Origin of the sequence: Microbacterium sp. UFMG61 (genome assembly GCF_015354505.1) — a bacterium.
Lineage (GTDB): Bacteria > Actinomycetota > Actinomycetes > Actinomycetales > Microbacteriaceae > Microbacterium.
In genome coordinates this window covers 230,687-341,598 of record NZ_JACAFP010000002.1, presented here as the reverse complement: position 1 = coordinate 341,598, position 110,912 = coordinate 230,687, and the positions used below count along the sequence as shown (strand labels likewise).

Sequence of the window (110,912 nt, the reverse complement as noted above, 5' to 3'; positions counted from 1 at the left end):
TGTCAAGGTCTCCCTGCTCTACGTCGCTCGCCGATTACTTCGCGGTGAAGTAGGTGTCGTAGATGGTCTGGTAGTCGCCGCTGTCGCGCAGCTCCTGCAGCGCACCGTCGATCGCCTCGCGCAGCGCATCCTTCTCGCCCTTCGCATATGCGAAGCCGTAGGACTCGCCCGTCTCGTACTCCTCTACGATCTTGTAGGCGCTGTCGGCCTTCTCGTGCTCGAGGTTCACCGGCTGGTCCTGCAGGATCGCGTCGATCTGACCGGCCTGCATCGCGGGCCACAGCTCACCGTCGGAGGGGTACTGCACGAGCTGCGCGCCCTCGGCGTTCTCAGTCGCGTAGGCCTCGCCCGTGGTGCCCTGCTGCACACCCACGTTCTTGCCCGAGAGGTCGTCGATGGACTCGATGCCCGAATCGGTGCGCACGAGCAGCGACTGCAGCGAGTCGTAGTACGGTTCGCTGAAATCGATGTTCGCCTTGCGCTCGTCGGTGATGGTCATCGCAGAGGCGCCGATGTCGCACGTGCCGGCGGCGAGCGTGGTGCCCGACTGCAGGGCGTCGAAGCCCACATCCTGCACCGCGAGCGTGAGGTCGAGCTTCTTCGCGATCGCGTCGAGCAGGTCGATGTCGAAGCCGGTGTATCCGGTGCCGTTGTCGCCGCCCTCGAACTCGAACGGAGCGTAGGGGATGTCGGAGCAGACCGTGAGCGTTCCCGCCGCGATGAGGCCGTACTCGTCGCCCGCGGCCGGCTCACCCGATCCGGCATCTCCGCCGCCGGTCGCACAGCCTGCGAGGGCGAGGGTGGCGGTCGCGGCGAGCGCGATCCCGGCGATGATGTTGCGACGGCGCATGTCAGCTCCTGAACGACGAGGGTATGAGTGCCCACGGACGGGTAGGAGAACATCTAAACATGCACCACCACGGCTGACATGCCGCTGACGCCCTTCTGCGGATTACGTTTGTGTTTCAAGTGTGACGGCGTATGACAGCGCCTGTGGACGGAACGGCACCGATTGTTCACCTTGCGTGAGTATCCTCTGTGCCGACTGCCCGACCGGATGCTCCGGCGGCAGAGGGAGACCGATCATGGCGAAGAAGACCCCCGCACACCGCAACGCGGAAGCAGCCATCGAGGCTGCCAAAGATGCGGCGAAGGACGCGAAGAAGCTGCTGAAGTCGCTTCCGAAGAAGTCCGCCAAGAAGCTCGCACCACTTGTCGACGACGCCAAGGATGCGGCGAAGGTCTCGAAGAAGAGGCTCGCCGACAAGCCGAAGAAGGTCGCGAAGTCGGCCACCGTCGCCACCGAGCGGCTCCAGGACGCCGCGGCGAAGCTGCAGGCGCCCGCGAAGTCCTCCGCGAAGTCCTCCACGAAGACGTCCTCGACGACGGCGAAGAAGCCACCGAAGAAGACTGACGCGAAGAAGACGCCGAAGAAGACTGACGCGAAGAAGACGCCGAAGAAGACTGACGCGAAGAAGACCGCCAAGAAGGTCTCTCCGAAGCAGGACACTCCGAAGAAGTCCGCGGCGACCGACGCCGACACGACGAAGGCGATCGCACCGAAGACTGTCGCGAAGGCCACCGCTCCCCAGCCGACAGCCGGCCCTGTCCCACCGACACAGGCCCGAGAGGCGGCGGCGCCCACCGCTCCGGCGGCCACTCCCGCGGCCCCCTCTGAGCTGAGCGCACTGACGGTCGTCGAGCTGCGGGCCCGTGCCCGCACCGAAGGCCGCACCGGTTACTCACGCCTGAGCAAGGCCGCCCTGCTCGACCTCCTTGCGAACTGACGTGCAGGAGGCGCTGGATCGCGGCGCCGCTGCGCCGCTCCCCCGCACTCTGATCGACATCCTCCGGGAGACGACCCGGCAGTACCCCGACGCATCGGCCGTCGAGGACGCGGACGGCGCCCTCAGCTACGCGGAGCTGCTCGCCCGCGTGTGGCGCACGGCCGCCGTGCTGCGGGAGAACGGCGTGCGTCAGGGTGATCGCGTCGGCATCCGCATGACCTCGGGCCGACGCGAGCTGTACGTCGCGATCCTCGGAACCATGGCCGCGGGCGCCGCCTACGTCCCTGTGGACGCCGATGACCCGCGGGAGCGCGCTGATCTCGTGTTCCGCGAGGCGTGCATCGCGGGCACGATCACCGACGCGGGCTATCGCCCGGCGGATGCCGCAACGGCGATCGATCTCGTGGGAGTCGACTCACCGCATCCCAGCACCTCTGCGATTCCGGTCGTGGCGCCGCCGAGCATCGAGGACGACGCCTGGATCATCTTCACCTCGGGCTCGACCGGCGTGCCCAAGGGCGTCGCCGTCTCGCACCGTTCCGCCGCGGCCTTCGTCGACGCCGAGGCTCGCCTCTTCCTCCAGGATTCGCCGCTCGGTCCCGGCGATCGCGTGCTCGCCGGGCTCTCGGTCGCCTTCGACGCATCGTGCGAGGAGATGTGGCTCGCCTGGGGACACGGCGCATGCCTCGTGCCAGCGCCGAGAGCTCTGGTGCGCTCCGGTGAGGACCTCGGCCCGTGGCTGCTCGGCCACGGCATCACGGTCGTGTCGACGGTTCCCACCCTCGCCGCGCTCTGGCCGCAGGACGCGATCGAGAACGTCCGACTGCTGATCTTCGGTGGCGAGGCCTGCCCGCCCGAGCTGGTCGCTCGCCTCGCATCAGACGGACGCGAGGTCTGGAACACGTACGGGCCCACCGAGGCCACAGTCGTCGCCTGTGCGTCGCTCATGGACGGCACGGGTCCGGTGCGCATCGGCCTGCCGCTCGACGGATGGTCGCTCGCCGTGGTGGACGCTGACGGCCACCGCGTCGCCGACGGCGAGGCCGGCGAACTCATCATCGGCGGCGTCGGCCTCGCCCGCTACCTGGATCCCTCCAAGGATGCCGAGAAGTACGCGCCGATGCCCACGCTCGGGTGGGAGCGCGCCTACCGGTCCGGAGATGTCGTGCGTGTCGAGCCGGAAGGCCTCATCTTCCAGGGACGCGCTGACGATCAGGTCAAGATCGGCGGACGCCGCATCGAACTCGGCGAGGTCGAGTCCGCGCTGCAGGCGCTGACCTCGGTATCCGCCGCGACCGTGGTCGTGCAGAAGACCGAAGCGGGTCTTCCTCTGCTCGTGGGCTACGTGGTGCCCGACGAGGGGTTCGACCGGCAGGTGGCCCGCGGCGAGCTCGCGGACAGACTTCCCGCTCCGCTCATCCCGCTTCTGGCGGTCGTCGACGACCTGCCCGTGCGCACGTCGGGCAAGGTCGACAAGGCGGCGCTCCCCTGGCCGCTCGACTCCGGCGACACGGGCGACTCCTCGCTGTCCGGCACGTCGGCCTGGCTCGCGGAGCAGTGGTTCGCCGTGCTCGGCATCCGCCCGAGCGACGAGGACGCCGACTTCTTCCAGCTCGGCGGTGGCTCCCTCGCCGCCGCTCAGCTCGTCTCCCGCCTGCGCACGCGGGCGCCCGAGTTCACGATGACCGATGTCTACGATCTGCCGCGCCTGCGGCAGATGGCAGAGGCCGTCGACGATGACGCCGATGATGACGACGCCGAGGAACGCGTCTTCAGCCAGCCGGTCCCGACACCCCGGCGGATGCAGTGGGTGCAGACGATCGCGGGCCTGCCGTTGTTCGTGTTCAGCGGCATCCGGTGGTTGCTCTTCCTGCTCGCAGCGAGCTGGCTGCTTCGGCTCTCACCCGGCTTCGAGTTCCTGCCCGATGTCCCTGCGTGGGCGATCATCGTCGGGCTGCTGATCTTCGTGACGCCGGTCGGCAAGATGACGATCGCCGCGATCGCGGCCCGTCTGCTGTTGGCAGGGCTCCGCCCCGGTGATCACCCGCGCGGCGGCGGAGTGCACCTGCGCCTCTGGCTCGCCGAGCAGATCGCCCAGCAGGTCGATCCGGTGGGTCTCGCGGGCGCGCCCTGGGTCGTCTACTACGCACGCGCGCTCGGAGCCCGCATCCACAGGGATGTCGACCTGCACACGATCCCCCCGATCACCGGCATGCTCGACATCGGCTCCGGAGCCTCCATCGAGCCCGAGGTCGACCTCTCCGGATACTGGATCGACGGCGACACCGTGCGCATCGGCGGCATCCGCATCGGCGCGGATGCCACGATCGGCGCGCGCAGCACGCTCGCCCCCGGCACGAAGATCGGCCGCGGTGCTGAGATCGCCCCCGGTTCCGCGGTGTTCGGTCGTGTGCGGGCAGGGCAGCGCTGGGCCGGCTCCCCCGCAGCGCGGGTCGGCGGGGTGTCCACGCCGTTCGCCGAGGGGCGTCCGCCGAGCCGCACGCGATGGCTGTGGGCCTATGCCGCGTCATCGGCGTTCCTCGGCATCCTCCCCGTCATCGCTCTGGCGGCCGGGGGCTGGCTGCTGGCACAGGGGATGCGCGGCGCGGACTCTCTGCTCGGAGCGATTCCCGCGATCCTCGCCATGATCGTGCCCGCCGTCCTCGTCGCGGGTCTCGTGTTCGCCCTGCTCGTCCTGCTCATCGTGCGCGTGCTGGGTGTCGGGATCGCCGAGGGCGTCTATCCGGTCCGCTCGCGGATCGCGTGGCAGGCGTGGACGACCGAGCGCCTCCTCGACTCCGCGCGGACGTTCCTCTTCCCGCTGTACTCCAGCAGCTTCACCCCCGTATGGCTGCGCGCGCTCGGGGCCGACGTCGGCCGCGACGTCGAGGCGTCGACGGTGCTTCTCATTCCGAAGCTCACGACCATCGCCGACGGCGCCTTCCTGGCGGACGACACGATGGTCGCGACCTACGAGCTGCAGGGAGGATGGATGCGTCTGGGCACCGCACGCATCGGCAAGCGCGCCTTCCTCGGCAACTCCGGCATGGCCGCAGGCGGGCACAACGTGCCGCGAGACGGTCTGGTCGCCGTGCTGTCGGTCGCGCCGCCCAAGGCGAAGGCCGGCTCATCGTGGTTGGGCTCGCCCGCCGCGCGGCTGCGGCGCGTGGTCAACGACTCCGATCTCGAGCGCACCTATCGTCCCCGTGCCGGCCTGCGCATCGCTCGCGCCCTGTGGGAGCTGTGCCGCATCGTCCCGGTACTCGTCACGTGCGCGCTCGGGCTGACGGTCATGCTCGCACTGGCCGCAGCGGTCGACGCCTGGGGTCTCGGCTGGGCCGTCGCGCTCTCGAGCGCCGTGATGCTCGCCGCGGGTGCCGTCGCCGCCCTGATCACCACCGCCGCCAAGTGGCTCATCGTCGGCCCCATCAGAGCGGGCGAGCATCCGCTGTGGTCGAGCTTCGTCTGGCGCACCGAGGTGGCCGACACGTTCACGGAGATGGTCGCGGCGCCCTGGTTCGCCAACTCCGCCTCCGGCACACCCGCGCTCGCGATCTGGCTGCGCACCCTCGGAGCGAAGATCGGTCGAGGTGTCTGGACCGACAGCTACTGGCTGCCCGAACCCGACCTCGTCACGCTCGGCGACGGCGCCACGGTGAACCGCGGATGTGTGGTTCAGACGCATCTGTTCCATGATCGAGTGATGAGCATCGACGCAGTGACCCTCGAGAACGGTGCGACCCTCGGGCCGCACAGCGTGATCCTGCCTGCAGCCACGATCGGCTCGGATGCAACGGTGGGGCCCGCCTCGCTCGTGATGCGCGGGGAATTCGTGCCGGTCGGCAGCCGGTGGAGCGGGAATCCCATCGGCCCGTGGCGCGCCGTCAAGGTGCGGTCCTACCAGGCCACCGGCGCATGACCGTCGATCCCTACACCCCGCACAGCGGCGACCGACGCTACGGGGTGCTGCACTACGACCTCGCGATCGACTACCGCGTGACGACGAATCGGCTCTCCGGCACGGCGACGATCCGACTGCAGATGCAGGAGGACGCCAGGCACATCTCCTTCGACCTCGTCGGGCTCAAGGCGACGAAGGTGCGGGTGAGCGGCGACCGATCCGCGTCGTTCCGTCAGGACGATCGCCGCCTCAAGGTCGTCTTCGGCAGCGAGCAGCAGAGCGGTCGCGAGATCACCGTCAGCATCGACTACTCGGGCGCGCCCTCGCCGCGTCGCACGCGCTGGGGTCTGCTGGGGTGGGAGGAGCTCGAAGACGGCGTGCTCGTCGCGTCGCAGCCCACCGGCGCTCCGACGTGGTTCCCCTGCAACGACGTACCCTCGGACAAGGCCACCTATCGCCTGGAGATCACCGCCGACCCCGAATACACCGTCGTGAGCGGCGGGACGGCGACACGGTCGACGCAGCGCGGCCGCACGCGCTGGACCTTCCAGCAGCCGGTGCCGACCGCCACCTACCTGATGACGGTGCAGATCGGTCAGTACGACGACGACAGGGTCGACCTCGGCATCACTCCGGGGCGCCTGTACCATCCCCGGCAGCTCGCCGCCCGGGTACGTTCGGACTTCGCCGCTCTTCCCGACATGATGCACACGTTCGTGCAGGCGTTCGGCCCGTACCCCTACGAGTCGTACAAGGTCGTGGTCACCCCCGACGACCTCGAGATACCGCTCGAGGCCCAGGGCATGGCCATCTTCGGCGCGAATCACGTCGACGGCGTCGGCGGCAGCGACCGCCTGATCGCGCACGAGCTCGCGCATCAGTGGTTCGGCAACAGCGTCGGGGTCGCACGCTGGCAGGACATCTGGTTGAACGAGGGCTTCGCCTGCTACGCCGAATGGCTGTGGGCCGAGGCATCCGGCGGGCCGTCAGCCCACTCCCTAGCAGTGGCGCATCACCACCACCTGCGATCCCTTCCCGACGATCTCGTGCTCGCCGATCCGGGTGCGAACGACATGTTCGACGATCGGGTCTACAAGCGCGGGGCGCTCACCCTGCACGCGCTGCGCCTCACGATCGGCGACGACGACTTCTTCGCGTTCGTCCGCGCGTGGACGGATCGGTTCGCGCGGCTCGCCGTCACGAGCGACGACTTCCTCGGTCTGGTCGATGAGCTCGCCGGTTCGACGGCTCGCACGCTGGTGCGCACCTGGATCGATGAGCGTGCGCTCCCGCCCCTTCCGCCGTCCGGCGAGCGGCCCGTCAGCGCGGTGACGATCGCTCCCGCGATCTGACCTTTCTCCGCATCAGCCGAGCGCGACGCTCAGGACGTGCTCGGGCGGACCGGCGAGAGTCACGACCTCGAGCGGGAGTCTGCGCCCCGGCACGAGGGCTTCCCAGGCGAGAGGGACCGCGGATCGGGGCCGTCGCCGCAGTGTCACCGTTCCCGGATCGATCAGCAGCCCTCGGCCGTCCGCCTTGACGGCCGCTTCGATGCGCGTCCATCCCGCGAGATCCGGCTCCGGGGAATCCGGGAACAGCGCCTGCAGATCTCCCCTGCGGAAGGACGCGCCCATCGCTTCGACATCGACGCCGAGCAGAGCCGGACGCGTGATGACGGCGACCACGACGAGATCGTCGGCGTGACTCACGCTCAGAGAGACGCCGTCGGTCCGCGGTGGTCCGTGGTGCGCCCCGCATCGCTCGCAGCGGCTGTCGAGGACGACCTCGCCTCGACCGCGGACGCGGTGCACGAGATCGCGGATCAGCGAACGCCCGGCGAGGAAGGCTCGTGCGCGGTCACCCGTGAGCTGATGGAACCGATCGACCTGCTCCGACCCCATCAGGGCGAGGTCGGCGTCGGTGAAATCATCGAGCCGAGACGGACGAGACCAGGCCACGGTGACATCGCGCCAGGCGATCTCGCCCACACGGCCGCCGTTCCGCGATCTCGCCGGGTCCGCCGACATGGCCGACGGCTCAGACCTCGAAGTCGACGGCCACTCGCGAAGCGACCACCGAGCGCACGTAGGCCACGACGTCTTCGTGCGCCGGGTGCACCTGGTACTCCTCGAGCGCGGCGATCGAATCGAAGTCCGCGACGAGCGTGACGTCCCAGTTCGCATCGGGGTACGCCATGTTCGCTCCTGCCGAGATCGAGCGCAGCTGCGGTACGACACCGTCGAGAGCATGGAGTCGGCGTGCGACCTCAGCGGCCTGCGCGGCACGCTCTCCGGCGTCTTCGGCGGCGAGCTTCCAGGTGACGACGTGACGGATCATCACGATTCCTTTCCGAGCGCGTCCTCCTGGACGGCCTCTTCGAGAGCCTCACGCAGTCGATCGGCCGACAACCGCCAATGCGCGTGCAGCTCTCCATCGATCAGGACGACGGGGATCTTCTCCCACCACAGCTCGTAGAGTGCGGGGTCTTCCTGGATGGACGCCTCGACGATCTCGATGCGCTCAGCGGCGGCATCGGGCAGCTCGGCGACCACCGCGTCGATGATGTCGGATGCGACATCGCACAGATGACAGTCGGGCTTGCCGATGAGGGTCAGCGTGGTCACGCCGACGGCACCTCGACAGCGCGCCCCTGTGCGATCCACTCGCCGGTACCGCCCTCGACGTTCGTGGCGTCGTAGCCGCGGGACTCGAGGGCCTCGACGACGCGGGCGGAACGGCCGCCCGCCTGGCAGATGACGTCGAACGACTCGGCCGGGAGCTCTTCCAGTCGGTTGCCGATCTCCGACATCGGGATGTTGATCGCACCGGGAACATGCCCCGCCGCGAACTCACCCACCTCGCGCACATCGATGAGCGGAGTGTTCGAGCGCTCGGCGAGCTCGGTGACGGTGATCGACTTCATGGCGTGCTCCTGCGACGAGTGGGAAACCGGGGGTAGAGACACAAAGCGCCCGTCCGGAGACAGGCGCTCGTGTCTGGTCGCTTACTTCTTGTTGCGACGCTGGTGGCGAGTCTTACGAAGCAGCTTGCGGTGCTTCTTCTTCGCCATGCGCTTGCGGCGCTTCTTGATGACAGAACCCACGGAAACCTCACTAAGTCAGTGGCTGGGCGTCGCACGGTGACGGACACCCGGGTACGGGCACGGAAAAATGCCTCGGATCAGTCTAGCAAACTGAACGGGGCCTCACCGTCACACTATCGGTGACGGACGAGACACGCGGTCGAGAAGGCTAGCCGACGTCGGCGATGGGTCGCTGCAGCGCTTCCGCCACAGCGGACTCCGGCACGCGGAAACTGCGGCCGAAGCGGATGGCCGGCAGCTCCCCAGCGTGCACCATCCGATATACGGTCATCTTCGACACGCGCATGAGTTCGGCGACCTCAGCCACCGTAAGGAACCGGACATCAGGAACCTCGGGCATCCCACGTACCCCTTTCTGGATTTGTGCACACTCTATGGGGAATCTGGGACGCGTGTAAACCCACGTGACTCGTGTGATCAGTGAGGTTGCCTGGCGACTGGGGTCCTCAGCCCGACGTCTTCGAGCGCGCACGTCGCTCGCGCGCCTCGCGCAGGGCCTGCCGTTCGAGTCGATGCGCGGCGCGCAGACTCTTCTCGGCATCGCGCACCGCCTTCTGCGCCTCACGGACGCGTTTGTCGCCGGCGACCTCTGCAGGGTCGAGCGCGATCCACTCCGGGGACACCTCGTGCGCTCCGCCCCGGTCCAGCGCGTCGATGTACGAGGCGACCCCATCGAGGACGCGTTCGATCCCGAAATGGAACGGATCCGCAGGCGACAGGAAGATGCCGTCATCGATCGCTCGACGCAGCGCCGGGAACTCATCCGCCGTGATCACGCGGTCATAGAGCGCGGATTCGCGCACCGCGACCTCCCGGGGACTCAGGCCGCTGCCACGCGACTGCTCGGTGTAGCCGGCGTGGACGATGCCGCACCAGCGCGCGTCACCGGTCACGGCCAGGGCCACCGCCATCCGCTCCTCCGTCGAGAGCGGCGTCGCCTCCAGAGCATCGAGGCTGGCGTCCAACCACGCCGAGCTGTTCGGCGTGACCGGCGAACCGTTGATCGGCAACGAGAGCACCCAGGGATGGCGCTGATAGAGCAGCACCTGCTCCTCGTAGAGGGCGAGCAACCTCTCACGCCAACTCGCGAGTTCTCGGATCGAGTCCGGGGGCAGCCCGGTGGCCTGCTCCTGCATGAGCAGAAGGAGGTCGTCCTTCGCGCTGACATAGCGATAGAGCGACATCGGCGTGAACCCCAGGGCCGCGGCCACGGCAGCCATCGACACTGCGCCGATCCCGTCGGAGTCAGCCAGTTCGACGGCGGCGTCGACGATGCGCTCCACGCTCATCTCGCGCTTCGGCCCACGCTGAGGATTCGCCGCGACGCCCCATGCCAGGGCGATGCCTCTGGGCAGTTCCATCGGCTCACTCTCGGTCATGCCGCCAGTCTACTTCTGTATATTTTGTAAACAGTGTGTTACGGTCATACACAGTTGTGTACGACGCACACAGTCAGCGGTGACGCATGAGGAGAGGAAGTCACGGAGATGGACCACGCGATCGAGGTGCACGGCCTGCGAAAGCAGTTCGGGAGGAGACCCGTGGTCGACGGCCTCGACTTCTCCGTGTCGCGCGGCGAGGTGTTCGCACTCCTGGGCCCGAACGGGGCAGGCAAGACGACGACGATCAACATCCTCACCACTCTGACCGCCGCCGACGCCGGCAGCGTTCGTATCGCAGGCTTCGACACCCGCACGGATCCTGCGGAGGTCCGGCGCCGCATCAGCCTCACCGGCCAGGCGGCTGCGGTCGACGATGCTCTCACCGGCCTCGAGAACGTGACGATGTTCGCCCGGCTGGCCGGTCTCAGCCGAGGCGCGTCCCGGCGCCGGGCGGCTGAGCTCATGGCGCAGTTCGATCTGACGGACGCCGCTGCGCGGGCGGTGCGCACGTTCTCGGGCGGGATGCGCCGCCGGCTCGACCTCGCCCTGAGCTTCGTCGTGACACCGGAGGTGCTCTTCCTCGATGAACCGACCACGGGCCTCGACACACGCAGCCGGCGCGACCTCTGGGACCTCATCCGCACTCTCGCCGCCGCGGGCACGACCGTCTTCCTCACCACGCAGTACCTGGAGGAGGCAGATCAGCTCGCCGATCGGATCGCCGTGCTCCACGACGGGCGGATCGCCGCACTCGGCACCCCTGCCGAACTGAAGGCGCGAGTGGGAGGAGAGACGGTGGAGCTGCGCGACGATCAGGGCGACCTGGTGCGCGCCGTTCCCACTGACGGCAGCGTGGCGAGTCTCCGGCGAGCGCTCGACATGCCCGACAGGGACGGCGAGATCGGAACCGTGACGCTTCGCCGCCCGAGCCTCGACGATGTCTTCCTCGCCGTCACCACCATGCGCCCCACGGAGGAGCCCTCATGAACGCGACGTCCGCCACCCTGACGGCCGTGTCCCCGCCGGCATCGCCTCGACCGCGCCTTCGCGGGCTGACCGCCGAGAGCATCTTCGTCGGTCGCAGCCTCCGCCATTCGATGCGCGACGGGGAATCGCTGCTGATGGCGATCCTCCTCCCCGTGCTCCTCATGCTCATGTTCACGTGGGTCTTCGGAGGCGCGATCGATCCGTCCGGCGCATATGTCGACTACGTGGTGCCCGGGATCATCCTGACGTGCGCAGGATTCGGCGCCTCATCGACGGCCGTCTACGTCGCGAACGACATGCGTACGGGGATCATCGATCGCTTCCGAACGATGCCGTTGCGGGCGAACGCCGTGCTCACGGGCCATGTCGTGGCGAGTCTGCTGCGAAATCTCGTGGCGACGTCGATCGTCATCGTCGTCGGCGTGCTCGTCGGCTTCCGTCCTGACGCCTCGCTCGCGGACTGGATCGCACTGGCGGGGCTGATCGCCCTCTACATCCTGGCCATCACCTATCTCTTCGCCGCGATCGGGCTCGCCGCGGGAAGCCCCGAGGGCGCCAACGGCTACGGCTTCATCCTGCTGTTCCTCCCCTACCTCTCGAGCGCCTTCGTGCCGGTGGCGAGCATGCCCCCGTGGTTGCAGCCGGTCGCGGCCGCTCAGCCGATCACTCCGATCGTCGAGACGATCAGGGGGCTGCTCACCGATGCGACTGTCGGTGCATCCGCTCTGTGGGCCGGGGGCTGGTGCGTTGCGATCCTGGCGGTCTCGATGTGCTGGGGTGCATGGCTCTTCGGCCGGCGGGCGGCTCGGAGATGAGGCCGATCACCGCTGCGGACGGGATCCCAGCGGAGTCATAGGAGGTGTCCCGGGTCCGCTCAGAATCATCTGGGACGCTGAGCGCAGGACTCATGATGGCACCATCCGAGTCCCGGCGGGCTGGGGCCCGCAGCCTCGCCCCCGACGACAAGCCCCCCTGTCGCCGGGGGCGATGTGCGTGCGGCGGTCAGCCGCCGAGTCGCTTGAGTGCGGTCGCCACGACGTGCTTCGCGGATGCCGCAGCGCGGCCGACGACCTCTGCGGCATGTGCCGCGCCGTCGGGGAGCGGCAATCCGGGGTAGTCGACGTCCGGCGCATCGTCGCCATACGCGTCCATCAGGAACGGCACGAGCCAGTCGTCGATGGCCTCGAGCGGCTCGACGGCGAGGCTGTAGAACCGACGTTGCCCGTCTTCTCGCACGCTGACGAGATCGGCCTCGCGGAGGACCTTGAGGTGCTTCGAGACGGTGGGCTGGCTGATGCCCAGGTCGGCGACGATGTGGCTCACGCTGGTGCCGGCATCGCCTTCTGACGTGCGGCGCAGGAGGAGCTGGAGGATGTCGCGCCTCGTGCCGTCTGCGATCACGTCGAAGATGTCGGTCATGTGATCAGGGTAGTCGTCCCCGGCACGGAGTACCATGACGAAGGCTCGGTGACCATGTCGAGCGACCGCTCATGCGGAGGCCAAGCGAAGGGGGACGCGATGTCGGGCCTCGTTTCGGCGTCGTCGCCCCGACAGCGGCTCGAGAGCGCCGCGTCGTGGGGCAAGCACCTCATCACGTCGTCGCCGTCACGGTTCGCGATCGTGATCTTCGCATTGCTGATCCTCGTGTTCACCGTGCTGCTGTCCCTGCCGATCGCCTCGGCGACCGGCACGGTGACTCCCCTGGCCGATGCTCTGTTCACCGCGGTCTCGACCATCTGCGTCACGGGCCTCTCGACCGTCGACATGGCGACCCACTGGTCTCCGTTCGGTCACGTGCTCGTGTTCGTCGGTGTGAACATCGGCGCCCTGGGTGTGCTGACCCTCGCGTCGCTCATGGGGATGCTGATCTCGAAGCGCCTCGGCCTGCGGGCCAAGCTGATGGCGGCGGGAGACACGAACCCGCTACGGGCCCACGGCGGTGTCGTGAACGAGAGCCAGACCGTGCGTCTCGGCGAGGTCGGTCAGCTGCTCACCACCGTCGCGCTCTCGGCGCTGATCATCGAGGGCGCGCTCGCGATCCTTCTGTATCCGGCCCTCGTGATGGCCGGGGTCGAGCCCATCGCCGCACTGTGGGAGGCGCCGTACTTCGCCGCGATGGCATTCACCAACACCGGGTTCGCGCCGAACGCGGGTGGAGTCGCGGTGTTCGCCGACGACTATCTGGTGCTGTCTCTGCTCATGGTCGGCGTCTTCCTCGGCAGCATCGGCTTCCCGGTGATCTACACGCTCGCCAAGCACGTGTGGCACGTCAAGAAGTGGTCGCTGCACACCAAGCTCACGCTCGTCACGACCGTGCTGCTCTTCGTGCTGGGTGCCGCGGTGTTCCTGATCCTCGAGTACGCGAATCCGAAGACCTTCGGCTCGATGGATGCCGCGGATACGACGTTCCAGGCCTTCTTCCTGTCGGCGATGACCCGTTCCGGCGGCTTCAACGTGATCGAGATGGACGACCTCAACGGCTCGTCGCTCCTCGCCGCCAGCATGCTGATGTTCGTCGGTGGAGGCTCGGCCTCCACGGCCGGCGGCATCAAGGTCACCACTCTCGCCGTGCTCGCGATCGCCGTGTGGTCCGAGGCGAAAGGCCGCCAGTCGGTCGAGGCGTTCGGCCGCCGCATCCCGAGCGATGTGCAGCGCGTCGCCCTCAGCGTCGTCGCCTGGGGCGCCACGATCGTCGCCCTGTCGACGATCATCATCGCCCAGATCACCAAGGCCGACATCAGCCACGTGCTCTTCGACGTGATCTCGGCCTTCGCCACCGTCGGACTCTCGACCGGGCTCACCGCCGAGCTGCCCGATGCCGGCGCCTACGTGCTCGCCGCCACCATCTTCATGGGGCGCGTTGGTACAGTGACTCTCGCCGCGGCAGTCGCCGCGACATCGCGATCGCAGTACTACTCACTGCCCGTGGAAAGGCCGATCGTTGGTTGAAGTGCTCCGGGGCGACGCTCCCGTCCTCGTCATCGGGCTGGGCCGCTTCGGCGCCGCGTGCGCCGGCGAGCTCGACCGACTCGACCGCGAGGTGCTCGCGATCGACGACAACCTCGAGCTCGTGCAGAAGTGGTCGGACCGCGTCACGCACACAGTGCAGGCCGACGCCAAGAACATCGACGCGCTGCGCCAGATCGGCGCCCAGGACTTCCAGGTCGCCGTCGTCGCCGTCGGCTCGTCGATCGAGGCCTCGGTGCTGATCACCGCGAACCTCGTCGACCTGAAGGTGCCGCAGATCTGGGCCAAGGCCGTCTCGCAATCCCACGGCAAGATCCTCGCGCGGGTGGGCGCGAACCACGTGATCTACCCCGAGCGCGAGGCCGGCGAGCGCGTCGCGCACCTCGTCTCGGGCCGGATGCTCGACTTCATCCGCTTCGACGACGACTTCGTGCTCGCGAAGATGTATCCGCCCAAGTTCATCCGCGGCGTGGGTCTCAATGAGTCCGGGGTGCGCAGCAAGTACAAGGTCACCGTCGTCGGCGTGAAGAGCCCCGGCAAGCCGTTCCGCTACGCCGAGGCGAACACCATCGTCACGAACCACGACCTGATCATCGTCTCGGGCACCAACAGCGACATCGAGCGGTTCGCCTCCCTCGACCGCTGAGCGTCAGGCGTCGATGTCGAGGACGATCTCGACGACATCATCCACGCCGATCCCCTCGCGATCCTGCAGCAGCTTCTTGACGGGGACGATGTAGCCGCCGTCCTTCGGCCAGAGCGCGGTGGTGACTGTCGTGCTCCCGATCGTCACGGAAGCCGGGATCATGCCCCATCCGTACGTGACGACGCTCGCGACCTCGCCGATCATCTCGCTCTCGACCGGCGGCACGGTGACGAAGTGGAACGGGGCGGGCCCGCACCAGAACCAGATCTCTCCCGTGAACCGCAGCCGCATGTCAGGCGCCTGCGGCGAGTTCCTTCGCCCGTGCGAGCGCTGCGGCTGCGGCCTCCGAGAACGTGCGATCGAGCCGCGCGTCCTGCAGCACCGCGACGGCCCGCTCCGTGGTGCCCTTCGGGCTCGTGACGCGTCGGCGGAGCTCGGAGGGCTCCTCCCCCGAGGCGTCGAGAAGCGCGGCGGCGCCGATGAAGGTCTGCTCGACCATCGTCCGCGCATCGGCCTCGGTGAAGCCCATGCCGATGGCGGCCTTCGTGAGCTCCTCGATCAGCAGGTAGACGTAGGCGGGGCCCGAGCCCGAGATGGTCGAGAGGGCGTCGATCTGCGATTCCGGGACCTCGACCACGGCGCCGACCGTCTCGAACAGGCGGTGCACGAGAGCGAGGTCGTCAGCGGATGCCGCCGCACCCGCCGCGAGACCGGTGACCCCCTTGCCGACCGTCGAGGGCGTGTTCGGCATCGACCGGATCACGCGGACGTCGGCACCGAGGTTGTCGGCGAAGGTCTGCAGGGTGACGCCGGCGGCGAGACTCACGACGATCGCGTCGTCGCCCAGATGCGGTGCGATCTCGCGCAGCAGGTCGGGGACCATCGCGGGCTTCACTCCGACGAGGACGATCCGCGCCGTCGAGACCGCCGTCGCATTGCCGTCAGACGTCTCGGAGAGGGCGATGCTGGTGACGCCGTCGATGTCGGCGAAGGTCGCGGCCTTCTCGGGCGTGCGGTTCGTGGCCGTGATGCCGCCGTCGACCCGGATGCCGGATGCGACCACCCCTCGGAGGATCGCACCGCCCATCGAACCGGCACCGAGGAACGCGAGAGCGGGAAGAGAGTCAGCCATGTCGTCATCCTACGGCGGGCGTACCCGGCGTCTGCCGGGTAGCCGATCTAGACTCATCGCATGAGTGCATCGGGCGGCAGCAAGGCGATCATCGCGGCATTCCTGGCGAATCTGGGCATCGCCCTGGCGAAGTTCCTCGCGTGGGCGCTCTCGGGATCGGCGTCGATGCTCGCCGAGGCCATCCACTCGGTCGCCGATTCCGGCAACCAGCTGCTGCTCATGCTGGGCGGGCGCAAGGCGAAGCGCGAGGCCGACCGGGCGCATCCGTTCGGCTATGGGCGCGAGCGCTACGTCTACGCGTTCGTGGTCTCGATCATCCTGTTCTCGGTCGGTGGACTGTTCGCGATCTACGAGGCGATCGACAAGCTCACCCACCCGCACGAGCTCGACGAGACCTGGTGGTGGTTGCCTCTCGTCGTGCTGGTGGTCGCCATCGGACTCGAGTCGTTTTCGCTGCGCACCGCGGTGAAGGAGAGCAACCTCGTGCGCGACAAGAACCAGTCCTGGGTGTCGTTCGTGCGCCGCGCGAAGGCGCCGGAGCTGCCCGTCGTGCTGCTCGAGGATGTCGGGGCGCTCACCGGCCTCACCTTCGCCCTGCTCGGCGTCGGACTCACGGTCATCACCGGCAATCCCGTCTTCGACGCGCTCGGCACGCTGATGATCGGCATCCTGCTGGTGCTGATCGCGATCGTGCTCGGAGTCGAGACGAAGAGCCTTCTCGTCGGCGAGGGCGCGACCACGGCGGATCACGACCGCATCGTCGACGCGATCAATGCCGGCGACGAGATCGAGAAGATCATCCACATGAAGACCCTGTACCTCGGGCCCGATGAGCTCATGGTGGCCGCGAAGATCGCGCTCAACGCCGACAAGCCGCTGCGGGAAGCCGCGGTGGACATCGACGCGATCGAAGCGCGCATCCGCGAGGCCGTTCCGACTGCCCGGGTCATCTATATCGAGCCCGACGTCTACCGACCGTCACTCGACCCCGAGCCCTCGACCGACGTGTTCGTGCTCAAGTCCTCGGACTGATCGAGTCCTCCGGTCAGCGGCGCTGTTCGAAGAAGTCCCGCAGCAGCCGTGTCGAGGCGTCCGCCTCGACACCTCCGATGACCTCGGCTCGATAAGGCAGACGGCGATCCCGGAGCACGTCGTACATCGACCCCGCTGCGCCCGCCTTCTCGTCCCAGGCGCCGAACACCACGCGGCCGATGCGCGCCTGCAGGATGGCGCCCGCGCACATCAGGCAGGGCTCCAGGGTCACCACGAGGGTGTGGCCGTCGAGGTTCCATGAACCCGCGGATGCCGCGGCCATGCGCAGCGCCTCGACCTCGGCGTGCCCGGTCGGGTCGTGCGTCGCCTCGCGGTCGTTGCGCCCCTCGGCGACGATGACCCCCGCCGCGTCGAGCACGACTGCCCCGACCGGGATCTCGGATGCCGCCGCGGCCTCGGCTGCGAGCTCGAGCGCACGGGCCATCGCGAGGCGGTCGGCAGCAGTCATGTGTCGAGCCTACGACAGGCGTCTGCGGGCGGTTCAGCACTCCCGGGGCCCGATGATCGGCCGCGCGCTCGCGCGAATCGCGGGGTGGCGGGCGCCACCGCGCACGCATCCGATGTCGTGCGAGGGCGTCCGGCGCATTAGCCTGTATCCATGCGTGTCCACGTCGCCGACCACCCTCTCGTCACCCACAAGCTCTCGGTCCTGCGCGACCACCGCACACCCTCGCCCGTCTTCCGTCAGCTGACCGAGGAGCTCGTGACGCTCCTCGCGTACGAGGCGACCCGCAACGTCAAGGTCAGCCCCATCGAGATCACCACGCCGGTGACGACGACGATGGGCGTGAAGATCTCCGAACCGCGCCCGATCGTCGTTCCGATCCTGCGCGCGGGCCTCGGCATGCTCGAAGGCCTCGTGAAGCTTCTGCCGACCGCAGAGGTCGGCTTCCTCGGCATGGTCCGCGACGAGGAGACCTTCGAGCCGACGACCTACGCCGAGCGTCTTCCCGACGACCTGAGCGACCGCCAGTGCTTCGCGATCGACCCGATGCTCGCGACCGGCGGTTCGCTCGCCGCCGCGATCCAGTTCCTCTTCGACCGTGGGGCGAAGGACGTCACAGCGATCTGCCTGCTGGGCACGCCGGAGGGTGTCGCCGCGATCGAGGCGCTGGTCGGCGACCGCGACGTGACGCTCGTGCTCGGCGCTCTCGACGAGCGCCTGAACGATAAGGGCTACATCGTCCCGGGCCTCGGCGACGCCGGAGACCGCCTGTACGGCACGGTCTGAGTTCCGCGGCGCCGGGGATTTCGGAGGCGTCTCTGCTCTCGGAGGCTACTCTGCTCTCGGAGGCGACTGAGCGCGGTGCACTCTGAACTCTGCGGCGCCACTCGCCATGCTCGCGGGCCTGCGGCCCGCTCTCGGTGCTCACGCGATCAGACGCGAAGCAGATATCCCCGCTCATCGCCGTGATGGATGAACCCCGACCGAGCGAGGATGGGCGCCGACGTCGAGACGCGCCCCTTCACCAGTGCGGTGGTCGCCCCCATCTCGGCGCTCACGCGCAGTCGCTCTGCGAGAACCGCGCGATAGGCTCCGCGCCCCCGAGACCGCTCGAGAGTCGCCGCTCCCCAGAGCCGGGTGAATCCGTCGACGATCGTACAGCCGCCGGTGCTGACCGCGTCGCCGTCCAGGCGGCCGAGCACACGGAAGCCGGTGCGCGCGTCCAGTGCCTCGGTGGCCTCGGCGAGCTCCGTCACGAGACCGGCCTCGTCGAGGGGCGTCTGCTCCCAGACCGGGACGTTGATGGAATCGACCTCGCGCACCTGATCGATCGAGCGAACGACCTCCGCTGTCGCCCCGGGGGGAACGTCTACCGAGAGTCCGTCGACCTTCCGTGCGAAGACCGCCACGGTGTCGAAGTGCTCGGCGCCGCGGCGACGCAGCTCGTGCTCGATGTCGGGGGTATCCGACGCGTTCGTCCAGAACCGCAACTCGGATTCGCCCCAGCGACGAGTGCGCTCGAGGGCATGATCCACGACAGTGGCGGCGTCGGCCGCCGAGTCGACCTGAGAGCCCCTGACCCCGCCTCCGAACCGCGCCGGATACCGGACGAGCTGCAGGTGCTCCTTCTGCTCCTCGCTGTCGCGAGGGAACCAGACCCAGGCAGCGGATGCCCGGAGGATCTCATCGATCGTGTGCATGGAAGTCCTCTCAGCCGGCCGCGCCGACGAGTCGGGCGAAGGCGCTGAGACGCGCGACGCCTTCCGGCGTTCTCGGAAGATCGTCGAGGAGCGCCGGTGAATGGATCAGATACGCCGCGACCTGGGCGCGCGAGATCGCCACATTCAGCCGATTCTGCAACAGCAGGAACTCGGGGCCGCGCGGGGCATCGCGTCCGCTGGACGCGGCGAGTGACGTGATCGAGACCACCGCCTCCTTGCCCTGGAAGTTGTCGACGGTGCCGACCGGCACATCGGCGTATCCCGCCACGGCAAGCGCGTCGAGGACCATCTGACGCTGCGCGTTGTACGGTGCGACGACGATGATGTCGCTCTGCGCCAGGGGCCTCGCCGTGGCATCCGGGTCATTGTCCGTGAAGGTGCGTCCGACGAGGTCCCGCACGAGCGCGACGACCTGCGCCGCTTCTTCCGGCGACTGCGTGGCATTGCCACGGTGGCGCAGAGCGACGACGTGCAGCCCCGGGTCGACGCCGTCGAGCGATCTCAGCTCGGTACCCGGCGCCGAGGCGAGCTGGCCTGCGTAGGCGAGCGTCGAGACCGGCGCCGCGACAGACGGATGCATGCGCCACGACCTCGCCAGGAAGTAGCCGTATTCGGGCCGGACGACCGCGTCGCCGTCCATGACCCACCCCAATGCCGACGTGTCGACGGGTTCGGGGTGCGCACCCTGACTGACCTGCGGAAGCTGCTGCGGATCGCCGAGCAGCAGCAGTCGCTGGGCGCCGGCGGCGACGGCGATCGTCGACGCGAGCGAGAACTGCCCCGCCTCATCGACCACGAGCAGATCGAGGCCGCCTCGGTCGACGCGCGCGGTGTTGCTGAAGTCCCACGCGGTTCCTCCGACGACCGCGCCGTGCTGGGCGTGCTCGCCCAGGAACGACGCCATGCCGTTCTTCGGGATGACGGTGTACGTCGCGTCTGCGGAGGGGTCTTTCGGAGCCTTGCCCACCTGCGCCGCGGGCACTCCGTCGGCCACCACTCGCTCGAGCAGATTCTCGATGATCGCGTGCGACTGCGCCACGACGCCGATGCGGTAGCCGTGTTCGTTGACGAGGCGCGCGATCACCTGTGAGCCGGTGTAGGTCTTGCCCGTTCCCGGAGGTCCCTGTACGGCGAGGTAGCTGCGGTCGAGGTCGAGGATGCCGCGCACGATGGCATCGATCGTGTCATCGCCCGCGACCGGCAGAGGGTCTCCGGAGATCGTTCGCGGGGGGATGCGACGCAGGATGTCGGTCGCGGCATCACGGGGGAAGCGCGGGGCCGCATCGTGCACCGTGTCGGCCCATTCGTCGATCGCTCCCTGCAGGGAGACGACGCGCGGGGGTGCCGCCGGGGTCAGTGCGAGCGGCAGCTCGTCCCAGGTCTGCCCCTGGATCGCCGTCTCGGTGATCAGGTAGCCGTCGTCGAGCACCTCGGCGACCGTGACCGTGTGCGGAACGTGCACGGCACGCGACGGCACCTCGGTGTCGAACGGCGCCGGGACCGGGTACAGCGCGAAGGGTTGCGACCCGACACCGAGCGTGGTTCCGGGCGACACCTCGCCGCGGACCTCGAGGTCGCGAGACATCACGCGACGCCCCTCCGCGACGCTCCAGTCTCGCTGCACGATAGACGACGCACCGTCGATCCGCACCACGTCACGCGTGCTGTCCCACATGGTCACGGGCTCACGGAGGCGCTGGAAATGCGACACCCAGAAGCTCTTCGCCTCGCGCGGGAAGTAGTCGATGGCGGCGGCCGCGATGCGATGCACCTGACCGTCTTCGCCGGCGTCGACCGCCCGTTCGGCATCGGCGAGCAGGGCGACCGACCGCGGCGACGGCTGGTAGATCACCTCGTCGGCCTCGTCGGGCGGCGCGGGGTTGACACCCTCTTTCTTCGCGATCTCGATCAGCCAGTTGCGCAGCCGCCTGGTCGACACGCAGTCGTAGCGGTTGTAGTCAGCCAGGTCCGCGAACACCGCATCAGCCTCTGCCTGCTCCCCCGCGGCAGCCAGCTCCTTCGCGGCGACGTACTGCACGATCGAGTCGTCGCCCTTCTGCACGTCGCTCGTGCGCACATCCTCGCCCATGTACAGCGGCTCGAGCTTCTTGATCGAGTACGACCTCGACCCCACCCGCACCGTTCGCAGCACCAGCGGGTAGAGGTCGACGAAGACGCCCTCGCGCAGCAGCCGATCGATCTCTCCCTCGCGCACGCCATGGCGCGCCGCCATGGCCACCAGGTGAGATGTCTCGTAGGGCGCGTAGTGATAGATGTGCATGCCCGGATGTGCTGCTCGACGCAGCTTCACGACGTCGAGGAACCGCTCGAAGGCCTCGCGCTCCGCAGCGAAGTCGTGAGCCCACAGGGCGGTGTACTGATCGGCGTTGTCGACCCAGCCGAAGAGGTAGTCGATCCCCCAGTGCGCCTCACCGTCCGGCGCGGGCTCGGTGTAGAGGGGGTCGCCCTCGAAGTCGAAGAAGATGTCACCGTGGCTCGGCACCGGCAGCGTATGGATCGCCGCGGCATAGTGCACGTCGTAGGTCGGCGCCCCCTCGGCATCCGCCCTGAGCTGCAGCTGCGCCTGCGCGCGCAGCGTCTCGAAGGTGTCGACGTTCATCCCCTCCGGTGACGCGGTCGCGGACGCCAGAGCGTCGATCGTCTCGATGCCCGCCGCCCGCAGCCGCGCACGCTGCACGGGGCGCATCCGGGCCACCATGAGCAGATCGCGATGAGCGATCACCTGCTCTTCACACGTCGCGCAGCGACCGCACGCCACGATCTCGAGGTCACCTCGGTCGTCGCCCCAGTCGAGGGCCGCGTCGGACGACGGGTCATCGATCCTGCGGTCGGTGATGAGCGCACGCAGCCGCGCCCGCCTCACCTGGAAGAGCGGAAGCAGGTCGTCGACGGCGTGGGTGCTGATCGAGCCGTCGCCGAGGATGAGGTCGACCTCGTCGGAACGCGGGATTCCCAGTCGGTCGAGCTGGTCGACGTATGCCGCGAGCTGCATGAGAGCGGTCACCCGCGCCTTGCGCGCGAGCTTCGAGTCCTGCACTCGCCAGCGGCCGTCGTCGTCTCGCTTCAGGAAGTCGGCGAACCCGACGAACTCGGGCGTCGCGAACGCGGCCTGGAATACGACCACCGCGTCGGACTGCAACGCTCGCACGGTCTCGTCGACGGCGGCCGCGAGTGCCTCGGAGTCGACTGACGACACCTTCTCGATGCGGTGGACGCGCGCAGACCCGAGCTCGTCGATATACCGAGCGAGGACGTTCCGCTCGTGGACATCACCGAGGCGCGCCGCGCGGGCGAGCGTCGCGTCTTCCGGCTCCTCGACCGCAGGGACACGGCCCAGCTTCGCGTCGATCGCACGGCACCAGGCGAACTCGCATTCGGCGGCCGCCTTGAGGTCGCTGGCGCTCCAGATGACGCGCTGCGCCTGAGTGTCGATCCGCACGATGCTCCCGTTCTGTCGGATGCTTCGACACTAGCCGCGGCATCCGACACGGGCATTCAGCCGTGTGTCAGCGCCACCAGGTGTCGTCAGGCGTGACCGGGAGATTGCGCTTGTGCTGGGTCGCCAGATACCGCGACTCGATCCTGCCCGCGACCTCGGGATCGACCTCACGGCCCTCGAGGAAATCGTCGATCTGCTCGTACGTGAGCCCCAGTTCGTCCTCGTCGGCCCGTCCGGGCTGACCGTCGAGCAGATCTGCGGTCGGAGTCTTGAAGGCGAGTCGGTCCGGAGCGCCGAGCAGCAGAAGCAGCGAGCGGCCCTGGCGCTTGCTGAGTCCCGACAACGGCAGGATGTCGGCCGCTCCGTCACCGAACTTCGTATAGAAGCCTGTCACGGCCTCAGCCGCGTGGTCGGTGCCGATGACGATGAGACCGTCGTGCCCGGCGAGCGCATACTGGGTCACCATGCGCACGCGCGCCTTGATGTTCCCGCGGTTGAAGTCGCTGATGTCGCTCGTGACGGCGAACTCGATGTCCTCTTCGACGCCGTCGACGCCGTTCTGGATGTTCACCTCGACCGAGGAGTCCGGGGCGATGAACTCGAGCGCAGCCTCGGCGTCGGCCGCATCCTTCTGCACCCGATACGGCAGGCGCACGGCGAGGAACTTCGCCTCTCCGCCTTCCGCGCGCACGCGCTCGACGGCGAGTTGCGCCAGACGCCCGGCGAGCGTCGAGTCCTGACCTCCCGAGATGCCGAGCACGAAGCCCTTCGCGCCGGTCGCACGCAGGTAGTCGACGAGGAAGGCCACGCGGCGCTCCACTTCGACCTCGGGGTCGATCTCGGACTTCACACCGAGTGCTTCAGAGATCTGCTGCTGCAGGGACATGTCTTCCTCCGGTCTACCCGACATCAGTATCCTCCCCCAGTGTTACACCGAGATGACGCCGGTGGCGCGCGGGCGACTTCGCGGCGCCCGATCGAACTGGCAGGATGGCGGGGTGAAACTTCTCGTCGCAGCCATGGCCTCCGAACTCGCAGCCTTCCCTGAGGAGCTCGAGGGGTTCGACCAGCTCGTGACCGGCGAGGGCAAGATGCAGGCCGTCTTCGCGCTCACCCGCGCGCTCGACGCCAAGGAGTACTCCGAGGTGGTGGTCGTCGGGACCGCAGGCGGCATCGATCCTGATCTCGAGGCGACCGCGCACGAGATCAGCAGCGCCCTGCAGCACGACGTGTTCGACCTCGACGGCGTCGCCGGGCAGCACGTGTCTCTGCCTGCGCGCGTGTCGACGGGCCGCGAGGGGGTGCTGATCGCGACCGGCGACAGCTTCGTCGGAGATGCCGGGATCACGGCTGTCATCCGACCGTCCGGTGCAGGACTCGTCGACATGGAGACCTACGCGTACATCTGGGTCGCACAGCAGTTCGGGGTGCCGATCCGCGCGTTCCGTGCCATCTCCGACCGTGCCGAGGACGGCGCGCTCGTCGACTTCCGCGAGGCGATCGCGCGGTGCAGCGTGCAGCTACGCGAGGTGATCCGTCGCGAGTACGGCGTCTGAGGTCGGGCGACGTCCGATCGCTTCGCGGTGGCATGGTCGCCGTTCTGCCGCATGAATCAGCGCGACTCGATGACGCTTGGTCCCTCCGACGTCGCACGCACGCGTAGCTGAGCCGGGATCTGCTCCTGCATCGCCTCGACGTGGCTGATCACGCCGACGGTGCGTCCGCCCTGTCGCAGCTCGTCGAGTGTGCGCATCGCGACGTCGAGCGTGTCGCCGTCGAGAGACCCGAACCCCTCGTCGATGAAGAGCGTGTCGAGACGGATTCCGCCCGCCCTCGCCGTGACGACCTCGGCCAGGCCGAGCGCCAGGGCGAGAGAGCTGAGGAAGGTCTCTCCTCCGGAGAGCGACTGCGCGGGCCGGGTCTGTCCGGTGAACGCATCGAATACGACGATGCCGAGCCCGGACGCCGCGCCACGGGCCGCGAGCGCATCCGAGTGCCGGAGCTGGTATCGCCCGGTCGACATGTCACCGAGTCGGCGATTGGCCGCATCGACGATCTCCTCGAGTTCGGCGGCGAGCACGAAAGTCTCGAGCGTCATCTTTCGGGTGTTCGCCCCGCGCCCTGCGACGGTGTCGGCGAGGCCGCGGAGGATCTCGTAGTCGGCGGCCTCATCGGCCGTCTTCGCGTGCTCGGACGCCGCGGCGTCGATGGTGGCCGTGAGCTGCTCGGCCACGCCCGCGGCCTTTCCGGCGTCATCCACCGCCGTCGTCCACCTCAGTCGGGCGGATCGGGACTCCTGCTCAGCGGGTTCGAGGTCGATCGGATCCTCAGGGAGCGTGCGCAGCTCGAGGTCGAGCAGGATCGCCCGCTCCTTCTCGCGCTGCACCGCGTGCTGAGTGACACGACTCTCGAGGGCGATCATCGCGGACGACGACCGGAGCGCCAGCTCTGCGGCGGCCACATCGTCGAACGCCGAGGCCTCGAGCGCAGCGTCCCGCTCGGCCGTCGCCGCAGCGGCGACCTCCGCCCGGCGGCTCAGTTCCGACGTCGCATCGATCAGCGCGAGCGCCGAGTCGATCTGCGCGGTCGTCGCAGCCAGTCGGTCGGCCACCGTGGCGAACTCACCCCGAGCCTCGGTGACCGTTGCCTCGGTCTCAGCCACCCGCTGCGCGAGCAGGGCGTGCGCTTCGCGCGCCGAGGCGAGAGCATCGGCGTCGGCTGCACGGGCGGCATCGAGATGGCGCATGCGCTCGGCCAGCGCCTCGCGCCGGTCGTCCAGCGCCCGGGTCTGCTCGAGAGCGGCGACGCTCTTCGCATGCTCTTCCGTCGCTCGCATGAGTTCAGCGGCAGCGGCCTCGGGAGCGCGTCCGTCGGCTCGGGTGACGGCGGCGGCGAGCGCGGCTCGGAGGGTCGACGATATCTCCGCCGCCTCGCGCTCGTGCGCTGCCAGCCGGTCGCGCTCGGCTTCGGCCCTGTCGATGTCGTCGGCGGAGACGGGATCGGCGTGCACTGCCGGGGCCGGGTGCTCGCGCGAACCGCACACCGGGCAGTGATCGCCGTCTCGCAGTGAGCTGGCCAGCTCGCCCGCGAACCCGTCGAGCCGACGCTGTCGGAGCTGCGCGAGCAGGGCCTGCGCGGTCGCGAGCGCCCCACTCGCGTCAGCGAGGGCCCGGTCGGCCGCGGCTCGATCGGCCTCGAGTCGGACGACGTCGAGCGCCGCTTCGTGCCGCACGGCGGCGAGGTCCTTCGCGGTGGCCAGATCACCAGCGCGATCGGCCACTCGCCTCGTCTCGTCGCGAGCGCTCGTGAGCTCGTCGAGCAGCGCGGGCAGCGTCGCGCGTTCGACCTCGACGGCCTCCGCGCGCGCCGTCGCCGCCGTCACGGCTTCTACCGCCGCAGCGAGCTCGGCGTCGAGTCCGGGTGCCGCCTTCTCGAGCTCCACCGCGCGCTCCCATGCCCCGGTCTGCCTCGTGCGTTCGGCGGCCCATGCCGGCAGGTCATCGACGACGATGCCGTGCGCGGCCCACGTCGCCCGGGCCCGCGTGTGCTCCTCGCGCGCTGCGTCGAGGAGCGCTGCCGCCTTGACCGCGGCGCCGATCGGTGCGCGAAGCACCTCGGCGGCTCTGGCGCTCTCCCATTCGGCGCGCGCTCGGCGGATCGAGGGCTCCTCGGCATCCAGACGCTCGAGTGCGGCCCTGGCCCGATCTCTCTCGACCTGGGCCCGCTGCTCCTCTCGCGCTGTGGCGAGGGCGGCGTCGGCCGCGGCTGACGCTCTCTCGGCATCATCACGCTCCGCCGCGCGCCGCTCCGCCCGATAGTCGGCGCGTGCTCTCGCCTGCCGCAGGTGATCGAGACGCTCTTCGGCGGTCTCCGCGGCCGGATGCGTCTCTGAGGCCATCGGCTGCTCGTCGAAGTCATCTGCGGCGCTGCGGCCGAGATCGGCGCTCGCGACGAGTCGCTCACCCTCGTCGAGTCTGGCCGCGACCGTCGCGACTCGTGTCCCCAGCGCGTGCTCTGCGGCCCTGCGTCGTTCATCGAAGCGCGCCTGCACGTCTTCGAAGCGCTCGGTGCCGAACAGGCGTCGCAGCAGAGCCTGGCGGTCTCTGCTGCCAGCCAGCAGGAATTCCGAGAACCGATTCTGCGCGAGCAGGATCACCTGGAGGAACTGCTCGCGACTCAGCTGCAGGATCTCGTCGAGCTCGTGAGCGGCCTCGCGCTCTCGCGCGGCCACTCCCACCCACTCGCCGCCGACGAGCATGTCGAGCTGCACTGCGGCGGACTGCACGGTCGTGCCTCCCCCGCGCTTCTTGGGGCGCTCGTAGTCGGGCGAGCGTGTGACGCGGTACCGCCCGGCCGACGTGCTGAATTCGACGACGACCTCTGTCACGTCGTCGGGTTCGCAGTGATCGCTCCGGAGTCGCTTCTCGCCGCCCTCGTAGCGGGGTACACCACCGTAGAGAGCGAAGCAGACGGCGTCGAGGATGCTCGACTTTCCGGCGCCGGTTCGACCGGCGATCAGGAAGATGCCGTCATCGGCGAACTCGTCGAAGTCCACGACCTGCCGTTCGCGGAACGGGCCGAATCCTTCGACCTGCAGTCGATGCAGTTGCATCAGAGCATCCTCTTCGCTGTCGGAGCGTCACCGGGCACGACCGTCACGGACTAGATCAGAGCCTCGGCACGCACGCGGTCGTCGAGCACCTCGCGGATGAGCTCGCCCTCGCGCTCTGTGGCACCGTGTCCCGAGCGGACGTGCTCGAGGAAGGCCTCGATGCGTTCCGGATCGGTCACCGCGCCGCGGAGCCGATCGGCATACGAGCGTTCGACGATCTCGGCCGTCTCGGACGGCAGATGCTGCACCATGGCGCAATGCGGATAGCGCTCGCGCAGCCGTCGCATCGGCTCGGTCTGAGCGACTGCGTCGGTGTACACCGCGCACACCCAGTCGTCGGCGTGCGCGGCGACGTTCGCGTCCGACAGGATCTCGTCGAGCGGGCCCGTCAGCGTGACCAGCTGGCGAGGGATCGGCAGATCGAGCCACTCGACCGACGACAATCCCGTTGCGTCGAGATCGACCAGCCAGGACCCGCGCGGCTTGTTCTGCTCGCCGAAGCTGTAGTGCAGCGGCGCACCCGAGTACCGCACCCGCTCGCTGATCTGCTGACGTCCGTGGATGTGACCGAGCGCGACGTAGTCGGGACCGTCGAACACGGCGAGCGGCACGACGTCGAGTCCGCCCTGGCGGACCTCACGCTCGAGCCCGACGGTCGCGTCGACACCCGCGGCGAAGCAGTGGGCGACGGCGACCGAGCGACCCGGATTCGCCTGCATGCCCTCACGCACGATCTCCATGGCGTGGGCCAGCGTCTGCGCCTGGGTGCGCAGCTCGGCGTCAGCCCAATGCTGCCTGACGATGGCCGGCTCGAGATACGGGACGCCGAAGAAATGCACCGGTCCGTCGTCGTCGGTCACGGTGACAGGCTCACCGATCGCGAGCGGATCCGTGAGCACGTGGATGCCGTCGCGCAGCAGGCGGGCCTGGAAGCCCAGCCGGGCCGCCGAGTCGTGGTTGCCGCTGGTCACGACCACGGTCGCCCCGGTCTGGTGCAGGGCCAGGAGGGCGTCACCGAGGAGCGTGTAGGCGGCACCGGCGGGCGTCGCGGAGTCGAACACGTCACCGGCGACCACCACGACGTCGACCTCGTGCCGCTGCACCTGCACGGTGAGCGCCGCGAGGACCTCGGCCAGCGCATCCATGGTCGAGTTGCCATGGAAGGTGCGGCCGATGTGCCAGTCGGAGGTGTGCAGGATTCGCATGTTCACACGCTACGAACCACCACCGACATTCGGTCCGAGGCGTGCCGCTGAACGGCGAGGAGAAGAGCGGAAGGTCCCCTGACCCACCCTCGTCACGTCGATCGACACGTGGTGATGCACCGTGCTCATGCGCGGTCACCTGTGTGGGATGCGGGGCTGCGCGATGCGAATCTGGGCTGCCCTCCGCCCGACAGGGCCGGAATTGCCCCTCCGGCTGGGGGTGTGTCCGCCTCGGCGTGGCTACCGACTTCCGCTCTATTCCTCCAGTTCGTGGGTCCAGTTCGCCTGCTGGATCCGGTTGTCGAGCTCACGCAGCTCCTTCGCCGCGGCATCCGCCTGCTCCCGCAGATCGGCGACGGGCAGCGCGGCCAGCTGCCGGAGCTCCGACCGCATCTGCCGGAACACGGTCGACGCACCGGATGCCGCCGCCGCGGCATCCACCAGCAGCGAGTGCCGGAGCCTCAGCACATCGCGGGCGGCGAGAGCGTCGGTCATGGTGCCGTCGGCGCCCAGATCGAGGCGGGAGTTGGTCGCGTTGATCCGACGGATCAGGTCCCGCAGTCGCGCGAGATCGGCGTCGGCCTCGACGAGCAGGGCCGCGGCATCCTCCGCCGGCTCCTCGCCCTCCTGGTACCGCGCGTTGGCGGTGATGCGAACACGGAGCTGCTCGATCCGACGCTGCAGATCAGCGCGGGCGGTGAGGGCCTCGGCGAGTTTCATGCTGCCATCCTCGCAGAGGGCCCCCGCGTAACACAGCGTCACACGGCCGCAGCGTCAGCGGGTGCGCAGCAGCGAGGCGTGATCGGGGTGGGCGGCGAACCAGTCAGCGACATACCAGCACACCGCGTCGACCTTGCGGTCTCCTCGGGCCTCGATGTCGGCGACAGCGCCCTCCACCACCGCTCCGGCATAGCCGTGGCCGCGGAAAGTCGGCACCGTGAAGGCGCGAGTGAGGGCGATGGTGCTCCCGTCGTCGCGGTAGTCGAGCACGCTGACGAGCTGCCCATCGCGCATCAACGTGTAGCGAGATGCGTCCTTCTCGTCGGTGAGGATGAACCCGGATGCCAATGACGAAGTGCTCACCCGCCCCACGTTACGCCCAGATCCTTTACGAATGACCGTTTTGACACGCCCGGACTTCTTGGGACATAATCCCCCCATGACTACCAACGCAAGCCCTTCGTCCGCCCAGGAGGCGAACAGGACTGCCGGGATGATGATGCCCGGTCGCGTTGGCATGTGTTGCCGAATGTGTCGCTGAACGAACAGCCACTCCGTCTGACCTGACTCTCGCGATCTGCGAGAACCGGTCACCGAGCACCCACCCCTGCTCGCTCTCCCGGCTCGCCCGGTCATTCATGCAACGCATCCGAGCCTCTCTCCGGCTCACGTCCTGAGGACTTCATCATCATGTCGAACACCACTCTTCTCGAGCGTCCCTCCGTCTCCGCCGCCGTCCGCACCGCTCCCGCACGGTCCGACGAGGCACCGCTCGCCGCCGATCTTCCCGCCGTCCGCTCGCCGCGCGGCTTCGCGCTCTACGTCGGCCTCGACGAGATCAAGGCCGCCGAGGCCGGCGTGAGCCTTCCCCTGCTGGTCGACGCCCTCCGCCGCACTCTCGCCGAGCTCGCACCCGGGGCCGAGACGCACGCGACCGTCGCCCTCGCGCCGCACGGCTCGGGCGGTCGTGACCTCGACGTCGTGCGCCTCGCTCTGCAGGAGCCCGGCGCGATCGCCCGCACCAAGGCCGCGGCCGAGGAGGAGACGGTCGATGAAGAAGGCGGCGTCGTCGTCGACATCTCCCGCAAGCGCGTGGTCATCGACGGTGAGTCGGCAGCCTTCACCTACAAGGAGTTCGAGCTGCTGCAGTACCTCGTGCTCCGCGAGGGGCGCACGATCGAGCGCAGCGAACTGGTGTCCGCCCTGTGGCAGGCCCAGGACGACGAGACGCCCGGCGAGCGCACGATCGACGTCCACGTGCGTCGCCTCCGCGCCAAGCTCGGCCGCTACGAGGACATCGTGCGCACCGTGCGTGGCATCGGCTACCGGTTCGACCGTCATGCCGACGTCGTGATCCGCTACGGTCACGGCACGCCGTCGCCCGACCGCTTCTGAGGTCGGTGTCAGACCTGCGGCGTACCGTGGGGGCATGCCCCTGACCGCTGACGCCGCTGCAGACGGAGCACCCGCATCCGTCCGCACGCGCGACGCCGTCTATCGGCCCTCACACCCGCTCGACCTTCGACGCACGGTCGGCATGCTCCGCAGAGGACCCGGCGACCCGACGATGCTGTTCGACGGTCCGGTGATCTGGCGCGCTCTGCGCACGCGCGAGGGCTCGGCGACGCTCGCCCTCCGCCAGACCGAGGGCGAGGTCCACGCGACCGCGTGGGGCCCCGGCGCCGACGAGGCACTCGACCGACTGCCCGCCCTGTGTGGCGCCGACGACGACCCACAAGGCTTCGATCCGTCACACCACCCGCTCATCGCCGAGGTCGCACGACGCTCTCCGGGCATCCGTCTGGCCCGGACCGGCGAGGTCTTCGATGCGCTCGCGTGCGCGATCCTCGAGCAGAAGGTCACCGGTCTCGAGGCGTTCCGCGCGTGGCGCCTGCTCGTCACGAAGTACGGTCAGCGCGCACCCGGCCCGACACCGCGCCCGATGTACACCGCGCCGACACACACCGAATGGCGCGCCATCCCCTCGTGGGACTGGCATCGCGCCGGAGTGCAGCCGCCGCAGTCGAGGACGATCGTGCGCACAGCATCGCGGGGCGACAGCGTCTCGCGCGCTCTCCTCGCGGCCGAGAGCGGCGAAGACCGGGATCGCGTGCTCACGAGCCTTCCCGGCATCGGTCTCTGGACCTCGGCGGAGACGCGCATCCGCGCGCTCGGCGACCCTGATGCGGTCAGCGTCGGCGATTACCACCTCGCGCACGAGGTCGGCCACGTGCTCACGGGCCATCGCACCGACGACGACGGGATGCTCGAACTCCTCGCGCCCTGGGCGGGCCATCGCCAACGGGTGATCCGGCTCATCTTCGCGAGCGGCATCAGCGAGGCACGACGCGGCCCACGCCTCTCCCCCGAGGACAACAGGAATCGCTGACCCTTCGCCGCCTCCGGCGCTCTAGGCTGAACGCATGTCCCGCAACCTGCTCCGTTTCTCCGTCACCGCAGGGCTTCTGATCCTCGGAGTCGTGATCGGGCTGATCTTCCAGAACGTCTGGCTCGGCATCCTGCTGGCCGCCATCGTGTGGCTCGGCTGGTTCATCGGGTATGAATCCCGCCGCGGGCGCAATGCGGGCGTGAACGATGAGGACCACGGGATCGAGCTCTGACGCGAGCTCGAACACGGCCCGACCGACGCACGCCTTCGACCCGACCCGCGAACCGCCGTCAGTAATACACGGCGAGCGGTCCTGACGGTCCGTCGATGACCTGCACCGGCGTGTCGAACACGCGGGTCAGGACCTCGTCGGTCAGGATCTCGCGGGGTGAACCGAACTCCACCACCTCGCCGTCCTTCATCGCGCAGATGTGATCGGCGTAATGACCGGCGAAGTTGATGTCGTGCAGCACGATGACGATCGTGCGGCCGAGTTCGTCCGAGGCGCGGCGAAGGTGCTGCATCATCTGCACCGCGTGCTTCATGTCGAGGTTGTTGAGCGGCTCATCGAGCAGTACGAACTCGGTGTCCTGCGCCAGCACCATGGCGACGTAGGCGCGTTGGCGCTGGCCGCCCGACAGCTCGTCGAGGTATCGCCCTTCGAGATCCCCGAGATCGAGGAAGTCGATGGCCCGGCTCACGAGCTCCTCGTCCGCGCGCGTGAGCCTTCCCTTCGAGTGCGGGAAACGCCCGAAGCCGACGAGCTGGCGCACGGTGAGTCGGGTGACGAAGTGGTTCTCCTGCCGCAGCACCGAGACGATCTTCGCCAGGTCCTTCGATCGGGTCGTGGCGACGTCGTACCCCGCGATCTCGATCGTGCCGGCATCCATGCCGCCGAGCCGGCCGATCATGGTCAGGAGGGTCGACTTGCCCGCTCCGTTCGGACCGATCAGCGCGGTGATCCCGCCCGCGGGGATCTCGAGATCGACGGGGCCGATCGCGACCTCGCTGCTGTAGTCACGGCGGACGCCGTCGAGTGCGATCACAGCCTGCCCTTTCTGAGGATGACGATGAGGAACACGATTCCGCCCACGAGCTCGATGAGGATCGACACCATGCCCTGCGCATAGAACACGTTCTTCATCACGAAGTACGCCCCCGCGAGGATCGTGAAGGCCGTGAGCACGGCCACGGAGAAGATGAGCCGATGGTCGTGCGTGTCGGCGAACTGATACGCCAGTGTCGCGACGAGGAATCCGAGGAAGGTCATCGGCCCGACCAGCGCGGTCGAGGTCGCCATCAGCACCGCGACCAGGAACAGGACCATGTACATCTCGCGCCTGTGGTCGAGCCCGAGCGAGCGCGCCGCATCCGACCCCAGAGCCATGACGTTCAATCGCCGCGACCGCATCACGAGCAGCGCCGAGGCCGCGAGGCAGAGCGGGATCGCCAGCGGCAGGTAGGAAGCATCGGCGTTCGACACGTTGCCGAACAGGCGAGCGGCGAGCACGTCGAACTCGCTGGGTGTGAGCAGCCGCTGCATGAACGTCGAGATCGCGCCGAGGCCGCCGCCGATGATGATGCCGACGAGCAGCATGATGTGCAGGTTGCCGTAACGCCCTGACAGCAGCCACCCGTACAGCGCCATCGCGAGCGCCACCATGATCACGACCTGCAGCCCGAACTGCCAGACGCCCTGGATGGCGACGAGGCCCGCGACTCCGAAGAGGTACACCGTGGTCGTCTGCACGACGCGGTAGAGCGACTCGAACCCCATGATCGACGGCGTGATGATGCGGTTGTTCGTGACGGTCTGGAAGCTCACGGTGGCGATCGCCTGTGCGATCGCCACCACCACCATGACCGTCACGTTCGTCGCTCGATGCTGGGCGATGCGCCAGAAGCCTGCGGACCCGACCGGCATCGGGTTGTCCCAGGCCAGCAGGCCGAAGGCGAACAGCGCCGACACCGCGATGAGGATGCCGAGCACGACGACGTAGCGACGTCGTGCTCTCGACGTCGTGAACGATCCGGAGGTGCGGGCACCAGTCGCGACCGCACTAGCCACGGCGGCGCTGCCTCAGGAGCAGGAGGATGAAGACGACCGCGCCGACGACGCCCAGGATCAGCGACACCGGAACCTCGAAGGGCATGATGATCGTCCGCCCGATGATGTCGCAGACCGTGACGATGGCGATCCCGAGCAGGCAGACCCACGGCAGGTTGCTGCGCAGATCGTCGCCGCGGACCATCGAGACGATGTTCGGCACGATCAGCCCGAGGAACGGCAGATTGCCGACGACGACCGTCACCACGCCGGTGGTGACGGCGATGAGAGCCGTGCCGAGCAGGATGACCCGGTCATAGTTCAGACCCACGTTTGTCGCCACCTCTTTGCCGAGTCCGGCGATCGTCAGGCGATCGGCGACGAGGAAGACGATCACGCCGACCACCGCGACGATCCAGAGCATCTCGTACTGACCCCGCAGCACGGACGTGAAACTGCCGGCGAACCAGACCCCGATGGCCTGGAGCGAGTCGGTGGCCAGCGCGAAGTAGGTGGACACCGCGCCCACCACCGCGCCGAGCATGATGCCGACGATCGGCACGATGAGCGACGACGTGAGCGAGACACGACGCAGAAACGCGAAGAACACCATGGTGCCGATGAACGCGGCGACGATCGCGCCGAGCATGCGCAGCGGGATCGACGGCTGAGGCACCCACACCATCACGGCCAGCAGGCCCAGACCCGCCCATTCGGTCGTTCCGGTGGTCGTCGGTTCGACGAATCTGTTCTGGGTGAGCAGCTGCATCACGAGGCCGGCCATGGCCATGGCCGCGCCGGCGAGCACGAGGGCGATGGTGCGCGGGATGCGCGTGATCTGGAACATCTCCGCGCCGTCTGCCGCGCCGGCGATGTCGTACACCCCGGTGAAGAGCGAGAGCACGAGGAGCGCGATGACGACGACGACGCCGACCAGCAGCTTCACGTCGAAGAGCCGTCCGGCGGAGCGCGGCGGCTCGAGCGCGCGGACGGACGCAGTGGGGACGGGGCGATTCATGACGGAATGCCGGATGGCGGCATCCGACGAGGAATCGGATGCCGCCATGCCGTGGTCACTTCTGCGCGGCCTCGAGGGCGTCGGCGAAGTCGTTGAGGAACGTCGTGTACGTCTGGATGCCCTCGTTGAGGTACGTGTCGGTGGGCATGTAGACGATCTGCTCGTCGGCGACCGCGGTGACTCCGGCGAGCGCCTCTGAGTTGACGAGGATCTCTGACGCCTGCACGTAGTCGGGCGTCTCGGCGGCGAAGACGGCATCGCGATCGAGCACGAGCAGCCAGTCGGGGTTCGAGGCGGCGATCGCCTCGACCGAGATGTCGTCGCCCTGGTGATCGTCGCTGGCGTCGTCGACCTCGAGCGCCGGCGTGAGGCCGAGGATGTCGTAGATCGGGCCGAGCGAGCGTCCGACGGTCGGAGCGAGGTAGCCGATCTCGCCACCCGAGGTGTTGACGGCCATCACCGTGGCCGAATCGTCATACGCGGCCTTGGCACGCTCGACCGCGGCGTCGAAGTCGTCGACGAGTGTCTGCGCCTCGTCCTGCTTGCCGAAGATCTCGCCGAGCACCGTGGTCTGCCGCTTCAGCTCCGTGTCGAAGGGCTCGCCGTCGCGCGGCTCGAGGTCGATGATCGTGGCGTCGGGCACCAGGTCTGCGATGGCCTCGTTGTGCTGCGTGAAGCGCTGGCCGCTGATGATCAGGTCGGGCTCGACCGCGACGATTGCCTCGAGGTTCGGCTCGCTGTGGAGTCCGATGTCGACGATCGAGTCGTCGTCGAGGTACGAGACGGAGTCGGGCATGAGGGCGACCGCGCCGGCGGAGAGCTCGACGCCCCAGTCGGACAGCGTCTGGAAGGTGCGGTTGTCGAGGGCCACGACCGATGCCGGAGGCGTCGCGATCTCGTGTTCGCCCGTGTTGTCCTCGATCGTGACGGAAGCTGCGGCGGCCTCCGTCTCTTCCGGTTCGGCCTCAGCGGCGGTGGAGCACCCTGCGAGGGCGAGAAGACCGACGACGCCGACGCTCGTGGCGGTGAGGATTCTGGGCACGGACATGGAGAGACTCCTGTTCTGCTGTGTGGAAACGCGCACGACTGGCGCAGGACGAGCCACTTAGGCATACCTAAGTGGTTCTGGAAAGATAGGTTAGCCTTACTTTATGAGCGATACGAAATCCGGCTTCACGATCGAGCGACGCGGCCTCGATCTGCGCTTCCGCACGGTGACGCTGAGCGCCAGGGAATGGCTAGCCCCCGACTTCGTCCGTGTGCGCCTCACCGGCAACGATCTGGAGGGTTTCGAGTCCCCCGGATCCGATGACCACATGCGCCTGTTCTTCCCCACCGGCCCCGCGAGCACGGTCGAGGAGATGCGGGCGGCACCGAGTCGCGAGTACACACCGCTCGCCTGGGGATCGGACTGGCTCGACGTCGAGTTCGCGGTGCACGGCGACGCGGGCATCGCCGCCCCCTGGGCCGCCACCGCTCCCCTCGGCTCATCGATCGGCGTCGGCGGACCCCGTGGATCGATGGTGCTGACGGGCGCGCCTGGTTCCTGGCTTCTGATCGGCGACGAGACCGCGATCCCCGCGATACGTCGCTTCGCGACGCTCATCCCCATCGATGTCGCCGCGCGAATCGTCATCGAGACGGTCTCGGCCGGTTGTGAGGTCGACATCGAAGCCCCTGTCGACATCGAGTGGTTCCATCGGGGTGATGCTCCGTCGGGCTCCGCTCTCACCGCGTTCCTCGACGGACTGACGTCAGCGGATTCGATCGGCGACGACCCGTTCGTGTTCATCGCGGCCGAGCAGTCGATCGTGAAGCCAGGGCGCGCATTGCTGGAACGGTGGGGCATCGACGCGGCGCGTGCCGTGGTGAAGGGCTACTGGAAGCGCGGCGAAGCCGAGTACCACGCGCCGCACTGAGTCCTCCGGGGTGCCGGACCCCGGCCTGCGAGACTGGGAGCATGGCACTTGTCGATCACCTGGGCATCACCGTCGGTGACCTAAAGCAGGGATGCCTCGTTCGTCGAGGACGCGAGCGGCATCCGCGTCGAGTTCATGCACAACCCACCGCGCTCGTCCTGACCGTCCGTCTGCCGGGTGCCTTCTGCACATCGCGCGCATACCGCGACTCCTCCCCATGCCACGGGATGACGGTATACAGCGAGGTCGATTCCGATACGGCGTCTGGAACGATGCGAGGATGACACGGTGCACCTCATGAACGACGCTCAGATCTGGACGATGATCGGCTCGTTCACTGCGCTCATGCTCGGAATGCTGACGGTCGTGTCGACTCTGTTCATCCGCGTCGTCCGCGCCGAGATCGGCGGGCTCCGCGGGGAGATCGGCGGCCTCCGCGGCGAGATGAATGCGCGCTTCGACACCGTGAACGCCCGCTTCGACACCGTGAACACCCGCATCGACGGGCTTGACCGCGACATGCAGGCCGTGGTCAAGCGCTCGTTCGGCCTCGACCGAGACTGACGTCAGGCCATCGGCGCGGCGACCGCGTCGGCATCCGCCCGGTCGGTGAACGCCTCCTTCGGCACGAACACGAGGATCGCGGCGGCGACGAGAGCCGTGACACCGCAGACCACCCAGACGGTGATGTACCCGGCGAACGATCCGGCGGTGCCCTCGACCGCACCGCTCACACCGTTCAGGAGCGCGATGCCGAAGACGCACGAGGCGATCGCGCCGCCGACCGTCTTGACCGAGTTCGTGAGCCCTGTCGCGACACCCGTCTGCGTGGCGGGAGCAGCGGACGCCGCGGCGGCAGGAAGGGCCGCGACGAGCGCCCCGGATCCGAGGCCGACGACCACCATGTTGGTCACGACCTGCAGATAGGAGTCGTGGAACGGCAGGAACAGCAGGAATCCGACACCCACGAGCAGGGATGCGCCCATCAGGGTGATCCGTGGGGTGAGCAGACGGGCGATCACGGGGAGCAGAAGGGCACCGGCGATCATCGCGATCAGATATAGGCCGATGATCAACGACGTCGCGAAGCCTGTCGTTCCGAGCCCGTAGCCGTACACGCCAGGGTCGGTGCGAGCGAAGGTCGACAGCGGCGCCTGCGCGCCCAGGACGCTCACCCCGAAGAGTCCTGCGGTGAGGAACACCGGGCCGAGCGCCGGGGAGCGGAACATGCGCACGTCGATGAGCGGGTCGGCGCAGCGGAGCTCCCACAGGACGAATGGGATCACGAGCAGGAGGCCGAGCACGACGACAGCCCACGACCACGGGTTCACCAGCCCGCCCTCGAGACGCAGCAGGCTGAGTCCGCCGGTGAAGCAGATGAGCGCCATCGAGATGAGCACGACGCCGACGGTGTCGAAGACTCCGCCGGTCGGGTCCGGCGATTCCTTGACCCCGAACAGGATCACGAAGAAGCACACGACGATGAGCACGCCCGGAATGAGGAGCACGACCGTGAGCGGAAGCACGTCGATGAGCGCACCACCGGCGAGTGCGCCGATGATCGCACCGCCCTCGAGCGCCGCCACCAGCAGACCGGCGGCCTTCGCTGTGATCGAGGAACGCCCTTCCATGCGCCGCGAGCGCGACCAGATCAGGGCGATCTCAAGCGGCAGCCACACGACGTAGAACCCCATCAGCGTCCAGCCGATGAGGAAGACCGTGAACGAGTCCGTGAACGGCAGCACGAGTGCGGCCGCGGCGGTCAGCGCGGTCGAGATCAGCAGCATCCGCTTGTGGCCGACCATGTCGCCGAGCTTCGCGAACGCCGGCACGACGAGAGCCGAGAGCATGAGCTGCGTACCCTCGAGCCAGTTGACGTCGGCGTCGTGGATGCCGAGGTGCCGCGCGATGTCGGTGAGCATGGGCGTGTAATAGCCCTGCAGGACACCGCTCGTGAACTCGACGAAGGCCAGGAAGCCGACGACCGTCGCCAGGGTGCCCAGAGTCCGACTGCGGGTCATCGCGTCTCCTCGACGACAAGGGAGAACCGAACGCGCGGACGTCCGGGAGTAGGTGAGATCACCCTAGACCCTTGAGGAGAGCGCGATGGAACCGCTCGCCTCGCTCGAGGGCCTCGATCTCGACGTTCTCATCCACGCCGTGGATCGACGCCCGTTGCGCGTTGGTCATGTCGAGCGGCGCGAAACGGTAGACCGCGGGTGCGAAGCGATGGAAGTGCCGCGAGTCCGTCGCGGCCATCATCACGTACGGCACCGCCGGAACGCCGGGGTGCGACACGGCGAGCGCGTCCCCGAGCAGAGCGAACTGGGCGTTGTCGGTCGGGGACTCGGGAGACGGCTCGCTCGCCTCCTCGACGCTCACCGTCACGAGCGGATCGCGGATGCGGCGGCGCACCCGCAGCACGGTCTGCTGCGTGGTCTCGCCCAGGGCGATCCTCAGGTTCACGGTCGCCGATGCCTGTGAGGGCAGCACGTTGGCCGCCGTTCCGCCCGACTGCATCGTCGGCGCCACCGTCGTCCGCACCAGCGCGGCCGGCTCGCCGCCGAGCGCCGCGAAGACCCGACCCGTGAGGAACGGCGCGGACCCGAGCAGCCGGAGCAGATGTCGAGCGGGTCCCGGGGTCTGAGCCCCGAGCTGCGTCAGCATCCGCCCGACGGCCTTCGAGGGCCGGGGGCGGAACGTGGTGGGGCCGAGTCGGTCGACGGCGCGCGCCACTCGACGCACGGCCGTGAGAGTCGGGGGCGCGGAGGCGTGACCTCCCTCGCCGCGCGCCGACAGAGTGAGCGTCAGGACGCCCTTCTCACCCACGCCGATCATGGCCGCGCGTCCGGGAACGAACGACAATGGAGCATCGACGACCGCGCCTCCCTCATCGACGACCAGCCACGGGACGATGCCGCGCTCTCGAAGCACGCGTGCGATCTCCTCCGCAGCGCGGCCGTAGGTCTCCTCGTTTCCGCCGAACGAGAGGTAGACGTCGCGGGCGGGGACGAAGCCGTCGGCGAGCAGGTGCTCGACCGCTTCGAGGACGACGATCAGTGGGCCCTTGTCGTCGAGGGCTCCACGTCCGTAGACGATGCCGTCGGCGATGACTCCGGCGAACGGCGGGTGCGTCCACGCGTCGCTCTCGTCGACCGGCACCACGTCATAGTGCGCCATCAGCACGACGGGGCCATCGGAGGCGGCGCCTCTCCCGCGCCAGTGGAAGAGCAGCCCGAATTCCGTGTGCCGCTCGAGCGTCAGCTTCTCGTGCACGAGCGGGTAGAGGTCGGCGATCAGCGCGACGAAGTCCTCGAACGGCTCGGGTCCACGCTGCTCGAGCTCGGCCGACACCGTCGGCAGCTGGATCATCTGCGAGAGGCGTTCAGCGATTCCGGAGCGCGGTTCGGTCACGTCGGCCATCGTAGCGTCGGCCCTTCGACGCATCCGTGGGGCACTCCGGTCGCAGTTCGTGCCGTGCGCCGCCGGGTCGCGCGGCACGAACTGCGACCCGAACGACACGGCCGAGTCATGAGGGGTGTGTGAGCCGCGAGACAATGGAGGGATGAGTCTGTTCGCCCTGGCGCCCAAGCGCGGTCCGCGTTGGCACCTGGCGACGCAGGCCGCGCTCGGAATCGCCGTCCCGATCGCGGTCATGACGCTGCTGGGCGAACCGTCGCTCGGCTACATCGCGGCATCCGGCGCCTTCACCGTCCTGTTCGCCGGCACAGCCCCCGTCATCGACCGGGCGAGGATCCTGCCGTTCGTCGCGGCGGGACTGATCGTCAGCGCCACCCTCGGCGTCGCAGCCTCTGCGAACGCCTGGCTCGTGAGCATCGGGGTCGTGGTGGTCGCGATCGCCAGCGCGGCGCTCGCATTCGGGTTCCGCCTCGGCCCACCCGGTCCTCTGTTCTTCGTGCTGGTCTTCGGCCTCTCCGCCCACGTCATCGCCAGTTCGCCGATCGCACCGCTCGTCTACATCGCCGCGCTCGCGGCAGGCTGTCTGTTCTCGTATCTGGTCGCGATGGCGCCGCTGCTGCGTCCTCGTACACGCACGATCACCGCCCGACCGCTCCGGGAGCTGCTGCCGGGGCCCGCCTACACCGCGGACTCACGCGTTCTCGTCCTCCGCGTCGCCATCGTCGCGGTGATCGGAGTGCTGCTGGGTCTGGTGATCGACCCGACACGGACGTACTGGATCGTCGGATCGGCGGTCGCCGTGATCGGCGGCGCGGCCGCGCGGCGAGCCGCCGTGCAGCGCGGACTGCACCGGATGCTCGGCACCGTCGTCGGCGCCGGCGTGTACGCGTTGCTCGCACTTCTGCATCCGTCGGGCCTGTGGCTGGCTCTGCTGCTGGGCGCCCTGCAGTTCACCATCGAGCTCGTCGTCGTGCGCCACTACGCCCTGGCGCTCGTCTTCATCACTCCCCTGGTGCTGCTGCTCACCGGCGCCGCGACCGGAGAGATCGGCTCGATGGACGTCGCGGTCGAGCGCATCATCGACACCGTCGTCGGGGCCGCACTCGGCGCCGCATCGGGGCTGCTGCATCCCCGCGCCGACACGACGACCACCTAACCCTCGACCTTCGCGCGAGCGCAGGCCATACTCGCACCATGACGCGCGCACCCGACATCGACGAGTACCACCGCAGGCTGACGCCGGAAGATCGGGAGATCTGCGACGTCCTCGCAGCCGAGATCGAGCGCGGACTCCCCGAGGCGACGTCGAAGGTCTGGCACGCGCATCCGGTGTGGTTCCTCGACGGCAATCCGATCGTCGGATACCACCGGCTGAAGGATGCCGTCCGCCTGATGTTCTGGAGCGGACAGTCGTTCAGCGGCGACGGCCTGACGGCATCGGGGACGTTCCAGGCGGCGGAGGCGAGGTATCTCGACGTCCGCGAGATCGACACCACCGCACTCAGCGGCTGGCTCGCCGAGTCACGCACGATCCAGTGGGACTACGAGCACATCCGGACGAACCGGGAACTCCTCAAGCGCACCGAGTTCTGATCGGGGCGGGAACAGCGCAGAGGCGTTGTCGGTTGCAATCGGAGGATCGAGAGGACACCGATGGAACTGACGCTCGTCACCTCCGCGTTCTGCGGAGCCTGCTCGCGCACCCGAGCGGTTCTCGCGGACGCCGCCCGCTTCCTCCCCGACGCGACGATCACCGAGATCGACGTCGCCCGCGATCCTGATGCCGCCGAGGCACTCGACATCCGCTTCACCCCCACCGTCATCATCCGCGACGCGGAAGGCACTCAGGTGTTCCGCGCCGAGGGCGTTCCGACCGTGCCCCAGGTGCTCACGGCCGCGGTGAGAGCGCTGCCGTCTGAGCGCCGCGCACGCTCGTGCGGATGTCCGACCCCCGGCGAAGAATGAGCGTGCAGCGGGGTCGACGGCGACACCGCATCACACCACTGGGGGCAACAGCATGGCGATTCTCAACCCGTATCTCTCGTTCCGCACCGAGGCGCGGCAGGCGATGGAGTTCTATCGGAGCGTGCTCGGCGGTGATCTGGTCATCACCGTGTTCGGCGAGTTCCCCGACATGGTCCAGAATCCCGATCAGAAAGACCTCGTGATGCATGCGCAGCTCACGACGCCCGACGGGCTCGTGCTCATGGCCTCGGACACACCCGACGGCATGCCGTTCGAACCGCCGCAGGGCTTCTCCGTGTCGCTCAGCGGCAATACGCAGGAGCGCACTCAGGAGGTCTGGGACGCGCTGGCCGCCGGCGCGGCGATCACGATGCCGCTCGACACTCCGCCATGGGGCGGCACGTTCGGGATGCTCGTCGACCGGTTCGGCGTGCCGTGGACGCTGCACGGCGACCCGGAGTGACGCCCCGCCCGCGGCGGCGCGTCAAGCCCGAGGTCAGCGCAGCGCGTTCGCCTCGATGAAGGCGCGGAGTTCGTGCTCGTCGTCGGCCATCTCGGTCGTGCGCTGCGGGGCGTCGAGCATCGCGCGCAACTCGGAGGAGTAGTCGAGTTCGACACCGATCGCCTCACGGATCGTCTCGGCGAACTTCTGGGGCTTCGCGGTCTCGAGCACGAGCATCGGCACACCCGGCTCGACGTAGTCCCGCGCGACCTTGACGCCGTCAGCGGTGTGCGGGTCGATGATGTCGCCCGACGCGTCATAGACCGCCTTGATGGTCGCGAGCCGGTCGTCGTGCGTCGAGGTGCCACTGACGATGCCGAATTCCTCGACGAAGCGCCCGAGGTCCGCGGTGAAGTCGAAGTGGCCCTGAGTATCGAGGTCCTGCCAGGCGCTCACGACGCGGGCGGCGTCACGGCCGACGAGCTCGAAGATGAACCGCTCGAGGTTCGACGCCTTCGAGATGTCCATCGACGGGCTCGACGTCGCGAGGGTCTGGGCCGCGCTGCGCGGGCGGTAGACGCCGGTGCGGAAGAACTCGTCAAGAACGTTGTTCTCGTTGGTGGCGAGCACGAGGCGACGGATCGGAAGACCCATCTGCTTGGCGAAGAAGCCCGAGAGGATGTTGCCGAAGTTGCCCGACGGCACCGTGAAAGACACCTCGGTCCAGCCGCCGGCGTCCGTCGCGCGCAGCCACGCCCAGAAGTAGTAGACGACCTGGGCGGTGATGCGGGCGAGGTTGATCGAGTTCACCGCACCGAGGTGCTGAGCGCGCTTGAAGTCGAGGTCACCCGCGAGCTGCTTGACGAGGTTCTGGCAGTCGTCGAAGACGCCGTCGACGACGATGTTGTGGATGTTCTCGTCATCGAGCGAGAACATCTGCGCTCGCTGGAACGCGCTCATGCGCCCCTTCGGAGAGAGCATGAACACCGAGATGCGGTCCTTGCCGCGCAGCGCGTGCTCGGCAGCGGACCCGGTGTCACCGGACGTCGCACCGAGGATGTTGAGCACCGAGCCCTTGCGCTCGAGCGCGTACTCGACGACCTGGCCGAGGAACTGCATCGCCATGTCCTTGAACGCCAGCGTGGGCCCCTCCGACAGCCCCACGAGCGTGAGGTCGTCGCCGATCGACCGCAGCGGCACGACCTCTTCGGGGAACGGCTCGTAGGCTGCGGCCGTCATGCGAGCGAGGTCCGCCCTCGGGATGTCGGTGGCGAACAGGCCCAGCACTTCGGTCGCGAGCTGCGGGTAGGTCAGCGCACGCCAGCGCTCGAGCGTCTCGCCGTCGACGGTCGGCATGGTCTCGGGAACGGCCAGTCCACCGTCGGGCGCGAGCCCCTCGAGCAGGGTCTCGCAGTACGGCAGCGGCTGCATGCCGCCTCGGGTGGAGATGTACTGCACGGGTGCTCCTCGGTTCGGAATCGGCACGGGACTTCCATTGTCGCAGGTGGCCGCGCGGTGATGACACGCAGCTCCCGGAATCGCTCGCCTGAGAACGGCTCGCCCGCCTCCCACTCTCGCGACATAGCGCGTGATCGTCGACCTGGCAATGGGATATCGCGGAATTCTGCTCGGCCGTAGCGTGAGCACCATCAACAGAATCAGGAGCCATCATGAGTGCGAAGACCCATGCCGCGCATGACCGACTGCCCGCAGACAGCCAGGCTCCCCAGACAGAGCGCACGCCCGACGAGCCTCTCTACGAGAGAGTCGACCTCGAACGCTACGTCGTGCTTCACGACGGACCCGTAGGCTACGTCGAACACGTGCATCCGGTGTTCGTCTGCTACGTCGGACACCCGTACCCCCACTCCGAGGAGATCGCTCAAGTGCATGACTTCCATAACGCCGTGAAGACCGTTCTGCACCGCGCCGTCGCGACTCGGCGCGCTCAGTGAGCCACGACGTCTGGCCCGGTTCCCCCTATCCGCTCGGCGCGACCTTCGACGGTCAAGGCACGAACTTCGCCCTGTTCAGTGAGGCCGCCGAGAAGGTCGAGCTGTGCCTGTTCGACGACGACGGCAACGAGGAGCGCGTCCCCCTCGAAGAGGTCGACGCCTTCGTGTGGCACGGCTACCTGCCGTCGGTGCAGCCCGGTCAGCTCTACGGATACCGCGTGCACGGCTCGTACGACCCTGCTCAGGGCCAGCGCTTCAATCCGAACAAGCTTCTGCTCGACCCCTACGCCAAGTCGGTGGCCGGACGCATCGACTGGGGTCAGCCGCTCTTCGGCTACGACTTCGGCGACCCCGATTCGCGCAACGACGAGGACTCCGCCGCCACGATGGTCAAGGGCGTCGTCATCAATCCCTTCTTCGAGTGGGCCGGCGACCGTCTGCCCAAGACGCCCTATGCGCAGACCGTGATCTATGAGGCGCACGTCAAGGGCCTCACCGAGCGGCATCCCGACGTGCCGGAGGAACTCCGCGGCACGTACGCCGGCATCGCGCATCCCTCGGTCATCGAGCACCTCGTGCATCTCGGGATCACCGCGATCGAGCTGATGCCGGTGCACCAGTTCGTCTACGACTCGACGCTTCTCGACAAGGGACTGACGAACTACTGGGGCTACAACACCCTCGCGTTCTTCGCACCGCACAACGACTACGCCTCGAGCGGCCAGCACGGCCAGCAGGTGCAGGAGTTCAAGGCGATGGTGCGCGCTCTGCACGCCGCCGGCATCGAGGTGATCCTCGACGTGGTCTACAACCACACCGCCGAGGGCAACCACATGGGCCCGATGCTCTCGATGAGGGGCATCGACAACGAGGCGTACTACCGGCTCGAAGAGGACCGTCGCTACTACACCGACTACACCGGGACGGGAAACAGCCTCAACGCGGGCAACCCGCATGCGCTGCAGCTGATCATGGACTCGCTGCGCTACTGGGTCACCGAGATGCACGTCGACGGATTCCGCTTCGACCTGGCGTCGACCCTCGCTCGCGAGTTCTACGACGTCGACCGACTCGCGGCCTTCTTCGAGCTCGTGCAGCAGGACCCGATCGTCTCGCAGGTGAAGCTGATCGCCGAGCCGTGGGACGTCGGACCCGGTGGCTACCAGGTCGGCAACTTCCCCCCGCAGTGGACCGAGTGGAACGGCAAGTACCGCGACACCGTGCGCGACTTCTGGCGCGGCGAGCCTCAGGCCCTCGGGGAGTTCGCTTCGCGGCTGACGGGGTCCGCCGACCTCTACGAGCACTCCGGTCGGCGCCCCGTGGCATCGATCAACTTCGTCACCGCGCATGACGGCTTCACGCTGCGCGACCTCGTGTCGTACAACGAGAAGCACAACGACGCCAACGGCGAGGACAACAACGACGGGGAATCGCACAACCGCTCCGAGAACAACGGAGTGGAGGGTCCGACCGACGACGAGGCCGTCAACCGCATCCGCGCCCGGCAGCAGCGCAACTTCCTGGCGACGCTGCTGCTGTCGCAGGGAGTGCCGATGATCGCTCACGGCGACGAGCTCGGACGCACGCAGGACGGCAACAACAACGGCTACGCGCAGGACAACGAGATCACCTGGGTCGACTGGGAGGCTGCGGATCGACCCCTGGTCGAGTTCACGGCCGCTGTGGCCCGGCTACGACGCTCGCATCCGACCTTCCGGCGCAGCCGCTTCTTCGACGGGCGACCCGTGCGCTCCGAAGACGGCGAGCGCGTGCCCGATGTGGTCTGGCTCCGCCCCGACGGACGTCGGATGGAGCCGGAGGACTGGGACTCGGGGTTCGGGCAGGCGATCGGCATGTTCCTCAACGGCCAGGGAATCCGCGAGAAGGATCGCCGCGGCCGACCGGTCGCTGATCAGAACTTCCTCGTGTACTTCCACAGCGGAGCGGATGCGATCGATGCCGTACTGCCGGACGAGCGGCACGGACTCGCCTGGGAGGTGGCCATCGACACCGCCTCCGATCGGGCAGGGGGAACGCCGCTCGACGCCGGAGCACCCGTGACTCTGGAAGCCCACTCACTGCTCGTGCTGCGCGAGCTCGACCAGACCGAGGTGCCGACGGACGATTCCGTCGAGGCCTCCCTGCGCATCCAGACCGAGCGCGCCGAGACCCCGTCGCCCGCACCGACCCCGGAGCTGCCTCGATGACCCAGCGCCCCCTGTCGACGTATCGCCTGCAGATCCGCGCCGGATTCACGCTCGACGACGCCGCGGCGGTCACGGAGTACCTGTCCGACCTCGGCTCGTCCTGGGCATATCTGTCGCCGTTGCTCGCAGCGGTACCGGGCTCCGACCACGGATACGACGTCGTCGACCACTCGCGGGTCGACGACGCCCGCGGCGGCCCGGAGGGCCTGGAGCGCTTCGCCGCCGCCGCTCGCGGAGCCGGGCTCGGCATCCTCGTCGACATCGTGCCGAACCACGTGGGGGTGGCGATCCCTCGCGCGAACCTGTGGTGGTGGGACATGCTGCGGCTCGGTGGTGCCTCGCGGCACGCGGTGGCCTTCGACATCGACACGCGTGTCGCCGAGGGACGGGTGCGACTGCCGATCCTCGGGTCCTCGCTCGAAGAGGTGCTCGCCGCCGGCGAGATCGTGATCGACACGACGCCCGCGGACGATGCTCCGGACGGCGTCCTGACCTACTTCGACCACGTGCTGCCGCTGGCACCCGACACGGGAGAACTCGCGGCCGACCTGCCCGCACTGCTCGACGCCCAGCACTACGAGCTGCGGTTCTGGGAAGACCAGAACACCGATCTCGACTACCGCCGCTTCTTCGCGGTCTCCGAGCTCGCCGGCATCCGTGTCGAACTCCCCGACGTGTTCGACGAGTCGCACCGCGAGATCGCCCGGTGGATCGTCGAGGGCCTCGCGGACGGGCTGCGCGTCGACCACCCCGACGGCCTTTCGGACCCCGGCGCCTACCTGGAGCATCTCGCCGATGCGACAGGCGCCGCCTACACCCTGGTCGAGAAGATCCTGGAGCCCGGCGAGCAGCTGCCCTCCTGGTGGCGCACCGACGGCACCACCGGCTACGACGCCCTCGGCGAGATCGACCGCGTGCTGGTCGACGGAGCCGGCGTCGACGCTCTCGACGAACTCGACGCCCGGCTGCGCGCCGAGACCACGCTGCCCGCCGCCGAGGCCTGGCAAGACCTGATACTCACGACCAAGCGGATGGTCGCCGACGACCTGCTGCAGTCCGAGGTGCGCAGACTCGTGCGAGCGCTTCCCTTCGGCGTGGTCGATGCCGAGGACGCCCTGACCGAGATCATCGCGAGCTTCCCCGTGTATCGGGCGTACCTTCCGGCCGGTCGAGAGCACCTGGAGCACGCGATCGACGATGCGGCGACACGGCGTCCCGACCTCGCCGAAGCGATCGGCGAGCTCGCGCCTCTGCTCAGGGACACGAGCCTCGAGGTTGCCGAGCGGTTCCCCCAGGTGACCGGTGCGGTGATGGCGAAGGGCGTGGAGGACACCGCGTTCTATCGCTTCACACGTCTGGGCACCCTGACCGAGGTCGGTGGCGATCCCTCGATCACGTCTCTCTCGGTCGACGACTTCCACGCGGCGCAGCAGGCACGACTCGCCTCGTGGCCGCACTCGATGACGGCTCTGTCCACGCATGACACGAAACGCTCGGAAGACGTCCGCGCGCGCCTGTCGGTGCTCGCGGAGGTGCCCGAGCGCTGGGCCGAGGCGCTCACCGAGCTCCGGGGCATCGCCTCGACAGGTCACGGCCCGCTCGACGCACTGCTGTGGCAGGCGGCGGTCGGTGCCTGGCCGATCTCGTCTCAGCGCCTGCGCGACTACGGTCTGAAAGCGGCACGCGAGGCCGCCGAGACGACCGGATGGCAGCATCCCGACGAGGAGTTCGAGGAGGGTGTGCTCGCGATCGCGGATGCCGCGAACGGATCCGCCCGAGACGTGCTCGAGCGTTTCGTGCAGGAGATCATCGCTCCGGGTCGGGTCAACTCGCTGTCGGCCAAGCTGCTCCAGCTCGCCGCACCGGGCGTTCCCGACGTCTACCAGGGCACCGAGCTCTGGGACCACTCCCTGGTCGACCCCGACAACCGCCGGCCCGTCGACTTCGCCGCACGGTCGGAGATGCTGCGTCAGCTCGACGACGACGTCGCGCGCGGCGTCCTTCCCGCGATCGACGACTCCGGCCTCGCGAAGCTGCTCGTGACCTCGCGCGCACTGCGCCTGCGGCGTGACCACGCCGATCTCTTCACCGGCTACCGGCCCGCCGGCATCGCCGGCGAGGCGTCGGCGCACGCCGTCGCGATGGACCGGGGCGGCGTGATCGCGGTGGCCACGCGTCTGCCGGTCGCGCTGGCACGCCGCGGCGGCTGGGGAGACACCGTGCTGTTGCATCGTGACCTTCCGGTGCAGGATGCGCTCACCGGCCGGCGGTTCGACGAAGGACCGATTCTGATGGCCGATCTGCTCGACACCTACCCCGTCGCGCTGCTGGTGGAGGATCGATGATCTCGGTGTGGGCCCCGCACGCGACGAGCGTGCGCCTGCGACGGTTGACACCCGCCCGCGTGCCGATCTCGGAGCACGACCTCACGCCGGCACCTGACGAGGAGGGCTGGTGGAGTGCGGATGTCGCGATGGCGGAGGGTGAGCGCTACGGGTTCCTCCTCGACGGCCGAGACGACCTGCGCCCCGATCCTCGGTCCCGACGACAGCCCCACGGAGTACACGGTTCGTCCGCGCTGTTCGACGCCTCTCGCTTCGAGTGGACCGACGCGGACTGGACAGGGCGGCAGCTCGCCGGAGCGGTGATCTACGAACTGCACGTCGGCACCTTCACGCCCGAAGGGACTCTGGATGCCCTGATCGGGCGACTCGATCACCTCGTCGACCTCGGCATCACCCACATCGAGCTTCTTCCGGTCAACGCCTTCAGCGGCACCTGGAACTGGGGATACGACGGTGTGCTCTGGTACACGGTGCACGAGGCCTACGGAGGCCCCGCCGGATACCAGCGCTTCGTCGACGCCGCCCATCGGCGCGGTCTCGCGGTGATCCAGGACGTGGTCTACAACCACCTGGGTCCGAGCGGCAACTACCTGCCCGAGTTCGGGCCGTACCTGCGCACCGGCGAGCAGACCTCCTGGGGCGACTCGGTGAATCTCGACGAGCGCGCCGTGCGCGAGTACATCATCGAGAACGCCCTGATGTGGTTGCGTGACTTCCATGTCGACGGCCTGCGCCTGGATGCCGTGCACGCCCTGCACGACGAGCAAACGCCTCACATCCTTCGCGAGCTGTCCGAGCGGGTCGATGCGCTGTCGGCCCAGCTCGATCGGCCGCTGAGCCTGATCGCCGAGTCGGACCTCAACGACCCCATCATGATCCTGCCTCGCGAGGCCGGCGGACACGGCCTCACCGCACAGTGGTCCGACGACTGGCACCACGCCGCGCACGTCGCTCTCACCGGCGAGACCGCGGGGTACTACGCCGACTTCGCTGCCCCCGGCGCACTCGTCAAGGTCACCGAGCACGGCTTCTTCCACGACGGCACCTTCTCGTCGTTCCGGGGACGCACGCACGGTTATCCGCTGCCCGCCGAGGTGCCCGCCTGGCGACTGGTCACGTTCGCGCAGGATCACGACCAGATCGGCAATCGTGCCGCGGGCGATCGTCTCACGGCCACGCTGTCGCGCGCGCGACTCGACGTCGCCGCCGTGCTCACCCTCACCGCCCCGGGCACACCCATGCTGTTCATGGGCGAGGAATGGGGCGCGACCACGCCGTGGCAGTTCTTCACCTCACACCCCGAGCCGGAGCTGGCACGGGCCACCGCAGAAGGGCGCATCGGCGAGTTCGCGAAGATGGGCTGGGACCCCGCACTGGTGCCCGACCCGCAGGACCCCGCGACCTTCGATCGCTCACACCTCGACTGGCGCGAGCCCTCGGCACCGGAGCACGCCGGCCTGCTCGACCTCTATCGCCGACTCATCGCGCTCCGCAGTCAGAATCCCGATCTCACGGACCCCGATCAGACGCGCACGCGCGCCACGCTCGCGACGCCCGACGCGGCGCCCGGGGCCCGCGCGTTCCGGATCGACCGGGGGCAGACGTCGGTGCTCGTGAATCTGACGGCAGGCGACATCGCCTTCGACACTGCGGAGACGGATGTCGTGCTGCTCGAGACCATGCCGTCACGAAGGCGTGCGGGGCAGCTCGTCGTCGCGTCGGAGTCGGCGGTCATCGTCGAGCGGATGCGCTGAGGTCCGTCAGCTGTCGAAGAGCTCCCGCGCGAAGCAGAGCGAGAGGTCGCTGCCGACATAATGGCCGTACAGCGGGATCGGCTCATACCCCTCGCGCTCGTAGAAGCGCACCGCATCGGGCTGCGCGGTGCCGGTCTCCAGTACCAGACGTCGGATGCCGAGGCGTCGCGCCTCGTCTTCGAGGGCGTGCAGCACCGCGACGGCGGCACCCGTGCCGCGACTCGCCGGGGCGGCGTACATGCGCTTGATCTCGGCGACGTCGGGGCCGAGCACCCCGGCATCGAGCGGACGCAATCCACCGCAGACGACAGCCTCGCCGTCGTCGTCGCGCGCGATCAGGAAGACCGCGACGTCGTCGGCCGTCGGGATGATCCCCGGCTCGTGATCGTCGCTGCCGTACCGAGCATCGAGCTCCGCCCGCTGCGCCCTGCGCAGGCGCTCGGCATCGTCGTGCATCCACTCGACCCGTTCGATCGTGACACCCATGGTCCACACGCTCCTTCGTCTTCCCTCGGCGGCGATGACCACGCTACCGAGGCGACGTTTCCGGACTGTTGCGCGCTGACATGACCACTCTCGTCGATTCACTATCTTCTGAATTCAGGAATTTCTGTATTCTGATACGGTGACCCTCACCGCATCCCTCCCCCACACGGCAGCCGTGGCGCGCCTCGGCCACGCGCTCTCCGACACGTCGCGCGCCGCGATCCTGCTCGCCCTGCGCGAGGCGCCCGCGTATCCGTCGGACCTGGCCGATGATCTCGGTGTGAGCCGGCAACTCCTCTCGAACCATCTGGCCTGTCTCCGTGGATGCGGACTGGTCGTGGGTGTCGCAGAGGGTCGGCGCACACGATACGAGCTCGCGGATCCGCATCTCGCTCCGGCACTCGAAGAACTGATGCGTGTCGCCCTCATCGTCGATCCGACGTGCTGCGACGACGATGGGTGCACCTGCTGATGTCGCTCCCGATCGTGTCCTCCGCGCGAAAGAACACCCTGCATCGCCGCATCCGCCTGATCGTCGGAATCACCATCGCCTACAACGTCGTCGAGGCGGTGGTCGCTCTCACTGCCGGCTCGATCGCGTCGTCGGCGGCGCTGATCGGCTTCGGACTCGACTCGACGATCGAGGTCCTGTCAGCGGCGGCCGTCGCCTGGCAGTTCTCGCGGAAAGACCCCGAACGCTGGGAGAAGCCGACGCTGCGCGTGATCGCCGTGGCGTTCTTCGCCCTGGCCGCCTACGTCACCGCCTCGTCGGGATTCGCGCTCTTCTCCGGCGAGCGTCCCGAGCACAGCACAGTCGGGCTCGTCCTGACCGCGGTGAGCGTGCTCGTGATGCCCTTCCTCTCACTCGCCGAGCGCCGCGCGGGGCAGGAGCTCGGATCCGCGACCGCGGTGGCGGACGCGAAGCAGACTCTGATCTGCACGTATCTCTCGGCCGCGGTGCTCGTGGGCCTCGCGCTCAACTCGCTGCTCGGCTGGTGGTGGGCGGATGCGGTCGCCGGTCTCGTGATCGCAGCGTTCGCCGTCCGTGAAGGCGCCGAGGCATGGAAGGGCGACGCCTGTGCGACGTCGATCGGGATGCTTCTCGACGACGACCATGATGACGGCGACGATGACGACCACCGCCACCGTACCCACTGAGCGATATTCCCTGCATGTTTTTCGTGAGGGTGCGTCATCATTCCGCCCCGTCGTGGTCTTGAAGGTGAGACGAATGGCGAGCACGGGGGAACAGCTCGATCCACGTCTGGGCCGCGCCACTCCCCATCCAGCGCGGTTCGCGGGTGGAGCCCTCTCCCACGGCTCCACCCGCACTTCCCCTCCCACGGCGCGGAACCGAGGGCACGTCGGCGCGGATCAGATCCAGCCGCGCTCCTCCGCCAGCAGCACCGCCTGCTGACGCGTACCCACCGCCAGCTTCGCGAGCACAGCCGAGATGTGGTTTCGCACGGTCCCCGGCGCGAGCGACAGGGACCGTGCGATCTGCCCTGTCGTCTCCCCTCGTCGACCAGCACGCAGCACGTCGAGTTCGCGGTCGGTGAGCGGCGCCCGTTCGTCGCTCAGAGCATCCGCCGCGATCTCGGGATCCACGTACCGCGCACCCGCCGCGACGCGACGGATGACGTCGGCAACCTGGTCGGCGCCCCGAGATTTCGGGAGGAATCCGGAGACTCCGGATGCCAGAGCACGCCGCAGCACGCCTGGTCGAGCATGACGTGTGACCACGACGCATCGGGTGGCGATGGCGCGATTCAGTCGCTCCGCGACCTCGACTCCGTCGAGCCCCGGCATCTCGAGGTCGAGCAGGCAGACGTCCGGCTCCAGCCGGAGGGCTTCGGCCACCGCCTGCTCGCCGTCGGCGCACTCGGACACCACTTCGATGTCGCCCTCCAACCGCAACAGTGCGGCGAGGGCGGAGCGGATCATCGCCTCGTCGTCGGCCAGCAGCACCCGGATCATCGCCGCAGACCCTCGCTCGTCGGTGCGGACCCCCGTGCCGGTACCGTCACGATCACACCGAATTCTCCCTCTGCCTCTCGGATCTCGAGCGTCCCCCCTGCCTCGGTGATGCGGCGTCGCACGCCGTCGATCCCGGAGCCGATCCGATCCCCGGGTGCCGCCGGGTCGGCGTCGTTGACGATCTCGAAACGCCACCCCTCCGCGACTCGAGACAGGGAGAGGCGAGCGCGGCGACCCGCGCCGTGGCGGAGCACGTTGGTGGTCGTCTCTCGGATCACCGGTCCGAGAGCGTCCGCGGGTGCCTGATCCGTGTCCGCAGCGATCGCGGTGTCGACCTCGAGACCGGCCGCCGACAGCAGGTCTCGCGCGTTCGCGACCTCGTCTGCAAGCGGCACCGTGCGGAACTGCGTCGCCAGATCGCGGGTCCCCTGCCTCGCGTCATCGACACTGCCCCGCGCCAGCCGCAGCTGCTCGAGCGCTGCTGCCGGGTCGCGCTCCATCAGCCGCTCCGCCAGCTCCAGCTGCAGCGCGATGACCTGCAGGTGATGGCCCTGCAGGTCGTGCACATCGGTCGCGACGCGCAGTCGCTCCTGGGTCGCGGCGAGCCGGGACTCGGAGGCACGAGCGCGGTCGAGCGCGACGAGGACATCCCACCACCACAGGGAGCTCACCGTCATCGACAGGATCAGCACCGCATAGAGCGAGGGGCCCCAGACTTCCGGGCCGCCGACGGTCGCGCCTCGCGCTCCGTCGACGAATGCCAGCACGATCAGGAGCGCCGTCAAGAAGAGGACCACGCGATAGCGCACCCCGCGGGGCCAGTTCAGCAGCACGATCGACTGCGCGATCGGCATCGCACCGAGCAGCAGGCTGTCTGCGAGGATCCCCGCCGCGACCCCGTAGCCGATGGCGATCAGCAGCGGGGCGGCGATGCGGGCCCACGGAATTCCCGCCTCGGCGTCGAGGCGACGACGGTAATCGGCCAGCAGCGGCATGGTCGACAGCCACCAGACGAGGCCGCCGATGCCGACGACGAGCGGCACGACAGCACCGCCCGGTTCGACGAACACGCGGAGAGTCCAGACGAACACCAGGAAGAGCTCGACGAAGACCACAGCCGAGAACGTGTACCACCACGTCGCGGTGATCCCCCGGGCGAGCTGTCGTGCACCGGGCGGCGGATCACCCGCCGGTGCGGAGAGGCGAGAGGGACTGCTCATGCCCCCACGATACGGGCGTGACAGATGTCACGGATGCGGCGTGCGAACCGCCCGAGAATGAGTGACGGCTCGACACTGCCGCTCGCCGGAGGAGTCGGATGGACTGGATCCATCGCGTCGGACACTCCGCCGCAGTGAGCCGCAGGGAGAACACCATGAATCTCGTCGAGAGCTTCCAGGACATCGTCGCGCAGGTCCCCGACCTCGTGCAGCCGCTCATCGTCGCCCTGGCGGGCGCGATCCCGTTCATCGAGGGCGAGGGTGCCGTCGCCATCGGCATCATCGGCGGCATCAATCCCGTCATCGCCGCGATCGCGGCCATGGTCGGCAACTTCCTGTGCGTCGCGGTGCTCGTCATCGCCAGTTCCGGTGCGCGGTCAGCGATCGTGAATCGCTCACGGACCCGCCAGGCGGCCCTCGCGGGCGGTGGCACGGTGAGTGAGGAACAGCAGGAGACGACGCCACGGAGCACAGCCCGGCGCGAGAAGTTCCAGCGTGCGTTCGAGCGCTACGGGGTGCCGGGGGTGAGCCTGCTCGGGCCGCTCCTGCTGCCCACGCACTTCACTGCCACGATGCTCGCGGCGTCGGGCGTCGGCAAGGTGCGCATCCTGATCTGGCAGGCAGTCGCGATCATCGGCTGGACGACCATCGTCGCAGTCATCGTCGGCGGCGCCGTCTACGCCATCCGCTGAGGCGATGGCCCGCGCCCGCGCCCGCGGTCGCTGCACGGCCGATCCGCGCCCGCGCCCGCGCCCGCTGCGCGGCCGGTCCGCGCCCGCGCACGAAGGAGCGGCATCCGTCGACCCATGGCGTCGACGGATGCCGCTCCCGGCTCGTGCGTGATCAGCGTCGTGAAGCACCCGCTCGACGCTTCGCAGCGACTCCGGCTGCGATGGCCCCTCCGATGAGCAGCACCCCGGCGATCGGCAACAGCGACAACCCGTTGTCACCGCCGGTGATCGCGAGTTCTCCACCGGTCGGAGCCGCCGGACTCACGGACGGCTTCGGCACGGGGGTCGCCGTCGGCGTCGGCGTCGCGAACGGCGTGCGCGTCGCGGTAGGCGTCGGCGTCGCGGTAGGCGTCGGCGTCGCGGTGGGCGACGGAGACGGCACCGGTGTAGGTGTCGGCGTCGGCGTCGGGGTCGGCGTCGGGACGGCGTTGGCGATGTTCGTGAGCGTCAGCACCACGCCCGCGGAGGTGCCCGGTGTGACTTCGTATGTTCCGTCGCCCGCATCGACCACACCGTCACCGGTGATGCTCCAGTCCCCCCACTCGACCCCGTCGATCACGGGCAGATCGATCTCCTCGATCACGAACGTGGATCCGAGCGGTGCGCGAGCGCTGCGGACCGCCTGCCCGACGGGAACCGCGACCGTCGTCGCCGGAGCATCCGCCCCTTCGACCGAGTATCTGATCGTGTACTCCGCACCGCTCGCCGCGGCCGCCTGAGCGCCGGTCAGCACCTTCGTGATCGAGAAGTCGGTGTACATGACGCCGCTCCCGTCGCCGCCGCCCGTCTCGCGCACGGTGTAGGTCGCCTTCGTCTCGGTCGTGTTGACGATCGCGTGATTGCCGAACACGTCGCCCTCGTCGACCGCGCCGTCGGCCTGCGTGTAGTAGATCAGCTCATAGGCATAGCCGCTGGTCGGCAGTCCGCGTGCCGTCAGCTGGAAGGAGAGTCCGTCGTCAGCGAAATCCATCTCGTATCGTGCGGGATCGACAGAGGTCCAGCCACCCGTCAGGACTCCGTCCTGCGCCCTGCTCTGACGCAGGAGCATCTCGCCCGTGTAGTGGTGGTCGTCGAGACCGCCGTCGAGGGTGTCCGCGATCGTGAAGGCACCGCCGTCGACATGACCGCTGGGCACTCCGACCGTCCACTTGAGCAGACCGTCGGTCGCCGTTGCACCGCCGTATTTGTACGGCTCCTCCTGCTCGGCCGGGCTCTCGGGGACGATCCCTCCGGAGCCGGGCAGATCCACGATCTCGATCGTGTCGCCCAGGTCGAAGCTGACGGTCTCGCTGCTCGTCGACTGCGAGGCGCGCGCCTGCATCCAGAAGGTGCCGCCGACCTCCTCCAGCCCCTCGACCTCGGACGTGAGGGTGCAGACGATGTCGGGGCCCTGCCCTGCGGACACGTGGCAGTTCGCGAGCACCGCGCCGGTCTCCGGATCGACGATCTCGAAATCTCCCGCGGCCTGACGGCTGAACTCGGCGGGCAGCGTCATGCCGAACGTCTCCCCCGCCTGCGCCCCGTCGGGAACCGCCCACTCCCCGGAGATGTGGACGGTGTTCCACTGCCCGAGTTCACCGCTGCCGCTGTCGGTGCTGAGCACGAGGCCGCTGATCGCGTCGGAATACGTCACCGTCGGAGCCGCCGCCGCGGGGAGCATAGCCCCGAGCGCACCGGCGAGTGCGAGCACCCCACCCGCGAGAGCGGCGGCGATGCGATACGCCCGCGAACGCCGCCGATCGACGCGCGACTTTCCGTCGAGCACGCGCTCAAGAGCGCGCAGAACACCGTTTTCTCCGGTCATCGTCTTCCCCAGTCCGATTGGGGCCGCGCCCAGTCGCGACCCCTTCTAAGAGAACAGAGAATCGGTCGAGGATGACGCGATCACCGGTATACAGCACCGATATTCCGAAACTGCGGCTTACGAGAAGGGCGTGATTCAGCGCACCGCGCCAGCGGTCAGCCCCCCGACGAGCCAGCGCTGGAAGAACACGGCGGCCGCGAACACCGGAATGACCCCGATGAACGATGCCGCGGCGATCTTGCCGAAGTGCGGCGTGCGATCACCATAGAAGAGCGAGAGCGCGACCGGGAAGGTCTGCGAGTCGACGCTCTGCGTGAGGAAGGTCGCGAGGAGGAACTCGTTGTAGTTCAGGATCGCGACGATGATGCCGATCGCGACCAGACTCGGCAGCAGCAGCGGAACCACCACCGACCACAGCATCCGCGCCGTCCCCGCGCCGTCGATGAGCGCCGCCTCCTCGATCTCGATCGGCAGACGTCGGATGAACCCCTCGAGCAGCCAGACCGCGACCGGTACGTTGACGAGCGCATAGACGAGGGTGAGGCCGACGAGCGTGTTGTTGAGTCCGACCACGCGCAGGAGCGAGAGCAGCGGAACCACCGCGACGATCGGCGGGAGCAGCCACGGACTCATCAGGGTCGCCGCCAGAGTGCGGCCGCCCGCGTCGTGACGAACGATCGCCCAGGCACCCGGCACCGCGAACGCGAGCGAGATCAGCGCGCCGCCGATCGCGGCAGCGAGAGAGTTGAGGATCGAACGAGGGATGTCGGTCGCGAGCACGTCGCCCCAGTTCGACCAGTGCGGATCGGCGCTCCACAGCACACCGGACACCGTCTCGTCGCGGCCCATGAGCGACACCGAGAACAGGTACGCGAGCGGCACCAGCGTCACGGCGAGGGCGATGAACAGCACTGTGCTCGCCACCGGCCTCCGGCGGATCGTGCGCTCACTCATTCCGGGCCTTTCGTGCGAGTGCCGCAACGCCGAGGGTCACGGCGGTGACGATGACGGCGAAGACGAGGGTGATGGCCGAGGCCCGCCCGATGTCGAACTCCTTCAGCGCCACCTGCTGGATGAGGTACGTCGTGGTCGTGGATGCCTGGCCGGGGCCGCCCGAGGTCATCACGAACACCAGATCGAACACCTTGAGCGCGATCACGATCCTGATGAAGAAGGCCGCAGCCACCGTGCCGGCGATCGCAGGCCAGGTGATGTGCCGGAACAGGCCGATGCCGTGCGCTCCATCGAGCGATGCCGCCTCGCGCACGGCCGGATCCTGTGTCAGCAGCGCGGCGTACACGAGGATCACGATGAGCGGCGTCCACTGCCACACGTCGGCGAGACCGATCGCGGGCAGCGCCCACGCGGTCGACGACAGGGGAGCCAGGGAGACGCCGGGCAGCAGTGTCGCGAGCAGCCCGCCTCCGGGATTGAAGACGAGCTTCCACAGCGTGCCCACCACGACCGGAGGCGTGATGAGGGGCAGAAGCAGCAGCGTCCGCACGACCGCTCCCGCACGGGTCGCCCTCTCCAGTGCCACCGCGACGGCGACTCCGAGCGCCACGCTGACGACGGCCACGACGATCGCGTAGGCGACCGTGCGCACGAAGGATGCGACGACGTCGCCATCGGTCAGGATGCTTTCGAGATTCTCGGTGCCGACCCACTCCTGGAAGGGCCGGCCGAGCGTCGAGTCCGTGAAGGCCGCCGCGAGGATGAACGCCAGCGGGTACGCCCCCAGGACGACGATCGCCAGGACGGTCGGGGCGGTGAGCACCGCCGCACGGCGACCCGCCCGCCCCGACACGAGGCGGGACGGGCGGGTCGGACGGACTCTCGTCGAGAGGTCAGCCAAGGATCTCTTCCCACTCGGCCTGAACGCGGTCGAGCGTCTGCTGCGCGGTGCCGCCGTCGCCGGCGATCAGCTTCGCGAGCTCGTCGGTGAGGATCTGCGCCGCCTGCGAGGCGTTCTCGCCGGTAGGCCAGGCGAGCGAGCCGCTCAGCGTCGTGCGGTTCACCCGCTGCAGGTCGGGGTAGGTCTCGCCGTAGGCCGCGCTCTCGAGTGACGACTCGCGGTTCGGATCGATGCCCGTCTGCGGGTCGGCGACGATGAGCTCGGAGTTGACCTCGCTCGACGCGGCGTACTCGATGAACGCCTTGGCCAGGTCGGTCTTCTGCGTGTTGGCGGCGATGACCCACGTGAATCCGGCGACCAGCGACGCGCGCGCCTCGGTGTTCTCCCCGCCGACGGGCAGCGTCGTCACGCCCCACTTGCCCGCGACCTTCGAGTCGGGGTTCGTCTCCGACCCCACGCCCAGGTCGGTCCAGTTCTCGATGAACCCGACCTTGCCGTCGTACCAGGCGCCGTTGCCGACGCCGAAGTCGGTCTCGGCAGCCGTCGGGAACGCGTAGGGCACGGCATCCACCAGCGCCTGCGCGGCGGCCACGGCTTCGGGCGAGTTGATGGTCGGCGTGCCGTCTTCATCGACGAATTCTCCGCCGAAGCCGGCGAGGCGGTTCGCGTACGCGGCGCCGAGGATGAGCGGTGACTTCTGCCCGAAGATCGCCGACCCGTAGACGCCGTCATCGCCCTCGTTCTCGGTGATGGTCTGCACGTCGGCGAGGTACTCGTCCCACGTCGCCGGCGGCTCGGTGATGCCGTTCCGCTCGAGGATCTCCTTGTTGTAGAAGAGCACGTGGGTGTCGCCGTCGAAGGGCAGTCCGTACCGGCGGTCGCCGACCAGCGTGTACGGGTCGTTGATCGACGGGATGAAGTCGTCCTCCTCGAGCGAGGGGGTGTCGGCGATCCAGTCGGTGAGGTCCTGGATCGATCCGCCCTCGGCGAGGTCGCCGATCGAGACGTACCAGGGGGCCGCGACGTCGAAGGTGTTGGCGCCCGACTGCTGGTCGAGGGCGAGGGTCGAGCCGATCTCGTCGTAGGGCACGATCGTGAGGTTCACCTCGGCGCCGGTCTCCTCTTCGAAGTGCTCCTTGAGCCAGTTGCCGGCGCCCTCGTGCGAGGTGATGAGCAGGGCGTTGAGGGTCTGACCGGAGAAGTCGCCGTCGGCACCGGACGATCCGGACTCGGGCGCCTGGGCCGCGCAGCCCGCGATGACGATCGTCGCGGCGGTGAGGCCGGCGGCACCGAGAAGGATGCGGCGACGGCCGCGGCTCGGAAGAAGGGACATGGGGGCTCCTCAGGCTTCGGGTCGGGGAAGCAGATCGGCGCTCACGCTAGGGCGTGGCAGCCGCATCGCGCACAACGCGCGTAACAGTGGGTCGCACCGTGACCGAATGTGTCGCCGCGCTCAGCGGCGGCCGAGAAGACCGGACTATGGTCGCGTCGTCCCCGACCTTCTGAGGAGCACCGTGTCACGTCGCATCATCCTGAACGCCTTCGACATGACGTGCGTGACCCACCAGGCTCCGGGGCTCTGGCGGCACCCCGACAACCAGGCCGATCGCTACCACGATCTCGACTACTGGGTCGATCTGGCGAAGACCCTCGAGCGGGGGAAGTTCGACGCGATCTTCATCGCCGACGTGCTGGGCACCTACGACGTCTACCGCGACTCGGCGGCCACGGCGCTGGGCGACGCGACGCAGGTTCCGCTGGGCGACCCGGTCGTGCAGATCTCCGCGATGGCGCACGCGACCGAGCACCTCGGATTCGGGGTCACGGTCGCCACCACCTACGAGCAGCCGTACGCACTCGCCCGGCGCTTCTCGACCCTCGATCACTTCACCCGCGGACGCGTGGGGTGGAACGTCGTCACGAGCTACCTCGACTCCGCCGCCCGCAACCTCGGGCTCGACACCCTCATCGCTCACGACGACCGGTACGAGATCGCCGAGGAGTTCCTCGACGTCACGTACAAGCTGTGGGAAGGCTCCTGGGAGGACGACGCGGTGCTGCGCGATCGGGAGTCCGGGGTGTTCGCGGATGCCGCGCGCGTGCATCCGATCGGCCACGACGGCCGGCACTACCGGGTCCCCGGCATCCACCTCGCCGAGCCCAGCCCGCAGCGCACCCCCGTGATGTTCCAGGCGGGCGCGTCGCCTCGTGGCAGGCAGTTCGCCGCGACACACGGCGAGGCGATCTTCATCAACGGGCTGCGGCCCGAGGCGACACGTCCGGTCACGGATGACATCCGCGACCGCGCCGAGGCGCTCGGGCGCCCGCGCGACTCGGTCAAGATCCTCACCCTCGTCACCGTGGTCGTCGCGGCCACCGATGAGGAGGCTCAGGCCCAGCTCGCCGATTACCGCCGCTACGTCTCGGTCGAGGGCGCGCTCGCGCTCTACGCCGGGTGGACGGGACTCGATCTGTCGCAGTACGACCCGGACGTGCCACTGGAGTACGTCGACACGGATGCGGGGCGATCCGCCCTGTCGGTGTTCACCAAGGCCGACCCCGAGCGCAAATGGACGCCCCGCGACATCGCGCACTACGTCGGCATCGGCGGGATCGGACCCGTCATCGTGGGCGGGCCGCAGACGGTCGCCGACGAACTGGAGCGCTGGGTGGAGGTCGGCGGTGTCGACGGCTTCAACCTCGCCTACGTCGTGACGCCCGGCTCGTTCGAGGACATCGTCGAGCACCTCGTGCCGGAGCTGCGCCGCCGGGGCCGCACCTGGGACGACTACCCCGAGGGCACCCTGCGCGGGCGCCTCAGCGGCGACGGCTCCCCCGTCGTTCCGGAGTGGCACCCGGCACACGCGTATCGCGGCGCCTACGTCGGCGGCGCGTCTGCGCTCGACGGCACCATCGGCGGGCCCCTCGTGGATGCCGCGGATGCATCGGCCGATACCCGCACCGACGACCTGACCGCACTCACCGAGAAGGAGGGCGCCCGATGAGCGTCATCACCGAGACCACGAACCGCAGCCGCTGGACCGGCACGGCGGATGCCGCCGAGCGCGCCCACTGGCGCGGTGTGGCCGAGCGGGTCGCCGCCGAGCTCGCGAGCGACGCCCTGCAGCGCGATCGCGCGAACGAGGACCCGACCGTCGAGCTCGACCTGCTTCGCGATGCGGGGCTCGTGACGCTGCTGCAGCCGGCGGAGTTCGGCGGGGGCGGTGCGCACTGGGAGACGGCGTTCCTGGTCATCCGCATCCTGTCGCGCGCCGACGCCTCGGTGGCGCAGGTGCTCGCCTACCACTACATCAACTCGGGCAACATCGGCTTCGCCGCCGATCCCGCGGCGCAGGACGAGTGGCACCGCAAGACCGTCGAGGGTCGCTGGGTGTGGGGGGATTCGGTGAACCCCACCGACCCCGACCTCGAGCTGACCGCCGATGGCGAGGAGTACCGTCTCAACGGACTGAAGCGCTTCTCGACCGGCGCCTCCGCCGGCGACGTGGTGCTCGCCGCCGCCGCCGTGCGCGGAGGCGACCTCGACGGCACGGTGCAGCTCGTGGTGCTCGATCACGATCGCGACGGCATCCGCTACCTCGGCGACTGGGATGCTCTCGGACAGCGTCTGTCGGCGAGCGGATCGGTCAACTTCGAGAACGTGCGGGTCTCCCCCGCCGACGTGCTCGGCGAACTGGGTGACGAGCCGTTCTCGACGCTCATCACCCCCGGCATCCAGCTCGCCTTCGGCAACCTCTACCTCGGCGTCGCCGAGGGTGCCCTCGCGCGCGGACTCGACATCGTGCGCTCCCGTCCGCGCGCCTGGTTCCTCAGCCAGGCCGACACCTACCGCGACGATCCGTTCGTGCAGCGCGTGGTCGGCGAGTTCGCCGCGCGCATCGCCGCCGTCGAAGCCCTGGCGGACCGCGCCGGGCGCCTGTTCGACGAGGTCGTCGACGAAGGCGACCGGGTCACGGCCGAGCGCCGAGGCGAACTCGCGATCGAGATCGCGAAGGTCAAGGTCGTCTCAACCGAGGTCGGCCTCGAGGTCGCGGATCGCATCTTCGAGATCACCGGTTCCAGTTCCGCCCGCGCCGACGTGGGGCTGGATCTGTTCTGGCGGAACATCCGCACCCACTCGCTGCACGACCCGATCGACTACAAGAAGCTCGAGGTCGGCGCGTGGACGCTGAACGGCGAGCTCCAGCCGATCTCGCTGTACACCTGAGGGCCGTGCACCCGATGAGCGAGCAGACGCAGCGGCTCGAGGCCGCCCGAGCGAGATTCCGCCCGATCTTCGACGAGATCGCGACGGGGACGATCACCCGTGAGCAGAACCACGAGCTGCCGCATGCCGAGGTGGACGCGCTGCGCGACGCCGGATTCGGCAGGGTGCGATTGTCGATCGACGACGGTGGGTTCGGCCTGGACTGGCCGTCGTTCGCCGACCTGCTCATCGAGCTCGCTGCGGCCGACTCGAACCTGCCGCAGATCTTCCGCGGGCACATCGCCTACGTCGAGCACGTGCTGGCCGCCGCCCCGAGCGCGCGCCGCTCGCGGTGGCTGCGGCGCATCGCCGACGGTGAGCTGATCGGCAACGCCTGGTCGGAGACGGGCGCGGCGGCTGTCGGCACGAGCGAGACGCGCGTGACCCGGCGAGCCGACGGCACCTGGCGGGTCGACGGGCGCAAGTTCTACACGACGGGCAGCATCTTCGCCGAGTGGATCGATGCGACGGTCGACCTCGACGGCGCACCCGCCACGGCGATCATCCGGCGCCACCAGGACGGTGTGTCCGTCTCGAACGACTGGGACGGCTTCGGGCAGCCGCTGACCGGCACCGGCACCGCGGTGTTCGCGGATGCCTCGGTCGATGACGACGACGTCGAACCGTTCGCGTCTCGCTTCCCGTTCCAGACCGCGGTCTACCAGCTCACCCTGCTGTCGGTACTCGCCGGCATCGCCGCCGCGATCGAGCACGACACCGTCGACCAGGTGCGGGCGCGGACCCGCGTGTACAGCCACGGAAGCGCCGGCCGGGTGGCCGACGATCCGCAGGTCCTGCAGATCGTCGGCGAGCTGACCGCGACGAGTGCGACGGCACGGGCCCTGGTGCTCGACGTCGCCCGTGCCGTGCAGCATGCGGCGGATGTGCTGGGCACCCCCGAGACAGAGGACGCCGTGGTCACCGCCGAGCTGCGGTCGTCGCAGGCGCAGATCGTCCTCACCGACCTGGTGCCGCGGGCCGCCTCGCGGCTCTTCGACACACTGGGCGCCTCGGCTGTGAGGTCGGGCACCGCACTCGACAGGCACTGGCGCAACGCCCGCACGGTGTCGTCGCACAATCCGTGGATCTTCAAGGCGCGTCAGCTCGGCGACCACGCCGTGAACGGACGTACGCCCGAGTTCGTCTGGGCGGTCGGCGAAGGCACATCCGTCAGCGAGGACGCGTCGGTCGGCGAAGACTCGAGGTCGCTCGCCACGTCGTGATGTTCGGGGGGATCAGTCGGTGCTGCGCACCGAGAGCATCCTCCAGCCCTCCGGCACCTTGGCCTCGAGTGCGGCCATGTCGTCGGCCTCGATCTCCTGCACGCCGTCGACACGCCAGAACGTGCCGGTGGACTCCATCTTCGCCTCGCCCTTGAGCATGCGCACCGGGGCCGATGCGAGCACGAAGCCGGGCTGCTGCTGAGCGATGAGCTGGTCGTGCACGTCCCCGAGGGTCGTGCCGATGACGTCGACGGTGCTGCTCTCGACGGGACGGATGAGTGCGATGAGCATTGCCCCAGCCTACGAGGTCAGGCGTTCGCCACCTCGGGTTTGCGTTCCACAGCGCCACCTTCGGCAGGTTCCGGCGTGATGTAGAGGCCGGAGGGCGCGTTCGCGGTGAAGGCGAGCGCGTCGACCCAGGCGCGGTTGATGGCCGGCTGGCGGCTGCCGAAGTACTTGAAGACGAGGGCGCTGCCCGAGTGGATCCAGACGGTCGTGCGACCGCCGCCCACGCTCGAATCCTCTTTCCACGAGAACGAGAACGGCTCGCCGCGTCGCAGCTTGGCCGTGATCACGAGCTGCAGGTGCGTGAGAGCGCGGTCCTCGATCTCGACCTTCTGACCGCCTTCGTAGATGAATCGGCCCATCAGGGACTCCTCTGCTTCTCATCTCCACAGAACCCGTGCCCGAGGGGCGATCCGGGGGAATCGCCACGTGGTGATGTCTCCAGAATGCCACGTCCGCAATGTGCAAGTGCTGTCCGGGCGAAGGCGCTGTCCGTTAAGCGCAGGAACAGTGCGCCCCGTGTCCTGTCGGTGATCGCTACGCTCGATATATGGGAATGCTGTTCTACGGCGCCACCGAGGATCCGATCCGTATCGAGGACCGCGCCCTCGCTCATCTCAAGGTGGCCATCGCCACGAAGCTGCGCAGGCAGGAGAGCTTCACACTGTCCTGGCGGCACCCGGAGGGTGACCCTCGCGGGCGATCGACCATCTGGCTGCATCCGTCCATTCCCCTGCGCTTCGTATTCGATGAGACCGAGACGCCCCAGCTCAATGCGAGATGGATCCAGGAGCTGATGACGAACGCCAGTTCGTCGGGTGGCATCTGCCTCATCGACGAGGTGGAAGATGGCCCGGCTCTCGGCGACGGCCTCGGCTGACGATCGGATGGCCTGCGCCCCGCCAGCGGCCTCAGGCTGCGTGGGGCCAGCGCGGCACCACGAGCGGACTGCCCGACTCGGGGTCGGGAATCACGCGCGCGTCCACACCGAAGACGCTCGAGACCAGTTCCTCGGTGATCACGGCATCCGGCGCACCCGTCGCGACGACCTCGCCGTCTTTCATCGCGATGATGTGATCGGCGTAGCGAGCGGCCTGGTTGAGGTCGTGCAGCACGGCGACGAGCGTGTTGCCCTGTCGCCGGTTGAGCGAGCGGCAGAGCTCGAGCAGCTCGATCTGGTGGCTGACGTCGAGATAGGTCGTCGGCTCGTCGAGCAGCAGGATCGGGGTCTGCTGCGCGAGCGCGACCGCCATCCACACCCGCTGTCGCTGGCCACCGGAGAGCTCGTCCACGAGACGACCCGAGAGGTGGCGGATGCCGGTGGCGTCCATCGCCTCTCCCACGGCCGCCTCGTCGTCGGGCGACCAGGGCGCGAACAGCTTCTGATGCGGGTAGCGGCCCCGGGTCACGAGATCGACCACACGGATCCCGTCTGGCGCGACCGGCCCCTGGGGGAGCAGCCCGACCTCGCGCGCGAGCTGCTTGGTCGGCAGCTCGTGCAGACTGCGTCCGTCGAGCAGCACGCGTCCGCGGGTGGGCGGCAGCAACCGGGTCAGGCTCTTCAGCAGGGTCGACTTGCCGCACGCGTTCGGACCGACGATCACGGTGAACGCACCGTCGGGGATCTCCACGGACACGTCTTCGCAGACGAGTGTGTCGGCGTAGCCGAGTGCCGCGCCGTCGACTGTCAATCGAGTCATCATTTCTTTCCTTCTCGGAGGAGCAGCCAGAGGAAATAGAGTCCGCCGATCGACACCGTGACGATGCCGACGGGCAGGGGCGAGTCGGGGTGGATCCGCTGCGCCACGACGTCGGCGAGCAGCAGGAGCATCGACCCGACGGCGGCCGTCGGCCCCAGTGCGAGTCCGTCGGACCGGACGATCCGCCGGGCGATCTGGGGCGCGGCGAGCGCGATGAAGGAGATGGGGCCGACCGTCGCCGTGGCGAGCGCCGTGAGCCCGACCCCGATCACGATCGCCGACACCTGCACCAGTCGCACGTTCTGCCCGAGGGCGGTCGCGAACGGCATCCCGATCTGCATGATGCGCATCGGACGACCGAGCGCCGCCGCAGCGACGACGAAGAGCGCAGACCCGATGAGCGCGGTCGCGAAGGTCGCCCACGAGACGCCCGACAGGTTGCCGGCACCCCACAGCCCCGCCATGATCGCGTCTTCGACGGTCGCTGTGAGCAGGATCCAGACGTTCACCGAGGCGAGCATCGCGCTCACCGCGATGCCGACGATGATCAGACGGACGCCACGCACCGCGCCGCGCTTCGACGACAGGAAGAACACGAGGAAGGCGGTCGCCACACCGCCGGTGAGCGCCCCGACCATCGTCGCGGCCGATCCCCCGCCGAGGAGCAGCATCACGACGAGAGCGCCGGTGTACGACCCGGTCTGGAATCCGATGACATCCGGCGACCCGAGCGGATTGCCGGTGAGGTTCTGGAAGATCGCACCGCTCAGCGCGAGGCAGGTACCCAACAGCACCGCCATCAGGATGCGGGGAGCGCGCCACTCGAGCACGACCATGGTCGTGTAGTCGTCTCCGCCTCCCGCGAGAGTCACGAGGGCCTCCCACGGGGTGATCTGCGCGGATCCGGTGCACAGCGCGTAGACGGCGAGCACGACGATCGCGGCCCAGATCGACAGACAGATCACCAGCGAGCGAGCGTCCACGAGAAGCAGGGGCCGCGAGGGGCGTCCGACCCGCAGGATGCGTCGGCCGAAGTCGATGTCGGTCACCGCCTCACACCTCCGAGACCCGGTAGCGACGGACCATGTAGATCAACACGGGTGCACCGATGAACGCGGTGACGATGCCGACGGGCACCTCTCCGGCGGTGATGATGCGACCCAGCACGTCAGCGAAGCCCATGACCACGGGAGCGATCAGCACCGAGTACGCCATGATCCATCCCTGATGCGGGCCGACGATCATGCGCGCGAGGTGCGGGGCGAGCAGACCCAGGAATCCGATCGGCCCGGCCGCGGCCGTCGCACCGCCCGCGAGCAGCGCGATCGCCACGAGGGCGACGAGTCGGATGCGCTGGGGATGCGCCCCCATCGCGACGGCCGACGCCTCGCCGAGCGAGAGCACGTCGAGCGATCGGGAGCTGAGGAGCGCGATGACGAGGCCCGCCGCGATGATGGGCACGATGGCGAGAGTGGCGTCGAGGGGCTGAGAAGCGGTCGTGCCCGCCGACCAGCCGCGCAGACGCTGCAGCATCTCGGAGTTCGACAGCAGCACCGCCGACGTGAAACCCGAGAGCACCGCGCCGAGTGCGACGCCCGAGAGCGTCATCCGCACCGGATTGCCGCGCGCCGAGCCCGTGTTGCCGATCACGAACACGAGCACCGAGGTGATCATCGCGCCCGCGAACGACCACCACATGTACTGCGAGATGTCGGTCACCCCGAAGAACGCGAGTCCCACGACGACCGCCAGCGATGCCCCGGCATTCACCCCCAGGATGCCGGGATCGGTCATCGGGTTCCGCGTGACCGCCTGCATCAGGGCACCGGCGACTCCCAGCGCCGCCCCGGCGACGAGCACGAGAACGGTGCGCGGCACTCGCGAGAACCAGATCGTCTGCGAGCCCGCATCGTCAGGGTCGGGATGCAGAAGGAAGTGCAGCACGTCAGCGGGGGCCACGAAGCGCGAGCCGACGAGCATGCTCGCGGCGAGCGCCAGTGCGCAGAGCGCGGCGAGCACGAGGAGACCGAGCCACCGGCGCCGATGATGCGGTCGGGTCGCCGGAGTTCGCGGGTCCGCCCCGGACGCGGGTGCGTTCGGGGCGGACACGACTGCCGCGTTCTGCGCGTGCATCGGGGTGTCAGGCGACCTTGGTCGACGAGGAGACGAGAGCGGTCAGGTCGTTCAGCCAGGCCGCGTAGGTGGATGCGGTCATCGCACCCTTCGAGCTCCAGGCACCCAGCTGCTCGGCCTGAACAGGCGGCAGGGCGTTCCACAGGTCGGCGCTGAACGAGAAGTCCTCGTTGTAGCCCTCGACGAGGAGGATGTCGGCTCCGAAGGTCGAGGCGTCCTCCCAGGCGACCTGTCCCCACGGGTTGCCGGTCGCGGGAGCGTCGGCGCCGACGATGGTCGCACCGAGCTCCTCGAGCATCGTCGCCTGGGCGAATCCGACGCCCGTGTAGAGCATCTCCTTCGTCGGGCTGGTCAGCATGATGTCGAGGTCGCTGTCCGCGATGGCTGTCCCGAAGGCCTCCTTCGCCGCAGTGAGGTCGGCATCGGACTGCTCGATGGCGTCGGAGCTGACATCCGCCCCGAAGAACGCCGCGATCCCGCGGGTGTCGGCGATGCGACCGTCGATCGTCTCGCTGCTCGGGAGCGGCACGAAGGGCGCGACGCGGGTGATCTGCGCGTTCACGTCTTCGTCGAACCACGACCATCCGTCGGCGGTGCCCTGGCCGATGATCGCGTCGGGGCGCAGCTCGGCGAGCTTCTCGACGTCGATCTCGCCGTCCTTGCCGACGACCGGGATGTCGGAGATGTCGGCATCCCCCATCACGAACGGGTTGTCGCACTCGTACCCGAAGAGCGCGACCGGCTCGACGCCGTACTCGTGGAGCGAGCTGTAGGCGTAGCAGTCCATGACGATGTCCTGCGGCTGGGCGTCGAAGTCGATCTCGACGCCCTCGAGCGACGGATGGGTGAGCGTGACGCCGGCATCGCCGTCGGTGCTTGCGTCAGCGTTTCCTTCGGATGACGCGCAGGAGGCGAGCAGCAGAGCGGACGCGGCCACGAAGGCGACGAGGGAGGCACGGCGGAGCACAGTGAGGACCAATCTGTCGGCGGAGGGGATCCCTTCGACCGTAGCAAGAACCTAGTTAGGGTAGGTAATCCTAAGTAAGCCTTCGCGCGTGTCGGTGAGTGCACCGAGGGAATGATGGCGAGCGCACCGGTGACCAAGGGGAACTCGAAGTCCATCCAGGGATTCCGCCGCCGTGGCAGAATGCTCGGCAGTGCTCGATCACCGCGAGGCGAGTTTCGACATCGTCACGTCCTAGACACCGGAACGGAACGAGATGACTGATGCGACGACGATGCTCGACCGTGTGGCGACCGCTGCAGAGCATCGATCGATTGCAGAATCCGTAGGCTGGCACGACGCCTTCGACTGGACGACGATCGCCGATTCCCTGGCCGGTTCGACGTTCGGCGTGGTCGCTCATGTCGGGAGCGAGGCTGTGGGAATGGGGCGCGTCGTCGGCGACGGCGTGAAGTACTTCTACATACAGGATCTCGCTGTCATCCCGGCGTTCCAGGGGACCGGCCTGGGGGCGCGGCTGCTGGACCGGCTCACCGATCGAATCGCTGCGACCGCCCCGACCACGGCGTTCGTGGGATTGTTCTCGACCGCGGCGGGCACTGACCTCTATGCCTCTCGCGGTTTCGGCTCCGGCGACATGACCGGGCTGTTCAGGCTCATCGAGCCGGCCCCGCGGGACGAGAGGCAGAACCGACGCCGATCAGAACGGCCAGACAGCAGGAACGTATAGCACCGCGACGGCGACGTACACCAGAACGAGCGGAAGACCGAGACGCCAGTAATCGCCGAACCGGTAGCCGGCCGGCTGCATGACCATCAGATTCACCGGCGTCGCGATCGGCGTCAGGAACGCGGCGGCTCCCACGACCGTGAGCGCCGGCCGGTATCAGGCCGGCCGGCTGCTCGCACGCCCAGGCGCCGGCCATCGAAACCGTCGGACGAAGCCAGCGATCGTCCTCGAGCGCATCATGAGGACGAACAAGCCGTACCCGATGATCCCGCCCAGGATGTTCGTCAACCAGTCATTGATGTCAGCGATGTGTCCGCCGAGGGCGAGCCGCGCAGTGGCCATCTGCGTCAGCTCGATGGCGAGGCTCGCCCCGGCGACGATCACGACCACCTTCCACCAGCTCGGCCTCGCGGTGAGCAGCGGGACGAGCACGCCGAGCGGGACGAACACCGCGACGTTGATGAGCGCGTCCTCGAGCCCGTAGTCGACGAACGGCACCAGGTAGAGCGGCCACGGGCGCGGACCGTCGGAGAACCCCGTCCCGATGCGGAGGAAGATCGGGAAGACCGTGTTCGCGAGCACCCCACCGGCATAGACCGCGAGGATCGCCGCCACGCTCGCCCGGGGTAGGGTGACGGCCCCGAGAGAGCGGAGGACCCAGATCAACACGAGGAAGATCACGACTCCGAATGGGATCACGATCGGGAGCATGGGGACTTCGACGAACTTCATTCACTGCTTCCGGCGTCGGCGTGATCGGTGAGAGAGCACCGCGCCGATCGTACAGGGATCGCGAACAGCCAGTTCGTCCGTCAGCGGGTCAGGCGTTCGTCGGTGCGGGCTCGAGGGTCACGACGAGTTTCTGGGCGGACACACCGACGCGGAGCGTGTCGATCGCTCCCTGAACAGCATGAAGCCCCTCCCCCACGATGCGGGCCGGCGGATACGCACGATGGCGACCCGAGGCGAGAGCTGTGCCAAGGTAGCTTCCCCAGACGGCGGAGCCGACGGGAGAGGTCGCGACGGCACTCCCCCAGATGAACGAGGCTCGGATACCTCGGGCTCGGCTGCGCAGTTGCAGCATCGCCGTTCGCGTTCCCAGGCGCAGGAACAGGCGCATCCGGGTCAGGGAGAGGCCGGGTCGACGGGGTTGTTCGTAGAAGGACACCGGAGGGCTCGCCATCGCGATCCGCGTGGCGCCGGTCGCGCGCGCGATACGCAGACAGGGTTCTGCCGACCCGACTGCGACGGCGAGGATGCCCGCGACGACGGATCCGTTCGCCGCCTCGACGATGCGAGCGACCACCTCCGGGTCGCGGTAATCAAATGCGGCCTCTGCGCCGAGCTGGCTCATCCGGTCATGATTGCTGGCGGATGCCGTCGCGATGACGCGGTAGCCGGCCGCTCGCGCCAATTGGATCGCGTTGCCGCCGACAGCGGTCGCACCGCCCCACACCACGACGATCTCGTCGCGTGGCTCGGGGTTCGCGAGGCCGGAGTAGCCCAGACCGAGCTGCTCGCTCTCGAAGAGGCCGGCAGCCGCTGTGGAGACGGCCAGGGGCAACACGGCACCCTCCTCGAAGGGCATGGTGTCCGGCAGAGCAGCGGCGAGGGCCGCATCGACGGCGACGTAGGCCTGGAACCCGCTCTCGGAGATCGCGTCCCGACCCTTCTCCAAGCCGATCGCGTACGCGACGATGCGATCGCCGACGGAGAAGTTCGTCACTTCGGCGCCGACCCCGACGACGACCCCGGCGACATCCTCCCCGAGGATCACCGGGTAGTGCAGCCACCCGTACATGACGGCGCCGTTGGATTGGATGATCGCGTCGAGAGGGTTCACCGCGACCGCCCTGACCTCGATGAGCAGTTGTCCGGGTCCGGGCTCGGGCATCGGTGCGTCCCGGATCACCAGGTCGGCGTAGGGAGTATCGATCCACGCCGCCATATTTCCGCTCATTTCCGCCTACCCTCACCCTCGATGACATCTCGTGTCATCACTGTACACGTGACGACATGACGTGACATCATGGCACCATGCCCCGATGGTCACCGGATGCTGCACTGCGACTCGAAGCTGCGGCGATACCCCTCTTCGAACAGCAGGGATTCGCATCGACCACGGTTCCGCAGATCGCCGAAGCGGCGGGCCTGACGACTCGGACGTTCTTCCGGCACTACGCGGACAAGCGCGATGTCCTCTTTCTTCGTGATCGCGAGTTTCCTCACGCGGTCAGCGACTTCATGGCGTCGGCCCTTCCCGAGACTTCAGCAAAGGCCACGGTGCGAGCCGGCCTCAGCGCGGCGGCCCGTGGTATCCAGAACTGGCGGGAACCGATCGCGCGTCGGCGCGCCATCGTTCACGGCGAGCCTGCGCTGCACGAACGCGAGCTTCTCCAGCGCCATCATCTGGCCCGCGCGATCGAGGAATCGCTGATTCAGCGCGGCATCGATGCTTGGCAATCGCACACGCTGGCAGCTGTGGCTGTGACGTGCTTCGACCTGGCGATGGAGCGGTGGCTTGCAGGGCCGGACGACCTCCTGTTCGAGGAGTGCGTGACATCCGCGTGGAACGACGTCCGCGACTGCGTCGACGGCTGACGCTCTGAAGATTTCCGTGACCAAACCGTTGCATTCGTTATCTCGCCGTTATAGAGTGATCGCACGGTGAATGTTTGCTGTGGCATACACCGCATGTGATTGCAGGACACTCTTGGTGCAAGGGACAAGGGCCGGTCGGGAGCCTCTCCGACCGGCCCTTTACTGTTGCCAGTACGCTGTTCACATGACCGATCGCAAGCTCGCCCTCGAGGCCTGGGAGAGCCTGTTCCGCGCGCAGCACGAGCTGTTCACCGAGATGAACACGGACTTCGAAGGCAGCGATCTCGCTCAGGCCGAGTACGACGTGCTGCTCACCGTCACACGGTCGCCCGACATGACCGCCCGGTTGCGCGACGTCACCGCGAACATGCTCATCAGCCAGCCGAGCGTCTCGCGACTCGTCGACCGCATGGTGTCACGGGGCCTCGTCGAGAAGGCACCCGACCCCGAAGACGGCCGCGGCGCCTTGATCACCGCGACCGACGCCGGCGCCCGCGAGTTCCGCAGCCTCGCGACCGTGCACGGCCGATCGATCGCCGAGCGGATGTCGGTGCTCGAGGATTCCGAGCTCAAGACGCTGCGCGACCTGGCAGAGAAGCTCCGCGGCCGCTGACCCATCCCGACGCCCCCTGCCGTTTTCTGGCAGGGTGGAGCGGAGTTGCGGCATCTTTCGCGCCGCGACATCAGACCACCCCCTCGGGGGGAACCAGGGAGGTCATTCATGGAGATCGCCGGAATCGTCGGCATCCTCGTCATCGTCGGGATAGCGGTCGTCGCCGCCGTCGTCGTCCTTCTCATCCTGCTGCTGTTCGCACGCAGCTGGATCAAGGTCGCGCGCGCCGACGAGGCGCTCGTCATCTCGGGACGCAAGCAGAAGGTGGCACGCGCTGTCATCGGCGCGGACGGCTCGACCAGAGACGAGATGTCGGAATCGCCCGTCACGGTCATCGTGAACGGCAAGTCGCTGGTGAACCCCATCACGCAGCGCCACGAGATCATCTCGCTGCGCTCGCGTCAGGTCTCGCTCAACGCCGAGGCCCAGTCGCTCGACAGCGTCACACTGAACGTCGACGGCGTCGCGATCGTGAAGATCGGCTCGGACCCCATCCTCGTGCGCCGCGCTGCCGAGCGATTCGCCTCGCAGGACAAGGCGATCGAGCAGTTCACCACGGAGCAGCTCGAAGGTGCGCTCCGTGGAATCGTGGCGACCCTCTCGGTCGTCGAGCTCATGCGCGAGCGCAAGAAGTTCTCCGACCAGATCGCCGCCGACGTCTCGCAGGAGCTCGCCGAGCAGGGTCTGATCCTCGACTCGTTCCAGATCAAGGGCATCACCGACAAGGTCGGCTACATCCAGTCGCTGGGCGCCCCCGAGATCCAGGCGAAGCGTCAGTCTGCCGAGATCTCGCAGACCAACGCCGACCGCGCGATCAACCAGAAGAACATCGCCAACCAGGAAGCCAACCTGGTCGAGCAGACCGCTCTCGACACCAACACCGCGAACGCCAACGCCGGTATCGGCCGTGCGCGCGCCGAGGCCGAGCAGGCCGAGAACCTCGCCCGCGAGCAGGCGCAGCAGGCCGTTCTGCAGCAGCAGGCCGAGAACCGTCAGGCTCAGCTCGACGCCGACGTCAAGCGCGTCGCCGACGCCCAGCGGTACGAGGCCGAGACCCGCGCGCAGGCCGAGCTCTACACGCGTGAGCGTGCGGCAGAGGCCGGCGCGATCGAGCAGGTCAAGCAGGCAGAGGCCCGCACCCGCATCGCCGAGCAGCAGGCCCAGGCCGACAAGGCCAAGGCCGACGGTGAGGCCGCGGCCGCGATCGCCCGTGCGACCGGTGAGGCCGACGCACTTCGCGCCCAGGCCGAGGCCGAGGCCGAGGCCCGCCGTCTGCGCGCCAACGCCGAGGCCGACGCGATCCGCGCCGAGGGTGAGGCGCGAGCCGCAGCCGTCGAGGCCGAGGCGAAGGCCATTGCCTCGAACCAGGACGCCTTCCTGTCGCAGCGCGTGCTCGATGTGCTGCCGTCGATCATGGCGGAGTTCTCGAAGGGCTACGCCGCGATCGGCAACGTGTCGATCATCGGCGGCTCGAGCGAGGACGGTGCATCGAACGTCGTCGGTGCCGACAGCGCCAAGGCGCTGAAGTCGGTGTTCGACAGCGTCAGCTCGGCGACCGGACTCGACCTCGCGTCGATCATCCAGGGCCAGGCCGTCGGTCGCGGCATCGGAGAGGGTGTTGCGTCGGCATCCGCGCCGGCGCCCACCCGCCAGCCGAACCCGACGACTCCCCCGCCGCCCGCGGCGGCACCGCCCGCTCCCGAAGGGGAGTAAACAGCACACCCCACAGCGGATGCCGCGACCGATCGGTCGCGGCATCCGTTGTTTCATCCCGGTGCAGCACTGTTCACAACTCAGCATGGATCGCCGCGTCCGTGGCGCAGGACCGTTTCTCCGGGCACGTCGACCCCACTCCTGCTGAGTTGTGAACGCCGCACCGCCGACCCGGCAGACTGGAGCAATGCCATCCGTTGCCTTCGACCTCGCCGCCATGGGCGCGGGACTCTCGTTCGCGACCGCCCTCGACGATCTCTTGGCCGGGCTCGACGCGAGCGGGTCGGTGGTCGTGAGCGCACCGCCCGGCACGGGCAAGACCACGCTCGTTCCACCGCTGCTCGCATCGCGGAGCTCGGGCCGCGTGATCGTCACCCAGCCCCGCCGCGTGGCCGCCCGCGCGGCGGCACGGCGCCTCGCGCACCTCGACGGCTCACCGCTCGGCACCCGAGTCGGCTTCACGGTTCGCGGCGAGCGCTCGGCGGGGCCTGAGACGCGGATCGAGTTCGTCACGGCAGGAGTGCTGCTGCGCCGGATGCTCGATGATCCGGGACTCGACGGTGTGGATGCCGTGATCATCGACGAGGTGCACGAACGCGCGATCGAGACGGACCTGCTGATCGGGCTGCTCTCGGAGGTGCGCGAGCTGCGTGACGACCTGACACTCATCGCCATGTCCGCCACCCTCGACGCCACGCGTATCGCCACCGTCATCGGGACGGACGGCGGCCCCGCCCCGGTCGTGCACCATGACGTCCCGGCGTTCCCCCTCATCGAGAGCTGGGCTCCGAGCCCGGTGCCGCGGCTCGACGAGCGCGGTGTCACCCGGGGTTTCCTCGATCATGTGGCACGCACCACGACGGCCGCCGCTCTCGACCTCGGCCGCAACGACCCCGCGGCCGATGTGCTGGTGTTCGCCCCGGGCGCTCGCGAGGTGTCGGAGATCGCCCGCCGCATCCGCGGCTCGAACACCGCATTCGACGTGCGAGAACTACACGGCCAGATCCCCGCGGCCGAGCAGGATGCCGTGATCCGCGGACGTCGACCGCAGGACCCTCCTCGCATCATCGTGACGACGTCGCTCGCTGAGTCCTCGCTGACGGTGCCCGGAGTGCGGCTGGTCGTGGACAGCTGCCTCTCGCGGCATCCGCAGCGGGATGTCGCCCGGGGAATGACAGGCCTCGTGACCACCGCCGCCTCGCGGTCGTCCAGCGTGCAACGTGCGGGGCGCGCCACCCGCCAGGGTCCCGGGGCCGTCATCCGCTGCGTCGACGAGGGCACCTACGCCGCGGCCCCCGCCCGCCCGGTTCCCGAGATCGCGGTGACCGATCTCGCCGATGCCGCGCTGCTGCTCGCCTGCTGGGGTGCCCCGGGCGGGGAGGGTCTGCGCATGATCGACCCGCTAGCGGCAGAGAACCTGGCGGATGCCACCGCGGTGCTGCACGGTCTCGGAGCGATCGACGACGAGGGCCGCGTCACGGCCGAGGGTCGCACCCTGGCTCGCATCCCCGCCGATCCGCGGCTCGCCCGCGCCCTGCGCGACGGTGCCCGATCGGTCGGCGCTCGGCTCGCCGCCGAAGTCGTCGCGCTGCTCGGCGGAGACCTGCGCATCGCCGAGGCCGACGCCGCACAGGCCCTCATCGCCCTTCGCGGCGGCCGCACACCGGATGCCCGCCGGTGGCGCAGCGACGCGGATCGGCTGGAGCGCATGATCGCCGCGACGCCAGGCATCCGGTCGGACCTCGACGGCGTCGGCCTCGTCATCGCGCTGGCTTTTCCCGAGCGCATCGCCCACCGCGTCGATCGCACGGCCGAGGGGGCCACGTTCCTGCTCGCCTCGGGAACCCGCGCCGCGGTGCGCGGCCCCCTCGGGGCGGTCGAGTGGCTCGCGGTGGCCGATGTCGCACGCGCCTCCGGACGTGCTGCTGCCGGTTCCGGGGCGATCATCCGCGCCGCGTCCGCGCTCACCGAGGCCCAGATCGAGAAGGCCGCGAGTCACCTCATCACCGACCGCGTCGAGGCCGAGTTCATCGGAGGGCGCGTGCAGGCACGTCGCGAACGACGCGTCGGCGCGATCCTGCGCTCGTCCGCGCCGGTACGGGCATCGGTCGCGGAGGGTCGAGACGCCGTGCGCCGGGCGCTCCGACGCGAGGGGCTCAGCATGTTCACGTGGGCGGACACCGCCGATGCTCTGCGCCGTCGCCTTGCTCTGCTGCGGCACGAGCTCGGCGATCCCTGGCCCGATGTGTCGGATGCCGGACTGCTCGCGGCACTCGACGCGTGGCTCGCGCCGGAGCTCGATGCACTGGCCGGTGGCACCCCGGTGGGTCGGGTCGATCTGACCTCGGCGATCCGTCGCCTGCTGCCGTGGCCCGACGCAGTGCGGCTCGATGAGCTCGTTCCCGACCGCCTCGAGGTACCCACAGGATCCCGCATCCGCATCGACTACCCGCCACACGACGATCCGACCTCCCGGCCGGTCGTCGCCGTGAAGCTGCAGGAGTGCTTCGGCTGGGCCGAGACGCCCCGACTGGTCGACGGTCGCGTGCCGGTGCTCTTCCACCTGCTCTCCCCCGCCGGACGTCCGCTCGCGGTGACCGACGATCTCGCGTCATTCTGGTCGGGCCCCTATGCCCAGGTGCGGGCCGAGATGCGCGGGCGTTACCCGAAGCATCCGTGGCCGGAGGACCCGTGGGCTGCGACACCGACCAGGCACACCAAGAACCGCGCGGCGCGCTGAGCGCTAGTCGAGCAGGTGCCGCAGGTACCTCGGCGGGTCCTGCAGGAAGGATCGCCAGTGGTTCACGATCTCGAGATCTCCCCATTCGGCCGGGCGGATGCCCCACTCGCCGACCTCGAGGATCTGCGCGCCCGGAAGAGCGGCGAGCACGGGCGAGTGCGTGGCGCACAGCACCTGTCCTCCGTCGTCGACGATGCGCTGCAGCACCGCGATGAGCGTCAGCGTCGACTGGAACGACAGCGCCGCCTCGGGCTCGTCGAGGCAGTAGAAACCGGGTGAATCGAAGCGGCTGTCGAGCAGGGCGAGGAAGGATTCGCCGTGACTCATCTCGTGGAAAGGCACGTCGCCGCTCGATGAGGGGTTCTCTTCGAGATACGTGTAGAACGAGTGCATCGTCTCGGCCCGCAGGAAGAATCCCCACCGATCGGCGCCGACGCCTCGCTGCAGCCGGAGCCATTCGGACAGCGGGGATTCGGTGGCTCGGGTGCTGTGCCTGGCGAACCGCGAGCCGCCCTCGGGCGAGAGCCCGTAGGCGATCGCGATGCCCTCGACGATCGTCGACTTGCCGCTGCCGTTCTCGCCGACCAGGAACGTGACTCCGGGAGACAGCTCCATCCCCTCGCGCAGCACCTGAGCGACGGCCGGGATGCTCGTGGGCCAGAGCCGACCCGGTTCGGGCGCATCGTCGTTCGCCTTCACCGCCACGACCGGCGGCTCTCGTCGCCGACGGCTGCCCGGTGTCCAGATCGATTCCATGCTCGCCTCCCTCTGCAGAAGGCTAGCCGCAGCCCCCGACACGACCGCGGGGACGTCGGCTCAGCACTCGATGACGTTGACCGCGAGGCCGCCCTCGCTGGTCTCCTTGTACTTCGTCGACATGTCGATGCCGGTCTGACGCATGGTCTCGACGACGGCATCCAGCGAGACGTAGTGGCTGCCGTCGCCGCGGAGAGCGAGCCGTGCGGCGGTGACTGCCGTCGCCGCCGCGATCGCGTTGCGTTCGATGCACGGGATCTGCACGAGGCCGCCGATGGGGTCGCACGTGAGTCCGAGGTGGTGCTCCATCGCGATCTCGGCGGCGTTCTCGATCTGCCGGTTGGTTCCGCCCATCACGGCGGTGAGGCCCCCCGCGGCCATCGCGCAGGCCGAGCCGACCTCAGCCTGGCATCCGCCCTCCGCCCCCGAGATCGACGCATTCGCCTTGAACAGCGATCCCAGCGCGGTGGCGGTGAGCAGGAAGCGGCGGATGCCGCGACGGCGGTTCGCCTCGGCGACCGCGTCGGGGTCGTCGATCGCTCCGACCGCGACGAGCGACGCCTCCGCGCCGAAGCCGAGCAGCGCGCTGCCGACGAGCTCGCCGTACGGAGTGACCGCATTGCCGGCGCCGAGACCGGAATCCGCGAGGAACCGCCACCAGTACATCGCGACGGCGGGAAGGATGCCGGCGGCGCCGTTGGTCGGAGCCGTGACGACCCTCCCACCGGCGGCATTCTCCTCGTTGACGGCGAGCGCGAAGGCACCCAGCCACTCGCCCGGGAGTTCGCGGTGCCCGTCGGCCTCGGCCTCTTCGAGCTGTGCGCGGATCATGTTCGCACGCCGCTTGACCTTGAGCATCCCGGGAAGCACGCCGTCGGAGTGCAGGCCCGCGTCGACGCAGGCGGCCATGGCGTCCCAGATCGCGTCGAGCCCGGCGGCCACGTCATCCTCGCTGCGTTCGGCCGTCTCGTTGAGGCGGGCGATCTCGGCGATCGACAGGCCGTGCTCGTCGCAGAGCGCGAGCAGCGACGCGGCATCCGCGTAGGAATACGGCAGCGGCGCGGACTCGAGCGTCGGAGATTCGCCGTCTCTGCGGATGAACCCGCCGCCGACCGAGTAATAGGTCTCCTCGGCGACGACGCCCGCCTCGGCATCCCACGCGGTGATCGTCATGGCGTTCGGGTGTCCGGGAAGTCTGGTGCGGGGCGCGAACACGATGTCGCCCTTGACGAACGGCACCTCGTGCACGCCGTCGATCGACAGCGTGGCGGCCTCGCGCAGGTCGGTCCACGCGGCGCGCACCTCGGCGGGATCGCATGTCTCGGGATCGAGACCGCGGAGTCCCGCGACGACGGCATCCGGCGTGCCATGTCCGATTCCCGTGGCACCGAGCGAGCCGTAGAGCGTGCAGCCGACACGTGCGACGCGGTCGAGAACCCCGGCCGCGCGGAGCCGATGGGCGAACTCGAGCGCCGCCCGCATCGGCCCGACCGTGTGGGAACTCGAGGGACCCACTCCGATGGAGAAGAGATCGAAGGCCGAGACGTACGCTGTCACCTCTCCAGCGTACGTCGTGATCCGCGCCGCGGACGATCCGTCTGCCGCCGTCAAGCCCCTTCATCCCGGCGAGCGCACACCGCATCCTGGGGGTGCATTCGATGCGAAAGGGACGATCATGACGAACAGCACACCCGCACAGGACCCGGCTTCCGACCTCGATCCCGAGGCGCAGACGCCGACACCGACCCCGTCGTCCGGCGACGCCGGGGAGTTCAAGACCCCGGGGCAGAGCACGGACGCACCTGCAGAGGCCGAGTCGCCCGAAGACGCCGATCCGTCGGAGATCCCCGCCGACGACGAGCTCGAAGAGCCCAGCACCGAGAAGGAGCCTGCGGAAGAGCCCAAGGCCCCGACACGCAACGACCCCGAGCCCGACCATGAGGCGGTCGGGATCGGGGTCATCGACGGTCCGGAGACCGACGAGGGCGACTGAGCGACTCCTACCCCGCCCAGCCACCCGGCCGCTCCCGTCGCGATGCACCCTGCGCCGGGAGCGAGTTCGGATGGGGGCTACTCGACGAGCTTGCCCTCGGTGTCGACCTCGCGCATGAGCTCCGCGATCTCCGCGGGGATCTCGGGGATCGGCTCGTGCGTGACTCCCGTGCTGGGCGACCAGACGAGGTTGACCTGCAGCGTGGGGTCGGTGTCGGGGTAGTCGCTGCGGTTGTGGCATCCGCGTGTCTCTCGGCGCTCCAGCGCCGCCTCGATCGTGGCGCGGGCGGCGAGCACCGACGCTTTCAGGTCGAACGCGTGCGCGAGATCCTGGAACCCCGCGATGTCGGGGTGGATGCCGATGTCCTCCATCCGCCCCTCGATCATGTCGAGGTCGGCGAGACCCGCCCGCAGTCCCTCCTCGGACCGCACGACGCCCGCATGCTGGGTCATGGTGTTGCGGATCGCGCGTTGCAGGGCCCTCACGTTCTCGCGGCCGTCCGCCGCGAGCAGGTCGTCGATCTCGGCGCGGGCCTGTGCCACGGCTTCCGCCGAGCGACGCTGGGCGTCGAGACCCGCCGCGTGAGCCATCGCGGCCTGACCGACGATGCGCCCGTAGACGAGCAGCTCGATCAGCGAATTGCCGCCGAGGCGGTTGGCTCCGTGCAGGCCGCTCGATGCCTCGCCGATCGCATAGAGCCCGTCGACATCGGTCTGGTGGTCCTCCGGACGCACCCACACGCCGCCCATCGAATAGTGCGCGGTGGGCGCGATCTCGATCGGCTCGGTCGTGATGTCGAGCATCTGCAGCTCCATCATCGTCTGGTAGACGCGCGGCAGGCGGGTCATGATCGTCTCGCGCGGCAGGTGCGAGACGTCGAGCCAGACTCCGCCGTTCTCGGTGCCTCGCCCCTCGGCGATCTCGGTGTACGCGGCGAGCGCGACGCGGTCGCGGGTCGACAGCTCCATGCGCTCGGGGTCGTACTTCGACATGAACCGCTCGCCGAGCGCGTTGCGCAGGATGCCGCCCTCACCGCGCGCGGCCTCGGAGATGAGTGTGCCCGCGGCATTCTCGGGCTCGATGATGCCTGAGGGGTGGAACTGCACGAGCTCGGGGTCGCGAAGTCGCGCCCCGGCCTCGACCGCGAGGCGGAACGAGTCGCCGGTGTTCTCGTCGCGGCGAGACGAGGTGCGGCGCCAGATGCGGTTGTGTCCGCCGGCCGCGAGGATCACGGCATCCGCATGGATCAGGTAGCGCGTGCCGTCTGACTGGTCGAAGCCGTAGGCGCCGAACACGACGTTGTCGCGCACGAGCAGGCGCGTGATGTAGACGTGGTCGAGGATCGGCACCTCGAGCTGCTCGGCCTTGGCCACGAGCGTGCGCTGGATCTCGAGGCCGGTGTAGTCACCGGCGAACGCCGTGCGACGGAATGTGTGCGCTCCGAAGAACCGCTGCGAGATGCGGCCGTCGTCCTCGCGGGCGAAATCCATCCCCCAGCGCTCGAGGTCGCGGATGCCGCGCTCCGCCCCCTGCGTCACGATCTCGACCGTGTGGGGGTTGGCGAGCAGGTAGCTCTCCTTGATGGTGTCGGCGGCGTGCTGCTGCCAGCTGTCGCCCTCGTCCATGGTGCCGAGAGCGGCGTTGATGCCGCCGGCGGCGAGGGAGGTGTGGGCATCCTGTCGGGGGCGTTTGCCGACGGCGAGGACGTCGATGCCGTGTTCGGCGACCTCGATCGCCGCGCGCAGCCCGGAACCGCCTGTGCCGATCACGAGGACCGTGGTGGAGATCTGACGTTCGCGAGTACTCATGCATTCGACGCTAGTTAGGGCGGCCTAATAACTCCAATGCATTGTTCTACTGGAATCGATAGACTGCAGACATGAACCTCGAGCAGCTCCGCGGGTTCGTCGAGGTCGCCCGCCTCGGCCACTTCACCCGCGCCTCCGAGTCGCTGCACCTCGCGCAGCCATCACTGAGTCGGCAGATCTCGACACTCGAACGCGAACTCGGCGCGGAACTGTTCCACCGCGCGCGCGGGCACATCGCGCTCACGGCCGCCGGCGAGGCACTGCTCCCCCGCGCCCAGCGGATGCTCGCCGAAGCAGAGGCCATCCGTGACGAGATGGGCGAGCTCGCGGGTCTCCGCCGCGGGCGTGTGCGGCTCGGTGCTCCGCCGACCCTCTGCATCAGCCTCGTCGCCGAGGCGATCAGCGCGTTCCACGCGGCCCACCCCGGTGTCGACCTGCACCTCGACGAGAGCGGGTCACGGCTGCTGGTCGATCAGCTCGCGGTCGGCGCCGTCGACATCGCACTGATCACCGAGTCGACGGGCCCGCCCCCGTCGGGGTTCAGTCTCACGCGCATGCCTCTGCTCACCGAGGAACTGGTCGTGGTCTCCGCGGCATCCCAGCCTCCCGTCGCGATCACGCCCGCGATCGGCCTCGAGCATCTCGCCACGCTTCCGCTGATCGCCCTCGACGAGACCTACGAGCTGCGCGCGACCACCGACGCCGCCTTCCGCTCCGCGGGCATCACCCCGAATCACGTCCTCGAGGGGGCGGAGATGGATGCCGTGCTCCGCTTCGTCGAACGAGGGGTGGGCGTGGCCGTCGTCCCGGCGATGGTGCTCTTCGACCAGCCGGCGCTCCGCTCGGTGCGACTCACGCATCCGATGATGAGGCGCACCGTGAGTCTCGCGCATCGCGCGGATGTCACTCCTGCGGTCGCCGTCGCCGCGATGCGCGATGTGATCCTCACCACCGCCGCCGACTACGCGCGACGAGACCCCGCGATCACCAGCCTGCTCGACTAGGACGTCTGGGCCAGCCGGTTCAGCCTGCGACGAGCAGACGCATCAGCCGAACGAGCAGCAGTCCGACCGCGAGGACCAGACCGAGATAGGCGAGCACGAGCCCGACGATGGCGGCGGCGCGGAACTCGCCGCGGCGAGACGCACAAGCCCGGAGGACAACGCAAAACCCCCGCCGCTTTCGCGACGGGGGTTTCAGCTGATGTGCGCCCGAAGGGACTCGAACCCCTAACCTTCTGATCCGTAGTCAGATGCTCTATCCATTGAGCTACGGGCGCTCCTGGACCGCTCAGCGGGCCGTGGAACAGCCTATAACAGTCTCAGCGCGAATGCGAATCGGCGCCTCACTCGGCCGGGCCCGGGTCCTTCGGCTCGTTGCGCTTGGCCTTCGCCCGCTGCTGCGACGACAGGGCCTGCAGGTCGACGAGCCGCAGGGCCTGCATCCGCGCCTCGCGCATGCGGTCGTAGTCGGGGTCCTGATCGGGGCGCATCCCCTCGACCCGAAGCCGGCGATCGAGGTTGTGTCGCACGTCGGCCCAGGCACCCGCGCGGGCCTCCTCGACGATGGAGCGCAGCGCCGCCTCGTCGTCCATGAGCTCTCGCAGCTTCGAGGCGACGCCGTGCGACTGCTTGGCGCGACGTCGCAGGTTGCGCACGTCGCGGTCGCGGTAGTCATGGGTGCCCGACGGGTCGGAGTGACGACCGCGCGCCCGCTTGCGCAGGGCGACGAGGTTCCGCTCGACCTCTTCGGATTCCTCGGCCATCGCGCGAAGCGCCTCGCGGGCGTCGGCGACGTACTTGTCCGTGTCGAAGATCCCGTTCTCGGCGATCGTGCCGATCAGGATGTGATTCTTGACGGCGAGGCGCGCGGCAGCTGTCGCAATCGCGACGCCTTCCGCGATGGCATCCGCAGTTCGTCCCACCGCAACCTCCTTGCATCGAGCGTACCCGTTCCGCTCCCGGTTCCTGTGGGCCAGAATGTTCGCTATCGGCTCGCGTCGCCCCGACTTCACACGGCTCGCTCCGATCGATCCAGGGAGGAGGGGGCATGGCGCGACTCGCCCTGGCCGGCAGCACGACCGTCATCACCGGTGCGGCCCACGGGATGGGTGCCGAGATCTCTCGTCTCCTCGCCGCACGAGGAGTGCATCTCGCGCTGATCGACCACGACCAGGAGGCGCTGTCGACGCTGGCCGCGGAGCTGGGTGCGGCCACCGTGACCACGCACGTCGTCGATCTTCGCGATGACTCCGCGGTGTTCACGACTGCCGACGAGATCATCGGGCACCATCCGCACATCAACGCGCTGATCACCTGCGCCGGGTCCTCGATGCTCGGCACGCTCGACCAGTTGACGATGGAGGAGATGCGCTGGCTGACCGACGTGAACCTCTGGGGCACGGTGTCGATCACCAAAGCGCTGCTCCCCGCGTTGCGCACCGCACCGGCCGCGCACATCACCCATCTCGCGAGCGTGTACGCTCTCGCGGCGCCCGCCGGTCGCATCCCCTACTCGCTGAGCAAGTTCGCGGTGCGCGGCTTCTCCGAGGCGCTGCGCCACGAGCTCGAAGGCACCTCGGTGACGGTCGGAGCGGTGTACCCGGCGGGCGTGCGCACCGGGATCATCCTGCACGGTCGCCACGCGGCGGCGGTCGACCCCGCGGTGGCCGCACGCGCCGCTGCCGCGCAGGCGGCGATGTACCGCACGGAACCGTCGGATGCCGCGGCACTCATCATCGCGGCGACCGAGCGACGCCGCGCGCGGACCATGATCGGGCGCCAGGCCGGCCTCGTCGACGCACTGGTGCGCCTCTGGCCCACCGGGTACTGGCGCGTGATGCGTCGCCCCCTCCGCGAGGCCGTGGACACCACGACACCCGTCGACTGATCACTCGACGTGACGCGACTCGGCGAAGATCATCCGACGGCGCCGACCCATACTCCGGAGGCCCACCGCTGCTGATCGGCGTCGCAGCCGACAGATCCCGGGAAGCCGCGCACGACGGCCATGCAGTTCGCGAGGAACTCGGGATCCCCGCCGAACATCGACTGATACGCGTCGGACGAGGTGAGCGCACCCCACACCCGGAACTGGTGGATGTGTGCGAGCTCATGCGCCATCGCCCACTCGAGACGGTCGGTGCTCCACTCGGTGACGTCGGATCGATATTTGATGTAGCCGTCGCTGTTGGCGCAGGCCGGGGCCGTTCCCCCTGCGCAGGAGGCGGACTCGTAGAGTCCGACGCCCTGACCGCCGACACGGTCGAGAGCGGCCCTGACCCTGGCGTAGCCGTCGGGCCCGCTCGACGCCCAGGCAGGGCCGTTCGGGGCCGCGGACTGCGCGGCCTGCCAGGTCGCGATCTCGTCGCCGATCCTGTCGGTCAGCGCGTGCACGGTCGCGGTCGCGGCCACGACCGTGGCCGGGTTGCGTCGCTCAGCGAGCACCGTCTGCTGTGCCGAGAGCACGGCAGCTCGGTGTGCGGCGGTGTCGAGCGTGCCGTCGGCGCGTGCGATCGCCGCGTCGAAGGCGATGATCTCGGCGAGGAAGGCAGGGCGCACCTCGAGAACCGCCGCCCGCTCAGTGGAATCCTTCTCGGCGATCGCGATCGACCCCTCGAGATGGTCGGTGCGCGCGAGCGCCGATCTCGTGGCCTGGCTGAGCGACTGCAGCTCGGCGATCACCTGCGCGCGCTCGGCATCCAACGAGGCCGCACGGCTGACGGCACCACCGGCGAGAAGCACGGCGGCGACGACCGCGACCGACACGATCCTTCGGATCACGCGGCGCGCCTCACCGCAGGAACCCCGCGTCGTCGCGGAGCTGCGCATCCTGCTCCGAGATGTGAGATCGGAGACCCGTGAGCTTCTCGGCCAGCACGAGGTTCGCCTCACGAGCCGCGTCGAGCTGCTCTCGCGCCTCGACGACAGCGGTCCGGGCGTCATCCAGAGCGTCGACGCGCTGCTGGTCTGCGACCACCACGAGCACCGCTCCGCCGATCACCAGCAGCCCCCCTACGACCACAGCGACACTCCGCATATCGCTCCCCAGATCAAGACGTGCGTCCGGAACGATTCCGTACCGTCAATATATCCCCGGAGCGGGATGCCTGCTAGCTCGCGCCGACAGGTGCCGCAGAGCGGAATCGCCGCAGTCGCAGACTGTTCAGCACGACGAAGACGCTGGAGAACGCCATGGCGGCGCCCGCCAGCATCGGGTTGAGCAGTCCGAGTGCGGCGAGCGGAATTGCCGCCACGTTGTACGCGAGCGCCCAGAACAGGTTGCCGCGGATCACGCCCAGGGTTCGCCGCGCGAGCCGGATGGCATCCACGGCACCCCACAGATCTCCGCGTACGAGCGTGAGATCGGATGCTTCGATCGCGGCGTCGGTGCCCGTGCCCATGGCGATGCCGAGGTCGGACTGCGCGAGCGCTGCGGCGTCGTTGACGCCGTCGCCGACCATCGCGACGACGCGCCCTCGCTGCTGCAGCGCCACGATCTCGGCGACCTTGCCCTCGGGCAGCACCCCGGCGCGCACCTCGGTGATGCCGATGCCGTCGGCGACCAGCTCCGCAGCGCGGGCGTTGTCGCCGGTGAGCAGCACCGGGTCGAGGCCGAGACCACGCAAGGATGCGATCGCATCGGCACTCGAGGGCCTCACCTCGTCTGCGACCACCAGGACTCCGCGCACACGGCCGTCCCAGGCGACGGCGACGGCCGTGCGCGCGTCTCCTTCGGCACGGGTGAACGCCGCCGCGAGCTCGTCATCGAGGCTCGATGCCCACTCGGCGAGGAACGAAGGGCGCCCGACGACCACCGCCCGCTCCTCGACGATGCCGGTGACACCGCGGCCGCCGAACGCGCGGAAGTCGCTGACCGTCGGGAGACCACCGGTGCGCTTGAGCGCACCGCGCACGATCGCCTGCGCGATGGGATGCTCGGATGCGTCCTCGAGGGCCGCGGCCGCTCGCAGCACCTCGGTGGGATCCTCACCGTACGCGGAGATCACCTCGAGCAGCGTCATCCGTCCTGTCGTGACGGTTCCGGTCTTGTCGAGCACGATCGTGTCGACGCGTCGGGTCGATTCGAGCACCTCCGGACCCTTGATGAGCACCCCGAGCTGTGCACCGCGCCCCGTGCCGACCAGCAGCGCCATCGGCGTCGCGAGTCCGAGCGCGCACGGGCAGGCGATGATGAGAACGGCCACGGCCGCCGTGAACGCGGCCGCCGCGCCTCCCCCGATCGCCAGCCAGACCACCAGGGTCAACGCCGCGATCACGAAGACGATGGGCACGAACACGGTCGCGAGTCGATCGGCGAGTCTCTGCGCCTCGGCCTTGCCCGACTGCGCCTCCTCGACGAGACGCGCCATGCGCGCGAGCTGGGTGTCGGCCCCCACTCGGGTGGCTGTCACGACGAGACGCCCACCGACGTTCACGGTGGCGCCCGTCACGGAGTCCCCCGGACGCACCTCGACGGGCACGGACTCCCCCGTGAGCATGGAGGCGTCGACAGCCGATGCGCCATCACGGACGATGCCGTCGGTGGCGATCTTCTCTCCCGGTCGTACGACGAACACATCTCCGACCAGCAGACGATCCAGGGGCACCCGCTCCTCCACGCCGTCGCGCAGCACCGCGACGTCCTTCGCGCCCAGTTCTCCGAGCGCACGGAGTGCGGCACCGGCGCGGCGCTTGGATCGCTGTTCGAGAAAGCGCCCGAGGAGCAGGAACATCGTGACCCCGGCAGCCACCTCGAGGTATATGCTGCCCAGGCCGTCACCGCGTTCGATCGTGAAGCGGAAGGGGTGGGTCATGCCCCACATCCCCGCGGTGCCGAAGAACAGGGCGTACAGCGACCAGAGATAGGCGGCCGTCACTCCTACGGAGATCAACGTGTCCATGGTGACGGCGCGGTGCCGCGCGTTCAGGACGGCAGCCCGGTGGAAGGGCCACGCAGCCCACGTGACCACGGGCGTCGCGAGGACCACGGAGACCCACTGCCATCCCGCGAACTGCAGCGGCGTGATCATCGACAGCGCGATCACGGGCACGGCCAGAACCACGGCGACGATCAGGCGCCGACGCAGCAGTCGGTACGCCGGGTCGGCTGCGCCATGCGCGTCGTTCCGGGGAACGGCGGCGGAGTACCCGGTGCGGACGACCTCGGCGATCACGTCGCCGACGGCGACGCCGGCCCCGGCTTCGACATGGGCCTTCTCGGTCGCGTAATTGACCGACGCCGAGACCCCGTCCATGCGGTTCAGCCGCTTCTCGATCCGCGCGGCGCACGATGCACAGGTCATGCCGCTGATCTCGAGGTCGTAGGACACGGCGGTGTCGGTCATGGCGGGACTCAGACTCGCGCGGCGCTGTAGCCGGCCTCGTCGACGGCGGCCAGCACGGCGGCATCGTCGACGGGGGCGTCAGAGGTGATGACCAGCGCGCCGGATGCGGCGCTGACCGCGATATCGGTCACGCCCGCGAGCTTCGCGACCTCGCTGCGCACCGACCCCTCGCAGTGCCTGCAGGTCATTCCGGTGACGGCGAATGTGGTGATCGTCATGTCCACTCCTCTCGATCAGGTGGGATATACCCCCTGGGGGTATGCCCTCAGGCATGACAACTTTACACCTCCCCGGGGTATTCCCGCACAGGAGGTCGTCAGCGGGCAGACGTGCGCGAGGTCAACCGGCGCTCCGCCGCCGCCTGTCCGGTGGCGAGGTGACGGGGGATCAGCTCGCGGAGCGCATCGACATCGCGAGCAGCCACCGCCTCGAGGATCACCCGGTGCTCATCGGCCATCGCCGGCAGATCGTCGTGCTGACCGAAGAGCCAGCGGAGCCTGGTGACGAAGACACCGATCAGCTCGCTCAGCATCTCGTTGCCGGCAAGTCGTGCCGCGATCTCGTGGAACTCGGCGGCGGCGATCCGCGCCGCGTCGATGTCGCCAGCCTCCGCGGCGGCGACCTCGCGCTCATAGGCGGAGCGCAGGCGCGCAATCCCCTCGTCGGAGTGGCGCTGCGCCGCGAACACGAAGATCAGGGTCTCGATCGCCTCGCGGACCTCACCGAAGTCCTGGATGTCTCTCGGGGTGAACTCGCGGACGACCGCCCAGGTGCGGGGCCGGGAGATCACGACGCCCTCGCCGACGAGCGCCCGAATCGCCTCGCGCACCGGCAGACGCGAGACATCGAGCTCGGCGGCGATGTCTCTCTCCACCAGGCGGGATCCGGGCGCGCGACGCCCCAGGATGATGTCGTTGCGCAGAATGCGCGTCACCCGCACCGACTCGAGTTCGCCGGCAGCCCCCACATCCGCCATACCGGAATTCTCTCACTCCGGCATCAGCGGGACAAGTTTGGTATCCCGTTTCCCCGATCAGGGCCGACGGTTCGCGATCGCGAGGTTCGCCTTCAACTCCTGCGCGTTCTGACGCACCACGTACGCGGGGCGATCGCGCTCGACGCGCCACGACTCACTCAGCGGTCCGACGTTCACTGTGTCGAAGCCGATCTCGTCGTAGAACCGCGTGACGAAGGCGACGGCCGCGGCGTCATCCCCCGCGGTGGCCAGCGCGCGACGGTCAGGCGTGCCGGCGGGCGTCCCGTCGGTCGTGATGTCCGCGGCGAAGATGTGGTTGAACGCCTTGGCGATGCGCGACGTGGGCAGCTGCTGCTGCAGCAGCTCGGACGTCGTCGTCTCCCCCTTGTCGAGAGCCTCGATGTGACCGTCGCGCTCGAAGTAGTAGTTGTTGGTGTCGAGTACGATCTTGCCGGCGAGCGGCTCTGCGGGCAGCTCGCCGATCCTGCCGAGGGGCACCGTGACGACGACCACGTCACCGGCGTCCGCGGCCTCGGCCGCCGTCGCCGCCTTCGCTCGCGACCCCAGCTCTGCGACGAGATCTGCGAGGGTTTCGGGACCGCGAGAGTTCGCGATCACGACGTCGTATCCGTTCGCCACCGCGACGCGGGCGACCTGGCTGCCGATGTGTCCTGCACCGATGATTCCGAGAGTGGTCATGTCGGGGCCAACACTGCAGGCGCACGGCTATTCCCGCGCGTCACTCCCCCGCGTCATCGTCTGCGACGTCGAGCAGGAACCGTTCTTCGACGCGCCGATAGCCGAGTCCCTCGTAGAGCCGGATCGCGCCGTCGTTGAATCCGAAGACATGGAGTCCGATCGAGTCGGCACCGAGCCTGCGCGCCTCCCGCTCGGCCGCGAGCATGATGCCTCGCCCGAATCCTCTGCGCCGGTGGTCCTCCGCCACCTCGATGTCGAGGATGAATGCATGCGGATGCCCGTCGCGCACGCGCATCCCGATCCAGAGCACTCCCACCTCTGCGCCGTCGTCGGAGTGAGCCGTGAAGAGCTCCTGTCCGGCCGAGTCGAGGCCGTCCGGCAGCTCGAGCGCCATCTGCCGCTTCGATTCCACCTGCGCGTCGGGCTCGGAGTACCGGCCGGAGGCCACGAGATCGGCGGCGAACGCCGCCTCGGACTCGGCAGCGAAAGACGCGAACCGCGGTTCCGTCATCGGCAGCAGCGTCACAGGGCCGTCGGATCCGCGGGACGCCGCGTCGGGCGATGTCGCCTCGCGATCCGGCAGCGGTTCGAGCAGCATCCGGATCGATGCGCACCGGAACCCTCGGCCGTCGACGAAGGCGCGCCCACCGGCGTCGGTCGAAAAGAGCGAGACACTCACCCGCTCGACGCGATTGCGCCGGGCCGTCGTCGTGATCGCCTCGAACAGGCCGTCCAGCACGACACGATCGGGAACGGCATCGACCGCGAGATCGACCAGGTGCAGGATGCCGCCCGTCGCGATCAACCACAGCGTGCCGATCTCGCGCCCATCGTCGACGATGCAGAGGATGCTCGAGGCCTCAGTGGCCACCCCCACGGGAAGAAGCTGATCGAGGAAGGCATCCGCGTCGATGACGGCGTCGTCACCCCGCAGCATCCCGGACTCCTGTCGCAGTGCGATGAAGCGTGCTCTCGTCGCCTCCCGCCACGCGTCGAAGTGTCGTTCGTCGAGCGGTGTCAGTTGAATCGGCATGCTCCCATCCTCCACCCGGTCGCCGGCATGCCGACAGCGCGCGATCAGGACTTGTGCAGTGCGTCCTCGACAGCGACCCAGGCGAGCATGGCGCACTTGACGCGGGCGACGTAGCGCGAGACGCCGCCGAGTGCCGCGACGTCGCCGAGCAGCTCCTCGTCGGGTTCGATCGTGCCCCGCGACCGCATCGCCTCGCGGAACGCCGCGATCCTGACCTCGAGGTCGGCTACCGTGAGCCCTTCGGCGAGCTCGGCGAGGAGCGACGCGGAGGCCTGCGAGATCGCACAGCCGTGGCCCTCCCACGCGATCGCCTCGATGGAGCCGTCGCCGGCGCGATGCACCTGCAGAGTCACCTCGTCGCCACAGGTGGGGTTCACCTGATGCGACTGCGCGGCGATCTCCCCGCGCAGGCCGTAGCCGTGCGGTGTGCGCGAGTGGTCGAGGATCAGCTCCTGATACAGGCCCTGCAGGTCGCTCATGCGCCCCTCCGGAAGAAGTCGATGGCTCCGGAGACGCCGTCGATCACCGCGTCCACCTCGGCTCTGGTCGTGTAGAGATAGGTGCTCGCCCGCGTCGACGAGGTCACTCCGAGCCGCCGATGCAGCGGCTGTGCGCAGTGATGCCCCACCCGCACTGCGATGCCGAGGTCGTCGAGGAACTGGCCGACGTCGTGCGAATGGATGCCCTCGACATCGAAGCTCGCGAGGCCCACTCGAGGCAGCTCGATGCCCGCGCCGAGCACGCGGACGCCGTCGATCGCCGTCAGCCCGTCAACGAGACGACGACCGAGCTCGGCCTCATGAGCGGCGATGCGCGGCATGCCGACCGCCGAGAGGTAGTCGATCGCGGCAGCGAGCGCCACGGCCTGCGACACACGCTGAGTGCCCGCCTCGAAGCGCTGCGGCGGCGGGAGGTACTCGGCCTCGGTCGTGGTCACCGTCGTGATCATCGACCCGCCGGTGAGGAAGGGCGGCATCGACTCGAGCAGCTCCCGGCGCCCGTAGAGGGCGCCGATCCCTGTGGGTCCGAGCATCTTGTGTCCGGAGATCACCGCGAAGTCGACATCCAGTGCGCGCACGTCGAGCGGGAGGTGCGGCGCCGACTGGCATGCGTCGAGCACCACCAGCGCCCCGACCGCGCGGGCCGACGCCACGAGCTGCTCGACGGGATTGACGACCCCGAGCACGTTGGACACATGGGTGAACGCGACGAGCTTCGTCCGTTCGCCGATGATCTCCGCGGCGGCATCGAGCCGCAGCGCGCCGTCATCGTCGAGAGGGATCACTCTGAGCGTCGCGCCGGTGCGGGCCGCGAGCTCCTGCCAGGGGATGAGATTCGCATGGTGCTCCATCTCGGTCGTGACGATCTCATCGCCCTCGCGCAAGCGGAAGCGTTCGGCCGCCGCACCGCCGCGGCCGAGAGATGCGTTCGAGATCGAGTAGGCGATCAGGTTGAGGGCTTCGGTCGCGTTCGAGGTCCAGACGATCTCGCCCTCGTCGGCGCCGACGAAGTGCGCGACCGTCGCGCGGGCGTCTTCGAACACCTCCGTCGCCTCGGCGGCGAGCGTGTGCGCGCCGCGATGCACCGCGGCGTTCAGGGTGGTCGCGAACTCTCGCTCGGCGTCGAGTACGGCGAACGGCCGCTGCGACGTGGCCCCCGAGTCGAGGTAGGCGAGCGGATGCCCGTGCACCTCGGTCTCGAGGATCGGGAAGTCGTCGCGGAGCCTCGTGACCTCTTCGTCCGTCAGCGGACGGCCGCTGGGCGCGGCGATGACATCGGCTCGGGACGGAGTGCTCATCCTTCTAGCTTCTCATCCGACGACTCCGACCGGGTCGCCCTTCACGGTCGTTCCGACGCCTTCCCCGCCGTGCTCCTCTCTCAGGGACGCACGACGATGTGCTCGACCGCCTCCGGCCCCAGGGCACCCGTCGCCGGGTCGACGTAGCGCAGCGTGATGCGGTGCAGGCCGGGCCGCAGGTCGAGAATGCTCTCGGCCCACCAGCCGTCTTCGAGCACGGCCGTCGCCAGAGGCGAGCCGTCGACGGTCACCCGGACGGATGCCTCGGCGATCCCGTGGATCGAGAGCTCCACGTCGTCACTCGCTCCGTCGGCGTCCGCGTCGATCCGTCGCACGTCTCGGGCCCCGCCCGCTCCGAGCACCGAGGGGAGCTCGAACACGACCGGACCGAGCGGCTCGCTCCGCGATTCCTTCCCGGTGTGCGGCGACGTGTGTCGAGCCGTGATCGTCATGCCCTGGTGGAGCGAGGCCGCGTCGATCGCGACGGCGAACGATCCGTCATCCCCGACCACGGCCGTGCCCACGACCAGGCCACTCTCATCGAGGATCGCGACATCACCGCCGGGCGTTCCCGTGCCGGTCACGTCGGGAGGAACCGTCGCCGGCTGCGGGATCACCCAGGAGATCGTCACGGGCGGCTCGACCGCCGGAGGCGGGGACGGGGACGGCGTCGGAGTCGGAGTCGGAGTCGGAGTCGGAGTCGGCTCGACGGTCGGAGACGGCAGTGGGGTCGGCGCGACCCTCGGCGGTTCACTCGGCTCGACCGCCGGAGGAGTCGGCTCCGCGCTCGGCGCCGGCTGCTCCCCCGTGGGCGCCGACGGCTGACCGGCCGCCGCTGACGGCGCCGCAGGACCGGACGGCGCGACGATCGCCGGTGGCCGCGCCGAGACGGGCCCGGGACCGGTCGGACCGCTCACGTCGACCGGACCGGCCTCCGCATCCCGCACCGCATCATCGCCATCGGAGCTCGGCTGCATCTCCGGAGCAGGAGCCGGCGCAGGAGTCGGCAGCTGGCTCACGGTCGAGGGAGTGGGCCGGGGCGTCGCCGCATCGTCACCGCTCGGTGAATCGTCCGGCGCCGGCGAGTCGACCACCACCGACGTCGGAGCGGACGCGTCGGAACCCGGCGCATCAGCCGAGAGCAGCTGTGATGCGAACGCGACCGCACCCGCCCCCACCGCGAGGATCGTCCCTGCCGCGACGAGCAGTGGGGCCAGGTTCTTGGCCGCGCCGCCGGACGCGCCGACCGAGGCGGATGCGGGCGCAGGAGAGCCCGCCGAGTAGAGCGCGGCCGCCGGGCCGCCGAGGATCAGCGGGAGGAGCACGGCACGCAGCTTCGACGAGGCCTCGGTGACCTCCGCGCTCGCGATCGTGCATCGCCGGCACTGTTCGAGATGCGCCTCGAAGCGCACCCTGTCGGCCCGAGCGATATGACGCTTACGCCCCTGTGCGACGATGCGCTCGCAGGTCCAACGGCACTCGGGATCCCGCTCCGGCGCGGCGATGTGAGCCTGCAGCCAGGCCGTCTTGAACCCCTCGCGTGCCCGCGCGGCGAGCACCGACACCGCGTTGGGACTGAGCCCCATGAGCGGAGCGATCTCGCGTGGCTTCATCCCCTCGACCTCGAGGTACCAGAGCAGCGTGCGCCAGCGCTCGGGCAGGTCTTTGAATGCCGCCGTCAGCAGCGACCTGTCCGACAGGAGGTCGAGGGAGTCCTCGGTGTCATCGACCGGCATCTCGTCGATGTACTCGAGGGCGATGTCCTTCTGCCTGCCTCCCCAGGTCGCCGCCGCGCTGCGCACGGCGGCGAACAGGTAGGGGCGGAAGGCGTCGGTGGGCCCTCCCCCGTTCTTGATCGCGCTGAAGGTCTTGGCGAACGCCTCGCTGACGAGGTCCTCGGGGTCGATCGAACTCGTGATCGCGCGCGCGGCGCGCAGCGCAGACGGCGAGTGCCGATCCCAGAGCACGCCATAGGCATTGCTGTCCCCGGCCCGCGTCGCCTCGACCAGATCATGGTCGCTGAGATCCGCGTCGAGATGCCACGCCGATCGGATCAACGCGGCGCTCATCGAGCCGCCTCGATGCCGTCGCTCAGGTCGTGCGACGCGCACAGCGACTCCGGGAGTCCCTCGATGCGTGTCACGCCGAGGAAGCCCATCACCGTCAGGAGCTCATCGTGCAGGACATCGAAGGCCCGCTCGACTCCGGGTCTTCCGGCAGCCGCGAGCCCGAGCGCGAAGGGCCGTCCGGCGGCCGCCGCATCCGCTCCCAGCGAGAGCGCCTTCGCGATGTCGCTCCCCCGACGGATGCCGCCGTCCATGATCACTGCGGCACGACCGTCGACCGCGTCGACGACCGAGGGCAGAGCCTCGATGGTCGCGAGCTGGCCGTCGAACTGGCGACCGCCGTGGTTCGACACGAAGACGCCGTCGGTCCCGTGATCGATCGCCAGACGCGCGTCGGCCTGCGTCATGACGCCCTTGACGACGAGGTTCCCCTTCCACCTGCTGCGCAGGCGCGCGATGTCGTCCCAGCTGGCGGCCTGGTTCGTGTTGCGGTCCATCCAGGCATCCATCTCGCTCATGCGGATCGCACGGCCGTCGATGCGGTAGGTGCCCCACGTGATCCGCCGACCGAGCAGCCAGCGCAGCACCCAGCCAGGGTGGAAAGCCGTGTCGACGACGTCGCGCAGCGGTGGGCGCGGCGGCATACCGGAACCGTGTCGCAGGTCTCGGTCGCGCTTGCTCGAGACCGCGACGTCTCCCGCCACGACCAGCGTCTCGACGCCCAGAGCCTCGGCCCGGTCGATGTGACGCTCGGTCTCCGACGAGTCGTTCCAGAAGGCGATCTGCGCCCAGACGCGGCCCGGAGCAGCGTCGGTCACCTCTTCGAGCGAGCAGCCGGACCACGGGCTGTGCACGAAGACACTTCCCGAGGTCGCGGCTGCCCGCGCGATGGCCACGTCGGCGTCGGGGTGGCATACCGTCAGGAGACCCATGGGGGAGACGACCAGGGGAAGGTCGAGTCGGGTTCCCAGTATGCTCGCCGTCGCGTGGCGCTGCGAGGTGTCGACGAGGACCCGCTGGGGGAGCAGCTGGGCCTCGAGCGCCTCGCGGTTGCGGCGAAGGGTGAGCTCGTCGAGAGCGCCTCCTTCGATGAAGTCGTACACCATGGCCGGCAGCCGCCGCTTGGCGCGGCGCCTGAGGTCATCGATGCTCTGGATGTCGCGCATGGCGCACTCTCCTGTGGTGTGTGGGGATTCAGTGCAGGATCCGGGAGAGGAACGCCTGCGTGCGATCGTGCTGCGGATGGGTGAGGACCGCATCGGGTGGGCCGCTCTCGACGACGACGCCGCCGGCCATGAACACGACCTGGTCGCTGACCTCGCGGGCGAATCCCAGCTCGTGGGTGACGACCATCATGGTCATCCCCTCGACTGCGAGATCCTTCATGACCGAGAGGACCTCGCCCACGAGCTCCGGATCGAGGGCGGAGGTCGGCTCGTCGAACAGCATCAGCTTCGGTTTCATCGCCAGCGCTCTGGCGATCGCGATGCGCTGCTGCTGGCCGCCCGAGAGTTCCTGCGGATACGCCGCGGCCTTGTCGGCCAAGCCGACGCGTTCGAGAAGCACCATGGCCTCCCCCGTCACCTCGGCGCGCAGACGTCCGAGCACCTGGGTGGGTCCTTCGATCACGTTCTCGAGCACCGTCCGGTGCGGGAAGAGGTTGAAGCGCTGGAACACCATGCCGGTGTGACGACGCGTCCGGGCGATCGCCGACTCCTTCGCCTCGACGAGCCGACCGCGGTGACGCGTGGCTCCGACGAGTTCGCCGTCGACGAGGATGATCCCGGCATCGACCGTCTCGAGCCGGTTCACACAGCGCAGGAGCGTCGTCTTGCCCGAGCCGCTCGGGCCGATCAGGCAGGTGACGGATCCTGTGGGGATCGCGAGCGAGACGTCCTTCAGCACCGGGGTGTGCCCGAAGGACTTCTGCACCCCTCGGATCTCGACCATGGTGGCGGTCATGCGACGGCCTCCTTCGGACGCCGGGTCCTCACCGCTCGGCGCGGGGCGAATCCGCGCCCGTAGCGCTCCTCGAGACGCGACTGCACGACGCTGAGCACGGTGGTCAGCACGAGGTACCAGATGCAGGCGACGAGCAGCAGCGGGATCACCTCGTAGTTGAGGGAGTAGATGGACTGCACCGCGTACAGCAGGTCGGAGATCGCGAGCACGCTCACCAGCGACGTGCCCTTGAGCATCGAGATCACCTGATTGCCGGTCGGCGGGATGACGACGCGCATCGCCTGCGGCAGGATCACCCTGCGCAGGAGCGTCGACCGCGTCATGCCCAGGGCTCGTCCCGCATCGAGCTGACCCTCGTCGACCGAGGAGATGCCGCTGCGGATGATCTCGGCCATGTAGGCCGCCTCATTGAGCGACAGTCCGAGCAGTGCTGCGCCGAGCGGGGTGATGAGCACGTTCGCCGAACCGATCACGACGCTCGGGCCGCCGAACGGGAGCCCCAGGGCGATCACCGGATACAGGGCGGCGATGTTGTACCAGAAGATGAGCTGCACGAGCAGGGGGGTGCCGCGGAAGAACCACACGTAGGCCCCGCTCACTCCGGCGAAGACGGGGTTGCCCGACACTCGCATGATGGCGAGGACGACACCCAGCACGATGCCTGCCGTCATGGAGACGACGGTCAGCATCAGCGTGAGCAGCATGCCCTGCAGCACCTGCGGGTCGAACAGGTACGCGCCGACGACGGGCCAGCCGAACCGGGGATTCGTCGCGACGTCGATGAGGAACAGCACGACGGCCAGGCAGAGGAGCACGCCTCCGACCAGAGTCCCGATCCGACGGCGCTTGTGCACCTCGAGCGAGGTGAGGGTCTGCTGAAGCCCCGTGACGCTGCGCGCTGTCGCCCCTGTGGTGTCCATGTCGGTCATCCCTGAGGAACGTTGACGCGGGCCTCGGTGATCGCCATCGACTCGAGTCCGTACTCGGCGAGCACGTCCTGATACTCGCTCGACGCGATCACCGCGGCGAGCGCAGCCGCGACGGCGTCGAGCGTGCCCGCATCGTGCGGGATGCCGACGGCGACAGGCGCGACGTCGTTCTCGTCGCTCACCTCGAGCTTCGAATCCTGGGCCACCGCGTAGCCGAGGATCGGCGAGTCGGCGTAGACGACGTCTGCGCGGTCGCTCAGGAGCGCGGAGATCGCCTGGCGCGTGTCCTGGAACTGCAGAAGCTCCAGCGGATCCTCCCCCGCGGCGGTGCACGCATCGTCGAGTTCGGGAACGTTGACCGTCAACTGGTACGAGCCCTTGAGCACCGCGACGCGGGTGCCGCACAGGCCGTCGAAGCCGATCTTCTGCGGGTTGCCCGTGGGCACGGCCAGAGCGCTCCCCATCTGCACGTAGTCGACGAAGTCGAGCTGCTCCATCCGCTCTTCGGTCGGCGTCATCGACGAGACCGTCATGTCATACCGACCGGCGCTCATGCCCGGGATGATCGTGTCGAACGTCGTCACCTCGATCTCGAGCTCCAGGCCGAGAGCGCCGGCGAGCAGACGTGCGATGTCCGGGTTGATCCCGGTCATCTCCTGCGTTCCCTCGCGGTAGAACTGCGTCGGCGGCTCCTTCGTGGGGATCGCGACGCGCAGGGTGCCGCCGTCCTGCAGCTCGTCGGGCAGCAGCGCGACGGCTTCGGACACGGGATCCATGGTCGGTTCGTCCGCCTTCGGTGAGCCGTCGGCCATCGGCGCCGAGCATCCGGCGATGAGGAGGGCGATGAGGATCGTCGAGGAGACCGATGCCGATCTGCGCAGTGGGGAGTGCGGTGAACTGTTCATGTGAGTGTCCCGTCGAGGCGGCGATGCCCGGAATCCATCTGGGCGGCGTGCGAGAACGATGGATCGAATTCCCACGAGGTGCCCCGTCACCCTCGCCCTTTCAGTCTTGCGCGGCACCGATATAACCGATATGGAGATTCCTATGGCAGTTGACGACTCTAGATGGAGGACTGTCCATGGACTCAGTACCCGACTCGCAAGATTTCGGTATTCCGACATTGCACGATGCATTGACCGTGGCCGACGGAATCCTGACCCCCGAGACCGCGGATTCGACGGCCCATTCGAGGACATACATCGGTGTCGACTTCTACGACCCCACGGTCTCCGTCGCCGAATATCGCGACCGCATCGTGCTGGCGGCGGGCATCTCCCTCGCCGACGCCGGGACGGTCGCGACCGAGCTCGACGGAGGCGGGGCGGCCGCGCTCATCATCCGGCGAGCGTCGAGCGATGATGACACCTCAGTACTCCGCTCCGAAAAGCTCAGTACCCCCGTGCTGAGCCACCGCGACGCCGACTGGGCCCAACTCGCCTCCGTGCTCCGGTCACTGTTGAGCGCGCACTCGGTCGGCCACATGACAGGCGTCCGGCTCGGCGACCTCTTCGGTCTCGCAAACGCGCTGGCGACGCTGGCTGAGGGCGCGGTGAGCCTCGTCGACGCCTCGGGGCAGGTCGTCGGCTATTCGACGCACCCCGATCAGCCCATCGACGACATCCGGCGGCGCACCACCCTGTTGCTGCAGGAGGAGGTGCCCATCTCACGCGACCTCGACTATCAGGGGCTCGTGCGGGCTCCGGCGTCGCGGCACTTCCCCTCGGACGACGACCAGTTCGGTCGTGTCGGGATCGCAGTGCGGGCCGCCGGCGAACTGCTCGGCTCGATCTGGGTGATCCAGGTCGAGCCGATGCTCGCGCCGCGCACGCAGAAGCTGCTCGAAGAGATGGAGCCGATCGCCGCACAGCATCTTCTGCGTGCTCGTGAAGATGCGGCCGATCGCGACCAGCGCAACTCCACTCTGCTCCGCACCGTGCTCGAAGACGATCGTCATGCGCGGAGCGCCGCGTCGCAGCTCCTGATCCGTCCCGAAGCAGGCGCGACGATCGTGTGCTTCCGTGTCGACACGTTCGACGATGTCGAGGCCGTGCGGGGCATCCATCGCCTTCTCCACCTGGCGATCAGCGTCTCGAGCGCCGCCTTCCCCGGCTCGCACAGCGCCGTCATCGGCACACAGGCCGTGACGCTGATCCCCGGGTCGATCGCGGCGCGGGTGCACACGTTCGCGCAGTCGGTCATCCGCACGGACAGCGCACTGATCGCGGGAATCGGGAGCCGGGTGTATGACGTGCCCGGCATCGCGAGGTCCCATCGTGAGGCCAGCGCCGCCGCAGGGGTTCTGATGGAAGCCTCGGGCAGCACGCGGCGCGGACGCCGCATCGCCACGTTCGACGAGATGCGCGACCGGCTGGCGATCCTCCAGGTCACCGACCTCATCGGCGGTCTGGATGCCGCGGTGGGTGACGCAGCGAGCATCCTCGCCGAGCATGACGCGGCACACGGCACGGATCTGTCCCGGACTCTGCGCACCTACCTCGATCTCCTCGGCAGCGTGCGGGAGACGGCAGCAGCGCTGCACGTCCACCAGAACACGGTGCGCTACCGGCTCGACGTCGTGCGCGCCGAGCTCGGCATAGACCTCGATTCGCCCGACACGCGGCTCTGGCTCTGGTTGCGCCTCTCGGCAGCAGCGCGCCGGACCGTGTGAACAGCCGTCGGCTCTCACAGACGAGCATCGTCGCACCCGTCGCGGGCGGCACTGTCGATGTGCGCGTCGAGCCATGCGCGCCGGAAGCTCTCCCGCGCGCGGAAGGCCAGAACCGACACGGCGTTGGGAGTCATCCCCATCAGCGGTGCGAGCTCACGCGGCTTCATGCCCTCGACGTTCAGATACCAGAGGAGCGCTCGATGGCGCGGTGACAGCGTGCGGAGCACAGAGACGACCGTCGACCGCTCCGACACCCTCTCCAGGGGGTCGACCTCACCGTGTGAGAGGTCGCGCTCGGAGAGGCCGTCGATGGGGATCACCTCATTCCCACGCGCCCACCTGAGCGCGGTGTTGCGCACGGTCGCGACGAGATACGGCCGGAACGCATCGCTCGGTCCCCCACCGGAGCGTGTGATGCGCAGGATCGTGGCGAAGGCTTCGCTCACGAGGTCCTCCGCGTCGACCGCCGGTGCGATCGAGCGCGCAGCGCACCGGGCTGCATCGGCATGTCGGCCCCACAGCAGAGCGAAGTCGCGCGTGTCCCCCGCGCGCACCGCCCGAACGATCTGTTCGTCCGGGGGCCCATCGACGTCACCACAGAGAGTCGTGCCGACGGGGAGTGTGTCGTTCATCGTGCTCCGAGATCTGAGGCGGCACCGCACGCGCACGCCGATGTCACCAGGGCAAGTACGGATGAGGGACGAGGCGTGGGGATGCCTCGTCCCTCCGACTCTGGGAAGGGTCGTTCCCGCGGAGCGGGGCGTCGGGAAATCAACCGACGCTGCGGCCTGTGGCCATACTCACAAGACCCTGACGGGCGGGAATCATGACGCCCGAGGGAGAGATTCCTGTGAAATCGATGAGATCAGTGGGTCCGAGGTTGCGGATCGACCTGGGCGAGCGCGAGGAAGCGCATGCGATTCTCACCGTAGAAGCAGGTCTGCACCATGAACTCGCCGGACATGCCCACGAGCGCCTCGACGTCGGACCACTTCGGTGTGTGTCGCTCTTCGACGACCTCGTAGACGATGTCGGACCCCTCGACCCTCACGCGCTGTCCGAGGTCCCAGCCGAGGATGATGTCTCCACCGCAGTTGTTGTGCGCGGCGAACAGCGGCGGCACGCCGTCGACCCGATAGCTGATCATCTCGGTGAAGGTCCCATCGCACTCGTCGAGCTGCGCAAGACCCCCCTCTCCCCCGAGCCTGAGGATCGGCAGCGCATCCGGAGCGAAGATCTGCTGGAACTGCTTCTGCACGGTGACCTTGATGTCACCGGTGACCCTGTCCACGGCGTCCGGCGCGACGGTGGAGACCACCAGGAAGCTCGCGCCGAGGCCCACGAGCGCGATGCTGGCGACGAGGAGTCCGAAGCGGCCACGCGGCCGGGAACGTGGCGCGACCGCGGGCTCCGGCATCGCGACCGGAGGCTCACCGGAGGGGGCGGCTGAGACCTCGTCAGGCCGCGGGGTCAGCGCCACGGTGGTCACGGCGCGCTCGGCTCGGCGGAGATCGCGCCCCGACGCGGGTGGCGACGGGGCATGACCATGATCGCGGTGAGAGTCGGGACTCCGAGCACGAGCAGCGCCCACCACGGGAACCCGGCGGGATCCGTGGAATCCGCGATCGTCGTGACGGTCGAGTCGTCGGCAGGCGCATCCACGCGCTCGGCGCGGACGAGAAGTCGATGCGTGTTGACCCCGGTGGGCGTGCACGTCACGAGCGTGATGTAGTCCCTGCCCGGCACCTGCCGCAGGGAGTCGGTCTCGTCGGGGAGCACGGTCTCGGTGCTGTCGACCTCGTAGTAGAGGTCTTCACCGAGGGTGGTGACGATGATGAGGTCGCCCTCGACCAGTTCATCGATGTCGTCGAACAGGGTGGCCTGGACGAATCCGTTGTGCCCGGTGAGCACCGCGTGCGTGCCCGGCCCGCCGACCGGCAGGGATGATCCGTAGAGGTGGCCGATCCCCCGGCCGAGGACCTCTTCGCCGGTGCCGTGGAAGATCGGCAGATCGACATGGATGCTCGGGATCCGCACGCGCGCCATCGCCTCGGTGCCGTCGGTGGAGAGCGTGTCGAAGTAGGCGTCGGTCCCGTCGCCGATCGCGGTCTGCTGCCCGTCGGCACCCAGAGCGTACGGATCGCGGAGCGGACCGGTGGGCAGGTTCTGGTTGTACTCGTCGGCCTGATCGAGCAGATCGGTGATCTCGTGAGCCGGGATCTGGTCGACGGACGACACGTAGCCGTCGACATCGGTGTCATGACTCCACGCCGAGAACCACGATGCGGCCGTCGGATAGACGAGCACTCCGATGCCGATGGCCGCGATCAGAACGATGATCGCCTGGCTCCACCCCCACGAGGCGCGCCCGGCGCGGGCTCTCGACCGGGCGGGAGCATCCGGTGCGGGTGTGTCGATCACGGTCATGACGGGGCTCTCTGTGTGTGAATCCGGCGGCGGATCGTTCGGGAGGAGAGACGTCGACGGGCTGTCGACGCGAGGGGGCCGTGCGGGGAAGGGATCTCGACACCTCCCCCGCACGGCCGGTCTCGGCTTACGCCTCGGTGCTCACCTTGCGGCGGTTGCGGATGGCGAGCAGGACGGCTCCGGCAAGGAGCAGCACGCCGCCGGCGAGGAACAGGGTCGTTCCCGCGCCACCGGTGAGGGGCAGCTTGAAGCCGGCGTTGGACGGCACGTTGACGACCTCGAGGTCGACACCGACGGCGGTGGTGGCAGCCGTGATGGTGAACTCGATCGGAGCCGCGAGCAGCTCGTATCCGTCAGGAGCGACGATCTCGGCGAGCCAGTACGTCTGGTAGCCGTCTTCGCCCGGAGCGACCGTGGCGTTGTCGGCCCAGTCGGAGTAGCGCAGACCCGACAGGGTCACGGTGCCGTCGGCGGCGACGGCGAACTCGGTCGCGCCGCCCAGGGTGATCGCGTTGGTGCCGTCGATCGCATCCTGCTGCGTCGGGTAGACCGAGAACACCGCGCCGGTCAGCGGCGCGCCGGCCTTGTCGGTCTTCTCGACCGTCAGGTCGCCCCACTTGGTGATGACCTCGGGGGTGACGGTGGGTCCGCCGGGCTGCCCGGGCAGAACCGTGTACGAACCGAGGTTCGGGTAGAGCACGGCGGTGTTGGCGATCTCGCCGACCGTGTTGACGGTGGCCGTCAGGACGACCTGGACCTGCGTGGCGGGGTGCGCGGCGAGGACCGCGAGACCCGAAGCTGTGAACTCCACGGTGACGGCACGGGTGCCGGCGTCGTAGACGACCGTGTAGTCGGTCGCGGCGAGCGGCGTGCCGTCGACGAGGGTCACCGCAGCGGAGACGTAGTCGAGCTTGGTGTCGAGCGTGTCGACGATCTTGTATCCGTCGATGACGGCGACGTTGGGGATGTCACCCGTGATCGTGAAGTCGATCTCGTCGCCGAGCTTCACGTCCTCGGAGTCCTCGACGGTCTTCGTCACCTCGGTGAGCGCGTTCTTCGGGTAGACGTGCACGTCGTACAGCCAGTTGTCGTCGTTGGCCGGGTCGGTCAGCGGCACCGTCACGAGGAACGGAGCGACACCGGTGGAGCCCGCGAGAGGCGAGGTCTCGACGACGAAGTAGAGGCCGAGGTCGAGGTTCGCCAGCGCGATCTCACCGTTCGCGTCGGTGAGCGTCTCGCCACCGATCGCGCTCGCGGTGTATCCCGCAGCGGTGATGTCGTCCACGCTGTCCGGCGCGAGGTCGGCGAGGTCGCTCGCGTCGACCCAGCCCTGGTTCGTCGTGAGGTCGACCGTATCGACCTTGTAGACCGTGAAGCCGACTCCGGCGAGCGGGTCGAGCGCCACGTTCTGCTCCGTGCCGTCGCTCGGCAGTCCGGTCGGCGTCTCCGGAGCCTCGTACTTGTGGATCGTGAGCGAGCCCACGGCATCCGGGTCGACGAGGTTGGGCGTGGCAGCGCTCGCGGGTGCTGCGAGGGTCAGCGCGGCGACGCCTGCGACCAGCAGGCCTGCCGCGACGCGGGAACCGCGTCCGTTGGTGGGAGTGTTCACTGTGTCTCTCTCTCGGTGGCCGGGTCTCCCCGGTCGGTGTCAGGTGGTGGTGATCGGGATGCAGATCAGATCTGCGGGTCGTTCGCATCGGAACGGGCGTGACGACGGCGGACCATCAAGGCCCACCCACCCGCGACGAGGACGGTGAGGGAACCGGCGAGGATGTAGGGCAATGCGCCCGTCCCCCCGGTGGTCGGAAGGAGCATCGCGGGCACATCGCGCACCGTGATGACCTGCCCCGCCGCGGTCACGGCCTCGTCGCCACCGGCGACGATGCTGACCGTGCGGTCGGGATTGATGATGAACTGCACCGGCTCGGCCAGCAGGCTGAAGCCGTCGGGCGCCGTCAGCTCGCTGAGCCAGTAGGTGCCGGCCGGGATGCTGTCGATTTGGAAGAGTCCGAGCTCGACGTCGGCGACCGTGAACGGGAGCGCTGCGCCCGGGGCGCCGTCGACGTCTTCGAGCACCTCGAACGACGAGCCGTCCATGCGCACCCAGTCGTTCGCGGAGGATTCGCCGATCTTCTCGATCTGCAGCGGGATCCGGAACGGCTCGATGGGCGTGCGGGTGCTGTCGTCGTTCGACCGCACCGGCCCGCCGGACGGAGTCTTGCCGGTCGAGAACGCCGTGTTCAGGACCTCTTTCGCGTCGACGTCGGGCTGCGTGATCACGTACGGCGCGTCGGCGACGCAGTGCGCGACCTGGGTCGGCGCGATCGTGGTCGGCGTGCAGGTGACGGTGATGCCGAACTGCGTGAGCAGATCGTCGACGACCGTGATCTCCGACACCGCGACGTTGCCGGTGTTGGTCACGTCGAACGTGTACATGATGTGGTCGCCGAGTCCGGTGACCCCGTCCTGGTCGATGTCGACCACCGAGGCGGACTTGTCGAGCAGGAGCGCAGGCGTCCAGACGGCGGGGATGATCTCGTCGTCGGTGTCGGTGACGTTCGGCCCGGTCGCCGGGGTGCCGGTGGCGCGTGCGACGTTCGTCAGCGGCGCGGCGTCGAGGTCGCCCTGCTGCACCGCATACGTGGCCGTGCAGGTCAGCTTCTCGCCGCTCGCGAGCGTCACGGGCGCGGGCTTGTCGCAGGAGAGGGCGCTCATGTCGCCGACGCCCGAGAACATGTCCTCGGTGATCGTCACGTTCGTGAGGCTGGTGTTCACGATCGTGTTGGTCGCGGCCTTCGGCGTGGTGTTCGTGGCCACGAAGGTATAGGTCGCGATGTCGCCGACCGCGTCGTAGTTCGCGATGTTCGACGTCTTGACGAGGTCGATCGACGGCTGGATCACCTCGAGAGTCGCGTTGGACGGCGGGTTCAGGTTGGTCGTGATGTTGGCGGGACCGTTGACGTATGTGCCGTTCACGGTGGACGTGACATCGACCGTGATGGTGCAGGAGGCCTGATTGAGCGCGAGGTCGCCGCCGGTCACCGAGACGGTGGTTCCGCCTGCGGGCGCCGTGACGGCGTAGGCCGCGCCGGTGTGCTGGATGCAGGTCCCGCCGACGTTCGGAGCCGCGGCGATCCTCAGGTTCGCCGGCAGCGCGTCGGTGATGAACCAGTCGTTCTTGGCCATCAGGTCGCTCGTGTTCGTGACCGTCAGGGTCATCTTCGACGTCGCACCGTTGAGGATGAGCGTCGGGCTGAACGCCTTGTCGAGCTGGGGCGTGACGTCGACGATCTGCGGGAGGTCGAAGGCGGCGTCGTTCCCGGAACCGCTCGCGGTGGCGTTGTACAGCGAGAGGCCCAGGTTGGCCGTCGTTCCCACAGGGATCTGGTACGCGGCGGACTGCAGCTTCCTGACCTGCGGACCCCAGTTGGTGCTGTCCGTGCACGGGTTCAGTCCCGTGCTCAGGACGACGGGGGTTCCGTTGACGATGAGCGAGAAGGTCTCTTTGGGCTGGTTCGCGCCGCCGACGGCCGGGCAGCTCGTCGCCGCGAAGTACGCGGACACGGCGTAGTAGTGGCCGGCGATCGCCGGGATCGTGTTGACGGTCCGGAACTGCGTGCCCGCCGCGATGGTGCCGTTCGCGCGGTTGGTGTACTCGGAGAGCACCTGATTCGACTGCGCCTGCGCCGCGGTCTGCCCCTGAGCGACGCCGAGAGCGACGGCCATGTCCCGCAGCTGCTGCCAGCCGTCCGGCTGGTTGTTGACGCATCCGGTGTCCACGACGGGAAGAGGCGTCGCGGAGTTGAGTATCCACCCGTTGCACTGGAGCCCTGCGGGGGTCCACTGCACGTCGGCCGTGTAGGTCGAGTTCGCCGCGGCGACGCCTCCGACGTAGGTCGTGATCGGGAGCGCCGCCAGGCTCGCGTTCTGGTTCGAGAAGTTCTCGGTGTACACGGGCGTGCCGGGCTGGGTCACGCCGGGCGTGCCGGGAACCGTCGCCGCAGCGGTGATGCCCGTGTTCGGCGCGAGGGTGCCACCGGCGATGAGTACGCCGGCGATCGCCAGGATGCCGCACAGCCGCGTGAGCGCCCGACGGCGCGACGCGACGACGGCCCGTGATGCCGTGTGAGTGTGTGAGCGCAGGCCCATGAGTGTCCCTATCCCGGCAGGCCCTCCGCCCACCGCGGGCAGTACGACGAGGAGAGGCGTCGCTGCCCAGTGCTATGAAATTCCCCAGTGCTGGGCCGCAGACGCTGCCCATCACATACCCAGACCGCCGCCCGAGACATTTATGACGGTGGGCCTGAAATCTTTTTCGGATCGGATGTGCTACGGCTGCCCTAGGCTCGCGGCATGCTCAGCGCGCAGACGTTCACGACCTTCGTCATCGCGGCGTTCATCATGGTGGTGATCCCCGGACCGACCGTGCTGTTCACGATCGGGCGAGCGATGGCGCTCGGCAGGCTCGGGGGCTTCCTCAGCATCCTGGGGACCGCGCTCGGCTCGATCCTGCTCGTCGTGGGCGTCGCGCTCGGCGTCGGCACTGTCGTGGCCCAGTCGATCGTGCTGTTCACGGTCGTGAAGGTGCTCGGCGCCGGCTACCTGATCTTCCTCGGCATCCAGGCGGTCCGGCATCGCAGGGATGCCGCGGCGACAGCGAGCGGCACCGTGCCGAAGCGGTCGGGCGCGCGTCTGCTGGGCGAGGGCTTCGTCGTGGGCGTCACCAACCCGAAGTCGATCGCGTTCTTCCTCGCGATCCTGCCCCAGTTCGTCGATCTCGATGCCGGGGCGGTGCCGATGCAGCTGTTCGTCCTCGGCACGATCGTCGTCGCGATCGGTGTCGCCTGCGATGCGCTCTGGGTGCTGCTGGCGAGCTCGGCCCGGGCATGGTTCGGCCGGTCACCGCGCCGAATCGAGGCCCTGAGCGCCACCGGAGGCGGACTCATGATCGCGCTCGGCGCATTCCTGTTGATCTGGAGCGAGAAGCCCGCGAGCGTCTGACCCTCGTCGTCACATCCGCGCGAATCGCGCCCGCACGATCGAGAAGACTCCGTAGATCGCGAGGCCCACGCCGACGAGCCACAGCAGGGGCTCTCCGAGCGGCAGCGCCGTGATGCTGCGCAGAGCGGCGTCGAGGCCCGCCGCTCTGTCGGGGTCCTGCGTCCAGGCCGCCACGACGAAGAGCGCTCCGGTCACCGCGATCGCGATGCCCTTGGCGAGGTACCCGACGATGCCGAGGGAGACGATCCAGACGTGCGAAGGTCCGTCCGGGACGTCCATGGTGTTCTCGAAGCCCCGGGTGATGCCGATCACGAAGAACCCCACGCCCACGCCGGCAACGCTGAGTCCGAGGACGATGAGCAGGACGGTTCCGCCGGGGACGGCCAGCACCACGGTGCTGAGGGTCTGCATCGTCTTCTCGGATTCGATGCTCCCGCCGAAGGCGAACACCAGGGCGAGCCCCGCGATCACGAGATACGCGGCCGCGATGCCCATCATCTTCAGGCGTCGTCCCCAGCGCTTCGCGTCGTCCCTGCTCGCCGAAAGCAGTCCGCCGGCGACCTCCCAGATCGCCAGGGCGATCAGCGCCGCGGCCACGCCTCCGAGCAGCAGCCCGCCGATGGGCGTCGATCTGATCACCTTCATCACGCCGTCCTGATCGGCATCTCCACCTCCACCCGTGGCGATCGAGACCGCGATCACGCCGATGATGATGTGCACGATGCCCACGACCACGAATCCCGCGCGGGCGGTGCGCCGGAAGCCGTCGGAACGCTGCGCCGTACGCGCGACGTCCTTCGGGGTCTCCATCTGAGCAGACTATCTGCGGACGGGCGCCACTCCTACGCCGCCGGACGTGCACGGATGCTCCACGCAGTCCGTCACGTCAGGCGCGCGACGGGCTGCCGCAGGATCGTGCGCAGCTTCGCCGGGGCGACCCGCCGGACATCGCTGAGGTAGATCTCGTGATGCCGACCGGTCATGCGCAGGCCGTTCTCGGGGATGAAGCGGTGGTGCAGCTCGTCGAGCACGGGAGCCTCGTCGTCATACGAGCCCACATGCAAGGTCTGCACGCTGAGCCCTTCGTCGAGGGTCTCGAGGCGCACGGATCGCAGCGCCGGTGAGACCTGCTTCTTCGTCGCGAGCTTGACCTCGACGCTGTCGACCGCGGCGACGAACATCTCGTGGGTGACGTGGTCGGGCACCATGATCATCAGGGTCCACAGCCACGCCGATTTGTCGCGGCGCGTCGTGAACGCCTGCATGTCGGGGGCGTGCCAGAGCCCCTCGAGCGGCATCACGACGGTGTCGACACCGAGCTGCGCCCTGCTCGCGAACTTGAGGGTGTACGCGATGGGGAAGAGCGCGGCGACCGCGGCGGCATAGGCGGGGGCGGTGTTCGGATCCCCCGCGCCGTCGACCATCAGATACCGGATCGCGGGAACCTCGACGAGACGGAACTCTCCCTTCTTCGCTCTGTACGCATCGAGCGTCTTCTTCGGGTCGATCGCCATCTGCAGTCCTCTCACTCTGTGGCCACGGCTCCGCGCCGGAGGCGGAGAACCGTGGCCACAGTGTCGCATGCTGCGGTCAGGCGGATTCCACCGCGAGCCAGAGTTCGCACGAGGCGTGGGTACCGGTGAACTCGAGGTACCGCACGATCGAAGGGCCGGGCCGCAGCCGCCACGGGTTCGACGGGAACCACTCGGTCGCAGTGGCCGCCCAGAGGCGCTGGAGCGTCTCGGGGAACGGACCGGATGCGGCGAAGACCGCCCACGCGCCGGCCTCGACCCGCATCGAGTCGAGACCATCCGGCACCGGCGTGCCGGGGCGCACCGAGACGCCGTGCAGATACGTCAGCTCGGTTCCCTCGGGAGCGTCCGGAGCGATGTCGCCGGTGATCGCGAGGATGCCCGCGGGTACCGCATCGCTCAGCCGCTTCAGCCGGGCATGCTCGTCGGGCGGGATGGCCGCGATATGCGCCTGGATGTGGGGATTGACGCCCTCGTGGATCAGCGGCACCCGCGCCGCATGACCGACGAGCACGAGCTCGGAGGTGGGGGTGATGGTGACGTCCATCGGGATGCTCCCTTCGACGCTCAGGCGGAACCGGAGCGTGGTTTGTGTGCGGAGAGGACCCCCGTCTCGGCGTGCGTCGACCGGGCTGATCCCGTGCACGGCGCGGAAGGCGCGTCCGAAGGCCTCCGCCGAGCTGTAGCCGTGGCGCACCGCGACATCGAGAACGGTCGGGGCACCGGCCACGAGATCCGCTGCCGCGAGGGTCATGCGCCGCCGACGCACGTACTCCGACAGCGGCATCCCCGCCAGCGCCGCGAACATCCTCCGCAGGTGGTACTCCGTGGAGCCGTGCTCGCGGGCGAATCGGGAGACATCGAGATCATCGCCGGATTCGCTCTCGACCAGGTCGATCAGCGCGTTGAGCATTCCGATCATGAGGTTCCTCCTTTCCCCACCATCGTGCAGTCGACGGCACCTCTGCGACCCGACTTCTCCGGTCGGATCCGATCAGGGGCGCAGTTCCTGCGGCTCTGCTCCCCCGGGATCCGCGAGCACATCGGCGAAGGCCAGCTCCGCGGCGCCGATCAGCAGTCTGTCGGCCCCCAGCGCCGCGGGGCGGATCTGCAGCCCCTCGGCGCTCTCCGACATCGCGAGCGCGCGCACGTCGTCGTCGATCTGAGCGGCGCGCAGGTCGGCGAGGGTCGCGAGGAAACCGCCGAGCACGATCAGCGCGGGGTTGAGCACGTTGACGGCGTTGGCCAGGGCGCTTGCGAGCACGTGCGCCTGACGGGTGATCTCACAGGC

109 protein-coding genes and 1 tRNA gene (1 of these 110 cut by a window edge) are annotated in these 110,912 nt (G+C 68.8%); 40 read left to right on the top strand and 70 right to left on the bottom strand.

The window, feature by feature from the left end; genetic code table 11:
* Nucleotides 1–34: 34 nt before the first annotated feature.
* A complete protein-coding gene (locus tag IXW21_RS03520) occupies nt 35–850 on the bottom strand; it encodes a transporter substrate-binding domain-containing protein (RefSeq protein ID WP_194762868.1) in 816 nt (271 codons plus the stop codon).
* 235 nt (nt 851–1,085) lie between these two features.
* Here IXW21_RS03520 and IXW21_RS03515 point away from each other — a divergent pair, with 235 nt between their 5' ends.
* The 3 genes from IXW21_RS03515 to IXW21_RS03505 are packed head-to-tail and all read left to right on the top strand — an operon-like array spanning nt 1,086 to nt 7,040.
* Complete coding sequence (locus IXW21_RS03515) at nt 1,086–1,787, top strand: hypothetical protein (RefSeq protein WP_194762867.1); 702 nt, start codon at nt 1,086–1,088, stop codon at nt 1,785–1,787.
* Nucleotides 1,777–5,706 carry a Pls/PosA family non-ribosomal peptide synthetase gene (locus IXW21_RS03510; protein ID WP_194762866.1) on the top strand — a complete coding sequence of 1,310 codons (3,930 nt, stop codon included), beginning with the start codon at nt 1,777–1,779 and terminating at the stop codon, nt 5,704–5,706. The genes IXW21_RS03515 and IXW21_RS03510 overlap by 11 nt, the downstream gene beginning before the upstream one ends.
* Nucleotides 5,703–7,040 (top strand): M1 family metallopeptidase, encoded by a 1,338-nt coding sequence (locus IXW21_RS03505; RefSeq protein ID WP_194762865.1) that lies wholly within the window; start codon nt 5,703–5,705, stop codon nt 7,038–7,040. The genes IXW21_RS03510 and IXW21_RS03505 overlap by 4 nt, the downstream gene beginning before the upstream one ends.
* Nucleotides 7,041–7,052: 12 nt before the next feature.
* On the opposite strand, the gene IXW21_RS03500 is transcribed toward IXW21_RS03505, so the two are convergent.
* From IXW21_RS03500 to IXW21_RS03470, 7 genes are all read right to left on the bottom strand, one after another.
* A complete protein-coding gene (locus IXW21_RS03500; protein WP_194762864.1) occupies nt 7,053–7,715 on the bottom strand; it encodes a 4'-phosphopantetheinyl transferase family protein in 663 nt (220 codons plus the stop codon).
* A 10-nt stretch (nt 7,716–7,725) separates the two neighbouring features.
* On the bottom strand, nt 7,726–8,025 hold the full coding sequence (locus tag IXW21_RS03495) for a Dabb family protein (RefSeq protein ID WP_228528109.1): 300 nt from the start codon (nt 8,023–8,025) through the stop codon (nt 7,726–7,728).
* Complete coding sequence (locus tag IXW21_RS03490) at nt 8,025–8,312, bottom strand: glutaredoxin family protein (RefSeq protein ID WP_194762862.1); 288 nt, start codon at nt 8,310–8,312, stop codon at nt 8,025–8,027. The genes IXW21_RS03495 and IXW21_RS03490 overlap by 1 nt, the downstream gene beginning before the upstream one ends.
* On the bottom strand, nt 8,309–8,611 hold the full coding sequence (locus IXW21_RS03485; RefSeq protein WP_194762861.1) for a rhodanese-like domain-containing protein: 303 nt from the start codon (nt 8,609–8,611) through the stop codon (nt 8,309–8,311). The genes IXW21_RS03490 and IXW21_RS03485 overlap by 4 nt, the downstream gene beginning before the upstream one ends.
* An 81-nt stretch (nt 8,612–8,692) precedes the next feature.
* Nucleotides 8,693–8,791 (bottom strand): 30S ribosomal protein bS22, encoded by a 99-nt coding sequence (locus IXW21_RS03480; protein WP_003792170.1) that lies wholly within the window; start codon nt 8,789–8,791, stop codon nt 8,693–8,695.
* A 148-nt stretch (nt 8,792–8,939) separates the two neighbouring features.
* Nucleotides 8,940–9,131: a helix-turn-helix domain-containing protein gene (locus IXW21_RS03475; protein WP_053098849.1), complete on the bottom strand. Its 192-nt coding sequence runs from the start codon at nt 9,129–9,131 to the stop codon at nt 8,940–8,942.
* Between the two features lie 106 nt (nt 9,132–9,237).
* On the bottom strand, nt 9,238–10,170 hold the full coding sequence (locus tag IXW21_RS03470) for a TetR/AcrR family transcriptional regulator (RefSeq protein WP_194762860.1): 933 nt from the start codon (nt 10,168–10,170) through the stop codon (nt 9,238–9,240).
* Between the two features lie 108 nt (nt 10,171–10,278).
* On the opposite strand from IXW21_RS03470, the gene IXW21_RS03465 reads away from it, so the two are divergent.
* Nucleotides 10,279–11,160: an ATP-binding cassette domain-containing protein gene (locus tag IXW21_RS03465; protein ID WP_194762859.1), complete on the top strand. Its 882-nt coding sequence runs from the start codon at nt 10,279–10,281 to the stop codon at nt 11,158–11,160.
* Nucleotides 11,157–11,975 carry an ABC transporter permease gene (locus tag IXW21_RS03460; RefSeq protein WP_194762858.1) on the top strand — a complete coding sequence of 273 codons (819 nt, stop codon included), beginning with the start codon at nt 11,157–11,159 and terminating at the stop codon, nt 11,973–11,975. The genes IXW21_RS03465 and IXW21_RS03460 overlap by 4 nt, the downstream gene beginning before the upstream one ends.
* A 187-nt stretch (nt 11,976–12,162) precedes the next feature.
* On the opposite strand, the gene IXW21_RS03455 is transcribed toward IXW21_RS03460, so the two are convergent.
* Nucleotides 12,163–12,579 (bottom strand): ArsR/SmtB family transcription factor, encoded by a 417-nt coding sequence (locus IXW21_RS03455; protein ID WP_194762857.1) that lies wholly within the window; start codon nt 12,577–12,579, stop codon nt 12,163–12,165.
* Between the two features lie 99 nt (nt 12,580–12,678).
* On the opposite strand from IXW21_RS03455, the gene IXW21_RS03450 reads away from it, so the two are divergent.
* Entirely contained in the window at nt 12,679–14,109 is a 1,431-nt protein-coding gene (locus tag IXW21_RS03450) for a TrkH family potassium uptake protein (protein WP_194762856.1), read from the top strand.
* Nucleotides 14,102–14,773, top strand: a complete 672-nt coding sequence (locus IXW21_RS03445; protein WP_050721759.1) for a potassium channel family protein — start codon at nt 14,102–14,104, stop codon at nt 14,771–14,773. Before IXW21_RS03450 ends, IXW21_RS03445 begins: the two co-directional genes overlap by 8 nt.
* A 3-nt stretch (nt 14,774–14,776) precedes the next feature.
* Here the strand turns inward: IXW21_RS03445 and IXW21_RS03440 are convergent, their stop codons facing one another.
* Both IXW21_RS03440 and proC read right to left on the bottom strand, forming a co-directional pair.
* Nucleotides 14,777–15,064 carry a DUF1905 domain-containing protein gene (locus tag IXW21_RS03440; protein ID WP_194762855.1) on the bottom strand — a complete coding sequence of 96 codons (288 nt, stop codon included), beginning with the start codon at nt 15,062–15,064 and terminating at the stop codon, nt 14,777–14,779.
* A gap of 1 nt (nt 15,065) precedes the next feature.
* Nucleotides 15,066–15,905, bottom strand: a complete 840-nt coding sequence (gene proC, locus IXW21_RS03435) for a pyrroline-5-carboxylate reductase (RefSeq protein ID WP_194762854.1) — start codon at nt 15,903–15,905, stop codon at nt 15,066–15,068.
* Between the two features lie 60 nt (nt 15,906–15,965).
* Between proC and IXW21_RS03430 the strand changes: the two genes are divergently transcribed.
* Complete coding sequence (locus IXW21_RS03430) at nt 15,966–16,937, top strand: cation diffusion facilitator family transporter (protein WP_194762853.1); 972 nt, start codon at nt 15,966–15,968, stop codon at nt 16,935–16,937.
* Nucleotides 16,938–16,950: 13 nt separating this feature from the next.
* Here the strand turns inward: IXW21_RS03430 and IXW21_RS03425 are convergent, their stop codons facing one another.
* Complete coding sequence (locus IXW21_RS03425) at nt 16,951–17,406, bottom strand: nucleoside deaminase (RefSeq protein ID WP_194762852.1); 456 nt, start codon at nt 17,404–17,406, stop codon at nt 16,951–16,953.
* Nucleotides 17,407–17,556: 150 nt separating this feature from the next.
* On the opposite strand from IXW21_RS03425, the gene upp reads away from it, so the two are divergent.
* Nucleotides 17,557–18,189, top strand: coding sequence for a uracil phosphoribosyltransferase (upp, locus tag IXW21_RS03420; protein WP_194762851.1), 633 nt, complete (start codon nt 17,557–17,559; stop codon nt 18,187–18,189).
* A 146-nt stretch (nt 18,190–18,335) separates the two neighbouring features.
* On the opposite strand, the gene IXW21_RS03415 is transcribed toward upp, so the two are convergent.
* The 3 genes from IXW21_RS03415 to nadE form a co-directional block, all read right to left on the bottom strand.
* Complete coding sequence (locus IXW21_RS03415; RefSeq protein ID WP_194762850.1) at nt 18,336–19,103, bottom strand: hypothetical protein; 768 nt, start codon at nt 19,101–19,103, stop codon at nt 18,336–18,338.
* Nucleotides 19,104–19,113: 10 nt separating this feature from the next.
* On the bottom strand, nt 19,114–22,584 hold the full coding sequence (locus IXW21_RS03410) for a TM0106 family RecB-like putative nuclease (protein WP_194762849.1): 3,471 nt from the start codon (nt 22,582–22,584) through the stop codon (nt 19,114–19,116).
* Between the two features lie 67 nt (nt 22,585–22,651).
* Entirely contained in the window at nt 22,652–23,470 is an 819-nt protein-coding gene (gene nadE, locus IXW21_RS03405) for an ammonia-dependent NAD(+) synthetase (RefSeq protein WP_194762848.1), read from the bottom strand.
* 112 nt (nt 23,471–23,582) lie between these two features.
* On the opposite strand from nadE, the gene IXW21_RS03400 reads away from it, so the two are divergent.
* A complete protein-coding gene (locus tag IXW21_RS03400; protein ID WP_194762847.1) occupies nt 23,583–24,140 on the top strand; it encodes a nucleoside phosphorylase in 558 nt (185 codons plus the stop codon).
* Between the two features lie 56 nt (nt 24,141–24,196).
* On the opposite strand, the gene IXW21_RS03395 is transcribed toward IXW21_RS03400, so the two are convergent.
* From IXW21_RS03395 to IXW21_RS03380, 4 genes are all read right to left on the bottom strand, one after another.
* Complete coding sequence (locus tag IXW21_RS03395) at nt 24,197–27,196, bottom strand: AAA family ATPase (RefSeq protein ID WP_194762846.1); 3,000 nt, start codon at nt 27,194–27,196, stop codon at nt 24,197–24,199.
* 50 nt (nt 27,197–27,246) lie between these two features.
* Complete coding sequence (locus IXW21_RS03390; protein WP_194762845.1) at nt 27,247–28,401, bottom strand: exonuclease SbcCD subunit D; 1,155 nt, start codon at nt 28,399–28,401, stop codon at nt 27,247–27,249.
* A gap of 255 nt (nt 28,402–28,656) precedes the next feature.
* The gene (locus tag IXW21_RS03385; protein WP_194762844.1) at nt 28,657–29,121 is read right to left on the bottom strand and encodes a DIP1984 family protein; all 465 of its coding nucleotides are present in this window, start codon (nt 29,119–29,121) and stop codon (nt 28,657–28,659) included.
* Between the two features lie 54 nt (nt 29,122–29,175).
* Nucleotides 29,176–29,415 (bottom strand): GNAT family N-acetyltransferase, encoded by a 240-nt coding sequence (locus tag IXW21_RS03380; RefSeq protein ID WP_228528144.1) that lies wholly within the window; start codon nt 29,413–29,415, stop codon nt 29,176–29,178.
* Nucleotides 29,416–29,811: 396 nt separating this feature from the next.
* Between IXW21_RS03380 and IXW21_RS03375 the strand changes: the two genes are divergently transcribed.
* From IXW21_RS03375 to IXW21_RS03365, 3 genes are read left to right on the top strand one after another with little or no spacing between them, the layout of a single operon-like run.
* Nucleotides 29,812–30,516, top strand: coding sequence for a winged helix-turn-helix domain-containing protein (locus tag IXW21_RS03375; RefSeq protein WP_194762843.1), 705 nt, complete (start codon nt 29,812–29,814; stop codon nt 30,514–30,516).
* 34 nt (nt 30,517–30,550) lie between these two features.
* Nucleotides 30,551–31,510: a DNA-3-methyladenine glycosylase family protein gene (locus IXW21_RS03370; protein WP_194762842.1), complete on the top strand. Its 960-nt coding sequence runs from the start codon at nt 30,551–30,553 to the stop codon at nt 31,508–31,510.
* Between the two features lie 34 nt (nt 31,511–31,544).
* Entirely contained in the window at nt 31,545–31,742 is a 198-nt protein-coding gene (locus IXW21_RS03365; protein ID WP_194762841.1) for a hypothetical protein, read from the top strand.
* A gap of 58 nt (nt 31,743–31,800) precedes the next feature.
* On the opposite strand, the gene IXW21_RS03360 is transcribed toward IXW21_RS03365, so the two are convergent.
* From IXW21_RS03360 to IXW21_RS03345, 4 genes are read right to left on the bottom strand one after another with little or no spacing between them, the layout of a single operon-like run.
* Nucleotides 31,801–32,556 (bottom strand): ABC transporter ATP-binding protein, encoded by a 756-nt coding sequence (locus IXW21_RS03360; protein WP_194762840.1) that lies wholly within the window; start codon nt 32,554–32,556, stop codon nt 31,801–31,803.
* Nucleotides 32,553–33,578 carry an iron chelate uptake ABC transporter family permease subunit gene (locus IXW21_RS03355; RefSeq protein ID WP_194762839.1) on the bottom strand — a complete coding sequence of 342 codons (1,026 nt, stop codon included), beginning with the start codon at nt 33,576–33,578 and terminating at the stop codon, nt 32,553–32,555. Before IXW21_RS03355 ends, IXW21_RS03360 begins: the two co-directional genes overlap by 4 nt.
* Nucleotides 33,571–34,575 (bottom strand): iron chelate uptake ABC transporter family permease subunit, encoded by a 1,005-nt coding sequence (locus IXW21_RS03350; protein WP_194762923.1) that lies wholly within the window; start codon nt 34,573–34,575, stop codon nt 33,571–33,573. Before IXW21_RS03350 ends, IXW21_RS03355 begins: the two co-directional genes overlap by 8 nt.
* 55 nt (nt 34,576–34,630) lie before the next feature.
* Nucleotides 34,631–35,623: a siderophore ABC transporter substrate-binding protein gene (locus IXW21_RS03345; RefSeq protein WP_194762838.1), complete on the bottom strand. Its 993-nt coding sequence runs from the start codon at nt 35,621–35,623 to the stop codon at nt 34,631–34,633.
* Between the two features lie 103 nt (nt 35,624–35,726).
* Here IXW21_RS03345 and IXW21_RS03340 point away from each other — a divergent pair, with 103 nt between their 5' ends.
* Both IXW21_RS03340 and IXW21_RS03335 read left to right on the top strand, forming a co-directional pair.
* The gene (locus IXW21_RS03340; protein ID WP_194762837.1) at nt 35,727–36,494 is read left to right on the top strand and encodes a siderophore-interacting protein; all 768 of its coding nucleotides are present in this window, start codon (nt 35,727–35,729) and stop codon (nt 36,492–36,494) included.
* A 297-nt stretch (nt 36,495–36,791) separates the two neighbouring features.
* Complete coding sequence (locus IXW21_RS03335) at nt 36,792–37,058, top strand: hypothetical protein (protein ID WP_228528108.1); 267 nt, start codon at nt 36,792–36,794, stop codon at nt 37,056–37,058.
* 2 nt (nt 37,059–37,060) lie between these two features.
* Here the strand turns inward: IXW21_RS03335 and IXW21_RS03330 are convergent, their stop codons facing one another.
* Both IXW21_RS03330 and IXW21_RS03325 read right to left on the bottom strand, forming a co-directional pair.
* Entirely contained in the window at nt 37,061–38,515 is a 1,455-nt protein-coding gene (locus IXW21_RS03330; RefSeq protein ID WP_194762835.1) for an MFS transporter, read from the bottom strand.
* Nucleotides 38,516–38,573: 58 nt separating this feature from the next.
* Nucleotides 38,574–39,917, bottom strand: a complete 1,344-nt coding sequence (locus tag IXW21_RS03325) for a M20/M25/M40 family metallo-hydrolase (RefSeq protein WP_194762834.1) — start codon at nt 39,915–39,917, stop codon at nt 38,574–38,576.
* A gap of 142 nt (nt 39,918–40,059) precedes the next feature.
* On the opposite strand from IXW21_RS03325, the gene IXW21_RS03320 reads away from it, so the two are divergent.
* Genes IXW21_RS03320 through IXW21_RS03305 form a run of 4 tightly spaced genes read left to right on the top strand, consistent with a single transcriptional unit; the run spans nt 40,060 to nt 42,342 of the window.
* The gene (locus IXW21_RS03320; RefSeq protein ID WP_194762833.1) at nt 40,060–41,070 is read left to right on the top strand and encodes an FUSC family protein; all 1,011 of its coding nucleotides are present in this window, start codon (nt 40,060–40,062) and stop codon (nt 41,068–41,070) included.
* A 38-nt stretch (nt 41,071–41,108) separates the two neighbouring features.
* Nucleotides 41,109–41,507, top strand: coding sequence for a DUF1801 domain-containing protein (locus IXW21_RS03315; protein WP_194762832.1), 399 nt, complete (start codon nt 41,109–41,111; stop codon nt 41,505–41,507).
* A gap of 60 nt (nt 41,508–41,567) precedes the next feature.
* The gene (locus IXW21_RS03310; protein ID WP_194762831.1) at nt 41,568–41,879 is read left to right on the top strand and encodes a glutaredoxin family protein; all 312 of its coding nucleotides are present in this window, start codon (nt 41,568–41,570) and stop codon (nt 41,877–41,879) included.
* Nucleotides 41,880–41,931: 52 nt separating this feature from the next.
* Nucleotides 41,932–42,342, top strand: coding sequence for a VOC family protein (locus IXW21_RS03305; RefSeq protein WP_194762830.1), 411 nt, complete (start codon nt 41,932–41,934; stop codon nt 42,340–42,342).
* Nucleotides 42,343–42,375: 33 nt separating this feature from the next.
* Here IXW21_RS03305 and thrC read toward each other — a convergent pair whose 3' ends face one another.
* Nucleotides 42,376–43,779 carry a threonine synthase gene (gene thrC, locus IXW21_RS03300; RefSeq protein ID WP_194762829.1) on the bottom strand — a complete coding sequence of 468 codons (1,404 nt, stop codon included), beginning with the start codon at nt 43,777–43,779 and terminating at the stop codon, nt 42,376–42,378.
* Nucleotides 43,780–43,991: 212 nt separating this feature from the next.
* On the opposite strand from thrC, the gene IXW21_RS03295 reads away from it, so the two are divergent.
* Genes IXW21_RS03295 through treZ form a run of 4 tightly spaced genes read left to right on the top strand, consistent with a single transcriptional unit; the run spans nt 43,992 to nt 50,582 of the window.
* The gene (locus tag IXW21_RS03295; protein ID WP_194762828.1) at nt 43,992–44,276 is read left to right on the top strand and encodes a hypothetical protein; all 285 of its coding nucleotides are present in this window, start codon (nt 43,992–43,994) and stop codon (nt 44,274–44,276) included.
* Nucleotides 44,273–46,483, top strand: a complete 2,211-nt coding sequence (glgX, locus tag IXW21_RS03290) for a glycogen debranching protein GlgX (RefSeq protein ID WP_194762827.1) — start codon at nt 44,273–44,275, stop codon at nt 46,481–46,483. The genes IXW21_RS03295 and glgX overlap by 4 nt, the downstream gene beginning before the upstream one ends.
* Entirely contained in the window at nt 46,480–48,828 is a 2,349-nt protein-coding gene (gene treY, locus IXW21_RS03285) for a malto-oligosyltrehalose synthase (RefSeq protein WP_194762826.1), read from the top strand. The genes glgX and treY overlap by 4 nt, the downstream gene beginning before the upstream one ends.
* The gene (treZ, locus tag IXW21_RS03280; RefSeq protein WP_194762825.1) at nt 48,825–50,582 is read left to right on the top strand and encodes a malto-oligosyltrehalose trehalohydrolase; all 1,758 of its coding nucleotides are present in this window, start codon (nt 48,825–48,827) and stop codon (nt 50,580–50,582) included. The genes treY and treZ overlap by 4 nt, the downstream gene beginning before the upstream one ends.
* A gap of 6 nt (nt 50,583–50,588) precedes the next feature.
* Here the strand turns inward: treZ and IXW21_RS03275 are convergent, their stop codons facing one another.
* On the bottom strand, nt 50,589–51,068 hold the full coding sequence (locus IXW21_RS03275) for a GNAT family N-acetyltransferase (RefSeq protein ID WP_194762824.1): 480 nt from the start codon (nt 51,066–51,068) through the stop codon (nt 50,589–50,591).
* Between the two features lie 139 nt (nt 51,069–51,207).
* On the opposite strand from IXW21_RS03275, the gene IXW21_RS03270 reads away from it, so the two are divergent.
* On the top strand, nt 51,208–51,540 hold the full coding sequence (locus IXW21_RS03270) for a metalloregulator ArsR/SmtB family transcription factor (RefSeq protein WP_323742151.1): 333 nt from the start codon (nt 51,208–51,210) through the stop codon (nt 51,538–51,540).
* Entirely contained in the window at nt 51,540–52,226 is a 687-nt protein-coding gene (locus IXW21_RS03265; RefSeq protein WP_194762922.1) for a cation diffusion facilitator family transporter, read from the top strand. Before IXW21_RS03270 ends, IXW21_RS03265 begins: the two co-directional genes overlap by 1 nt.
* A 216-nt stretch (nt 52,227–52,442) precedes the next feature.
* Here IXW21_RS03265 and IXW21_RS03260 read toward each other — a convergent pair whose 3' ends face one another.
* Together IXW21_RS03260 and IXW21_RS03255 are read right to left on the bottom strand one after the other, a co-directional pair.
* Nucleotides 52,443–53,045, bottom strand: coding sequence for a response regulator transcription factor (locus IXW21_RS03260; protein ID WP_194762823.1), 603 nt, complete (start codon nt 53,043–53,045; stop codon nt 52,443–52,445).
* Nucleotides 53,042–54,265, bottom strand: a complete 1,224-nt coding sequence (locus tag IXW21_RS03255) for a sensor histidine kinase (RefSeq protein WP_194762822.1) — start codon at nt 54,263–54,265, stop codon at nt 53,042–53,044. The genes IXW21_RS03260 and IXW21_RS03255 overlap by 4 nt, the downstream gene beginning before the upstream one ends.
* A gap of 155 nt (nt 54,266–54,420) precedes the next feature.
* On the opposite strand from IXW21_RS03255, the gene IXW21_RS03250 reads away from it, so the two are divergent.
* Nucleotides 54,421–54,957, top strand: a complete 537-nt coding sequence (locus IXW21_RS03250) for a small multidrug efflux protein (protein WP_194762920.1) — start codon at nt 54,421–54,423, stop codon at nt 54,955–54,957.
* Between the two features lie 151 nt (nt 54,958–55,108).
* On the opposite strand, the gene IXW21_RS03245 is transcribed toward IXW21_RS03250, so the two are convergent.
* From IXW21_RS03245 to IXW21_RS03230, 4 genes are all read right to left on the bottom strand, one after another.
* Complete coding sequence (locus IXW21_RS03245; RefSeq protein ID WP_194762821.1) at nt 55,109–56,800, bottom strand: Ig-like domain-containing protein; 1,692 nt, start codon at nt 56,798–56,800, stop codon at nt 55,109–55,111.
* A 135-nt stretch (nt 56,801–56,935) separates the two neighbouring features.
* Nucleotides 56,936–57,754, bottom strand: a complete 819-nt coding sequence (locus tag IXW21_RS03240; protein ID WP_194762820.1) for a carbohydrate ABC transporter permease — start codon at nt 57,752–57,754, stop codon at nt 56,936–56,938.
* On the bottom strand, nt 57,747–58,655 hold the full coding sequence (locus IXW21_RS03235) for a carbohydrate ABC transporter permease (RefSeq protein WP_194762819.1): 909 nt from the start codon (nt 58,653–58,655) through the stop codon (nt 57,747–57,749). The genes IXW21_RS03240 and IXW21_RS03235 overlap by 8 nt, the downstream gene beginning before the upstream one ends.
* On the bottom strand, nt 58,648–59,988 hold the full coding sequence (locus tag IXW21_RS03230) for an ABC transporter substrate-binding protein (RefSeq protein ID WP_194762818.1): 1,341 nt from the start codon (nt 59,986–59,988) through the stop codon (nt 58,648–58,650). The genes IXW21_RS03235 and IXW21_RS03230 overlap by 8 nt, the downstream gene beginning before the upstream one ends.
* A 181-nt stretch (nt 59,989–60,169) precedes the next feature.
* On the opposite strand from IXW21_RS03230, the gene IXW21_RS03225 reads away from it, so the two are divergent.
* Genes IXW21_RS03225 through IXW21_RS03215 form a run of 3 tightly spaced genes read left to right on the top strand, consistent with a single transcriptional unit; the run spans nt 60,170 to nt 64,145 of the window.
* Nucleotides 60,170–61,660 (top strand): LLM class flavin-dependent oxidoreductase, encoded by a 1,491-nt coding sequence (locus IXW21_RS03225; RefSeq protein ID WP_194762817.1) that lies wholly within the window; start codon nt 60,170–60,172, stop codon nt 61,658–61,660.
* Nucleotides 61,657–62,883, top strand: coding sequence for an acyl-CoA dehydrogenase family protein (locus IXW21_RS03220; protein WP_194762816.1), 1,227 nt, complete (start codon nt 61,657–61,659; stop codon nt 62,881–62,883). Before IXW21_RS03225 ends, IXW21_RS03220 begins: the two co-directional genes overlap by 4 nt.
* Before the next feature lie 14 nt (nt 62,884–62,897).
* Nucleotides 62,898–64,145 (top strand): acyl-CoA dehydrogenase family protein, encoded by a 1,248-nt coding sequence (locus IXW21_RS03215; protein WP_194762815.1) that lies wholly within the window; start codon nt 62,898–62,900, stop codon nt 64,143–64,145.
* Nucleotides 64,146–64,157: 12 nt separating this feature from the next.
* Here the strand turns inward: IXW21_RS03215 and IXW21_RS03210 are convergent, their stop codons facing one another.
* Together IXW21_RS03210 and IXW21_RS03205 are read right to left on the bottom strand one after the other, a co-directional pair.
* Nucleotides 64,158–64,436, bottom strand: coding sequence for a hypothetical protein (locus IXW21_RS03210; RefSeq protein WP_194762814.1), 279 nt, complete (start codon nt 64,434–64,436; stop codon nt 64,158–64,160).
* Nucleotides 64,437–64,453: 17 nt separating this feature from the next.
* Nucleotides 64,454–64,792: an ATP-dependent DNA ligase gene (locus tag IXW21_RS03205; RefSeq protein ID WP_194762813.1), complete on the bottom strand. Its 339-nt coding sequence runs from the start codon at nt 64,790–64,792 to the stop codon at nt 64,454–64,456.
* Between the two features lie 188 nt (nt 64,793–64,980).
* Between IXW21_RS03205 and IXW21_RS03200 the strand changes: the two genes are divergently transcribed.
* Entirely contained in the window at nt 64,981–65,310 is a 330-nt protein-coding gene (locus tag IXW21_RS03200; protein WP_194762812.1) for a hypothetical protein, read from the top strand.
* Between the two features lie 31 nt (nt 65,311–65,341).
* Here IXW21_RS03200 and IXW21_RS03195 read toward each other — a convergent pair whose 3' ends face one another.
* Genes IXW21_RS03195 through IXW21_RS03180 form a run of 4 tightly spaced genes read right to left on the bottom strand, consistent with a single transcriptional unit; the run spans nt 65,342 to nt 69,230 of the window.
* On the bottom strand, nt 65,342–66,130 hold the full coding sequence (locus IXW21_RS03195; RefSeq protein WP_194762811.1) for an ABC transporter ATP-binding protein: 789 nt from the start codon (nt 66,128–66,130) through the stop codon (nt 65,342–65,344).
* Nucleotides 66,130–67,179: a FecCD family ABC transporter permease gene (locus tag IXW21_RS03190; protein WP_194762810.1), complete on the bottom strand. Its 1,050-nt coding sequence runs from the start codon at nt 67,177–67,179 to the stop codon at nt 66,130–66,132. Before IXW21_RS03190 ends, IXW21_RS03195 begins: the two co-directional genes overlap by 1 nt.
* A gap of 4 nt (nt 67,180–67,183) precedes the next feature.
* Nucleotides 67,184–68,239 carry a FecCD family ABC transporter permease gene (locus IXW21_RS03185; protein ID WP_323742150.1) on the bottom strand — a complete coding sequence of 352 codons (1,056 nt, stop codon included), beginning with the start codon at nt 68,237–68,239 and terminating at the stop codon, nt 67,184–67,186.
* A 31-nt stretch (nt 68,240–68,270) separates the two neighbouring features.
* Nucleotides 68,271–69,230 carry an ABC transporter substrate-binding protein gene (locus IXW21_RS03180; protein ID WP_194762808.1) on the bottom strand — a complete coding sequence of 320 codons (960 nt, stop codon included), beginning with the start codon at nt 69,228–69,230 and terminating at the stop codon, nt 68,271–68,273.
* Between the two features lie 253 nt (nt 69,231–69,483).
* Here IXW21_RS03180 and IXW21_RS03175 point away from each other — a divergent pair, with 253 nt between their 5' ends.
* Nucleotides 69,484–69,957: a GNAT family N-acetyltransferase gene (locus tag IXW21_RS03175; RefSeq protein WP_194762807.1), complete on the top strand. Its 474-nt coding sequence runs from the start codon at nt 69,484–69,486 to the stop codon at nt 69,955–69,957.
* Here IXW21_RS03175 and IXW21_RS03170 read toward each other — a convergent pair.
* The 3 genes from IXW21_RS03170 to IXW21_RS03160 form a co-directional block, all read right to left on the bottom strand.
* Nucleotides 69,928–70,092, bottom strand: coding sequence for an anion permease (locus IXW21_RS03170; protein WP_228528106.1), 165 nt, complete (start codon nt 70,090–70,092; stop codon nt 69,928–69,930). The genes IXW21_RS03175 and IXW21_RS03170 overlap by 30 nt on opposite strands.
* Nucleotides 70,093–70,113: 21 nt before the next feature.
* On the bottom strand, nt 70,114–70,656 hold the full coding sequence (locus tag IXW21_RS03165) for a VanZ family protein (RefSeq protein WP_323742149.1): 543 nt from the start codon (nt 70,654–70,656) through the stop codon (nt 70,114–70,116).
* A gap of 121 nt (nt 70,657–70,777) precedes the next feature.
* Nucleotides 70,778–71,917: a zinc-binding alcohol dehydrogenase family protein gene (locus IXW21_RS03160; RefSeq protein WP_194762805.1), complete on the bottom strand. Its 1,140-nt coding sequence runs from the start codon at nt 71,915–71,917 to the stop codon at nt 70,778–70,780.
* A gap of 77 nt (nt 71,918–71,994) precedes the next feature.
* On the opposite strand from IXW21_RS03160, the gene IXW21_RS03155 reads away from it, so the two are divergent.
* The 4 genes from IXW21_RS03155 to hrpB all read left to right on the top strand — a co-directional run bounded on the left by IXW21_RS03155 (nt 71,995) and on the right by hrpB (nt 77,624).
* Nucleotides 71,995–72,558: a TetR/AcrR family transcriptional regulator gene (locus IXW21_RS03155; protein ID WP_194762804.1), complete on the top strand. Its 564-nt coding sequence runs from the start codon at nt 71,995–71,997 to the stop codon at nt 72,556–72,558.
* A gap of 184 nt (nt 72,559–72,742) precedes the next feature.
* Complete coding sequence (locus tag IXW21_RS03150) at nt 72,743–73,171, top strand: MarR family winged helix-turn-helix transcriptional regulator (protein ID WP_194762803.1); 429 nt, start codon at nt 72,743–72,745, stop codon at nt 73,169–73,171.
* A gap of 108 nt (nt 73,172–73,279) precedes the next feature.
* Nucleotides 73,280–74,884, top strand: a complete 1,605-nt coding sequence (locus tag IXW21_RS03145; protein ID WP_194762802.1) for an SPFH domain-containing protein — start codon at nt 73,280–73,282, stop codon at nt 74,882–74,884.
* A gap of 187 nt (nt 74,885–75,071) precedes the next feature.
* Nucleotides 75,072–77,624 carry an ATP-dependent helicase HrpB gene (gene hrpB / locus IXW21_RS03140; protein WP_194762801.1) on the top strand — a complete coding sequence of 851 codons (2,553 nt, stop codon included), beginning with the start codon at nt 75,072–75,074 and terminating at the stop codon, nt 77,622–77,624.
* A gap of 3 nt (nt 77,625–77,627) precedes the next feature.
* Here the strand turns inward: hrpB and IXW21_RS03135 are convergent, their stop codons facing one another.
* Together IXW21_RS03135 and IXW21_RS03130 are read right to left on the bottom strand one after the other, a co-directional pair.
* Nucleotides 77,628–78,380 carry an AAA family ATPase gene (locus tag IXW21_RS03135; protein ID WP_194762800.1) on the bottom strand — a complete coding sequence of 251 codons (753 nt, stop codon included), beginning with the start codon at nt 78,378–78,380 and terminating at the stop codon, nt 77,628–77,630.
* 60 nt (nt 78,381–78,440) lie between these two features.
* Nucleotides 78,441–79,937, bottom strand: coding sequence for an L-serine ammonia-lyase, iron-sulfur-dependent, subunit alpha (locus IXW21_RS03130; protein ID WP_194762799.1), 1,497 nt, complete (start codon nt 79,935–79,937; stop codon nt 78,441–78,443).
* 118 nt (nt 79,938–80,055) lie between these two features.
* Here IXW21_RS03130 and IXW21_RS03125 point away from each other — a divergent pair, with 118 nt between their 5' ends.
* On the top strand, nt 80,056–80,373 hold the full coding sequence (locus IXW21_RS03125; protein ID WP_194762798.1) for a hypothetical protein: 318 nt from the start codon (nt 80,056–80,058) through the stop codon (nt 80,371–80,373).
* Between the two features lie 77 nt (nt 80,374–80,450).
* Here the strand turns inward: IXW21_RS03125 and IXW21_RS03120 are convergent, their stop codons facing one another.
* Nucleotides 80,451–82,181, bottom strand: coding sequence for an L-aspartate oxidase (locus IXW21_RS03120; protein ID WP_194762797.1), 1,731 nt, complete (start codon nt 82,179–82,181; stop codon nt 80,451–80,453).
* Between the two features lie 71 nt (nt 82,182–82,252).
* Here IXW21_RS03120 and IXW21_RS03115 point away from each other — a divergent pair, with 71 nt between their 5' ends.
* A complete protein-coding gene (locus tag IXW21_RS03115; protein ID WP_194762796.1) occupies nt 82,253–83,185 on the top strand; it encodes a LysR family transcriptional regulator in 933 nt (310 codons plus the stop codon).
* Between the two features lie 202 nt (nt 83,186–83,387).
* On the opposite strand, the gene IXW21_RS03110 is transcribed toward IXW21_RS03115, so the two are convergent.
* Together IXW21_RS03110 and IXW21_RS03105 are read right to left on the bottom strand one after the other, a co-directional pair.
* Nucleotides 83,388–83,460, bottom strand: a tRNA-Arg gene (locus tag IXW21_RS03110).
* Between the two features lie 66 nt (nt 83,461–83,526).
* The gene (locus IXW21_RS03105; RefSeq protein ID WP_194762795.1) at nt 83,527–84,105 is read right to left on the bottom strand and encodes an asparagine synthase; all 579 of its coding nucleotides are present in this window, start codon (nt 84,103–84,105) and stop codon (nt 83,527–83,529) included.
* 125 nt (nt 84,106–84,230) lie between these two features.
* Between IXW21_RS03105 and IXW21_RS03100 the strand changes: the two genes are divergently transcribed.
* Nucleotides 84,231–85,070 carry an SDR family NAD(P)-dependent oxidoreductase gene (locus IXW21_RS03100; RefSeq protein WP_194762794.1) on the top strand — a complete coding sequence of 280 codons (840 nt, stop codon included), beginning with the start codon at nt 84,231–84,233 and terminating at the stop codon, nt 85,068–85,070.
* 29 nt (nt 85,071–85,099) lie between these two features.
* Here the strand turns inward: IXW21_RS03100 and IXW21_RS03095 are convergent, their stop codons facing one another.
* The 14 genes from IXW21_RS03095 to IXW21_RS03030 all read right to left on the bottom strand — a co-directional run bounded on the left by IXW21_RS03095 (nt 85,100) and on the right by IXW21_RS03030 (nt 98,895).
* A complete protein-coding gene (locus IXW21_RS03095; protein WP_228528104.1) occupies nt 85,100–85,963 on the bottom strand; it encodes a hypothetical protein in 864 nt (287 codons plus the stop codon).
* A 10-nt stretch (nt 85,964–85,973) separates the two neighbouring features.
* Nucleotides 85,974–86,204 carry a hypothetical protein gene (locus IXW21_RS03090; RefSeq protein ID WP_194762793.1) on the bottom strand — a complete coding sequence of 77 codons (231 nt, stop codon included), beginning with the start codon at nt 86,202–86,204 and terminating at the stop codon, nt 85,974–85,976.
* Between the two features lie 88 nt (nt 86,205–86,292).
* On the bottom strand, nt 86,293–88,527 hold the full coding sequence (locus IXW21_RS03085; RefSeq protein WP_194762792.1) for a heavy metal translocating P-type ATPase: 2,235 nt from the start codon (nt 88,525–88,527) through the stop codon (nt 86,293–86,295).
* Nucleotides 88,528–88,535: 8 nt separating this feature from the next.
* Nucleotides 88,536–88,745: a heavy-metal-associated domain-containing protein gene (locus IXW21_RS03080; protein WP_194762791.1), complete on the bottom strand. Its 210-nt coding sequence runs from the start codon at nt 88,743–88,745 to the stop codon at nt 88,536–88,538.
* Between the two features lie 98 nt (nt 88,746–88,843).
* Nucleotides 88,844–89,503, bottom strand: a complete 660-nt coding sequence (locus tag IXW21_RS03075; protein WP_194762790.1) for a GntR family transcriptional regulator — start codon at nt 89,501–89,503, stop codon at nt 88,844–88,846.
* A gap of 57 nt (nt 89,504–89,560) precedes the next feature.
* Entirely contained in the window at nt 89,561–90,202 is a 642-nt protein-coding gene (locus IXW21_RS03070) for an NADPH-dependent F420 reductase (RefSeq protein WP_194762789.1), read from the bottom strand.
* Between the two features lie 40 nt (nt 90,203–90,242).
* Entirely contained in the window at nt 90,243–91,235 is a 993-nt protein-coding gene (locus IXW21_RS03065; protein ID WP_194762788.1) for a GNAT family N-acetyltransferase, read from the bottom strand.
* A 44-nt stretch (nt 91,236–91,279) separates the two neighbouring features.
* Nucleotides 91,280–91,714 carry a Fe-S cluster assembly sulfur transfer protein SufU gene (sufU, locus tag IXW21_RS03060; protein WP_194762787.1) on the bottom strand — a complete coding sequence of 145 codons (435 nt, stop codon included), beginning with the start codon at nt 91,712–91,714 and terminating at the stop codon, nt 91,280–91,282.
* Nucleotides 91,711–93,033: a cysteine desulfurase gene (locus IXW21_RS03055; protein WP_194762786.1), complete on the bottom strand. Its 1,323-nt coding sequence runs from the start codon at nt 93,031–93,033 to the stop codon at nt 91,711–91,713. The genes sufU and IXW21_RS03055 overlap by 4 nt, the downstream gene beginning before the upstream one ends.
* Before the next feature lie 80 nt (nt 93,034–93,113).
* Complete coding sequence (locus tag IXW21_RS18395) at nt 93,114–95,102, bottom strand: sigma-70 family RNA polymerase sigma factor (RefSeq protein WP_194762785.1); 1,989 nt, start codon at nt 95,100–95,102, stop codon at nt 93,114–93,116.
* Nucleotides 95,099–96,265, bottom strand: a complete 1,167-nt coding sequence (locus IXW21_RS03045) for an alpha-hydroxy acid oxidase (protein WP_194762784.1) — start codon at nt 96,263–96,265, stop codon at nt 95,099–95,101. Before IXW21_RS03045 ends, IXW21_RS18395 begins: the two co-directional genes overlap by 4 nt.
* A 28-nt stretch (nt 96,266–96,293) precedes the next feature.
* Nucleotides 96,294–97,061: an amino acid ABC transporter ATP-binding protein gene (locus IXW21_RS03040; RefSeq protein WP_323742148.1), complete on the bottom strand. Its 768-nt coding sequence runs from the start codon at nt 97,059–97,061 to the stop codon at nt 96,294–96,296.
* On the bottom strand, nt 97,058–97,981 hold the full coding sequence (locus IXW21_RS03035; protein ID WP_194762783.1) for an amino acid ABC transporter permease: 924 nt from the start codon (nt 97,979–97,981) through the stop codon (nt 97,058–97,060). Before IXW21_RS03035 ends, IXW21_RS03040 begins: the two co-directional genes overlap by 4 nt.
* Before the next feature lie 5 nt (nt 97,982–97,986).
* Nucleotides 97,987–98,895: a transporter substrate-binding domain-containing protein gene (locus IXW21_RS03030; protein ID WP_228528103.1), complete on the bottom strand. Its 909-nt coding sequence runs from the start codon at nt 98,893–98,895 to the stop codon at nt 97,987–97,989.
* 236 nt (nt 98,896–99,131) lie between these two features.
* Between IXW21_RS03030 and IXW21_RS18510 the strand changes: the two genes are divergently transcribed.
* On the top strand, nt 99,132–100,661 hold the full coding sequence (locus tag IXW21_RS18510) for a PucR family transcriptional regulator (RefSeq protein WP_194762782.1): 1,530 nt from the start codon (nt 99,132–99,134) through the stop codon (nt 100,659–100,661).
* Between the two features lie 14 nt (nt 100,662–100,675).
* Here IXW21_RS18510 and IXW21_RS03020 read toward each other — a convergent pair whose 3' ends face one another.
* From IXW21_RS03020 to IXW21_RS03000, 5 genes are all read right to left on the bottom strand, one after another.
* Nucleotides 100,676–101,293 (bottom strand): RNA polymerase sigma factor, encoded by a 618-nt coding sequence (locus tag IXW21_RS03020; RefSeq protein WP_194762781.1) that lies wholly within the window; start codon nt 101,291–101,293, stop codon nt 100,676–100,678.
* Between the two features lie 233 nt (nt 101,294–101,526).
* A complete protein-coding gene (locus IXW21_RS03015) occupies nt 101,527–102,150 on the bottom strand; it encodes a hypothetical protein (RefSeq protein WP_194762780.1) in 624 nt (207 codons plus the stop codon).
* A complete protein-coding gene (locus IXW21_RS03010) occupies nt 102,147–103,088 on the bottom strand; it encodes a class C sortase (protein ID WP_194762779.1) in 942 nt (313 codons plus the stop codon). Before IXW21_RS03010 ends, IXW21_RS03015 begins: the two co-directional genes overlap by 4 nt.
* Nucleotides 103,089–103,215: 127 nt before the next feature.
* Nucleotides 103,216–104,697: a SpaH/EbpB family LPXTG-anchored major pilin gene (locus IXW21_RS03005; protein ID WP_194762778.1), complete on the bottom strand. Its 1,482-nt coding sequence runs from the start codon at nt 104,695–104,697 to the stop codon at nt 103,216–103,218.
* Nucleotides 104,698–104,762: 65 nt separating this feature from the next.
* Entirely contained in the window at nt 104,763–107,237 is a 2,475-nt protein-coding gene (locus tag IXW21_RS03000) for a prealbumin-like fold domain-containing protein (protein ID WP_194762777.1), read from the bottom strand.
* 204 nt (nt 107,238–107,441) lie between these two features.
* On the opposite strand from IXW21_RS03000, the gene IXW21_RS02995 reads away from it, so the two are divergent.
* Nucleotides 107,442–108,089, top strand: coding sequence for a LysE family translocator (locus IXW21_RS02995; protein ID WP_194762776.1), 648 nt, complete (start codon nt 107,442–107,444; stop codon nt 108,087–108,089).
* A gap of 9 nt (nt 108,090–108,098) precedes the next feature.
* Here the strand turns inward: IXW21_RS02995 and IXW21_RS02990 are convergent, their stop codons facing one another.
* From IXW21_RS02990 to IXW21_RS02975, 4 genes are all read right to left on the bottom strand, one after another.
* Nucleotides 108,099–108,899: a DUF1206 domain-containing protein gene (locus IXW21_RS02990; RefSeq protein WP_194762775.1), complete on the bottom strand. Its 801-nt coding sequence runs from the start codon at nt 108,897–108,899 to the stop codon at nt 108,099–108,101.
* 71 nt (nt 108,900–108,970) lie between these two features.
* The gene (locus IXW21_RS02985) at nt 108,971–109,603 is read right to left on the bottom strand and encodes a GyrI-like domain-containing protein (RefSeq protein ID WP_194762774.1); all 633 of its coding nucleotides are present in this window, start codon (nt 109,601–109,603) and stop codon (nt 108,971–108,973) included.
* Nucleotides 109,604–109,679: 76 nt separating this feature from the next.
* On the bottom strand, nt 109,680–110,543 hold the full coding sequence (locus IXW21_RS02980; protein WP_194762773.1) for an AraC family transcriptional regulator: 864 nt from the start codon (nt 110,541–110,543) through the stop codon (nt 109,680–109,682).
* Between the two features lie 72 nt (nt 110,544–110,615).
* Nucleotides 110,616–110,912 carry the final stretch of an ROK family transcriptional regulator gene (locus tag IXW21_RS02975; RefSeq protein ID WP_194762772.1) on the bottom strand. It continues 891 nt past the right edge of the window, so only the last 297 of its 1,188 coding nucleotides appear in the window; the start codon falls outside the window, past its right edge — the gene reads right to left on this strand; it ends in the stop codon at nt 110,616–110,618.

What these genes read in the sequence shown, in the direction of transcription:
- IXW21_RS03520 (WP_194762868.1), bottom strand. Translation starts at nt 850, where the DNA reads ATGCGCCGTCGCAACATCATCGCCGGGATCGCGCTCGCCGCGACCGCC.
- IXW21_RS03515 (WP_194762867.1), top strand. Translation starts at nt 1,086, where the DNA reads ATGGCGAAGAAGACCCCCGCACACCGCAACGCGGAAGCAGCCATCGAG.
- IXW21_RS03505 (WP_194762865.1), top strand. Translation starts at nt 5,703, where the DNA reads ATGACCGTCGATCCCTACACCCCGCACAGCGGCGACCGACGCTACGGG.
- IXW21_RS03500 (WP_194762864.1), bottom strand. Translation starts at nt 7,715, where the DNA reads ATGTCGGCGGACCCGGCGAGATCGCGGAACGGCGGCCGTGTGGGCGAG.
- IXW21_RS03495 (WP_228528109.1), bottom strand. Translation starts at nt 8,025, where the DNA reads ATGATCCGTCACGTCGTCACCTGGAAGCTCGCCGCCGAAGACGCCGGA.
- IXW21_RS03485 (WP_194762861.1), bottom strand. Translation starts at nt 8,611, where the DNA reads ATGAAGTCGATCACCGTCACCGAGCTCGCCGAGCGCTCGAACACTCCG.
- IXW21_RS03475 (WP_053098849.1), bottom strand. Translation starts at nt 9,131, where the DNA reads ATGCCCGAGGTTCCTGATGTCCGGTTCCTTACGGTGGCTGAGGTCGCC.
- IXW21_RS03470 (WP_194762860.1), bottom strand. Translation starts at nt 10,170, where the DNA reads ATGACCGAGAGTGAGCCGATGGAACTGCCCAGAGGCATCGCCCTGGCA.
- IXW21_RS03465 (WP_194762859.1), top strand. Translation starts at nt 10,279, where the DNA reads ATGGACCACGCGATCGAGGTGCACGGCCTGCGAAAGCAGTTCGGGAGG.
- IXW21_RS03460 (WP_194762858.1), top strand. Translation starts at nt 11,157, where the DNA reads ATGAACGCGACGTCCGCCACCCTGACGGCCGTGTCCCCGCCGGCATCG.
- IXW21_RS03455 (WP_194762857.1), bottom strand. Translation starts at nt 12,579, where the DNA reads ATGACCGACATCTTCGACGTGATCGCAGACGGCACGAGGCGCGACATC.
- IXW21_RS03450 (WP_194762856.1), top strand. Translation starts at nt 12,679, where the DNA reads ATGTCGGGCCTCGTTTCGGCGTCGTCGCCCCGACAGCGGCTCGAGAGC.
- IXW21_RS03440 (WP_194762855.1), bottom strand. Translation starts at nt 15,064, where the DNA reads ATGCGGCTGCGGTTCACGGGAGAGATCTGGTTCTGGTGCGGGCCCGCC.
- proC (WP_194762854.1), bottom strand. Translation starts at nt 15,905, where the DNA reads ATGGCTGACTCTCTTCCCGCTCTCGCGTTCCTCGGTGCCGGTTCGATG.
- IXW21_RS03430 (WP_194762853.1), top strand. Translation starts at nt 15,966, where the DNA reads ATGAGTGCATCGGGCGGCAGCAAGGCGATCATCGCGGCATTCCTGGCG.
- IXW21_RS03425 (WP_194762852.1), bottom strand. Translation starts at nt 17,406, where the DNA reads ATGACTGCTGCCGACCGCCTCGCGATGGCCCGTGCGCTCGAGCTCGCA.
- upp (WP_194762851.1), top strand. Translation starts at nt 17,557, where the DNA reads ATGCGTGTCCACGTCGCCGACCACCCTCTCGTCACCCACAAGCTCTCG.
- IXW21_RS03415 (WP_194762850.1), bottom strand. Translation starts at nt 19,103, where the DNA reads ATGCACACGATCGATGAGATCCTCCGGGCATCCGCTGCCTGGGTCTGG.
- nadE (WP_194762848.1), bottom strand. Translation starts at nt 23,470, where the DNA reads ATGTCCCTGCAGCAGCAGATCTCTGAAGCACTCGGTGTGAAGTCCGAG.
- IXW21_RS03395 (WP_194762846.1), bottom strand. Translation starts at nt 27,196, where the DNA reads ATGCAACTGCATCGACTGCAGGTCGAAGGATTCGGCCCGTTCCGCGAA.
- IXW21_RS03390 (WP_194762845.1), bottom strand. Translation starts at nt 28,401, where the DNA reads ATGCGAATCCTGCACACCTCCGACTGGCACATCGGCCGCACCTTCCAT.
- IXW21_RS03385 (WP_194762844.1), bottom strand. Translation starts at nt 29,121, where the DNA reads ATGAAACTCGCCGAGGCCCTCACCGCCCGCGCTGATCTGCAGCGTCGG.
- IXW21_RS03380 (WP_228528144.1), bottom strand. Translation starts at nt 29,415, where the DNA reads ATGCGCGATGGGCAGCTCGTCAGCGTGCTCGACTACCGCGACGACGGG.
- IXW21_RS03375 (WP_194762843.1), top strand. Translation starts at nt 29,812, where the DNA reads ATGTCGAACACCACTCTTCTCGAGCGTCCCTCCGTCTCCGCCGCCGTC.
- IXW21_RS03370 (WP_194762842.1), top strand. Translation starts at nt 30,551, where the DNA reads ATGCCCCTGACCGCTGACGCCGCTGCAGACGGAGCACCCGCATCCGTC.
- IXW21_RS03365 (WP_194762841.1), top strand. Translation starts at nt 31,545, where the DNA reads ATGTCCCGCAACCTGCTCCGTTTCTCCGTCACCGCAGGGCTTCTGATC.
- IXW21_RS03350 (WP_194762923.1), bottom strand. Translation starts at nt 34,575, where the DNA reads ATGAATCGCCCCGTCCCCACTGCGTCCGTCCGCGCGCTCGAGCCGCCG.
- IXW21_RS03345 (WP_194762838.1), bottom strand. Translation starts at nt 35,623, where the DNA reads ATGTCCGTGCCCAGAATCCTCACCGCCACGAGCGTCGGCGTCGTCGGT.
- IXW21_RS03340 (WP_194762837.1), top strand. Translation starts at nt 35,727, where the DNA reads ATGAGCGATACGAAATCCGGCTTCACGATCGAGCGACGCGGCCTCGAT.
- IXW21_RS03335 (WP_228528108.1), top strand. Translation starts at nt 36,792, where the DNA reads ATGAACGACGCTCAGATCTGGACGATGATCGGCTCGTTCACTGCGCTC.
- IXW21_RS03330 (WP_194762835.1), bottom strand. Translation starts at nt 38,515, where the DNA reads ATGACCCGCAGTCGGACTCTGGGCACCCTGGCGACGGTCGTCGGCTTC.
- IXW21_RS03325 (WP_194762834.1), bottom strand. Translation starts at nt 39,917, where the DNA reads ATGGCCGACGTGACCGAACCGCGCTCCGGAATCGCTGAACGCCTCTCG.
- IXW21_RS03320 (WP_194762833.1), top strand. Translation starts at nt 40,060, where the DNA reads ATGAGTCTGTTCGCCCTGGCGCCCAAGCGCGGTCCGCGTTGGCACCTG.
- IXW21_RS03315 (WP_194762832.1), top strand. Translation starts at nt 41,109, where the DNA reads ATGACGCGCGCACCCGACATCGACGAGTACCACCGCAGGCTGACGCCG.
- IXW21_RS03310 (WP_194762831.1), top strand. Translation starts at nt 41,568, where the DNA reads ATGGAACTGACGCTCGTCACCTCCGCGTTCTGCGGAGCCTGCTCGCGC.
- IXW21_RS03305 (WP_194762830.1), top strand. Translation starts at nt 41,932, where the DNA reads ATGGCGATTCTCAACCCGTATCTCTCGTTCCGCACCGAGGCGCGGCAG.
- IXW21_RS03295 (WP_194762828.1), top strand. Translation starts at nt 43,992, where the DNA reads ATGAGTGCGAAGACCCATGCCGCGCATGACCGACTGCCCGCAGACAGC.
- treY (WP_194762826.1), top strand. Translation starts at nt 46,480, where the DNA reads ATGACCCAGCGCCCCCTGTCGACGTATCGCCTGCAGATCCGCGCCGGA.
- treZ (WP_194762825.1), top strand. Translation starts at nt 48,825, where the DNA reads ATGATCTCGGTGTGGGCCCCGCACGCGACGAGCGTGCGCCTGCGACGG.
- IXW21_RS03275 (WP_194762824.1), bottom strand. Translation starts at nt 51,068, where the DNA reads ATGGGTGTCACGATCGAACGGGTCGAGTGGATGCACGACGATGCCGAG.
- IXW21_RS03265 (WP_194762922.1), top strand. Translation starts at nt 51,540, where the DNA reads ATGTCGCTCCCGATCGTGTCCTCCGCGCGAAAGAACACCCTGCATCGC.
- IXW21_RS03260 (WP_194762823.1), bottom strand. Translation starts at nt 53,045, where the DNA reads ATGATCCGGGTGCTGCTGGCCGACGACGAGGCGATGATCCGCTCCGCC.
- IXW21_RS03255 (WP_194762822.1), bottom strand. Translation starts at nt 54,265, where the DNA reads ATGAGCAGTCCCTCTCGCCTCTCCGCACCGGCGGGTGATCCGCCGCCC.
- IXW21_RS03250 (WP_194762920.1), top strand. Translation starts at nt 54,421, where the DNA reads ATGAATCTCGTCGAGAGCTTCCAGGACATCGTCGCGCAGGTCCCCGAC.
- IXW21_RS03245 (WP_194762821.1), bottom strand. Translation starts at nt 56,800, where the DNA reads ATGACCGGAGAAAACGGTGTTCTGCGCGCTCTTGAGCGCGTGCTCGAC.
- IXW21_RS03240 (WP_194762820.1), bottom strand. Translation starts at nt 57,754, where the DNA reads ATGAGTGAGCGCACGATCCGCCGGAGGCCGGTGGCGAGCACAGTGCTG.
- IXW21_RS03230 (WP_194762818.1), bottom strand. Translation starts at nt 59,988, where the DNA reads ATGTCCCTTCTTCCGAGCCGCGGCCGTCGCCGCATCCTTCTCGGTGCC.
- IXW21_RS03220 (WP_194762816.1), top strand. Translation starts at nt 61,657, where the DNA reads ATGAGCGTCATCACCGAGACCACGAACCGCAGCCGCTGGACCGGCACG.
- IXW21_RS03215 (WP_194762815.1), top strand. Translation starts at nt 62,898, where the DNA reads ATGAGCGAGCAGACGCAGCGGCTCGAGGCCGCCCGAGCGAGATTCCGC.
- IXW21_RS03210 (WP_194762814.1), bottom strand. Translation starts at nt 64,436, where the DNA reads ATGCTCATCGCACTCATCCGTCCCGTCGAGAGCAGCACCGTCGACGTC.
- IXW21_RS03205 (WP_194762813.1), bottom strand. Translation starts at nt 64,792, where the DNA reads ATGGGCCGATTCATCTACGAAGGCGGTCAGAAGGTCGAGATCGAGGAC.
- IXW21_RS03200 (WP_194762812.1), top strand. Translation starts at nt 64,981, where the DNA reads ATGGGAATGCTGTTCTACGGCGCCACCGAGGATCCGATCCGTATCGAG.
- IXW21_RS03195 (WP_194762811.1), bottom strand. Translation starts at nt 66,130, where the DNA reads ATGACTCGATTGACAGTCGACGGCGCGGCACTCGGCTACGCCGACACA.
- IXW21_RS03175 (WP_194762807.1), top strand. Translation starts at nt 69,484, where the DNA reads ATGACTGATGCGACGACGATGCTCGACCGTGTGGCGACCGCTGCAGAG.
- IXW21_RS03160 (WP_194762805.1), bottom strand. Translation starts at nt 71,917, where the DNA reads ATGAGCGGAAATATGGCGGCGTGGATCGATACTCCCTACGCCGACCTG.
- IXW21_RS03155 (WP_194762804.1), top strand. Translation starts at nt 71,995, where the DNA reads ATGCCCCGATGGTCACCGGATGCTGCACTGCGACTCGAAGCTGCGGCG.
- IXW21_RS03150 (WP_194762803.1), top strand. Translation starts at nt 72,743, where the DNA reads ATGACCGATCGCAAGCTCGCCCTCGAGGCCTGGGAGAGCCTGTTCCGC.
- IXW21_RS03145 (WP_194762802.1), top strand. Translation starts at nt 73,280, where the DNA reads ATGGAGATCGCCGGAATCGTCGGCATCCTCGTCATCGTCGGGATAGCG.
- hrpB (WP_194762801.1), top strand. Translation starts at nt 75,072, where the DNA reads ATGCCATCCGTTGCCTTCGACCTCGCCGCCATGGGCGCGGGACTCTCG.
- IXW21_RS03135 (WP_194762800.1), bottom strand. Translation starts at nt 78,380, where the DNA reads ATGGAATCGATCTGGACACCGGGCAGCCGTCGGCGACGAGAGCCGCCG.
- IXW21_RS03125 (WP_194762798.1), top strand. Translation starts at nt 80,056, where the DNA reads ATGACGAACAGCACACCCGCACAGGACCCGGCTTCCGACCTCGATCCC.
- IXW21_RS03120 (WP_194762797.1), bottom strand. Translation starts at nt 82,181, where the DNA reads ATGAGTACTCGCGAACGTCAGATCTCCACCACGGTCCTCGTGATCGGC.
- IXW21_RS03115 (WP_194762796.1), top strand. Translation starts at nt 82,253, where the DNA reads ATGAACCTCGAGCAGCTCCGCGGGTTCGTCGAGGTCGCCCGCCTCGGC.
- IXW21_RS03100 (WP_194762794.1), top strand. Translation starts at nt 84,231, where the DNA reads ATGGCGCGACTCGCCCTGGCCGGCAGCACGACCGTCATCACCGGTGCG.
- IXW21_RS03085 (WP_194762792.1), bottom strand. Translation starts at nt 88,527, where the DNA reads ATGACCGACACCGCCGTGTCCTACGACCTCGAGATCAGCGGCATGACC.
- IXW21_RS03080 (WP_194762791.1), bottom strand. Translation starts at nt 88,745, where the DNA reads ATGACGATCACCACATTCGCCGTCACCGGAATGACCTGCAGGCACTGC.
- IXW21_RS03075 (WP_194762790.1), bottom strand. Translation starts at nt 89,503, where the DNA reads ATGGCGGATGTGGGGGCTGCCGGCGAACTCGAGTCGGTGCGGGTGACG.
- IXW21_RS03070 (WP_194762789.1), bottom strand. Translation starts at nt 90,202, where the DNA reads ATGACCACTCTCGGAATCATCGGTGCAGGACACATCGGCAGCCAGGTC.
- IXW21_RS03065 (WP_194762788.1), bottom strand. Translation starts at nt 91,235, where the DNA reads ATGCCGATTCAACTGACACCGCTCGACGAACGACACTTCGACGCGTGG.
- sufU (WP_194762787.1), bottom strand. Translation starts at nt 91,714, where the DNA reads ATGAGCGACCTGCAGGGCCTGTATCAGGAGCTGATCCTCGACCACTCG.
- IXW21_RS03055 (WP_194762786.1), bottom strand. Translation starts at nt 93,033, where the DNA reads ATGAGCACTCCGTCCCGAGCCGATGTCATCGCCGCGCCCAGCGGCCGT.
- IXW21_RS18395 (WP_194762785.1), bottom strand. Translation starts at nt 95,102, where the DNA reads ATGAGCGCCGCGTTGATCCGATCGGCGTGGCATCTCGACGCGGATCTC.
- IXW21_RS03045 (WP_194762784.1), bottom strand. Translation starts at nt 96,265, where the DNA reads ATGCGCGACATCCAGAGCATCGATGACCTCAGGCGCCGCGCCAAGCGG.
- IXW21_RS03040 (WP_323742148.1), bottom strand. Translation starts at nt 97,061, where the DNA reads ATGACCGCCACCATGGTCGAGATCCGAGGGGTGCAGAAGTCCTTCGGG.
- IXW21_RS03035 (WP_194762783.1), bottom strand. Translation starts at nt 97,981, where the DNA reads ATGGACACCACAGGGGCGACAGCGCGCAGCGTCACGGGGCTTCAGCAG.
- IXW21_RS03030 (WP_228528103.1), bottom strand. Translation starts at nt 98,895, where the DNA reads ATGAACAGTTCACCGCACTCCCCACTGCGCAGATCGGCATCGGTCTCC.
- IXW21_RS03020 (WP_194762781.1), bottom strand. Translation starts at nt 101,293, where the DNA reads ATGAACGACACACTCCCCGTCGGCACGACTCTCTGTGGTGACGTCGAT.
- IXW21_RS03010 (WP_194762779.1), bottom strand. Translation starts at nt 103,088, where the DNA reads ATGACCGTGATCGACACACCCGCACCGGATGCTCCCGCCCGGTCGAGA.
- IXW21_RS03000 (WP_194762777.1), bottom strand. Translation starts at nt 107,237, where the DNA reads ATGGGCCTGCGCTCACACACTCACACGGCATCACGGGCCGTCGTCGCG.
- IXW21_RS02995 (WP_194762776.1), top strand. Translation starts at nt 107,442, where the DNA reads ATGCTCAGCGCGCAGACGTTCACGACCTTCGTCATCGCGGCGTTCATC.
- IXW21_RS02990 (WP_194762775.1), bottom strand. Translation starts at nt 108,899, where the DNA reads ATGGAGACCCCGAAGGACGTCGCGCGTACGGCGCAGCGTTCCGACGGC.
- IXW21_RS02985 (WP_194762774.1), bottom strand. Translation starts at nt 109,603, where the DNA reads ATGGCGATCGACCCGAAGAAGACGCTCGATGCGTACAGAGCGAAGAAG.
- IXW21_RS02980 (WP_194762773.1), bottom strand. Translation starts at nt 110,543, where the DNA reads ATGATCGGAATGCTCAACGCGCTGATCGACCTGGTCGAGAGCGAATCC.